Source organism: Paenibacillus oryzae (assembly GCF_001675045.1).
Taxonomy (GTDB): domain Bacteria; phylum Bacillota; class Bacilli; order Paenibacillales; family Paenibacillaceae; genus Pristimantibacillus; species Pristimantibacillus oryzae.
Window position 1 is genome coordinate 57,672 of record NZ_LYPA01000076.1, and the last position, 95,399, is coordinate 153,070.

81 protein-coding genes, 1 pseudogene and 1 riboswitch (1 of these 83 only partly in view) are annotated in these 95,399 nt (G+C 50.7%); of the genes and pseudogenes, 55 read left to right on the forward strand and 27 right to left on the reverse strand.

Features of this window, described 5'->3' with window-relative positions:
* The 3 genes from A7K91_RS26595 to A7K91_RS22835 all read right to left on the reverse strand — a co-directional run.
* On the reverse strand, positions 1–944 hold the 5' portion of the coding sequence (locus tag A7K91_RS26595; RefSeq protein ID WP_156739767.1) for a VOC family protein. It extends 751 nt beyond the left edge of the window; 944 of the gene's 1,695 nt are visible here — the first part of the coding sequence; the start codon lies at positions 942–944; its stop codon lies off the left edge, out of view.
* A 183-nt stretch (positions 945–1,127) separates the two neighbouring features.
* Positions 1,128–1,685, reverse strand: coding sequence for a PadR family transcriptional regulator (locus tag A7K91_RS22830; protein ID WP_068686795.1), 558 nt, complete (start codon positions 1,683–1,685; stop codon positions 1,128–1,130).
* Between the two features lie 196 nt (positions 1,686–1,881).
* On the reverse strand, positions 1,882–2,541 hold the full coding sequence (locus A7K91_RS22835; RefSeq protein WP_068686796.1) for an acetyltransferase: 660 nt from the start codon (positions 2,539–2,541) through the stop codon (positions 1,882–1,884).
* A 589-nt stretch (positions 2,542–3,130) separates the two neighbouring features.
* On the opposite strand from A7K91_RS22835, the gene A7K91_RS22840 reads away from it, so the two are divergent.
* From A7K91_RS22840 to A7K91_RS22875, 8 genes are all read left to right on the forward strand, one after another.
* Entirely contained in the window at positions 3,131–4,339 is a 1,209-nt protein-coding gene (locus A7K91_RS22840; protein WP_068686797.1) for a nucleotidyltransferase domain-containing protein, read from the forward strand.
* Between the two features lie 15 nt (positions 4,340–4,354).
* Positions 4,355–5,572, forward strand: a complete 1,218-nt coding sequence (locus A7K91_RS22845; protein WP_068686798.1) for a glycosyltransferase — start codon at positions 4,355–4,357, stop codon at positions 5,570–5,572.
* Positions 5,569–6,639 carry a glycosyltransferase family 2 protein gene (locus tag A7K91_RS22850; RefSeq protein WP_068686799.1) on the forward strand — a complete coding sequence of 357 codons (1,071 nt, stop codon included), beginning with the start codon at positions 5,569–5,571 and terminating at the stop codon, positions 6,637–6,639. The genes A7K91_RS22845 and A7K91_RS22850 overlap by 4 nt, the downstream gene beginning before the upstream one ends.
* Complete coding sequence (locus tag A7K91_RS22855; protein ID WP_068686800.1) at positions 6,614–7,777, forward strand: polysaccharide pyruvyl transferase family protein; 1,164 nt, start codon at positions 6,614–6,616, stop codon at positions 7,775–7,777. The genes A7K91_RS22850 and A7K91_RS22855 overlap by 26 nt, the downstream gene beginning before the upstream one ends.
* Positions 7,770–9,005: a glycosyltransferase gene (locus tag A7K91_RS22860; RefSeq protein ID WP_245697772.1), complete on the forward strand. Its 1,236-nt coding sequence runs from the start codon at positions 7,770–7,772 to the stop codon at positions 9,003–9,005. The genes A7K91_RS22855 and A7K91_RS22860 overlap by 8 nt, the downstream gene beginning before the upstream one ends.
* Positions 9,002–10,192, forward strand: a complete 1,191-nt coding sequence (locus tag A7K91_RS22865) for a glycosyltransferase (protein WP_068686801.1) — start codon at positions 9,002–9,004, stop codon at positions 10,190–10,192. Before A7K91_RS22860 ends, A7K91_RS22865 begins: the two co-directional genes overlap by 4 nt.
* A 129-nt stretch (positions 10,193–10,321) precedes the next feature.
* Positions 10,322–11,500, forward strand: a complete 1,179-nt coding sequence (locus tag A7K91_RS22870) for a glycoside hydrolase family 88 protein (protein WP_068686872.1) — start codon at positions 10,322–10,324, stop codon at positions 11,498–11,500.
* On the forward strand, positions 11,475–12,041 hold the full coding sequence (locus A7K91_RS22875; RefSeq protein ID WP_068686802.1) for an acyltransferase: 567 nt from the start codon (positions 11,475–11,477) through the stop codon (positions 12,039–12,041). The genes A7K91_RS22870 and A7K91_RS22875 overlap by 26 nt, the downstream gene beginning before the upstream one ends.
* Positions 12,042–12,067: 26 nt before the next feature.
* Here A7K91_RS22875 and A7K91_RS27330 read toward each other — a convergent pair whose 3' ends face one another.
* Positions 12,068–14,908 carry a right-handed parallel beta-helix repeat-containing protein gene (locus A7K91_RS27330; RefSeq protein ID WP_068686803.1) on the reverse strand — a complete coding sequence of 947 codons (2,841 nt, stop codon included), beginning with the start codon at positions 14,906–14,908 and terminating at the stop codon, positions 12,068–12,070.
* Positions 14,909–15,279: 371 nt separating this feature from the next.
* Here A7K91_RS27330 and A7K91_RS22885 point away from each other — a divergent pair, with 371 nt between their 5' ends.
* From A7K91_RS22885 to A7K91_RS26600, 5 genes and pseudogenes are all read left to right on the forward strand, one after another.
* Positions 15,280–16,359 carry an aminoglycoside phosphotransferase family protein gene (locus A7K91_RS22885; protein WP_068686804.1) on the forward strand — a complete coding sequence of 360 codons (1,080 nt, stop codon included), beginning with the start codon at positions 15,280–15,282 and terminating at the stop codon, positions 16,357–16,359.
* Positions 16,356–18,176, forward strand: a complete 1,821-nt coding sequence (locus A7K91_RS22890; RefSeq protein ID WP_068686805.1) for an ABC transporter ATP-binding protein — start codon at positions 16,356–16,358, stop codon at positions 18,174–18,176. The genes A7K91_RS22885 and A7K91_RS22890 overlap by 4 nt, the downstream gene beginning before the upstream one ends.
* Positions 18,177–18,408: 232 nt before the next feature.
* A pseudogene (galE, locus tag A7K91_RS22895) lies at positions 18,409–19,422 on the forward strand (UDP-glucose 4-epimerase GalE); the annotation flags it as partial.
* A gap of 152 nt (positions 19,423–19,574) precedes the next feature.
* Positions 19,575–20,663, forward strand: coding sequence for a glycosyltransferase family 2 protein (locus A7K91_RS22900; protein ID WP_068686807.1), 1,089 nt, complete (start codon positions 19,575–19,577; stop codon positions 20,661–20,663).
* Between the two features lie 151 nt (positions 20,664–20,814).
* A riboswitch (cyclic di-GMP riboswitch) is annotated at positions 20,815–20,898 on the forward strand.
* An 11-nt stretch (positions 20,899–20,909) separates the two neighbouring features.
* Entirely contained in the window at positions 20,910–21,077 is a 168-nt protein-coding gene (locus A7K91_RS26600; protein ID WP_156739769.1) for a hypothetical protein, read from the forward strand.
* A 12-nt stretch (positions 21,078–21,089) separates the two neighbouring features.
* Here A7K91_RS26600 and A7K91_RS22905 read toward each other — a convergent pair whose 3' ends face one another.
* On the reverse strand, positions 21,090–21,419 hold the full coding sequence (locus A7K91_RS22905; protein WP_068686808.1) for a helix-turn-helix domain-containing protein: 330 nt from the start codon (positions 21,417–21,419) through the stop codon (positions 21,090–21,092).
* 271 nt (positions 21,420–21,690) lie between these two features.
* Between A7K91_RS22905 and A7K91_RS22910 the strand changes: the two genes are divergently transcribed.
* The 8 genes from A7K91_RS22910 (at position 21,691) to A7K91_RS22940 (ending at position 31,160) form a co-directional block, all read left to right on the forward strand.
* Positions 21,691–23,625: an asparagine synthase-related protein gene (locus A7K91_RS22910; protein ID WP_068686809.1), complete on the forward strand. Its 1,935-nt coding sequence runs from the start codon at positions 21,691–21,693 to the stop codon at positions 23,623–23,625.
* A gap of 242 nt (positions 23,626–23,867) precedes the next feature.
* Positions 23,868–24,011 carry a paeninodin family lasso peptide gene (locus A7K91_RS26605; RefSeq protein ID WP_245697774.1) on the forward strand — a complete coding sequence of 48 codons (144 nt, stop codon included), beginning with the start codon at positions 23,868–23,870 and terminating at the stop codon, positions 24,009–24,011.
* 70 nt (positions 24,012–24,081) lie between these two features.
* Positions 24,082–25,026, forward strand: coding sequence for an HPr kinase/phosphorylase (locus A7K91_RS22915; RefSeq protein ID WP_082967697.1), 945 nt, complete (start codon positions 24,082–24,084; stop codon positions 25,024–25,026).
* 3 nt (positions 25,027–25,029) lie between these two features.
* On the forward strand, positions 25,030–25,356 hold the full coding sequence (locus tag A7K91_RS22920) for a lasso peptide biosynthesis PqqD family chaperone (RefSeq protein ID WP_245697783.1): 327 nt from the start codon (positions 25,030–25,032) through the stop codon (positions 25,354–25,356).
* Between the two features lie 9 nt (positions 25,357–25,365).
* Entirely contained in the window at positions 25,366–25,854 is a 489-nt protein-coding gene (locus tag A7K91_RS22925; RefSeq protein ID WP_068686810.1) for a lasso peptide biosynthesis B2 protein, read from the forward strand.
* A gap of 4 nt (positions 25,855–25,858) precedes the next feature.
* Positions 25,859–27,658, forward strand: a complete 1,800-nt coding sequence (locus tag A7K91_RS22930; protein ID WP_068686811.1) for an ABC transporter ATP-binding protein — start codon at positions 25,859–25,861, stop codon at positions 27,656–27,658.
* Between the two features lie 473 nt (positions 27,659–28,131).
* Positions 28,132–28,911, forward strand: coding sequence for a metallophosphoesterase (locus tag A7K91_RS22935; RefSeq protein ID WP_082967698.1), 780 nt, complete (start codon positions 28,132–28,134; stop codon positions 28,909–28,911).
* 128 nt (positions 28,912–29,039) lie between these two features.
* The gene (locus A7K91_RS22940) at positions 29,040–31,160 is read left to right on the forward strand and encodes a sigma-70 family RNA polymerase sigma factor (protein WP_068686812.1); all 2,121 of its coding nucleotides are present in this window, start codon (positions 29,040–29,042) and stop codon (positions 31,158–31,160) included.
* A gap of 237 nt (positions 31,161–31,397) precedes the next feature.
* Here A7K91_RS22940 and chrA read toward each other — a convergent pair whose 3' ends face one another.
* Positions 31,398–32,576 carry a chromate efflux transporter gene (gene chrA, locus A7K91_RS22945; RefSeq protein WP_245697785.1) on the reverse strand — a complete coding sequence of 393 codons (1,179 nt, stop codon included), beginning with the start codon at positions 32,574–32,576 and terminating at the stop codon, positions 31,398–31,400.
* Positions 32,577–32,926: 350 nt separating this feature from the next.
* On the opposite strand from chrA, the gene A7K91_RS22950 reads away from it, so the two are divergent.
* Positions 32,927–33,280, forward strand: a complete 354-nt coding sequence (locus A7K91_RS22950; protein ID WP_068686813.1) for a hypothetical protein — start codon at positions 32,927–32,929, stop codon at positions 33,278–33,280.
* Positions 33,281–33,377: 97 nt separating this feature from the next.
* Here the strand turns inward: A7K91_RS22950 and A7K91_RS22955 are convergent, their stop codons facing one another.
* Complete coding sequence (locus tag A7K91_RS22955; protein ID WP_068686814.1) at positions 33,378–35,132, reverse strand: methyl-accepting chemotaxis protein; 1,755 nt, start codon at positions 35,130–35,132, stop codon at positions 33,378–33,380.
* A gap of 319 nt (positions 35,133–35,451) precedes the next feature.
* On the opposite strand from A7K91_RS22955, the gene A7K91_RS27335 reads away from it, so the two are divergent.
* Together A7K91_RS27335 and A7K91_RS22960 are read left to right on the forward strand one after the other, a co-directional pair.
* The gene (locus A7K91_RS27335) at positions 35,452–35,580 is read left to right on the forward strand and encodes a hypothetical protein (protein WP_281198659.1); all 129 of its coding nucleotides are present in this window, start codon (positions 35,452–35,454) and stop codon (positions 35,578–35,580) included.
* Positions 35,577–36,245 (forward strand): hypothetical protein, encoded by a 669-nt coding sequence (locus tag A7K91_RS22960; RefSeq protein ID WP_068686815.1) that lies wholly within the window; start codon positions 35,577–35,579, stop codon positions 36,243–36,245. Before A7K91_RS27335 ends, A7K91_RS22960 begins: the two co-directional genes overlap by 4 nt.
* Here A7K91_RS22960 and A7K91_RS22965 read toward each other — a convergent pair.
* Together A7K91_RS22965 and A7K91_RS22970 are read right to left on the reverse strand one after the other, a co-directional pair.
* Positions 36,230–38,854 carry an FAD-dependent oxidoreductase gene (locus A7K91_RS22965; RefSeq protein WP_068686816.1) on the reverse strand — a complete coding sequence of 875 codons (2,625 nt, stop codon included), beginning with the start codon at positions 38,852–38,854 and terminating at the stop codon, positions 36,230–36,232. The genes A7K91_RS22960 and A7K91_RS22965 overlap by 16 nt on opposite strands.
* Positions 38,854–39,144, reverse strand: coding sequence for an ArsR/SmtB family transcription factor (locus A7K91_RS22970; RefSeq protein WP_068686817.1), 291 nt, complete (start codon positions 39,142–39,144; stop codon positions 38,854–38,856). The genes A7K91_RS22965 and A7K91_RS22970 overlap by 1 nt, the downstream gene beginning before the upstream one ends.
* Positions 39,145–39,391: 247 nt before the next feature.
* Between A7K91_RS22970 and A7K91_RS22975 the strand changes: the two genes are divergently transcribed.
* From A7K91_RS22975 to A7K91_RS23005, 7 genes are all read left to right on the forward strand, one after another.
* Complete coding sequence (locus tag A7K91_RS22975; protein ID WP_068686877.1) at positions 39,392–40,390, forward strand: HRDC domain-containing protein; 999 nt, start codon at positions 39,392–39,394, stop codon at positions 40,388–40,390.
* Positions 40,391–40,530: 140 nt separating this feature from the next.
* Entirely contained in the window at positions 40,531–40,992 is a 462-nt protein-coding gene (locus A7K91_RS22980) for a chemotaxis protein CheX (protein WP_068686818.1), read from the forward strand.
* A 189-nt stretch (positions 40,993–41,181) separates the two neighbouring features.
* Positions 41,182–41,955, forward strand: a complete 774-nt coding sequence (locus A7K91_RS22985; RefSeq protein ID WP_068686819.1) for an SDR family NAD(P)-dependent oxidoreductase — start codon at positions 41,182–41,184, stop codon at positions 41,953–41,955.
* Positions 41,956–41,979: 24 nt separating this feature from the next.
* Complete coding sequence (locus tag A7K91_RS22990; protein ID WP_068686820.1) at positions 41,980–43,569, forward strand: DEAD/DEAH box helicase; 1,590 nt, start codon at positions 41,980–41,982, stop codon at positions 43,567–43,569.
* A gap of 192 nt (positions 43,570–43,761) precedes the next feature.
* A complete protein-coding gene (locus A7K91_RS22995) occupies positions 43,762–45,024 on the forward strand; it encodes an S-layer homology domain-containing protein (RefSeq protein ID WP_068686821.1) in 1,263 nt (420 codons plus the stop codon).
* A 197-nt stretch (positions 45,025–45,221) separates the two neighbouring features.
* Positions 45,222–45,971 carry an ABC transporter ATP-binding protein gene (locus A7K91_RS23000; RefSeq protein ID WP_068686878.1) on the forward strand — a complete coding sequence of 250 codons (750 nt, stop codon included), beginning with the start codon at positions 45,222–45,224 and terminating at the stop codon, positions 45,969–45,971.
* Positions 45,971–47,254 (forward strand): ABC transporter permease, encoded by a 1,284-nt coding sequence (locus A7K91_RS23005; RefSeq protein WP_068686822.1) that lies wholly within the window; start codon positions 45,971–45,973, stop codon positions 47,252–47,254. Before A7K91_RS23000 ends, A7K91_RS23005 begins: the two co-directional genes overlap by 1 nt.
* A gap of 670 nt (positions 47,255–47,924) precedes the next feature.
* On the opposite strand, the gene A7K91_RS23010 is transcribed toward A7K91_RS23005, so the two are convergent.
* Positions 47,925–49,226, reverse strand: a complete 1,302-nt coding sequence (locus A7K91_RS23010; protein ID WP_068686823.1) for an aminotransferase class I/II-fold pyridoxal phosphate-dependent enzyme — start codon at positions 49,224–49,226, stop codon at positions 47,925–47,927.
* Positions 49,227–49,498: 272 nt separating this feature from the next.
* On the opposite strand from A7K91_RS23010, the gene A7K91_RS23015 reads away from it, so the two are divergent.
* Positions 49,499–50,284, forward strand: a complete 786-nt coding sequence (locus tag A7K91_RS23015; RefSeq protein ID WP_068686824.1) for a helix-turn-helix domain-containing protein — start codon at positions 49,499–49,501, stop codon at positions 50,282–50,284.
* Between the two features lie 63 nt (positions 50,285–50,347).
* On the opposite strand, the gene asd is transcribed toward A7K91_RS23015, so the two are convergent.
* The gene (gene asd / locus A7K91_RS23020; protein ID WP_068686825.1) at positions 50,348–51,130 is read right to left on the reverse strand and encodes an archaetidylserine decarboxylase; all 783 of its coding nucleotides are present in this window, start codon (positions 51,128–51,130) and stop codon (positions 50,348–50,350) included.
* Between the two features lie 119 nt (positions 51,131–51,249).
* On the opposite strand from asd, the gene A7K91_RS23025 reads away from it, so the two are divergent.
* Positions 51,250–51,930 carry an HAD family hydrolase gene (locus A7K91_RS23025; protein WP_068686826.1) on the forward strand — a complete coding sequence of 227 codons (681 nt, stop codon included), beginning with the start codon at positions 51,250–51,252 and terminating at the stop codon, positions 51,928–51,930.
* Positions 51,931–52,117: 187 nt separating this feature from the next.
* Here the strand turns inward: A7K91_RS23025 and A7K91_RS23030 are convergent, their stop codons facing one another.
* From A7K91_RS23030 to A7K91_RS23055, 6 genes are read right to left on the reverse strand one after another with little or no spacing between them, the layout of a single operon-like run.
* Positions 52,118–53,239: a YheC/YheD family endospore coat-associated protein gene (locus tag A7K91_RS23030; RefSeq protein ID WP_068686827.1), complete on the reverse strand. Its 1,122-nt coding sequence runs from the start codon at positions 53,237–53,239 to the stop codon at positions 52,118–52,120.
* Complete coding sequence (locus A7K91_RS23035) at positions 53,196–53,693, reverse strand: GNAT family N-acetyltransferase (RefSeq protein ID WP_068686828.1); 498 nt, start codon at positions 53,691–53,693, stop codon at positions 53,196–53,198. Before A7K91_RS23035 ends, A7K91_RS23030 begins: the two co-directional genes overlap by 44 nt.
* A 22-nt stretch (positions 53,694–53,715) precedes the next feature.
* Positions 53,716–54,852 (reverse strand): YheC/YheD family endospore coat-associated protein, encoded by a 1,137-nt coding sequence (locus A7K91_RS23040; RefSeq protein ID WP_068686829.1) that lies wholly within the window; start codon positions 54,850–54,852, stop codon positions 53,716–53,718.
* On the reverse strand, positions 54,852–56,225 hold the full coding sequence (locus A7K91_RS23045; protein WP_068686830.1) for a YheC/YheD family endospore coat-associated protein: 1,374 nt from the start codon (positions 56,223–56,225) through the stop codon (positions 54,852–54,854). The genes A7K91_RS23040 and A7K91_RS23045 overlap by 1 nt, the downstream gene beginning before the upstream one ends.
* Complete coding sequence (locus tag A7K91_RS23050) at positions 56,222–57,535, reverse strand: YheC/YheD family endospore coat-associated protein (protein ID WP_068686831.1); 1,314 nt, start codon at positions 57,533–57,535, stop codon at positions 56,222–56,224. The genes A7K91_RS23045 and A7K91_RS23050 overlap by 4 nt, the downstream gene beginning before the upstream one ends.
* 12 nt (positions 57,536–57,547) lie before the next feature.
* Positions 57,548–58,933 (reverse strand): YheC/YheD family endospore coat-associated protein, encoded by a 1,386-nt coding sequence (locus tag A7K91_RS23055; RefSeq protein ID WP_068686832.1) that lies wholly within the window; start codon positions 58,931–58,933, stop codon positions 57,548–57,550.
* Between the two features lie 190 nt (positions 58,934–59,123).
* Here A7K91_RS23055 and A7K91_RS23060 point away from each other — a divergent pair, with 190 nt between their 5' ends.
* Entirely contained in the window at positions 59,124–59,507 is a 384-nt protein-coding gene (locus A7K91_RS23060; protein ID WP_068686833.1) for a hypothetical protein, read from the forward strand.
* Positions 59,508–59,596: 89 nt separating this feature from the next.
* Here the strand turns inward: A7K91_RS23060 and A7K91_RS23065 are convergent, their stop codons facing one another.
* Positions 59,597–59,944 (reverse strand): helix-turn-helix domain-containing protein, encoded by a 348-nt coding sequence (locus tag A7K91_RS23065; RefSeq protein ID WP_068686834.1) that lies wholly within the window; start codon positions 59,942–59,944, stop codon positions 59,597–59,599.
* Between the two features lie 177 nt (positions 59,945–60,121).
* On the opposite strand from A7K91_RS23065, the gene A7K91_RS23070 reads away from it, so the two are divergent.
* Both A7K91_RS23070 and A7K91_RS23075 read left to right on the forward strand, forming a co-directional pair.
* Positions 60,122–60,613 (forward strand): hypothetical protein, encoded by a 492-nt coding sequence (locus A7K91_RS23070; protein ID WP_068686835.1) that lies wholly within the window; start codon positions 60,122–60,124, stop codon positions 60,611–60,613.
* Positions 60,614–60,684: 71 nt separating this feature from the next.
* Positions 60,685–62,040 (forward strand): DRTGG domain-containing protein, encoded by a 1,356-nt coding sequence (locus A7K91_RS23075; protein WP_068686836.1) that lies wholly within the window; start codon positions 60,685–60,687, stop codon positions 62,038–62,040.
* Positions 62,041–62,223: 183 nt separating this feature from the next.
* Here the strand turns inward: A7K91_RS23075 and A7K91_RS23080 are convergent, their stop codons facing one another.
* From A7K91_RS23080 to A7K91_RS23090, 3 genes are all read right to left on the reverse strand, one after another.
* Positions 62,224–62,532, reverse strand: a complete 309-nt coding sequence (locus A7K91_RS23080; RefSeq protein WP_068686837.1) for a YtpI family protein — start codon at positions 62,530–62,532, stop codon at positions 62,224–62,226.
* A 75-nt stretch (positions 62,533–62,607) separates the two neighbouring features.
* Positions 62,608–63,123: a sporulation membrane protein YtrI gene (locus A7K91_RS23085; RefSeq protein WP_068686838.1), complete on the reverse strand. Its 516-nt coding sequence runs from the start codon at positions 63,121–63,123 to the stop codon at positions 62,608–62,610.
* Positions 63,124–63,126: 3 nt separating this feature from the next.
* Entirely contained in the window at positions 63,127–63,453 is a 327-nt protein-coding gene (locus tag A7K91_RS23090; RefSeq protein ID WP_068686839.1) for a YtrH family sporulation protein, read from the reverse strand.
* Between the two features lie 103 nt (positions 63,454–63,556).
* On the opposite strand from A7K91_RS23090, the gene A7K91_RS23095 reads away from it, so the two are divergent.
* The 18 genes from A7K91_RS23095 (at position 63,557) to A7K91_RS23180 (ending at position 88,708) form a co-directional block, all read left to right on the forward strand.
* Positions 63,557–67,228: a DNA polymerase III subunit alpha gene (locus A7K91_RS23095; RefSeq protein WP_068686840.1), complete on the forward strand. Its 3,672-nt coding sequence runs from the start codon at positions 63,557–63,559 to the stop codon at positions 67,226–67,228.
* A gap of 801 nt (positions 67,229–68,029) precedes the next feature.
* Complete coding sequence (locus tag A7K91_RS23100; RefSeq protein WP_068686841.1) at positions 68,030–69,640, forward strand: extracellular solute-binding protein; 1,611 nt, start codon at positions 68,030–68,032, stop codon at positions 69,638–69,640.
* A gap of 99 nt (positions 69,641–69,739) precedes the next feature.
* The gene (locus tag A7K91_RS23105; protein WP_068686842.1) at positions 69,740–70,642 is read left to right on the forward strand and encodes an ABC transporter permease; all 903 of its coding nucleotides are present in this window, start codon (positions 69,740–69,742) and stop codon (positions 70,640–70,642) included.
* 207 nt (positions 70,643–70,849) lie between these two features.
* Entirely contained in the window at positions 70,850–71,722 is an 873-nt protein-coding gene (locus tag A7K91_RS23110) for a carbohydrate ABC transporter permease (RefSeq protein ID WP_068686843.1), read from the forward strand.
* A 16-nt stretch (positions 71,723–71,738) separates the two neighbouring features.
* Positions 71,739–73,433, forward strand: a complete 1,695-nt coding sequence (locus A7K91_RS23115) for a hypothetical protein (protein WP_068686844.1) — start codon at positions 71,739–71,741, stop codon at positions 73,431–73,433.
* Between the two features lie 139 nt (positions 73,434–73,572).
* Positions 73,573–74,523, forward strand: a complete 951-nt coding sequence (locus tag A7K91_RS23120) for an ROK family protein (RefSeq protein WP_169833447.1) — start codon at positions 73,573–73,575, stop codon at positions 74,521–74,523.
* A gap of 791 nt (positions 74,524–75,314) precedes the next feature.
* Entirely contained in the window at positions 75,315–76,496 is a 1,182-nt protein-coding gene (locus tag A7K91_RS23125; protein ID WP_068686846.1) for an MFS transporter, read from the forward strand.
* Positions 76,497–76,526: 30 nt separating this feature from the next.
* A complete protein-coding gene (locus A7K91_RS23130) occupies positions 76,527–78,776 on the forward strand; it encodes a helix-turn-helix domain-containing protein (RefSeq protein WP_068686847.1) in 2,250 nt (749 codons plus the stop codon).
* A gap of 152 nt (positions 78,777–78,928) precedes the next feature.
* On the forward strand, positions 78,929–79,420 hold the full coding sequence (locus A7K91_RS23135; protein ID WP_068686848.1) for a phosphatidylglycerophosphatase A family protein: 492 nt from the start codon (positions 78,929–78,931) through the stop codon (positions 79,418–79,420).
* Between the two features lie 93 nt (positions 79,421–79,513).
* The gene (locus tag A7K91_RS23140; protein ID WP_068686849.1) at positions 79,514–79,702 is read left to right on the forward strand and encodes a glutamate decarboxylase; all 189 of its coding nucleotides are present in this window, start codon (positions 79,514–79,516) and stop codon (positions 79,700–79,702) included.
* Between the two features lie 43 nt (positions 79,703–79,745).
* Positions 79,746–80,618, forward strand: coding sequence for an acetyl-CoA carboxylase, carboxyltransferase subunit beta (gene accD / locus A7K91_RS23145; RefSeq protein WP_082967700.1), 873 nt, complete (start codon positions 79,746–79,748; stop codon positions 80,616–80,618).
* The gene (locus A7K91_RS23150) at positions 80,608–81,690 is read left to right on the forward strand and encodes an acetyl-CoA carboxylase carboxyltransferase subunit alpha (protein WP_068686850.1); all 1,083 of its coding nucleotides are present in this window, start codon (positions 80,608–80,610) and stop codon (positions 81,688–81,690) included. The genes accD and A7K91_RS23150 overlap by 11 nt, the downstream gene beginning before the upstream one ends.
* 192 nt (positions 81,691–81,882) lie before the next feature.
* On the forward strand, positions 81,883–83,637 hold the full coding sequence (pyk, locus tag A7K91_RS23155) for a pyruvate kinase (protein ID WP_068686851.1): 1,755 nt from the start codon (positions 81,883–81,885) through the stop codon (positions 83,635–83,637).
* A 111-nt stretch (positions 83,638–83,748) separates the two neighbouring features.
* Positions 83,749–84,213 carry an acyl-CoA thioesterase gene (locus A7K91_RS23160; RefSeq protein WP_068686852.1) on the forward strand — a complete coding sequence of 155 codons (465 nt, stop codon included), beginning with the start codon at positions 83,749–83,751 and terminating at the stop codon, positions 84,211–84,213.
* 17 nt (positions 84,214–84,230) lie between these two features.
* The gene (locus A7K91_RS23165; RefSeq protein ID WP_068686853.1) at positions 84,231–84,623 is read left to right on the forward strand and encodes an FxsA family protein; all 393 of its coding nucleotides are present in this window, start codon (positions 84,231–84,233) and stop codon (positions 84,621–84,623) included.
* 129 nt (positions 84,624–84,752) lie between these two features.
* A complete protein-coding gene (locus A7K91_RS23170; protein ID WP_068686854.1) occupies positions 84,753–86,822 on the forward strand; it encodes an RNA degradosome polyphosphate kinase in 2,070 nt (689 codons plus the stop codon).
* Positions 86,823–87,498: 676 nt separating this feature from the next.
* The gene (locus tag A7K91_RS23175; RefSeq protein WP_068686855.1) at positions 87,499–87,807 is read left to right on the forward strand and encodes a hypothetical protein; all 309 of its coding nucleotides are present in this window, start codon (positions 87,499–87,501) and stop codon (positions 87,805–87,807) included.
* Positions 87,808–87,898: 91 nt separating this feature from the next.
* Positions 87,899–88,708, forward strand: coding sequence for an imm11 family protein (locus A7K91_RS23180; protein ID WP_068686856.1), 810 nt, complete (start codon positions 87,899–87,901; stop codon positions 88,706–88,708).
* Positions 88,709–89,003: 295 nt separating this feature from the next.
* Here A7K91_RS23180 and A7K91_RS23185 read toward each other — a convergent pair whose 3' ends face one another.
* From A7K91_RS23185 to A7K91_RS23200, 4 genes are read right to left on the reverse strand one after another with little or no spacing between them, the layout of a single operon-like run.
* On the reverse strand, positions 89,004–89,222 hold the full coding sequence (locus A7K91_RS23185) for a hypothetical protein (RefSeq protein ID WP_068686857.1): 219 nt from the start codon (positions 89,220–89,222) through the stop codon (positions 89,004–89,006).
* Positions 89,223–89,260: 38 nt separating this feature from the next.
* On the reverse strand, positions 89,261–90,454 hold the full coding sequence (locus A7K91_RS23190) for a Ger(x)C family spore germination protein (protein ID WP_068686858.1): 1,194 nt from the start codon (positions 90,452–90,454) through the stop codon (positions 89,261–89,263).
* Between the two features lie 21 nt (positions 90,455–90,475).
* Positions 90,476–91,582, reverse strand: a complete 1,107-nt coding sequence (locus tag A7K91_RS23195) for a GerAB/ArcD/ProY family transporter (protein ID WP_068686880.1) — start codon at positions 91,580–91,582, stop codon at positions 90,476–90,478.
* 20 nt (positions 91,583–91,602) lie between these two features.
* Positions 91,603–93,015 carry a spore germination protein gene (locus A7K91_RS23200; protein ID WP_068686859.1) on the reverse strand — a complete coding sequence of 471 codons (1,413 nt, stop codon included), beginning with the start codon at positions 93,013–93,015 and terminating at the stop codon, positions 91,603–91,605.
* A gap of 209 nt (positions 93,016–93,224) precedes the next feature.
* Here A7K91_RS23200 and A7K91_RS23205 point away from each other — a divergent pair, with 209 nt between their 5' ends.
* A complete protein-coding gene (locus A7K91_RS23205) occupies positions 93,225–93,947 on the forward strand; it encodes a gamma-glutamyl-gamma-aminobutyrate hydrolase family protein (RefSeq protein ID WP_068686860.1) in 723 nt (240 codons plus the stop codon).
* Between the two features lie 109 nt (positions 93,948–94,056).
* Here A7K91_RS23205 and A7K91_RS23210 read toward each other — a convergent pair whose 3' ends face one another.
* On the reverse strand, positions 94,057–94,653 hold the full coding sequence (locus A7K91_RS23210; protein WP_068686861.1) for a hypothetical protein: 597 nt from the start codon (positions 94,651–94,653) through the stop codon (positions 94,057–94,059).
* A gap of 22 nt (positions 94,654–94,675) precedes the next feature.
* Positions 94,676–95,293: a hypothetical protein gene (locus A7K91_RS23215; protein ID WP_068686862.1), complete on the reverse strand. Its 618-nt coding sequence runs from the start codon at positions 95,291–95,293 to the stop codon at positions 94,676–94,678.
* Between the last annotated feature and the right edge of the window lie 106 nt (positions 95,294–95,399).

A 95,399-nucleotide genomic window follows, 5' to 3' on the forward strand; every position in this document is an offset into this window, starting at 1 on the left:
TTTGTGTTTGTGTTTGTGTTTGTGTTTGTGTTTGTGTTTGTGTTTGTGTTTGTGTTTGTGTTTGTGTTTGTGTTTGTGTTTGTGTTTGTGTTTGTGTTTGTGTTTGTGTTTGTGTTTGTGTTTGTGTTTGTGTTTGTGTTTGTGTTTGTGTTTGTGTTTGTGTTTGTGTTTGTGTTTGTGTTTGTGTTTGTGTTTGTGTTTGTGTTTGTGTTTGTGCCTTTGCTTGGGGCTTCGGCGTTGCTGGTTGCGCGCAACTCCAGCTGCAGCTCCTGTCCTAACGTCTCGACTTGCTCAAAACGCAGCGTCGAGTCGCTAAGAGACACCATGCGTTCCCGGCTGTCCGTCCTGCAGCCGGGGAACAAACGCTCGATGTAGCGCAAAGCCTCTGGCGAAAAGCCGCTTTTAACGACGGCTTCGGCGATGCCGGTAATTCCGTTTTCCTCGGAATTGGGCTTCATGCGGCGTGTCCGTATACGCTGGTATTGCCGCTCGGAATCCATTTGAGATACGGCAATGGTCAAATCCGTGCCGGGAATTGGCGCCGCATATACCGTTTGCCAAGGCATAGTGACGCGAAACAGGCCAAAAAGCTTAAAGCTGATCCGCTCGGGCTCTGAGGCTTGAATGCCGCTGGCAAGCCATTTCTCCCGAACTGCCTGCAAATTGTCCGTCATTAGCATTAAGCCAAAAACTCCGCGTTTGCCCTCGTTGTAGAGCCGCTCCCAGTCGTTGCGCCAATCGGTCTGCTGCTTGCGCAGCCACACCAGCTCAAAATAGTGATCGCCCATCCACATATTTGAAACCTTGAAGCTGCTTGTACCTTTGCCGCGATCGGGACAATAGGGAAAGCCGAGCCGCTCGGCCTGCTGCTTCAGCAGCGCCAAACGCTCCTTGTCCTCATCAATATGTATAACAAAATGATCCAGCTTTATTTTGGCATTCATCTTATGTGCCTCCTAATGGTTATTAAATAGTCAAATTTGACTATTTGGGTAAAACAGGACATTGAGCTGCCTGTTTTGGTTGCACTTTTTTGTAAATCGCTAGAGCTTGTCTGAGCAGTGCAAGATGACCTCAAGCGGGTTTTCAGATACGCCCTAGACTGGGACAAGCAAGCAGCCAGCCCATCATTGATGCTGGGACTGTGCTGCTGCGAGCCACTTGGGAAGCTGCTCCTTCAGGTGACGCAACAGCTCCAGGTCGGTATGGATGTGCTGCTTGCCATTGTTGAACAGCGCTTTGACAAAATCAGGCATATGACTTTGCTCTGCTTTGATGCTTTCGCCAATATCCCAGTCGCTAAGCCTGTTCTCCAGCTCAACCATTTGATTTTCAATGGCTTCCAGAATGTTTTCCAGCGGAAGCTCGTCTATAAAGGAAAGGGCTGTATAAAGGGTTGTTGGAACCGATAACTTCGAAACGCTCCAGGCCTCCTGTAACAGACGGTGGAGCTCCTCCACGCCAGCCTCCGTTATTTCATAAACTGCCTTGCCGCGTTGTCCCGTAGATTCATGGGCCCTTACCTGAACCAGTCCTTCTTTCTGCATTTGCTTAAGCGCATAATAGATCGAGCCGGGCAAAATATCCGCCCACTGATCCGCCTTGCTCTGCTGGAGCGATTGCTGCATTTCGTAGCCATGCATCGGCTTGCGTTTCAGAAGACCTAGCACCATTAAGCGAGCCATTTTGCTTTAACCTCCAATAATCAAGTTTGACTATTAACTTTTATAATTAGCTTAATGGTATTGAGATGAGTTGTCAAGGTCAAGATTGCTGCGGAGCCTCGGCAAACGAGTGTGTTCATACATAAATAAACGGCCCCAACCCCATTGAATACACGAGGCCAAAGCCGCATAATGCGTTTTGCTTCTGCATTTGCTTCTACAGATACCGCTCGCCTGCAGAACGCTCACGAACAGGCCGGGCCGGCGTTCCGTATGCGACAGTATGGGAAGGAATATTTCCCAGCACCGTAGCGCCGGCGCCTATGACGCAATGTTCTCCGATGGACACGGAGTGGGCAAGTGTAGCTCCGATCGCGATAGCGGTGTAGTCGCCAATCAAAACTCCGCCCCCGGTGACGGCCTTTGGAGCAAAGCTCGTGCAAGCCCCGGCTCTGCTGTCGTGATCCAGCGAGGTCAAAGGATACATGACGGTATGCTCTCCCAACCTGGAATCGCTGCCTACTGCCGCGCCGGCCATGATGACGGAGCCATCGCCGATAACAGAGCCTCTGGCAAGCTGGGCGGAAGGATGGATCGCCGTAGCAAATGGCAGGCCTGGCGCGGCCTTCCGTATGCTTTCCGCCAAAGCTGCTCGTGTCCAATTGTCGCCTATCGCAACAATGACGCCGTCAAGCTCCTCCCCATGCCGGGTAAGCCAATCCAGCCCTCCCATTATTTCATAGCCATATACCTGACTGCCGATAGGCCTGTTGTCATCCAGCAAACCCGTAATGGCATATACCCCTTGCTTTTCCACAGTGTCAGCCACGGCTTTGGCATGTCCGCCAGCGCCGTAAAGAACGATTTTTTTGACCATTTAATAATTCCCCCACCATTGTAAGCATCAATATCTCACCATTATAGCGAACATAAGACGGGCTTGAATAGGGAGTAGGAGTAGGAGTAGGAGTAGTCGGGCAGCCTCGGGCGGATAAGCAGAGACAGAGACAACGTTCTGTCGGGCAGATTTGAAGTCTAATGGTCATCGGTGACCGCCATAGCTATAAATAGCCGAATTCTGCTTATACAACGGTCACCCCTGACCTTTAGATGCTAAAAAGTGTTGGATATCGGGTGAAAATGAGCTTTGACGGTCGCCAATGTCCGTAACAATCTGTATTTTTGATATTCAGGAGCTCTAAAGGCCAAGGATGTCCGTAGGAGTTGAAATGACCGTAGACGCAGAAGTTGCGGCAGCAAACGAAATTCACCTCTTGCCTACAATGCTTGTTGCTGGCGTGGAGGTGCGGATTATTAGAGGAAGTCTCTTTGCCGCCACAAATTGCTTGGCAGTCATTGACAGAACAAAAAAGGGATGATAATCTTTAGTTGTGTTCTTTTTAAAGAACAAAATGTTCTATAGTGAGAATGGCGGGACATGCGCAAAGCATATGAGGGAGATAGCCATGAAAAAAGAAGTTGAAGAGCTTGTTGAAGAGTTTTCACAAGAACTGCGGTTACTGCTTGCTTTTTTGGAGATGGAGGAGGAGGCGGAGCTGACCTTCGAGCATTGGGAATTGCTCCAGGAGGTGAACTGGCATGAATTTATTGAATTAGCCAGACATCATCGCGTATTCCCCACGATTAGCCAAAGGCTGCAAAACAGGAAGCCTCCATACGTCCCGCAGTTTGTCACAAGCCTTTTTCAACGGGATTATTATCGAAATACATTGTCCATGCTTGCCCTCAGCGGCGAAATGGAGCAATTGGCCACCATCTTTTCCATCGGGGGCATCAAGGCGCTTTTTCTAAAAGGGCCCGTTATCGCGGCTGATCTATATGGCGACGTGTCGCTGCGGACCTCATGCGATCTGGATGTGCTGGTTGAGCTGGATCAGGTGGAGGCTGCACAAAAGCTGCTGCTCGAAAGGGGCTACGAAAAAGACGAATATATAGAAACCATACTGAATGATTGGACATGGCGCCATCATCATTATGTTTATCATCATCCCCAAAAGGAAATCAAGGTGGAGGTTCATTGGCGGCTGAATCCTTTTCCCTCCAGAGAGCCCAAGTTCGAGGAGCTATGGGAGAGGCGGAGGCAAAGCGCGTTAATCAATCGTCCCATCTATTATTTGGGAGGGGAAGACCTGTTTCTTTTTTTGGTCTCGCATGGAGCGCGCCACGGCTGGGCCAGGCTTCGCTGGCTGCTGGACATCAAGCAGCTGAGCAACCAGAAGCTGGATTGGACGGTGCTTCCGGCACTTTTGCACAAGTGTCAGCTTGCGGCTGTTGGAGGTCAAGCTCTTTGGCTGGCTTCCAGGCTGATCGGAGCGCCTCTGCGGGAGGAGATGAAGCCTCTTCTGCAATCGCGCAGGGCGGAGTGGCTGGCGGAGGATGCGTTGTTTTATATCCGCAGAAAGGTTAATTTGCATTCGCCCCCCGTCCCACGCGATGTAGAGAGCTATCACAAAAAATATCTGTTTGCTCTTATGCCTCTGGGCCAGCGCTTGAAGTTTGTCGCAAGCATGCTTTATCCCTATCCGGAGGATGCCCGTACGCTACCGCTTCCGAAGCGGCTGCATTTTTTGTATTTTCCGCTGAGGCCGTTTTTGCTGGTGTGGAGAAGGATGAAAAGGCTGTCGCGCTGGAGCGGCTCCCAAATGAGCAAATGAGGAGAGTTGTTGGTCATGAAAAAGATTTTGATCGCATCCTGCGATATGGGGATTGGAGGCGTCGAGCGCAGCCTCGCCGGGATGCTGGAGCAATTCAGCTATGATGAATATAAGGTGGATCTTATGCTGTACAGCCAAAGCGGGGAATTTATGGAGCTTCTCCATGAGGATATCTCCCTTCTGGACGAGATGGCGGAATACAAGACGTTCCGTTCCTCCATTGCCGAAACCTTCCGCGCACGGCAGATCGGCATAGGCATTACCCGACTGGTATCGAAAGCAAGAACGGCGCTGGAGACAAGGCTGCGCAAGCTGGAGGAGCCGGGCTATTACCAGCAGCAGCTGATGTGGCGCTACGCGCTGCCTTTGCTCCCCAAGCTTGAGCAGCGCTACGATGTGGCTATCAGCTTCCTGTGGCCGCATTATTTTGTTGCGGACAAGGTGGCGGCGGATGTTAAAATCGCCTGGATTCATACCGATTATTCCACGATTGTAACCAACCATGCGATGGATCTGAAGATGTGGAGCAATTTTGATCACATTATAGCCGTGTCGGATGCATGCAAAAGCTCCTTTATAAGCCGGTACAAGGAATTGAAGGACAAGGTGTCCGTTATTGAAAATATTATTTCGCCTCCGGCCGTTTCCATGCTGGCGGACAGCGGCGAGGTGGACAACCCCATGCTGCGGGATCGCCGGTTCAAGCTGCTGACCGTCGCGAGGCTGTCCTACCAGAAGGGCATCGACCAGGCAATTAAGGCTTTTGACATGCTGCGACAATTGGGTTACCGGGATATGGCCTGGTACGTGGTTGGTTATGGCGGCGAGGAAGCGGCGCTGCGGGAGCAGATTGCTGAATATGGTTTGCAGGACAGCTTTGTGCTGCTGGGCAAGCAGACCAATCCCTATCCCTTTGTCAAAGCCTGCGACTTGTACGTACAGCCGTCGCGTTATGAAGGCAAGGCTATCACCGTTACGGAGGCCAAAATATTGGGCAAGCCGGTTGTTATTACGGGGTACCCCACGGCAGCCAGCCAGGTGACCAACTACATAGACGGCTATATTACGGAGCAGTCGGTGGAAGGTATAGCCGCCGGAATAGAAAGGCTTTATCAGGATAAGGAGCTGCGGGATCGGCTTGCCCGCAATTGCGCGGGCATGGACTATGGCAACGCCTATGAGCTTCAAAAGCTGTACAGTCTGTTTCAGGGGGATAGGAGAGGATCGGCGTGACGGTTAAGGTCAGTGTTGTCATACCGGTGTATAATGCGGAGCCTTATTTGCCCCGCTGCATTTCGTCGCTTGTGAACCAGACCTTGAAGGATTGCGAATTTATTTTTGTAAACGACGGCTCCTCCGATGGAAGCAAAGCCATTATTGAGCGTTTCGGCTGCTGCGATAAACGGATAAGGGTAATCAGCCAGGCCAACGGAGGCGTCAGCAGCGCCCGTAATACCGGCATCCGCCATGCGCGCGGCGAATATGTCGGCTTTGTTGATGTGGACGACTATGTTGCCTTCGACATGTTCTACAACCTGTACAAAGCCGCGGTGGAGGAGGACTGCGACATCGTGGCGTCCAATTTCCAGGTCCGTCAGGATGGCGCGCTTATTATGGCCAAGTATCCTTTTCCGACTAACAAAAAGCTGACCCGAGGCTACATCCGCGAGCATGTATTGCCGTATATGCTGCGGAGCGATGATTTTAACACCGCCTGTACCAAGCTGTACCGGAGAGAGCTGCTGGAAAGCCGGGGCATCTTTTTTCCAGAGGGCGTCAAGCTGGGGGAGGACGGCATCTTTAATATGGCGTTCCTGTCCGTGGCGGAGTCCATGCGTTACCTCAGTTATGCCGGCTATCATTATTGCGAGGTGGAAGGAAGCGCTACGCGGAATGCCGCCAAAAGCGATTATTATCAGCGGGTGCTGGAGGTGTACCAGGCGGAGCCTCCTTCCGTATATATTGAGGTCATGGCGCCTCACGACATTTCCCGCCTGAAATCCATCAAGCTGATCAGCAATGTGCTGGACAATATCCATATTTATTTGAATGAATCAAGCTTGCCGCTAGGCTCAAGGCTTCGTTACGTAAAAGGAATGGTCGCCCATCAGGCGGTGCGCGAATCGCTTCCGTATTATTGGGAGGAAAAAAAGAATGTCCTGGGCTCTTATCACAAGCTGCTGCTTTTCCTGCTGCGGCGGAGGTCGCTGCTGGGCATTTACGTGCTGACGGGATACAGCCGTTACAGAAACCGAAATTCTGGAGGGAAAAGAAATGAAAATCATGATGTTTGCTCATGACGGCAGCTTGAATCGGGGCTGCGAGGCTATTGTGCGTTCTTCCGCCGCTTTGCTTAAAGGAGGGCTAAAGCAATCCAAAATCTATTTGGCCTCCGGCAAGCCGGAGAGCGACAAGGGCATTCCGCAGCTTGACGGCGTTTATGACGGAGCGGCTGTGCCCATTCGCAAATATTCAGCAGACTGGTGGATTTCCTCCATGCGGGTCAAGTGGTTCCGGGATGAGTCGTATGCGCTGGGACGGATTCATCGCAATATCATTAACCGGATCGGCGATATGGATGTGCTTTTGTCCATCGGCGGCGACAATTATTGCTACGGCGAACAGCCGGGCTGGTACGAAATCGACAAGCGGATCAAGGAAAAGGGGAAAAAGCTGGTGCTGTGGGGCTGCTCGATCGGCGAGGAGGATATGTCGCCGCGCAAGCTGGCGGATTTGAAGCTGTTTGATTTGATCCTGACGCGGGAAACGCTGACCTACAATATGCTGCGAAGCAAAGGGCTTCATCAGGTCAGACTGGTTGCCGACCCCGCTTTTACAATGGAAAAGGAAGAGCTGGAGCTGCCCGAGGGATGGGTGGAGGGCAATACGGTCGGCATTAACTTCAGCCCGCTTGTGTCGCAGCGCAATCCGGGCTCCCGCGAAGCCGTGGAAGGCTTGATTCGTCATATTCTGGAGACGACGGATATGGCGATTGCGCTTACCCCGCATGTTATGGAGCATGGCAACAACGATTACGAGCTGCTGAAGGAGCTCCATGCCAGCTATCGGGATACGGGCAGAGTGCTGCTGCTTCCGGATCATTGCTCTGCTGTGCAATACAAAGGCTATATTGCCCGGATGCGTTTTTTTGTCGGCGCGCGCACGCATGCCACAATTGCCGCGTATTCCAATTGCGTGCCCACACTGGTGCTAGGATACAGCGTTAAGTCGAAGGGCATCGCCCGCGATCTGTTCGGGGAGGAAAAGCTGGTGCTGGACCTTGGGGAATTGTCGGACGGGGACAAGCTGATTGGCGGATTCCGAACGCTGCTCGCGGAGGAAAAAGAAATCAGAGAAACGCTGCGCAAGGCGCTGCCCGGCATACAGGCCAAGTCGGGCAAGGCTGTACAATATATTAAAGAGCTTGTCTATGGCTAGGATGAATACTGGCGCGGAGCGCAAAAAAAATCTGTTGTTTATTATTCCGGGGTTGTCTGCGGGAGGCGGCGAGCGCAGTCTGATCAATCTGCTGACGGGACTTGATTATTCGAGGTATAACGTGGACCTTCAATTGCTGAGCCATGAAGGCTTGTTTATGAATTTAATCCCGCGGCAGGTCAAGCTGCTGCCCTTGCGGGAGCCTTTTTCCACCTTTTCCCGGCCGTTAGGCGCTTCCGCCCTGGCGCTGGCGAGAAAAGGAAGCGTACGGCTGGCGGCCAACCGCGTGCTGTATTCCCTGCACAACCGGATTGGCAGAGAGGGCGGGAAGCGCGAGCAGCGCAGCTGGAGACATCTCTCCCGGTCTTTTTCCAGGCTGAGCAAAACCTATGACGCCGCAATCGGGTTTCTGGAAAAAACCTCGATCTATTTTTGCGTGGAAAAGGTAAACGCGGCCGTCAAAATCGGCTGGGTGCATAATGACTATGACAAGCTGGAGCTTGCTCCGGCGTTTGACCGGCGTTATTTTGCGGAGCTTGATCACCTAGTGACGGTATCGCGGGAATGCGCAAATGTTCTGAAGATGAGATTCCCGGAGCATAGCGGTAAAATAGCCGTCATTCATAATGTTGTGTCGCCGAGGCTGATCAGAGAGATGGCGTTTCTAGAGGGCGGGGAGCTTTACAACAGGGCCAACGGAGAATTGGTTATCGTTTCTATCGGACGGCTGCATGAGCAAAAAAACTTCGAGCTAGCCATCGAGGCTTGCCGCAAGCTGCTTGATCGCGGCGTGAACGTTCAGTGGCATGTTATCGGAGAAGGGCCGGAGCGGGAAAAGCTGAAGCAGCTGATTGCGTCGCACGGGCTGGAGGAGCGTTTCCGGCTGCTGGGCTTAAAGGCCAATCCGTATCCATATGTTCAGCAGGCGGATCTCTACGTGCAAACGTCTTTATATGAAGGTAAAGCAATAGCAGTCGATGAGGCCAAAATTTTGCAAAAGCCGATTGTGATCACCAACTTCAGCACGGCACGCGACCAGCTGCGGCATGAAAGCGAAGGTTTGATTGCGGAGATGAATGCAGACGCCGTTGCCGATGCAATCGCCCGTCTGGCAGCCGACGCCTCGCTCCGCCAGCGCATAACAAGCAAGCTGGCGGGCCAGCAGCTGGGAACGGAGAAGGAAATCGACAAGCTGTATAGTTTGGTTGAAGGGGGAGAGGCGGGGTGAAGAAGCAGATCCTTATCGTTATGAATCATTTGCATTGCGGCGGAGCGGAAAAAGCGTTGATCTCTCTGCTTCACAGCTTCGATTACGACAGGTACGATGTCGATTTGCTGCTGTTCAAGCGGGAAGGGTTATTTCTGCCCCAGGTGCCGGACCAGGTTAATCTGCTGGAGCCTCCGCCGCATTATGTTTTTTTCGATATGCCCATTGCGGCGTCCCTGAAGGCATGCCTCAGGAGCGGCTTATACCGGATTGCTGCGGCGCGTCTCGGAGCAGGGCTTCTGTTCAAGACAGATTCCCGCGTCGCAAGGCGCGAGCAAAAGCTGTGGAGCTATCTGCAGACGGCGCTGCCGCCGCTTCGTAAAAGCTATGACGCCGCAATCGGCTTTTTGGAAAAGACGCCTGTCTATTATTGCATCGACAAGGTTCAGGCGACCCGCAAGCTGGGATTTATCCACAACGATTATATTCAGCTCGGCATGGAGCCTTCCTACGATCGCAAACGTTTTGCCAAACTCCATCATCTGGTGACGGTATCGGAGGGCTGCGGCGATGTGCTGCGGGAAGCGTTTCCGGCTTATGCCGAAAAGGTGCAGGTTATTCACAATATCGTTTCTCCCTCGCTGATAGCGGGACTGGCAGAAGAGCCGGTTCCGCCGCTTCGTCGCAAAATGGATGCCGCCTTGATCGTAACGGTAGGCCGGCTGCATCGCCAAAAAGGGCTGGATATGGCGATTGACGCCTGCAAGGAGCTGAAGGACAGGGGAGTTTCCGTGGAATGGCATGTCATCGGTGAAGGGGAGGAGCGCAGCGCGCTGGAGAAGCGGATAGCTGAAAGAGGACTTCAGGACTGTTTTTTTCTGGACGGCGTTCGGGACAATCCATACCCTTATATGCGCCAGGCCGATCTGTATGTGCAGCCATCCCGTTACGAAGGCAAGTCGATCGCGATCGACGAGGCCAAAATAATGGGCCTTCCCATTATTACAACCCGTTATTCAACGGCCGCCGATCAGATTGCCCATATGGAAGACGGTCTGATCGTGGATATGAACGCGGCGGCGCTTGGCGAAGGCATTGCCCGCATGCTTCAGGACAAGGACCTTGCGTCGGCTTTTTCGGAGCGTTTGTTAAGCGGCTGGTTTGGTACAGAGGGGGAAACGGAAAAGCTTTACCGACTTATCGGGTGATTGCCGGAGAAGAAGGAATACCTTAGGGGCTTAACAGCCGAAGCTCAAGAAGGAAATAGATTGCGGAGGGAGAGGTGGAGCGAGGTGCTGGAAACAGGTTTTTTTGTGCTTTTGGGGCTGCTTGCTCTTATGCTGCTGTCGTTTGCGGTTGATTTGTATCCCGTGTTAAGGGATTGGGTTGGCCGGATTCATATCGGGCGTTATCGGAATGCCGACGTCTGGGCTCAATCCATTAACGAAAGGGGAGCCAAATGGCTGTCCAAAACGCCAACGATCAAGCTGACAGACAATTCGCGTCTTGTGCTGCTTGATATGCTGTCCGGCAATTACAGCCGCAGCCAAATTCAGCAATGGCAGGAGGGAGCGCTGCTGCTGGGCTTTAGCGAATATTTGCGGCATCGTCAGGATGAAGCCTTGGACAAGAGGATTTCGCGTTATTTTGAAGCTAAATTTAACAGCGACGGGAGCTGGAGGGAGAAGCCGTGCCATGTGGATGCGGGCTTGCTTGCGTATGGCGTCATGAAGCTGGCAGGGGAGAAGGCTGACCGGTTCCGGCCGGCGCTGGACGACATGTGGGCTTTGATCGCCGATCATGTAGGAGCGGACGGGACTGTTCAATATCGCAAAAGCATGCCGGATTACCGCTATGTGGACACGATTGGTTTCATATGCCCTTTTCTGGTTCTGTATGGCATCCGTTACGGCAAGGAGGAGTGCGTAGAGCTGGCTCTGCGCCAGCTGCGGCAGTATGACCGGGAAGGCATGCTGGATAAAAGAGGCCTTCCGGGGCATGCCTACCACGTAGGACGCGGCTTGCCCGCCGGACTGTACGGCTGGGGAAGAGGCCTGGGCTGGTTTGCGATTGGCCTGATCGATGCCTGGAACGAGCTGCCCGTCCATCATAGCGGACGCAGCGAATTGGAGGGCATGATCGTCCGATTTGCCCACAGCCTGCTAAAGCTTCAGAATCCTTCGGGAAGCTGGGGGTGGGCGGCGACTCGCGGCGAATCCAGGCAGGATTCCTCCGCGACGGTTATGCTGGGATGGTTTCTGCAGCTGGCCTCCGGCATCAAGGGGCTGGAAAAGGCGTGTGGAGAAGGGGCAAGCCGGGCTGCTGCTTATTTGATGTCGGTTACGCGCCGCAACGGAGCGGTTGATTTTTCGCAAGGAGACACCAAGGATATAGGCGTATATTCTACCCTTTTTACGATTTTGCCGTTTACCCAAGGCTTCAGCATTCGGCTGGCCGAGCTGGCGCGGTGTAAAGAAGGTGTCAAGGACAATGGCGGGATTAAGGAAGCTGTATAGCTATGGCAGGTCGCGGCTTCGGAAGTGGCTGCTGGAGGAGATTTGGCTAAAGGACTTCATTGCGGAAGGCATGAAGGTGGGAAGGGGCTGTTCCATACAGCCCGGCGTTGTTTTCGACTATTCGCATTGCTGGCTGATTGAAATCGGCGATTATGTAACGATTGCCCCGGAGGCCTATCTGCTTGCGCATGACGCCAGCAGCAAGCCGTATACGGGGCATACGCGGATTGGCAAGGTGGTTATCGAGGATTATGCTTTTATCGGCGCGCGAGCCATCATTATGCCCGGCGTTACGGTGGGAAGGAGTGCCATTGTTGCCGCAGGCAGCATTGTCACGCGATCGGTTCCGCCGGACACCCTTGTAGGGGGCAATCCAGCGAAGCCAATCGGAACTATCCGTCAATACGGCGATAAAATGGCTGCTCTGGCGGAAGCCGCCCCAACCTATGATGAATCCTATACGTTGTCAGCTCGTCTGTCGGCTAAACAGAAGGAAGAAATGCGAAGGGAGCTGGCAGGCAAGGACGGCTTTGTGAAATAACGGGTACAATGGCATCGGGGTTGGAGCTACTGAATAGTGCCGTAAGGCCTGAACTGAGCCAGCGTGCCGACGGCTTGCCAGGTCACAGCGCCATCCTTCAGCGTCTGCTCGCTGCCCGAGTACGCAAGCGTTGCTTCGCTGCCTGTTGTTCCGGCGTTGGAGGCCTCAAAGACAGCTTCGCCAATCGCAATTGTTGCACCCTTGTTCACGGCTGTTGACGCAGCTCGCATCCCTGCCGCGTAGCCGGTGCGTGTGCATACCCAGCCCATCGGGCCGCCCGAGGCGGGAAAGGCGTTGCGGTAGCGGTCGCTGCGGAACCAATATCCTGCCGTTGGCGGAGCCGGGCCTTCCGCAGCAGGGTCGTAATCGATGGCGATTTCCTTATCTGCGGCGGGCAGAAGGATGCCGCTAAACCGGTTTCTGGCGTTTACAAAGCTTTTGACCGCCCGTTTATTGTTGGGATTAAAATAAAGCAGAGACAGCAGTCCTGCGCCGGTGTACGCGATATGTGAGCGCTTGATAGAAAGGCTGTTGGTTCCCGCAACATTAAAATTGTTGGTTTGCAGATATTGGAATGAAGCATTTGCAAGGATGATGTCGCTTTGCTCTGCCTCAATGCTTCCAAAGCCGGTATTGAATTCCGACTGGAACAGCCAATTGATGGCGTTTGCCGACAATCGGCAGCGCTTCAGACGGGTGAACGGCGACTCCGCAGGCGTGTTGATATTGCCGATTCTGACAATAGTGTCGGTCAACGTGCAATCCTCCAGCAGCACAGTTCTGCCTTTTGTGCCGAAAATATGGTTGTTGAGCTGGCATGAAGCAAACCTTGATTGCTTGATAGTTACGGTTTCGGCCTTGTTTTTTTGCTGGCGGGTTTCGATACGGATATGCAGATTCGTCATGACGCTGTCCATGATTTGATAGGCGCGAATATAGAGATCGCGCTGGCTGCCGACCGACTCAAAGCTGGAGCCCGTAATGATGTTGGCGGTAACAATTGGCGTTCCGCTGTACGAGGATGTCCAAATAAAGTGATTTTGCTCGCAAATCGTTTTATCATCGTCGCGGAACGAGGTTGTGTCGGAATCGACCAATGTGTTGCGGACAAAATACGTTTCATAGCCGTTTCCTCCGAGTCCCGTGTTATTAACGGCAACGAGCGTATTGTTTTCGATAAAAGCATGCGCGCCCGGAATGGCTGTGTTCATTAATCCGATTCCAGTGCGGCAGCGGTACAGATAATTGCCTGTGACGCGAGCGGCATGCAGCGTATAGAGGTTGATGCCGACCCCGCTTAGATTGTATATATGATTGTTTTCTACCCGAACCGACCAGCAGCCTGCCAGAATAGCGTGAACAAGGTTGTAAAAAACGTTGCTTCTTACGACGCAATTGTCCCCATAAGAATCCTCCTGATTGATGCCGTAGCGCGTCGAATCGTTAAAAACGGGCTTGCGGTCGATCAGGCCGGTGCCATCCCGGAGCACGTTATACTCCACTGTGTTGTAGTTGCCGCCTAACGTAATGCCGCCGCGATGAATATTGAATATTTCATTTCGTTCAATAACGTTGTGATGCGGCGTGAGTCCAAATTTTAATGAAATTTGCATGTTTTTGGTCAAGGAGGGCTCGTTGCGAAAAATCAGGCGGTATCTTCGCGCCTCCTGCGGTATGGAGATCGGCGTATAGATTTTTTTGTTGTCATAACGGCCCAAATAGGCTCCGTCGGAGGCATAATAGGCGACATCGGCCTCTTTGATGTTTAAAGCGGTCAATCTGGCATAACCTGCGCCGGCGATCAGAAAGCTGTTGTATCCTGCCGCTGGCAAATCCAGCAGCCGGGAGGTTACTGTGCCGTCGTTACCGGCCACAAGCGCCCCGGTTGTGCGGTCTACATCTCCAAACGAAAGACCCATGCTGAATTCAGCATAATCCTGGTAGGAGGTATTGCCGATGGAGATGCAATCGCCCATATAGCTGCTGATGCTGCAATTGGAGATGACGCAATGAGAAGAACCGTTGGCGAGCTGGATGCCGTAGCTCCACTCTGCAGCGGCCTCAGCAGGATTGGTAAAGCTTCGGTCGGCTTTGCAGCCGATCAGCTTCAAATTTTTGATGCGGCTGTTGGTGACCCGCTGAAGCTTGATGGAAATACCGTCGTCAGTGCCGGAGTTTTTGCCGGGAAAGGTGAAAGGATCTGCGGGATTGCTTCTGGGGTCAAAAGGCGATTTGGTGTTGGAGTCGTAAATAACCTTTAACGTAGAGCCATTAAAATCGAGAGTAAAATCGCTGACGGAAATCTGGATGGAACGAGGATAACATATCGCGTATTCTCCCGGCGGCACGATAAGCGTGTTATAGCCGCTTTCCGCGCACCATTGAATCGCATTGTTAAATCCCTGCACATTGGCGTCAGCCGCCAGATATGCAGCATCGGTATAAGGCTTCGAGGGCAGTCCCGGCTTGATGCTGAAGCGGTCGATATCCAAATAATAAGCTGTCAAAATAACATCGGAAGAAAGTCCGCCGTCCCTCCCGGGCTCTCCCTGGGGTCCGGGAGGGCCTGTCGCGCCCGTGGAGCCTTTAGGTCCAATTGCTCCGGCGGTGCCTGCCGCGCCAGCAGGTCCCGTTGCACCCGTGGAGCCTTTAGGTCCAGCGGGCCCAATTGCGCCAGTCGCTCCCGTCGCTCCGGCAGGGCCGGCAGGGCCCGGTGTTGCGGAGTAGCTTTCCGGCAGCATGGTTGCTTTTATTTTTCCGGTGGCATCATCCATTATGGTATCTATAGCAGCCTGAAGAGCGATGTCATCATAGATTTTGACAAGCTGGCCGTTAATCATCATATAACCGTTTGGAATGGTTGACATAAACTCACCTCTCTTATACGACACGTACTATTAGTGCGTGTTCAAAAAGTTCGCTTTTCAGTACCGAGAAGATGGGATAAAGCTAGAAATCGAGGAGCGGAGCTTAGTGGGAGCTAAGTGAGCACCGGAGATTTCGGCTGAATGCCATATTCGACGCCGACTCTGTCGCCAGGCATGATTCGTAATGGAAAGTGGGCTTTTTGAACAGCCTCTATTAGTAGAATATGAGGCGATTAAACATGATGTTTGGACTTATGTCACGAAAGGCGAGAGATATGGTGCCATAATCGTTGGCATATTTTCATTGACATGTTCTTTATAAAGAACTATATTCATTATTAAGAACGTTTGGTTGCCATGAAAGGATGGAGATGTCAATTCGGCGTTTTACCTATGTAAAAATCAACAATTATTACTATTGCATCAATACCGGGAAATGGAAGATGTTTCGTTATTTGATGAATAAATTTAAACCCTTGTCACTGGTGGACGAAACGGCGCAGCATATGCTCCTGCCGGACAGGCTTGCCAAAAGCTATAGAGTGATGCGGCTGCTGCTCTTTATGCATAGAGGGTTAAAAAAGAACAAGCTCACTACCATCAAGCTGCCGGTTTACGGTCAGGTTGCCATGTTCAAAAAAAACGACAACGCCTATATGATATTTGACGCCGAACGGGAGGTCGTGACGTTTTTTCCGGCGGGTTCTCCCAAGGAGATGAAAACGGGCAAGGTTTCCTATTTGCGGAAGATCGGACAGTCGGGCATTGGCCCCCGCATCGTGGAAGAAAACAGGAAGGAGGGCTGGTACGAGGAGGAATATTTGAATACGCCGCATGAGCCGCCGGAGAAGCTGGAGCAATCTGAACGGCTGCAGACGGAGGTTATGGGATTTATCGGCCGGGTTATCAGCCAGTTTCCGATTAAGACTGTACCCCTTTCCCATTACGTCACCAAGCTGATGGCCAAGCTGCCGGAAAACATGATGGAGGACGAACGTTACGCGCCGAAAATAAATCAGATCTTATCGTTCATCGCCAGGCTCCGCGAAGCTCTCTCTCAGGCGGAGGAGCAAAATATTGATCTGGCATTTTCCCACGGCGATTTACATCTGAAAAATCTGATTCGCCGTGACGGCCGCTTGATCGGCATTGATTGGGAGTTTATGAAATGGCGTTCTCTGCTCTACGACGCTTATTATTTCTACAATTTTATCCGTAAAGAACCCGACGCAAGCGCCTTGCTGCGCGAGCTTGAAGCCTCCAAGGAGCTGGAGCTGTCCCCGATAAACCCGGATACCTATCGCATGGTTTTTCAATTGGAATGGATTGTTCATTGGCTCGTTATTATCGGCGATCGTCTGGAGAGGATCAAACCGGCTCGCGTGAATCATATTTTGGATAATTTGATCCAGAGCACAACACTATTTTTTGAGGGCGTGGAGAAGAGATGAAGGATGTAATCCGCAAGCTTTACGGCTTGTTCGACAAAAGAGAGAAGAGAAAGCTGGGCTTCATACTGGTCATGATGCTGTTTGCCGCTTTTTTTGAAGTGCTTGGCATAGGACTTATTGTTCCTTTTATTTCGGTGGCAACCAAGCCTAATCTGATTCAAGACAACAGCGTGTTGTCCTATCTGTATGAAACGCTGCAATTCACCAGCACAACGGCGTTTCTTATTTGTTCTGTCGTGCTCCTCCTGGCTGTTTTTGTTATTAAAAATGTTTATATCCTCTGGTATCAGCATCGGCAATACAAGGTAATTCTGGATCAGCAGGTGAAGCTGTCCCAAAGCCTGTTCCGCACGTATTTGACCAAACCGTATGTTTTTCACCTTCAACGGAATACCGCCGTGCTGCTGCGTAATATCAATGTGGAGGTGCCAAAGGTTTTCCAGGGCGTTATCCTGTCCGCGCTGCAGCTTATAGCGGAAATCGTGGTGATGATCTGCATTTTTTCCTTGCTGCTTGCGATCGAGCCGATTGCTACTTTGATCGTTTCAGGCTTGATGGCGGCATGTGTGGCGCTTTTTTTCGCTCTGTTCAACAAAAAAATCGGCAATCGGGGACGAGAGCAGCAAAATATTAACCGTGAAATGATCAAGTGGACAAATCAGGGACTTGGCGCAAGCAAAGAGGTAAAGGTTTCCGGCAAGGAGCATTTTTTTGTGGAGGCCTACCGGAAGCATAGCGTGCGCAACGCAAACAATACCCGCTACATGAAGGTGCTGGATCATGTGCCGCGCCTGTATATTGAAACGTTGCTGGTTACGCTTGTTCTGGTCATGCTGCTGGTTATCATGCTGCAGAAAACCGGCGTGGAAGGCATGATGTCAACTATGGCGCTTTTTTCGCTGGCGGCCTTTCGCCTAATGCCATCCATAAACCGGATCGTTGGTCTGGTGACCACAATCAAATACAATATACCGGCATTTAGCGTTGTGTATGAGGATCTATCCGTAGTAAGCGGCCGTGCTTCCCGCAGGCGCGGTTCAGGGCGGCAAATGTCTGCTCCGCCGAGCTCGTACCGGGTGGAGCCGCTGAAGCGCTCCATTGAGCTTTCCAACGTATCCTTCCGTTATCCGGAGCAGGCGGAGGTTGCCCTTAGCGACATTTCGCTTTCGATTCCGGCTGGCAAATCGGCTGCGATCATCGGGGAATCCGGCTCCGGGAAATCAACGCTTGTTGATATCATGTTGGGTCTGCTTGAGCCGGAGCAAGGCCGTGTCATTGTGGACGGTGTCAGTCTGAACTACCGCATGGATGAGTGGAGAAGCCAAATCGGATATATTCCCCAGTTTATTTATTTGACGGACGATACCATTCGGGCAAACGTTGCTTTTGGCGTTGCCGAAAACGATATCGACGACGCCAAGGTTTGGCATTGTCTCGAGCAGGCACAGCTAAAAAGCTACGTCGCTTCCCTGCCGGATGCCTTGGAGACGGAGGTAGGGGAACGGGGAGTTCGCCTCTCCGGCGGGCAACGGCAGCGAATCGGCATTGCCCGCGCATTGTATCATAATCCGTCCGTCCTGTTTATGGACGAGGCCACGTCGGCGCTGGACAACGAAACGGAGCAGGAGGTCATGAATGCCGTCGAAGCGCTGAAAGGCGACAAAACGATTATTATTATTGCCCACCGCCTCAGTACCATTGCAGGCTGCGATATCGTTTATGTCATGAACAAGGGCAAGCTGGTTGATGTGCAGATCAAAAGCGGAAAAGCAGAGGAGCAGCCCCGGCCGCTAGCTGTTGCCGGAAGCCCGTCCTGACGGAGGCAAGCGGGAAAACGAGCCATTCAGACCAAGCGCTTAACGCAGGAAATGCAGCTGCCTCTCGGCTTTGTTTGGCCGGGAAAGGCATTGTAAGCACTAATTGTTCTTTATAATGAACAAAATAAAATCTAATGGAGAACAATGCGTTTAAGTCAGTCATGTTTAAAGAGCCTCAGGCTCACGTTGTCTACAAATGTTTATAACCAATCACCATTGAGGAGGAGAGAAATTGGCGATTTTGGTAACAGGAGGAGCAGGTTATATCGGCAGCCATACATGTGTTGAGCTGCTGGAGGCGGGTTATGAAATTGTGGTGGTCGATAACCTGAGCAACAGCAAGGAAGAGGCTGTGCACCGCGTGATGAAGCTTGCTGGCCGGAATTTTCCCTTTTATATAACGGACTTGACGGATAAGGAAGGACTGCGCGGGATCTTCCGGGATAACGGCATTGAAGCAGTCATCCATTTTGCGGGCTTAAAAGCCGTAGGGGAATCCGTACAGCTTCCTCTCAAATATTATTATCAAAATATGACCAGCACGACGGTGCTTTGCGAGGTTATGGAGGAGTTTGGCGTGCACCGGCTCATATTCAGCTCGTCGGCAACGGTGTACGGCGTGCCTGATGCTGTGCCGATATCAGAGGAAGCGGCTGTTCGAGCAATTAATCCCTATGGTCGAACCAAAGCTATGATCGAGCAGGTTCTGCAGGATTTGGCTAATGCCAACCCAGCTTGGAGCATTGCAATTTTGCGGTATTTCAACCCGGTGGGCGCGCATGCCAGCGGCCTGATTGGAGAAGACCCCGGTGGATTGCCCAATAATCTGCTTCCCTATATTGCCCAGGTAGCGGTAGGCAGGCTGAAGGAGGTTGCCGTGTTTGGCGGCGATTATGATACGCCGGACGGTACCGGTGTAAGGGACTACATTCATGTGGTGGACTTGGCGCAAGGACATTTAAAGGCTCTGGAGAAAATCAGCGCCGACAGCGGTTTGCATATTTACAACCTGGGCACAGGACGCGGCTTTAGCGTGCTGGAAATGATACAAGCCTTTCAACATGTATCCGGGGTTCCCATTCCTTACTGTATTACGGACAGGCGGGAGGGCGACATCGGAACGTGTTATGCCAATTCCGCCAAAGCAAATCGGGAGCTTGGCTGGGAAGCCGCTAGAGATATTGTGGAGATGTGCCGTGATGCCTGGCGCTGGCAATCCGCCAATCCGCAAGGGTATGTGAGAGTGATGGCTGAAGGCGGCTTTATTTCCCGGGAGGAAGCAGCTATATCCGGGCAAGGGAGCGCTTTGGCAGGGTCGTTGTAAAGCTGTGCGGATTTTGGCGGGACGCTCTATGACGTTGCAAGTCTGACGGTTCGCGAAAAAGGAGGGGAGCCAGCATGAGCAAGGCGGCCGCCAAAGTCAGCGTGGTTATACCCGTTTACAACGCAGGCCGCAAGCTGCGTCGCTGTGTAGACTCCGTGCTGGAGCAGACCTGCCCCGATATTGAGATTGTTTTGATAAATGACGGCTCCAGCGATGGGAGCGGCGACCTGTGCCGCCGCTACGTGGAGCGGGATGTCCGGGTATTTCTGATTGAGCAGGCTAAGGCGGGAAGCATTGTTGCAAGAAGGCGAGGCATTGAAGCTTCGCGTGCTCCCTATGTCGCCTTTGCAGACGCCGATGACTGGATGGATGCCAGACTGGTGGAATGTTTGCTCAATGAAGCGGAGACGCAGGGAGCGGATATTGCCGTATGTAATACCTACCGGGTTATTGATGGCCTGCCTCTGCTTCGTCGTAAAAATCGCAGCCGTTATTTTGAAACGCCGCAAATTTATGAAGGCCAGACAATCCGCGATGAGCTTGTTGCGGCCTATTTGCACGGTTATCCCTTCCCAGCCGCGCTGCACGGAAAGCTGTACCGGAGAGAGCTGCTGCTTGGCTGCGGGTCTTTTCTGGATAACATCGTGTTTTTTGGCGACGATCTGTTTTATAACCTGGAGATGCTGCTGCATGCGCGGCGGGTTGCCGTTATGCCGGAAAGCCTCTATTATTACCGGTCCGGCGGCACCACCAGCCGCTATATGCCCCATCTGTTCCCGGATATCGTAAACGGGTACGGCATTCAGCAGGAGGTTGCTGTTCATTGCTTCGGTCATATAAGCGGAAGAGGGCTTGACGAACATAGGCGGGGGATTAGCGAAATGTTGTTGAGGACGCTGTTGACTTGTCTGGTCTATTTATTTTATGCGGAAATGAGCGCCGGAGAGCGTCTGCGGCATGTGGAGGAATATTGCAATCATCCCGCCGTGAGGGAAAGCCTGGGAAATCTGTCGGGAGCAGCCTCCTTGCCTCAAGGCTACGTAGATGCCCTGCAGCAGCGGGATTTGATGGCCCTGTATGCGCTGGCCAAGCGGATTCATCGGGCCGGAATGCCCAAACGGGCTTTGCTCAAGCTGCTGTCTTTTATGCCATCCGGTCTCTAGGGCGTGTTTGCAAACACACTCTGAGCTTGATTTTTTTGAATAAAAATGTTTTAAAAAATTCGACAAATAGACAAATAATCTATCAAAAAATGAAGACATGAACCGACAGCATATGCATGTCCAATCGTTTAAGATCAATCATGTGCAGTTAAAAGATAAGGGAGACGTTGAAATGCGCCTTGTATCTGGGCACCTTAGGCGTATGGAGTCAGTGGTGCAACCGCCCCGACGATATGGGGGATGAACATGACGGGAAAAGTTTCGGAAAATGTTCAGCATGTCCAATTGGATGCTGATTGGGTGAAATTAATCATTTGCGCTCGCGACAAAGGCCTGTCGCCGGAGGAAGTATTGAAGATTTTGTCTACTCTTCGTGACGAGCAGATGTCCATCATACAAGAAAGCGCCGTATGATAACATACAGCGCTATTCTCGATTGGATTTCCACTTGTTGAATTCAAGAAACTCCTTGAACTGTTCTTTGCTGACGCCAGATTTCATAGCTTCCCGCACAATATCTTCCCATTCGCGGTCCAGCTCGCCGGCGGGGCGGTCTTGTTGTTCGCTATTAACAAATTCCTCGACCGGCACATGAAGCACTTCGCCGATCTTTTCCAAAAACTGAATGGAAGGATTTTGTTGGAGCCCTCTTTCAATGGAGCTCAAATATGATTTTGCAACTCCGGCTCTTTGAGACAATTCGGTTAACGAGAGGCCTCTCCGTTTGCGAAACATTTGAATGCGTTCTCCAATCATGACAGACTCCTCCGTTAGTGCTTCAGCCTCAAATAAGTTTTCATTTGTTTACATTATAACGGAATTCATACGCGAGGGAAAGAGTCGTCAAAAAAGGCGGCTTTTTCGCTATTTCCAGAGGGGATAAAATGATTGTTCATTAAAAAGAACGTTTTACTGAAAATACATGAAAAAATATTGTGAAAACTGGATTGACATTCCCTTCGTAGCGGTGTTAATATACAGATATGTTCTTTATAAAGAACGAACGCAACGAAATGTGGAGGCCCAAATGAGTGCAATCGCCGGAATTTGGAATGTAAGCGAAAGCCGGGATACCGGCGAAGAGGGAGAACAGCTCCGCAGGAATTTGTCGAAATGCCCCGCCGATTGCGAGGGCGTATGGCAGGAGGGGACGATGTTTCTGACCTGCCGCAGCCGATGGATCAATTCCGAAGCGGTTGGCGTTCCCAATCCATACCATGATGGCGGCAGAAGGTTAACGATTGTTGCGGATGCTATCATCGACAATCGCAAGGAGCTGCTTGATCGTTTGGGCATTCAGCCGGGGCAGCATGGCGAGGTTAGCGATCAGGAGCTGATACTGCTGTCCTACGACAAATGGGGGACGGATGCAGCTAGCAAGCTGGTTGGTGATTTTGCTTTTGTGCTGTGGGATGAAAGAAGGGGCCGATTGTACGGCGCAAGAGATTTTTCCGGGGGCAGGATGCTTTATTACCATTGGAACGGCCGATCGTTCCGTTTTTCCTCCTTAATAGAGCCTCTTCTGGCACTGGAGGATACCAGCCGCGAGCTAAATGAGCAGTGGCTTGCCCAATACGTTGCGATTACAGCGGTAGTGGATGTAGTCGGCATGGATCAGACGGTATATAGAAATGTGAATCAGATTCCGCCGGCTCATTATTTTTTGCTGGAGAACGGATCTTTGACATTGTCGCGGTATTTCTGGCTTGATTCGGTGAAGAAGCTATGTCTAAAAAACGATCACGATTATGTAGAAGCTTTCCGCGAGGTATTCCAGGAGGCTATCGACGCCAGAGTCCGGACGTTCCGAAAGGTTGGCGCTCAGCTAAGCGGAGGACTGGATTCAGGAGCCGTTGCCAGCTTTGCGGCTCGCCGACTGCGCCGGGATGACCATTCCCTTTATACTTACAGCTACGTGCCGGTTTCGGATTTTGTCGATTATACCCCAAGATGGTATGCGGCGGATGAAACGCCGTACATTGCCCAGACGGTGGCGCATATCGGCGGTATAAATGAGCATTACCTGGCCTTTGAGGGCGCCGATCCTTACAGCGAAATAGACGGAATGTTAGGCATTATGGAAATGCCTTATAAATTTTATACTAATTCCTTTTGGCTCAAAGGTATTTTCGAGCATGCGGAGCGAGACGGTGTCGGCGTGCTTTTGAATGGCGGAAGGGGGAATTTAAGTATTTCCTGGGGAGACGCCATTCCCTTTTATGCAGAGTTAATGAAGAAAATGCGCTGGGGCAAATTGATGGAGGAGCTGGCTCTTCGCAGGTATGCCGCGGGAACGGGCCGCAAGCATTTGTTGTCGCTTGTTGGCCGGGAGCTTCTGACCGGCCTTCCCGGGCGCAAGGAGAAGACGCCGCCTTATCAGGTCATTATTAATGAAGGCTTTGCCGCAAGAACCGGTGTCTACGAGGTGCTAAGGCAACATGGCATCGGGCAGGACGGGTGGCTGGCGTCCACCAATGCATACATAAACCGGAGCAATCATTTTCAGGAGCTTTACCATTGGAATGCCAGCAATACGCTAGCCGCCAAGCTTTCCTACCGGTATGGCGTCTGGAAGCGGGACCCTACCAATGATCTGCGCGTCATTTCCTTCTGTCTGTCTCTGCCGGAGGAGCAATATGTGCACAAAGGGATGTCCCGGGCGCTGGTGCGCAGGGCAACGGAGCATATGCTGCCGGACGGAATCCGGCTTAATGAAACGATACGCGGAGTACAAGGAGCCGATTGGCTGCATCGCGTCCTACCCAAATGGGAACAGCTTCACAGCGAGTTCCAGGATATGTTGGGCAACGCCGCTTTGCTGGAAATGGTGGATGGCAATGTACTCCGAGCCGCGCTTGGCGAGCTGTCAGATGGCGTTTCCCCCTCGGATGCCCATGGCAGACATATCAATGCATTGATGGTTAGTCTGATCCTTCACCGCTTTTTGAAGCAGGCTGCTTAATTGATAATTAATAACCTAATCATATAAGTTCAACTAAAGAAGCGGCAGAAAGAGGACAGAGTGTGAAAGATTCTGGAGAAGCGAAGCGTTCGTTTGTGTTTCCGAATTTCACCATTAACCCTTATATAATCAGGAAATTTGGAAACAACTGCGATCGGAAGAACTTTCACACGGCGGACTCCTCTGCCACCACAATTTTGTTGAACTTATATGACCGCCCCTTTGAAAGGAGGTGAAATGATATGACGCTGAAAAAAGAATGGAGCAAGCCTGAGCTGGAAGTTCTTCAAGTTCACATGACTGAAGCATCCACCACTAATGGTCCTTTGACTGACGAGGCTTACATTCCGGGCCAATACAGTGAAAATCCGCGCTTTACTAGCTAGAAGCAAGGGAGACAAGCCAGCCGGGCAAGCCCTTATGCCGAGAGGGTAGGGGCTTGCCGGGGTACCTGGGATGGAGGCGAAGGTTGTGCTGGAAACGGAAGTTGGATTTGTATACCGGGCATTCGGGTTAACCATCCATAGCGAGCTCAGGCTGCCGGAGCTGTTGCCTGCCGACGGAGACGGAGACACGCCGGATGTATGGATCAAGCTGGATCCTTTCCTCAAAAGCGGTTTTGATGGAGAAGCGTATGACTTTGTTGCGGAATCGGGCCATGTCACAGTCAAAATGCCGGATGCGGGAGTTTTCCGCGTACAGGACGGCCATACCATCATCATCTCGCCATATACGTTTGCCGATGAAGGGTTGATTAAGCTGTATGCGCTGGGTACCTGCTGCGGTATTTTGATGCTTCAAAGAGGCATTTATCCGCTGCATGGCAGCGCGGTTGCAATCGGCGGCAAAGCCGTTGCTATCGTTGGCCAATCAGGCGCCGGCAAATCGACATTGGCATCCGCCCTCTTGGAGAGGGGCTGCGGGCTGGTGAGCGATGATGTAATAGCCGTACATATCCCGGAGAACGGGAGTCCGCCGCTTGCATCATCTGCGTACCCTCAGCAGAAGCTTTGGCAAAGCAGCCTGGAGGCGCTGGGCAGGAGCACTGATGAGTTATCCTCTATATATGGCAGGGAAAGCAAGTTTTGCGTGCCTGTCAAAGACCGTTTTCATAGCGGTCCATTGCCCCTGGCGGCCATTGTTGAATTGACCGGTCCTGGAGAAAACGCTGGAGAGGCGGCTTGCCTGAGGGTTGGCAATTTGCAATGCTTGCCGCTGCTGCTGCGTCATACTTATCGCTATCAGCTTCTGGGCAGAATGCAATTGCTGCCTTGGCATTTCCGGCAATCCGCGGCGTTGGCCACCCGTTTGCCGTTATACAGCATGGCCAGGCCTGCCGGCGAATTTTCGGCGCCGCAAATGGCCGATTGTCTTTTAAAAACAATAGCTGCGGGGGAATAGTCCATGTCCATGGTAATCAAGCAAGATGTGCTCGATCGTACGGTCCAGATGACGCATTCGCTTAAATTGACCGTTGTGCAAAGCTTCAACTATATTGCTAGCGATATGAACGGGGAGCGGGTGCTGCTCTGCGTGGACAGCGGGAAGTATTACAATCTGGGCGCAATCGGGACAGTGATCTGGGATCACATGGAGAAGCCGGTTACGGTGGGGTCAATCGTGCAAAGCCTTCTGGATCAATATGAGGTCGACCGGCCTAGCTGCGAGGCGGAGGTTTTTGCTTTTTTGGCAAGGCTTTCCGAGGAGCGGCTGATCCGGTTTGGGGTTTAGGCAGGTTCTATGACAAGGCTTGCCAAAAAACTGAGGCTGCTGGCGGGAATGGACCGCACGCAGCTGTCGCTGCTGCTTGAAGCGGCCTTTTATATGGGCTGGGCCCGATTCAAGCTCCTGCACACCCCTTTTGTCAAGCTGGCTGCTACGCTGGGAGCTTTTATGCACGAGAGCGCTTCTGCCGAGGACGGAAAGCGCCGCCGGGAGCTGTCCATGATTATCGATGCGCTGCATATTATGAGCCGGAATACCTTTTGGGAAAGCAAATGTCTGGTTCGCGCCGTTGCCGGTCTCAAAATGCTGGAGCGCAGAGGCATTTCAAGCACGCTTTATCTGGGAACCTCAAAGGATGAACATGGCAAGCTGATCGCCCACGCGTGGCTGAGAAGCGGCCCATGGTATATTACAGGCGCGGAGGAAATGGACCGCTTTGTAGAGGTCGGCAAATTTGCATGCTTGCCGGAAGCCAGCTCCAATCCACCCGTCGGAAAGCGATGATGTCATGAACCATATCTGGTATTTTGCCGGGAAGCTGAACCGCTACGCGGGGAAAAAGCTCTATTTTAATATGATGGGCATGTTGATAATCGGACTGCTCGATGGAGCGGCTGTGCTGTTGCTGCTGCCATTGCTTGGCATTATCGGAATGGTCAGCGCTCCGGGAGCCGGATTGCCTTTTATGGACAAGCTGGCGTTTCTGCAGGAGCTGCCGACGGCGCAGTCGCTTGCGCTGGTCCTGCTTTTTTTTGTCGGGCTGACGGTACTGCAAAGCTTGCTCCAGCGGAGCTTGACTCTTCGCGAGGTAACGCTTCATACCGGGTTTATTAACCAGCTGAGGCTGGAAACCTATCGGATGCTGCTTCAGGCGAACTGGAGCTTTTTTATTACCAAACGAAAATCGGATTTAGTAAATGCGCTGACAGGCGAGCTTGGAAGAGTAACGGGAGGCGCATTTTTGTTTCTGCAGGTGCTGGCTTCCATTTTGTTTACGATGATTCAAATCGGTTTGGCGTTTTGGCTGTCTTGGCAATTGTCGTTGTTTGTGCTGGTGTGCGGTTTGGTCATCGGGCTGTTGTCGCGTCGTTTTATTGTCAAATCGAAGCAGCTTGGCGCTGTTTCAGTCGATCTGGCCAAGCATTATTTGGCTGGTATTTCGGATCATTTTCACGGGATGAAGGATATAAAAAGCCATTTGCTCGAAGGCTCTCGTTATCGGTGGCTGCAGGACTGGTCGGCCAAAATCGAGGCTGAAAGATATGAATATACCAGGTTGCGAAGCAATTCGCAGCTGTTTTATAAAGTGGGCTCGGCCGTGCTTATCGCTGTGTTTGTGTTTACGGGGGCCGGTTTGTTTCAGGCGCAGGCCCCTCAGATGCTCTTGATCACGGTTTTGTTTGCCCGGCTATGGCCCCGTTTTACCGGCATTCAATCTCAGCTTGAGCAATTGGCCTCCGCTTTGCCGGGGTTTAAGGTTTTGGAGGAATTGCAGCGGGAATGCCTTGCAGAGCGGGACGAGGTTTACGTGGAAAATGAAGAAGACGGTATCAAGCCTTTACATCTATCAAGAGACCTTGAGCTGCGTAATGTTTGGTATCGCTATTCAAAAACACAGCCCGACTATACGTTAAAGCATATTTCACTGCACATTCCGGCAGGAGGCATGACCGCGATTGTCGGGAAATCCGGTGCGGGAAAAAGCACGATTGTTGATTTGCTCCTGGGATTGATTCAGCCCGAGAAAGGAGAAATTGCGGCGGACGGCAAGGTGCTGGGCAGAAGCGATATGCTGAAATTGCGCCGCGCGATCGGTTATGTGCCGCAGGAGGCGTTTTTGTATCATGGCAGCATAAGGGACAATTTGATGATGCTGTGCCCGGATGCCTCGGAGGAGCAGCTGTGGGAGGCTATGGAATTTGCCGCTGTAGCCGATTTTGTAAGGATGCTGCCCCATGGGCTGGATACGTTGATTGGCGATCGCGGCGTGATGGTATCCGGGGGGGAGCGGCAGCGGCTGGTGCTGGCTAGAGCTATATTGCGCAAGCCTGCCCTGCTTATTCTGGACGAAGCGACCAGCGCTCTCGATAGCGTCAATGAAAGCTTGATCCAGTCAGCGCTTGAGCGTCTTAAGGGGGCGATGACGATTGTGGTGATCGCTCATCGTTATACGACGATTCGCAATGCGGATCAGGTCGTTGTTGTGGATGAAGGCAGGATCGTGGAGTCAGGTCCCTTCGAGCGGCTCTGCAAGGAAGAAGGCATGTTCAGCGCCTTGCTGGGGCGCCAGGAGCAGGTAGCATTATAACCCCAACTCCACTATACTGGTTAGAGGTAGTTCAAAAAGTCCGCTTTCCATTGCGGGGCATGACTGGCGTCATGGCCGGCGGCGAATATGGGATTCAGCCGAAATCTCCGATCCTCTCGTAGCTTAGACTACGCTCCGGTCCTCGATTTCTAGCTTCTTCCCATCTTCTTGGCACTGAAAACCGGACTTTTTGAACTTTATTTGGAAGAGGTAGTTCAAAAAGTCCGCTTTCCATTGCGGGGCATGACTAGTGTCATGGCCGGCGGCGAATATGGGATTCAGCCGAAATCTCCGGTCCTCTCGTAGCTTAGACTACGCTCCGGTCCTCGATTTCTAGCTTCTTCCCATCTTCTTGGCACTGAAAACCGGACTTTTTGAACTTTCATTTGGGTGAGGTGGTTCAAAAAGTCCGCTTTCCATTTAAACTTACCTTGTTAGAGTCAGATGGCAGCAATGAAGAAGAGGAGTGCGCCATGGCCTTTTGGATATCTTTGTTGATTGCGGCTGCGTCAGCAGCCGCTTTGTTGTATTTATTTCTCATTTTCCCTACGCAATGGCTTAAGGTGGAGCAGGTGGATTATCCGCTGGGAATTGGCAAAAGGATTTTGCAAATCAGCGATTTGCATGTGGATATGCTCCGAATTTCCCCCATGCGTCTGTCCCGCGCCATCAAGCGGGCTGCACCGGATTATATCTTTTTGACCGGAGACTATACGTACAGGGAGCCCTATTTGCCCCGGTTGGCTCATTATTTGAAGGAGATGGCTTCTGCCGGGGTACCTGTCTACGCCGTGCTTGGCAATCATGATCACGAGCTGCCGCGCCTGCGCAAATTGTCCGAGCTGATGGAGTCCTGCGGCGTTGTTTTGCTGCGAAATAGCATGGTTGAACTTCTGGAGTTTCAGCTTGTCGGAATCGACAATTACAGCACAGGCCATAGCCGCTTCAAGGAGTCGTTCAGATGGGTTGCGGACAACAAACCCGTGCTTGTGATTACCCACGACCCCAATGCCGTGCTTTTTCTGCGCAAGCCTTACCATTATTTAATGGCGGGTCACTTTCACGGAAAACAAATCAATCTGCCTTTTTTATTTGACATCAAGCCCAAAGGCCCCTTATCCGCAAAAGGAATTTATAAAGGGCTTCACCAAGCCGAAAACGGAGGCGTCTATTATATATCTAAGGGCGTCGGTCAAGCCGGCATTAACGCAAGGTTTATGGTTCGCAGCGAAATCACGCTGCATAAGGTTTGAATAATCCAGCTTCTCACAGATGTGTTCATAACTCCCGCAGGCCTCGCGATATTGTGTAAAAAAAAACGAGAAAATAAATCCAAAACCTTCCGCTGCGAGTCTTATAGATAGAGGAGGATTGATCGCCATTGTCAGAGAGGATTGAACGGATACATCAAGCGAAGCAGGGCAATCATCATGCCTTTATCATTCTGATGGGAGAGCAAAAGGAAAAGCTTCGGCGTATTGCCGGCTATTATATAAAAAATGCCGCGGACATCGAAGACATTGTACAAGACACGGTCGTAAGCGCCTATTGCTCCTTGCATAAGCTGCGCAGCGCGGAGGCCTTCGACGGCTGGTTGAGCCGTATCGCCGTTAATCGGGCGTTGACCTGCCTTCAGCGGCAAAAGCGTGTCGTACTTACCGATGAGCCAAAGACGATGGAGGCAGCGGATTCTAAAGCTGATTATGAGACAAGCATGGACCTGGAAGACGCGATTTCCAAGCTGAATCCGCATTTACAGCAATTGATATATCTAAAATACGTCCGTGACCTGACCCAGCAGCAAATTGCAAGCTTGCTGGATTTGCCATTGGGAACGGTCAAAACCAGCTTGAGGAAGGGGTTGAAGCAATTGCGCGAGCAGCTTCAAGGCAAGGAAGAGAACACTCAGTCGGCGAAGACGTCTCGTGAAATGGAGCAGGACCTCGTTGCTCTGCGCAATCGGCTCAAGCTGCAAGCGGAACGGATGTTTCACATTCCGCGTGATTATGAACTGCTGATAGAGGATTATAGTAAAGGGGACACAACTCCTCATGGCAGGGGAGAGGCCAGCTTTGCATGGGTGGTGCCCGGCAGAGAAATCGGCATAGCCCTCACGCTGTCGGACCAAGGAAGCCTGCTGAATTATACGATAGACCTGGAGCCAGCCAAGGGAGCTAAGGCGTTGTCTGAGGAGCAGTTGAAAATGAATGCCGAACGATTTGTTGAGGATCATTATCCTGGCCGATTAGCGGCTTTTCCATCTATGGAGACGGCTTGGCAAGCAGGGGCCTGCTCGTTTCGATATAAGCAAACCGCGATGGGGCTGCCGCTTCCTTTTACGGGCTTTATCATTAATGTGCATAGCGCCAGCGGGGAGATCATGGACTTTACCTACTATGGAGAGGCTGAGGCTCCGCCCGTTCCAGGCAATTTGCGAGACCCTGCCGAAGTGATTGCCGAAATTCGGGACAACCTGGATATGGAGTTGATGTTTTCGGTCTTGTCTCCGGAAATATATCAGGGCGGCGATGATGGCATCAAGCTTGTTTATGAGCCGTCCGGCTTGGCCCATCTTTTAGCTTTCCCAGCTGCTGTGGAGTCCATCAACGATACAAATGAAGGCGTGGCGGGTTCAAGCGGCGACGAGGCAGAGCTTGCCGCTTCGGTCACGGGCTCCTCTGAATCATTGCCCGCAACCGAGGAAGTTTATCTGCCCATTGATTTATATCAATTTGAAGGGAAGGAATGGCCAAAATGGGAGGGCCGATCGCTGGAGGAATGGGCGGGCGTTGATCCCGCTGTTTTCGAGCTGGCCCGTGAGGTGGAAATAGGAGATACCGTAACGGGCGTTGTTTGGCAAAAAAAGAATCGCGCCCTCAAGACGGATCGCTCCTGGAATGCGTATTTAGCCAATCGTATAGAAGACACCATCAAGGCAAAGCTGGACAAAGAAAGCGGGAGGCTGCTGGAATTTGTGCAATTTACAGCTGATGAGGAGATAATTTTACAGGAGTTAAGCCATAAGCTCGACCGCAAGGAATGCCTACAGATTGCGCTGGAATATGTGCAAGCCTTGACTCCAGGCATGCTTCCGTTTCTCCGCATGCTGGCAGATGAGGATATTGATGAAAAGCCGGAGGACGGAGGAGAGAGGGCTCATTTTATGTTTAGAGCTTATGTAGGTGAGCTTCCCGTAGGCTTCGAATTTACTTCTGTTACTGTCAATCGGCAATCGGGAAAAGTGATCAGATTTATGGCAAGCTCCCTGAAGCCGGAAAAGTTGGCGGGGCTGTCGTCGAAGCCTCAACTAAACGCATCGGAGGCAAAGGAGCTTTTTATGAGCCTGATGAAGCTTCAATTAAAATGGGAGGCAAATTATTCTGGAGAAAAGGCTGGCCGTCACTACAAGCTTGTTTATGGTTTGGTAGAGTCCGAGACGGGCCGACCACCGCGATTGCTGGATGCCATGACGGGTGATGTTTATTGCTCAGCTCGGAATTAGAAACAAATAGGCCAGCCCCAGTCTTGAAAATGAGCAAGGGGGGGTTCGGGGCTAGCCTTCAATCAGGAGTCCAGCATATGAAAACACTTTTTCAAAAACTATACAGTGAATATTTACTCATACCACGTGCCTTCCGTCTGTTCATGCTCTGGTGCTGGATTTTGGCTGTGGGGTGGATGCTGTTAGGGAAACGGCTTTTTTAAGCAGTCCTTTATCGTAATTGCTGATTCGCAATGCTTAAAGCAGCGACAATACCGCTCCGCCCGCAGCGCCCGCTATGACAACAAGCCATGGCGGACATTTCCAATAAACAAGCAGGCAGAATAACAGGGCGGCAAGCCCAAAGTCCGCAGGCCCAAGGACGGAGCCCGTCCAGATGGGATAATAAAATGATCCTAGCAGCAAACCAACAACGGCGGCATTGATGCCCGTAAAAGCTCCTTGCACTCTTTTGAAGCGTTGGATGGAATGCCAGAAGGGGAGAGCCCCCGCGATTAAAAGAAACCCCGGCAGAAAAATGGCCGCTGTGGCGAGCAATGCCATCGGCCATCCCCCGATTACAGCACCCAAATAGGCGCCAAAGGTAAACAATGGTCCAGGCACCGCCTGCGCAGCGCCGTAACCCTCCAGAAACATCTCTTTGCTGACCCAGCCGCCGGGAACCAGCTCTTTTTCCAGCAGCGGCAGCACTACATGCCCCCCGCCAAATACAAGGGAGCCTGAACGATAGAAGCTATCGAACAGCACCAGCCATTCGACGGGAAATAGATAGCTCAAAACAGGCAATAGAACAAGCAAAGCAAAGAACAAAAAAAGACAGGCAGCTCCCCCTATTTTGCTGATCGGCAGCCTGAAGGAGGGGGGAACGCTGGTTTCCTTGACCGTATACAGCAAGCTCCCCGCCAACCCCGCCCCAGCAATGAGGACAACATGGCTAAACGGCGATTGCCAAAGCAAGCTGGCGATAGCTGCGATGACGGCTATAGTCATGCGGCTTTTGTCCGGCGCCAGCTTTTGCGCCATACCTGCTATAGCCTGGGCGACAATCGCAACGGCTACAAGCTTCAAGCCGTGCAGCCATCCCGCTCCTCCTATCGGGAACGTCTGAACAAGAGCGGCAAAAGCTATCAACGCCAAAACGGAGGGCAGCGTAAACCCGATAAAAGCGAGCAGCCCGCCCCACATGCCCGCCCGCATCATACCAATGCCAATACCGACCTGGCTGCTGGCGGGGCCGGGAAGAAACTGGCTAAGCGCTACCAAATCAGCATAGCTTTTATCATCTATCCACTGCTTTCGCTTTACATATTCGTTATGAAAATAACCCAGATGGGCGATCGGCCCTCCAAAGGAGGTTAAACCTAGCTTTGCCGCGACCCACAATATTTCCAGCCGGGACTTCAGGGACGCTTTCAAAAGCCGCTGCCTCCTTTATTTAGAGATATTTCTCTGGTTCAAGACATCCATCCTATTATAAATGGAAATTACCGTGCCGGAAGTTAATGATTTGTAAAGATAAGCTTTTGTCTCGAAATTGTTCATACAAACAGAAACCATGCTTAGCTAGTATACTGGATTTTATAAGTCATATATCTGGAAAAAGAAATAATGATAGTAATAAAATCTTTCATTTAGAAAAGTATAGGATATAATAGAATTTGGAATAGTGGATATGGGTATTATTCCCATCATGACTGACGGAGGTAAGAAATGAAAAGGAAATTTTTATTGTTAAATGTATTGCTTATTATTTTGTTACTCACATCATGCAGCATTGGTTTGAGTACGGAGGAGAAGTTGAATCAGAGTTTGCATTAGACATAAATATTGATGAAGAGTACGGACTCGTACAGGCATCAAACTATGTTTCGTTCGGTGAATCCTATCTGGAGCCGAAGGGATGGGAAAATAACGTCTTGTTCATTTTTCAGTATCCAGGTAAATATTCAAGTATAGTTACATTCGTAAGCACAGGAGAGGATATAATAACCGGTACCGCACAATTTGTGAAAAGTAGCGATAAGGATATGCTGAATATACTGGAGAAAGCTTATGGTATTCCAAAATCTGAATTCCAGCACATCACCAGCAGTGAGTTGAAGGTATTGCTAGATGAATAGAAAATAAAGCCCAAAAAAAGTGCGCGACCTATTGTTGGATCTACCATACAATAGGTCGCGCACTCTTTTGTGTTTTCAAAAGAAGCCCTCTGGATGATTAAACCTTTACTTTGCCAACCGCTTCGTTCATGGCGTTCGTTTGCCTGCGCAGCTGTGCGGACATATCCGCAACCTTCTGAAATACAGCGGACTGCTCGCGGGTGAGACGATAAATTTCATCCGAGCGCTCGGAAACATCGGATGAGATTTGGGATATAGTATGAACGGAAGCTGATGCTTCCTCGGAGCCTGCGGATATTTGTTCGGCGGCCGCAGAAACCTCCAATATCCGTTCCGTTACGATTTGGAAGGCATCAACCGCATGAAGGAATGCTGCCTCTGCGTCGCCCGACAGCGTTACGCCTTGGCCGATTTCACGGGCCGTTGTGCTCATTCGCTCGCCAATTTCTTGAGATTCCCTCTGAATACCGAGCAATAATTCGGAAATTCGTTGCACGGAGGAGCCGGAGGCCTCGGCAAGCTTGCGCACCTCTCCAGCAACAACCGCAAAGCCTTGCCCATGCTCTCCCGCATGTGCCGCTTCAATGGAGGCATTCAGCGCCAGCAGCTTTGTTTGGGCGGCAAAATCTTGTACGCTATATAAAGCATCTATAATTTCTTCGGAATAGCCGTTTAAGACCTGGACCTTCGTTGTTACTTCGTCTGCGGCTGCCGAAATATGGACCATCTGGCCCTTCATCTGCGTCATGCTTTGTTTGCCGGATTGCGCGGAAGCCAATGCGCCCGTTGCGGCATCCGATACAGCCGTTGAGGATGCCGAAATATCGGTAATTCCTCTGGCGATTTCCTCCATTGCATTAGCGCTGTCTCCTGCCCCTTGCTTTTGGGAATGGGCGCCTTGCCGAATTTGATCGACTGAGCCGTCTACTATACTTCCGAGCTTAAGCATTTCCTCTGCGTCCCGGCTGAATTGCTCCGTTGATTTCGTCAAAATCGCAGTAGTTGCCGCAACGCCCTCCACCATGCCGCCCACAATGCCGTTTAAATTTTCCGACATATGAATCATGGCTTTAAACGTGACTCCGATTTCGTCCTGGCTGCGGAGACGGTAATCCTTCAAAATTCGCCCGGCTTCCGCGAGCTCTCCATGCGCCATCTTGTCGACACTGGCTTTTAATGGCTGAAGCGGACGAAGTCCTTTCATAATAAACCATACAACCGCCATAATGCCCGCTACGGTGATAACCAGGAGCAAAGCGTAAAGCGGAATGCCGCTTTTCAAAATATCGCTTTCAATATGGCCAATCACATCTACTCCGGTATCGATTCCGATAACGCCTTGCAAAGCTCCGTCGGCCCCCATGATCGGAGCGTAGGAGGAAATATAGTTGCCGTATTGGGCATTTTCGATAATGGGAGAGCTGGCCGTTTTGCCTTTAAGCAGCTCTTGAACAGCGTCCGCCGGAATATCGACTTCTTCATTGATGCCGGAAGCCAGATTTTCGTCCAATATTCCGTCAACCATCATAAGCGGCTTGTGATTTTCATCGATTTTTACAAAATAAACATACATCGCCCCGATGCGCTGGCGAAATTGATCCATTTCATCGCGAATGGATAAAAAGGCTTCATTTTGTTCCGGAGCTTTGGCAAATTGAATATAGGCTTCGTCGTCCAGCTGCTTGACATAGCTTTCGGCGATTCGAATATTGTAGCTTGAAATCGCTTCCTGTGTAGCTTGCTTTAAATTAGCCAACTGAAGAAAAATGCTTCCGGCCGAGATTACGAGAATGACCAGAGTAACCATTGCGACAATACGCACTACCAAACGTTTCTTGAAGTAACCGATCATGTAGATCTCTTCCCCTCGTCACTCATATGCAAATAGGTCTTTTTTAGTGGCTGGCCCCTTGCTTTCAGGTGTTTTGTACTATGTAATCACCAAAATAGTAAATGAAATAATGGTAGATTGCAAGATAATCCTGTCAGGACTGCTGCTTAGAAAGGGGAATGTCAACGACAAAAATCACTATTGGACGGGGTTGCCGCGGCTTCGTAGTTCCTCTTGATTGGATATGGTACTATGATGGTAGCTTGAAACGAAGAACCGCCGGGCGCGAAAGGGTTTGCTTATATTATGTAGGGATTGAAACAATGAAAGGCGGAAGCGTATGAACGAGGAGCGGGAGCAATCGGGCATGATTACGTATTCGGACACCCAGCGCGAAATTGTGCAAAGCGGCCCGAAGGCCATCCAAAATATTTTGACAGATGGAATGAATGGAGCGGATGTGTCGTGAAGCTGTTTGCTTTGACAACTGAAATCAATGGCAGCAGCCGGATGAGCGATTTTGTCCGCGACTGCTTTGTTTGCTTGTTTTGTCCCGGCGTTGGCGGCTTGGAGGGCTTGAACGAAAATGAGCTGACGGCAGCGCTGACAGAAGCAGGACAGTCGCAAAACGGGGGCAAGCAGTACGAAGCGGAATCGGGTCAAAACGAAATGCGGCTTGCAGGGATCAAAACGTTTGTTATGGACATGGAGGACGGGGATTATATCCTTATCGGAAACGGGGAGGAGGTATATTGGGGCGACCTTGGCGATTATTATTATGTCGAGCAGGCGGACCAGCCGGATGACGGCAGCTGCCATCGTCGCGGCGTCACCTGGCTAAAAGGGATGCCGCATCAGGAAATACCCGATGTCTTTAAGCTTTTATTGGATCAAGCAAAGCCAGTTGCAAAATATGGCGAGGAAATATCCCATGCGCAAATGGAGTTCTGGCTTTCGCCGACGCCCCGGCAAACGGTTAACGGAACGGGAGCGGATGTGGATGAAGAAAGCATCGGAATGGCGCTGGATATTCTTAAGCAGGCAATGCAGCATGGCGATGCCGAGCGCAGGGAACGGGCGGCTGCAGCCATTTTGAACTATGCAGCCGCCCGCAGCAATCAAATAAACAGATGATGGCCTCCGCCTTCGGTCTGGCCCAGATAATAGCCGACTCCGCCTATAACGGCTTCATCCACTAACTCCTCACGCTTCAGTCCCATCAAATCCATGGACATTTGGCAAGCAACGATTTCCACGCCTTGCGCGATGGCGGATTGTATAAGCTCTTCAAGGGAAGCAACATTGTTGCTTTTCATTAGAGAGCGAATCATGGCCGGGCCTGCTCCTGCCATATTCATGCGGGACATTTTGAGCTTCCGGCTTCCTCGCGGCAGCATCGTGCCGAACATTTTGCCTATCAGGCTTTTTCCGGGAGCAGATTTGCTGTTTTTGCGAATGATGGAAAGTCCCCAAAAGGTAAAGAAAAGCGTAACCTTTTTGCCGCTTGCCGCTGCTCCATTGGCAATTATAAACGAAGCAATAGCTTTGTCCAGATCGCCGCTGAACACAACAATGGTGCTGGCGTTTGATCCAGAAGGAGCAAGCTGCGAGGTGCTGTCTGCGGCAGCACCTGAGAAACGAGGCGGAGCTTCTGACTTTTGAAGCCAGGCATTGATTTCGCCGTTTTCCTCCTTTTGGAGCTGCATCAAATTATTTCCGGTCATTTTGGCCCATGCGCGGATATCCTCGTAAAACCCGGGATCGGTAGCGGTCACCTGCAGCACTTGACCGGAGTGCAGCTGCTCCATGCGGCTTTTAACCTGAAGCAGAGGCCCTGGGCAACAAAGGCCGCATGCATCCAGCGTGGCGTCGGCCTTTAATGCTCCACCGTCTCCCTGCGAAGGGACGAACGTTTGCTCCAAAGCCGCCGAGGCTTCGCCATACGTGTTGTTCACAGCTGCCGACGCTGCTTGCATGTCCTTCATAGCCATTGTTTGCGCATGCCCGTAGTTTTTCGGGACGGAGCCGGGTGCTGTGCCCTGCACGTCGTCGTCAGGCCATGCTTTTTTCAGGCTTCGAGGTTTAGTCGGATAAGGCGACGGACGGGACAGCCGATAGGTTTTGTATCCTCCACTCAAGTTTTTTACGCGGAATCCCCGTTGCTTCAGGATGCGAGAAGCGGTATATCCGCGCAGACCGACCTGGCAGTACACCCATATCTCCTTGCTGGCATCCAGCTCCTCCAGACGATCCCGCAGCTCATCGACAGGAATGTGCATAGAGCCTGGAATATGACCTGCCGCATGCTCCATCTGGGACCTGACATCCAGCAGCACCGTATTTTTTTCATCGCGGCGCTCCAGCTCGGCTGTACTGTAAACTTCCACTAATCCCTTAACTACATTTTCGGCAACGTATCCCGCCATATTGACTGGATCTTTTGCAGAGGAATAGGGCGGTGCATAAGCCAGTTCCAGCTCGCTTAGCTCCATTACATTACCCCGGTACCGTATGAGGGTGGCGATATCGTCTATTCTTTTGTCGACGCCATCCCTGCCGACGGCTTGAGCGCCCAATACAACGCCTTCCGGATCAAACAATAGCTTCAGGGAAAGCGATGAAGCTCCGGGATAATAGCCTGCATGGGAATTGGGGTGAATGTGAATGGCATGATAGGGCAAGCCAAGACGCTTTAACGTTTTTTCGTTGTTTCCGGTGGCAGCCCCGGTCAAGCCGAACACCTTGATAATGGATGTGCCTTGGGTGCCCTTGTAGCTTGTATCCAAGCCGCAGACATTATCGGCGGCGATCCGGCCTTGCTTGTTGGCTGGTCCGGCAAGCGGAATTGCGGTTTTACCGCCATTGACGTAATCCACAACCTCAACGGCATCGCCAACCGCGAAAACCCCCGAAAGATTGCTTTCCAGCTTGTCATTGACGACAATATGGCCTCTCGGACCAAGCTCCAGTCCGCTATTCTTCAGGAAAGTCGTATCCGGCGTAACTCCAATGGCCAGCAGAACCAAATCCGCAGTTACAGTATTGCCGCTTTCCAGATGGACGCCGACTCCTTCTCCGTTTTCCTCAAAGCCCTGCACTCTCTCGTTAAAAAGCAGGCCGATGCCTTGCTCGGACAGCTCTCCGGCAAGCATGCCGGCCATTTCGGGGTCCAGTGGGGCAAGGACCTGGGGTCCAGCTTCAATCAACGTTACCTCTAGTCCGGCCTCGCTCAGATTTTCTGCCATCTCGACGCCGATAAATCCGCCTCCGATCACAATCGCAGAACGGGTGCGTTCCTGATCGACCTTGCTTTTGATGCTGTCCATATCCGGGATGTTGCGAAGCGTATAAATATGCCGCCCCGAAATGCCGGGCAAATCGGGAACAATCGGCTTTGCTCCAGGCGACAAAATTAGCGCATCATAACTTTCCTCATACAAACCTTTGTCCGCGCTGCGAACTTTAACGAGACGCTGCTCATGATTAATAGATAAAACCTCGCTGCGCGTTCTGACGTCGATATTAAAGCGCTCCTTCATGCCCTCGGGAGTCTGGACCAGCAGGCGCGAACGCTCCTTGATGCTGTTTCCTATAAAATAGGGAAGGCCGCAGTTGGCAAAAGAAATATGCTCGCCCCGTTCAAACATAATAATGCTGGCATGCTCATCAAGACGCCTCAGTCTGGCTGCCGCCGAAGCGCCGCCGGCAACTCCGCCTATAATCAAAACCTTTTTTGCTGCCATCAGTTTTGCTCCTCCTCCAGAAACAGTTCCACGAACTGTTTAATTTTTTCATTTTTAATGGAATAATTCACTTCCAGCCCGTTGCGCTCGGCTTCAACTATTCCGGCTGTCCTCAGCTTCTGCAAATGCTGGGAAACTGTTGATTGAGGCAGCCCAAGGCAATCCTGCATAAATGAAACATTGCAATTTCCTTTTTGCAGCAGGCCGTTTAGAATACATAGCCGCACGGGATGGGCAATAGCTTTCAGCACTTCCGCCTTGGCATCAAAAGCCCGATAATTGTTATCCATGGTTCAGCTCCCTTTGAATCACTATATCCATATATTACGATATAACGATTTTAATTGCAACTGTATAAGATTTCGCTTGCCAGAAGTTCCTCATTATGGTAGCATGTCCTTAATGTGATACATGAACGAACGGGAGGAAGCACCTCTTTCGCAAAATTTGCGAAGGAGGTGCTTTTTTTTGCACCTCAAAATCTGGCTGGTTCGTTTATCGGTCGCTACATTTAATCCATTGAAAGGGTGTATGGGAATGCAACTGGTATTCATGAACACATTCGAAAAACTGGAAGGCGATCATCATTATACCGCTCGTTTAACAATAGCCGAGGAGCAAGGCGTTTGGCATGTTAATTGGCAGGAAATGGACACTGCCCAAACGATGGAGCTAGAGGTTTGGTACGAAAGCCTGTCATGGGAGGAGCTATTGACAGCGTTCCGGCACGGGGTTGCGTTAAAGATGGGCGCAGGCTATGTGCCCGTCATTGAATCCATGCTGGATGGAGACCGTCATGCTAAAGGCAGCTATCGCTCCATGCTGCAGTGTTATGGCGAGCATTATGGGAACGAAGCCGTGTTTCAGACGCTAAGAGAATGGCGCCGCAAGAAAGCGGCCGCCGACAGAAAATCGCCTTTTTTGATTGCCACCAATGTATTGCTGTGGATGATTAGCGCTTATCTGCCTCATAATGAAGAAGAGCTGCGGCAAATTCCGGGTTGGGGCAAAGCGCGTAATGAAGCCTATGGCGGAGATATTTTGGAGCTCACCAGACCATACACCAGAGAAACGGCTTTCCCATTGGATTGGGTGGCACAGAAGCTGGACGGAGAATTGTTCCGCAACTGGCAGCTCAAGCAGCAGGAAAATAAATACCGCAATGCGCTGGAGCGGCAGGAGGAGAAAAAGCGATTGTTAAGCATTGTACAGCAAGGCGGTCTTCTGAGCACGCTGGAGGAAGAGCTGAAGCTGCCGCGGCGGGAGCTACTGCTCAGAATGGAGCAATTGGAGCAGGAGGGCTACGAGCTAGAGCCGCTGGTTGAGGAAGAGCTGCGAGATGTACCGGAGGCGGAGATGCATTCCATCCTGGAAGTCATGACCGAAAAGGGCGATCGTTATTTAAAACCCGTATTGGAGCACGTATATGGAGAGGGTAATAGGTCTAAAGATGGAAGAACTGACGAACTATTGTATGAAAAGCTTCGCTTGATACGGATTCATTTTCGGCGGAAACAAGGGAAAAAAGCGGTCTAATGGAAGTTTTTGCGACAAATTTGCGTAGGTCTAAAGTTTCATATGTGTGAATAATAGTATACTTGTCCTATGATTTAAAGTATACTATTAACAACTTAGACAAATAGCGAATTTTGTCGAACAAAGGAGCGCTACCCTTTATGAAGGCAGAATATATCAATCCGTTTCTTGAATCTGCAAAGCTCGTAATTGAACAGGTGGTGCAAATCCGGCCTGAAACAGGTCAATTAGGCCTGAAGGACATTAAATTCGTAGAAAACTATATCTGGATTCAGATTGGTCTTAACGGACAAATGAACGGAGATATCGTTTTTGGCTTGAGCGAAGAGGTTGCTCTCAAGATGGTGTCGGCCATGATGGGCGGATTTGTTATTTCTGAAATTGACGAGATAGGACGTAGCGCGATTTCTGAACTTGGTAACATGATTAGCGGAAATGCAAGCACCATTCTTTACAATCAAGGTGTCCGGGTGGATATAACGCCTCCAAAAGTTATTCAGTCCGCACAATCCGCTGGGTTTCAGCCGGCGCAAGCGCTGACGATACCTCTTATTATGGATGGAATCGGCGAGCTGGATATTCAGGTATTGGTGGCCTCCTAAGACCGTATGCTCTTGAGCAGTATGGAAGAACAAGCTTAAACCTCAGAATCAAAAGCCTCCGGACCGCCTGCAGGGTGGTGAAGGAGGCTTTTGTCATTGAAAATTGCATGAAAACGCCTTTGCTTCGAGGAAGCTGATGCGCTACACTTGAGCAAGAGAGAATGAGGAAGCCGAAGGCGGTGGTTTGAGATGTTAAAAGGAAAGGTCGTGCTCATTACGGGAGCATCGAGCGGGATTGGGGCGCTGGCAGCCTCCGAGCTGGCGCGTCATGGGGCAGTTCCGGTGTTGACTGGCCGTAATTTGGAAAAGCTTAAAAAACATGCGGAGGCCATATCCGCGGATTGTCTCTATTATAAGATGGATGTTGCAAACAGGGATGAAATTCGTCAAGTTGTAGAGCAGGTATTGAATAAACATGGCGTCATCGACATTTTGCTCAACAATGCCGGTTACGGCGAGTTTCGGCGTTTTGAGGAGATGCCGGTGGAGGATTTCCAGGCTATGATGGACACCAACTATATGGGCATAGTACGCTGTACAAAAGAAGTGCTCCCCCATATGCTGAAGCGGGGTTCGGGGCATATCGTCAATATCGCATCCATGGCTGGGAAAATCGGCTCTGCCAAATCGGTCAGCTATACGGCAACGAAACATGCCGTGTTAGGCTTTACCAATGCACTCCGAATGGAGATGGCGCAACAGGGCATCAAGGTGTCCGCCATAAATCCTGGTCCCATCGACACTGAATTTTTTAGCATCGCAGATCCCGCCGGAAATTACGTCAAAAATGTCGGATGGCTTATGATGAAGCCTGAATATGTAGTAAAAGGCATTCTTCGCGTGATGGATACGGGCAAGGCGGAGCTGGACTTGCCGCGTAAGGCTGGTTTTGCGATCAAGCTGTATCAGTTGTTTCCGCGCACTGTGGACAGGTTGTTTGGAAAATGGATGAATCAAAAATAGCAGGTACATAGAGGAGTTAAAGGCATGAACGATAAAACATGGACGGAATTGGGTATTACTGAATCATTATCACAGGCTCTGAAGGAACGTGGAATTGTAACGCCAACCGATGTTCAGGCTGAGGCGATTCCGGCGCTTTTGGCGGGGCATGATGTTACTGCGCGCTCGCAAACCGGCAGCGGGAAAACATTGGCGTTTTTACTGCCGATTCTTCAGCGGATAAATGCGGCATCAGGCGCCATTCAAGGCGTTGTTATTTCTCCGACGCAGGAGCTGGCTATGCAAATTGTACGGGTTGCGGAGCAATATAGCGAACCGCTGGGCATCCGCATACAGCAATTGATTGGCGGCGCCGCGATGAAGCGCCAGGTTGAAAAGCTGAAGCTGCGCCCGCATCTGATCATAGGAACTCCCGGACGCATTCATGAGCTTGTCAAGCTGCGCAAGCTGAAGCTTGGAGAGGTTCGTTTTGTCGTTATAGACGAAGCGGATCAAACCTTCCAGCTAGGTTCCACTAAGGATTTGGAAACGGTCCTTTATTCCATGAATCCGAAAAGGCAAACCGCCTTTTTTTCGGCTACTTATCCCGAAATTATGACCCGTTACGAAGGACGCTGGATGAAGGAGCCCGTACGCGTGCAATTAAAGCCGCTGCAGCGGGTTGCGGAAACGGTGTCCAACTACTATATATTAAGCGATAAACGCGATAAAACCGATACAGTGCGCAGGCTTGTGCGGCTGCTGAATCCGGCCTCCGCCTTGTTATTCCTGAATGATACGGGTGAAATAGCCAATTGGGAAGCCAAGCTGAAGTATGAAGGCTTTGCGGTAGAGACGTTATACGGCGATTCCGACAAACTGAGAAGAGCGGCAACGCTGGCGCGTTTCCGCGACGGGACTTGCCAATTGCTGCTTGCAACCGACGTTGCGGCACGCGGGCTGGATATTGAAGGTCTGCCGCTGGTCATGCAACTGGACCCTGCAATTGATGCCGACCACTATGTCCACCGGGCAGGAAGAACGGGACGTATGGGCCGCAGCGGCACGGTTATTACAATCGTAACTCCGCAGGAGTTATTCATTATGGAAAAATTCCGCAAGCAGCTTGGCATTGACCTGCAGGAAAGAGCTATGTTCCGCGGCCGGTTTTTATCGATGGAGGAGCTGGCTGCCGCAACTAGCCCGCATAGGGGGATAAAAAGCGGACAACCAAGAGAAAATGGAACTGGCTTGGGCGGCGGCAGAGCCAAGACTGCTCGAGAAACCAAAGCTGTATTAGAAAACAAAGCTGTAAAAGATACCAAAGCTGATGGAGCGGCAAGCCGTAATGGTTCAATCCAACCGAGTCGTTCAACTGGAGAGAATGCCGGAGCGCTTCATGGACGTTCCAACAAAACCGTGGCAGCTAACCGGAGAGACAGTGGTGTAAAAGCCAAGGGAGGACGTCCGGGCGCTCCTGACGGAGGACGCGCTAACGTTTCCGGCGGTTCAGTCAAATCTGCTTCATCGACCGGCGGCAAGGCCAAACAGACTAAAAAAAGCGAAGGCAAAAACAAGGGAGCGCCTAAATGGCTTAAAGAGAAGCGCCAACAATCCAGCCAAGCGGACAAATAATTCTCTTTGACCCTGAAAAACCGCTCACATGGCGTTCAAACAAGCTGAATCTTTTTACTCAACCAGCATGGTACAAAATAACTATTTATAAAAGCCACCCCCTCTAATTGTCTTTTGGCCCCCGAATGTTATGGGCGAAGGCAACAACGGCGACAACATCGCCAAATGAAAAAAGAGGAGAGTGGCTTTTTTATGACTACCAATAAACTGTGGAAAAAGACTGCAATAACGGCAACAGCCATGCTTATGCTGGCAAGCGGCGCAACCTCCGCTTTTGCGGACGCCAAAGGCAATCATGACGGAAACGATAAAGGCAAACATAAAGGCTGGTACGAAAATAGCAATAACGGCAAAGGAAACAAAGATAAAGATAAAAGCAAAGATGAAGACAAGGCGAATATCCGCTGGAACTTCAAGGACGAGCAGGATTTGGAATGGGCGCTGGAATACATTATGCGCCTGGCGGCAAAAGGCGTTTTCACGGGATACGAGGATGGAACCTTCAAGCCAAAGCAAAATATTTCGCGTATTGAAACGTTGACAGCGGCCGTCAGACTGATGGGTCTGCGCGAACAAGCGGAATCCGCGGAGGAAATGAAAACCGAGCTCAACTTCAAGGATGCCGATAAGCTGTACAAAAAATATCCTTGGGCCGTTGGTTACGTGGCGGTAGGCTTGGAAAATGATCTTTTTATTGAATCGGAAACGGAAATCAAGCCGGAGCAAAATGCAACCCGGCTCTGGTCGACGATTTTGTTGATTAAAGCGCTCAAGCTGGAGGATGAAGCCAAAAAGCTGAACAATACGAAGCTTGATTTCAAGGATGCTAATGAAATTCCGGCGGGTGCGGTTGGTTATGTAGCCCTTGCTCTTGAGAAGGGCATCATTACGGGCTATTCCGATAAACACGGCAACAAAACCTTCCGTCCTAATCAGCCCGTTACCCGCGCCGAGCTTGCGGCATTGCTTGATCGTACAGACAACGAAATGCCTGACCATGACGCGCAAGCGATTGTCGGCAAGCTGAAAGCCGCTCCGGTTAACGGCACATTAACGCTCGTCAAGCCGGACAATACCGAGGTGACACTGGCAATTGATCCAACTGTCTTTATTTTCCGTGATGACAAAAAAGCCCCGGTAAGCGCGCTGCAAGCGGGCGACAGCTTGTTCCTGCGGACATATCAGCAAAAGGTTGTATTTATTGAAGTGACGGAGAAGGCTCCCGCAAGCACGGCTTTTACAGAGCTGGGGCAAGTCAATACGCTGAATTTCAATGCTCAGGCCAAGCTGTCCACGATTTCCCTGACTCGCGTGGAAAACGGCCAAACAAAAGTGTTGATTTACAATGTTGATGCTAACGTTACCATCATTGGCGATGCGTCCAAGCTGAAGAGCGGTCAGGTCGTGGAGGTTAAAGGCGAAGCTGGCACCGTTAAGTCCATTGAAATAAAATAAGCAATAAACATCTGTGCCCGGCCTTGGTCAACCGTCTCTATAGAGATGGCTGGCCAAGGTTTTTTAATATGCGGTGAGCATGTTGATTGCCTGAACTTGATTTAAGGGGCAATTGCGGCTTTTTTTGAAATTAGCCTCCATTTTCGGTATGCTGATAGACAGAGAGTTTTTATATGGCGGAAATGAAGGTGAATGTAATGACAACGATTTTGCAGGTGAAAAAGCTGACAGGCGGCTATAGCCCCAAGAGGCCGGTGCTGCATGAGGTGGATTTTGAAATCCGGTCAGGCGAAATGATCGGGTTAATCGGATTAAACGGTGCGGGAAAAAGCACTACGATCAAGCATATATTAGGCCTTATGACTCCTCATAGCGGAGAAGTGAAGGTGGCAGGCGTAACGCTGGAGCAGTCGCCTGAGGTTTATCGGGAAGCTTTTGCTTATGTGCCGGAATCGCCGGCTTTGTTCGACGAGCTGACGGTGGAGGAGCATTTGCGGCTTAGCGGCATGGCTTACGGCGTGTCCGGCGAGCAATACGACCTGCGGGTGGAGGAGCTGCTGAAGGAGTTTCAGATGCTTCCCAAACGCAAGGCGTTTGCTTCTCATCTATCCAAGGGTATGAAGCAAAAGGTGATGATTATGAGCGCACTTCTGGCATCTCCGCCTCTGTATATTATCGACGAGCCATTCCTGGGGCTCGATCCGCTCGGCATTCGTTCACTGCTGGAGCGGCTTGTAGAAGTGAAAAAAAGCGGCGCGGCGATTTTGATGAGCTCGCATATATTGTCAACCGTGGAAGCCTATTGCGACCGTTTTATCGTTATGCATGGCGGCGCAATTGCCGCTCAGGGCGAGCTGGGCGATATTACAGCCGCAGCGGGAATGAGAGATCGGGACAGCGGGCTGGAGGAAGCCTTTTACCAGCTGGTCAGCGGAGGCGGGAAGTGATGGCGGAGTCCCGGGCTGAGCTGGAGAAGCTGTGGAGAGAGCGGGCGGGACGTTTTCGCCGTGAAATGATGCCATACATACGCTACATGGGTCAAAGCGGTTTTCCTGCTTTTTTGTCATTGGTTTTGATCATGGCTGTTATAAGCTACACCAAGCTTGTTGTGAATCCCCCGGCCGATTTTCCGATAGGGGAAATCGGGGTATTGGTCTTAACGCCATTTCTGTGCCGCAGTCCGCTGCGTACCTGGCTGCATCCCGCAGACGTTGTTTACCTGATGCCGCGCGAGCATCAAATGGGGAGCTATTTGTCTCTTTCGTTTAAGCGCTCCATCAAATGGAGCGGAGTTTGGGCGGTAATCGTTTTTTTGCTGTATACTCCGCTATATTCGGCAGTTAACGCGGGCGGCGGTTCGGGGGCTGGCGTTGAGGCTGGCAATGCCGGAGTGCTGCTTTTGGCATTCGTTTGCCTCGTGCTTAGAGTCATCAATTATTGGGGAGCGTGGCAGGAACGACGGATTAGCTGGAGCGGACACCGGGTATTTTCTCGTGTGCTGCGCTGGCTGGTGACTGCGCTTGTGATCGGAGGCTGGTTGTTTGCTCCGCTTGGACAAGCGGTTATTATTAACTCATTAGGCTTGTTTGTATTAGGGATCATGTATCGTAATGCGGCAAAAAGCTCTTTTCCTTGGGAAAGGCTCATTGAAGAGGAGCGGGGAACACGAAAGAGGTATTATGCTTTTTTCAGCCTGTTTATTGATGTCCCTGTATTGGACAATTCCATCTCTCGGCGGCCGTATTTAACCTGGCTGCTGCGCCGAATTCCATATGGCCAACATAGCACCTTCGTTTATATGTATGCCGCATCGCTTCTGCGAACGGAAATTGGCGGTATTTTGCTCCGAATTGCAGCTCTGGGCTGTCTTGTTACGTATTGGGCGGCCGAAGCGGCTACCTTGTCCGGCTGGAGCGCTGTTTTTTCGATAATTGTTTTTGGCTTTGTTTATAGTGTGCAGCTTGGGGCTCTTCGCAATATTAATAAATATACGGTGTGGAGGAGCATTTATCCACTGCCGGAAAACGGCCGCATCGGACAATATTTGAAGGTGGATGCCGCCGCGCTGGCTACGGGTTTTGTTCTGTTATGGCTTGCGGCTGCTGTGCCGTTGCTGCTTCAAGGTATTTTTGCTCCTCCCGCCGTCGCGGCCGTTTTATTGCTGCTTTTTGTGTGGAGACGTCCCAAGGTTTTGCGGCGAAAGCTGCTTTTGGAGGAGGAAGAGGAGTAGAAGAGGAGCTTAAAAAGCAGGTTAAAAAGCAGATGACTAAAAGTTGCGTATTAATAGTTGCGAATAAATAGTTGCGTAGTATTAGTTGCGTATTAAAAGTTGCGAATTAAAAGGCTTCGAATAAAATGTTTCAATTAAAAGGCTTCGAATCTTCGATTAATTGGCTTCAATTAAAAGGATAAAGAAGCTGCTAAAAGGATAAAGGCGCTGCGGTGCTCCGTAAAAGTGTGTGATCAAAAAAATGGAAAGTGAACATTTTTTTGAACAATCTCTTAGAGGAGCCGCAGCGCCTTTTGGCATGTGCGCGTATAACAAGGCGTAACCTGCCTCTTACTGCCTAGTGGACATCCATGACCGTAACATCGCCAAATCGTAAAAAAAAGTAAAGTTTAGCGGTCGCTTTTGTCCGTTAGCATTTAAAAACAGCATCATTTTGGTAAAAAAAGAGCTGTTACGGCCAAAAATGTCTGTTAGCTACCGATTTGCTTGAAAAACGGCCTCTAACGGTCAAAATTGTCCGTAGGAACAAGATCTTGAACTGGCGCTTCTGAAGCGTCCGCAGGAACATGATCTTGAACTGGCGCTTCTGAAGCGTCCGCAGGAACATGATCTTGAACTTCAGAAGCGCTGCCTCTATGAACTGAAGCTTTTGACTAAAGTTTAATATCTGCTATTGAGCTTGCTTAACCTCGATAACCGCTTTGTTTACCGTATCGAACAGCTCTTCCAGATGAATTTCCTCAATACAGGAAAACGCGATGCGAAGATCGGTTTCGCCCAGCGCAATCGTACCGATTCCGTATTCATTCAGCAAATGCTGCCGAACAGCTTCCGCCGTTACGCCCGACAGCTTGAGACACATGAAATAGCCGGAGTTGAATGGATAATAAGGCAGGTTATCGCCGTATTTGCCGCTGTCCAGCAAGGATTTGACTACATTGGCGCGTCTTTTCATGATTGCGAATTTTTCCGCCTTTTGCTCTTCAAACTGCTCCGACTGGAGGGCATGAAGCACAAAGGTTTGGGAAGGATGAGGGCCGCTGGAAATCGTTGCGCGAATAATGCCCATTGTTTTTTGCTCTAAAGCGGCAAGCGCTGCTTGAGAGTCGGATGCGTACGTAATAAAGCCGACGCGGAAGCCCCAGACGTATTCTTCCTTGGTTGCGCCGTCAACCTTGATAGCCAATACGCGCGGGTGAAGATCACAAAGACGGGAGAAAAGCGATTCCTGAAGCGAATCTTCAAAAAACAACCCGAAATAAGCATCATCCGTAACGACCGCAACATTGATTCCCGCTTCTGCGGCATCCTTGATAGCAGCGACAATTTCTAAGCCTTCCTGAAGCCCAGGGGTATATCCAGTCGGGTTATTCGGGAAATTAAGGACAACAATGGCTTTTCCTTTGTCCTTTTGCGCAAGCAACGCTTCGCGGAAGCCTTTGCTGTTAAACTTGGTTTCTTCATTATAGAGCGGGTATTCTACGATAACGGCGCCTCGGCGCACGCCAAAAGTAAGCTCGTAGTTTTCCCAGTTTTTATCGGGAATGATAACCGCATCGCCCGCGTCCGCGAACAAATCAGCCACGATGCTAAGACCGTGCGTCAGGGCGTTGGTAACGATGGGATTGCCATAGCTTTTGCCTTGCAGGCCGGGATTGTCCTTAACCATCTTGGCGCGCCAGGCGCTGCGCAGCTCCGGCTTGCCTGCCGGGGGCGCATATTCATATATATCCTTCGGATTGTAGGAGCTTAGCGTATCTTGAATGAGCTTGAGGTGCATGGGCTGACCGCCCTCAGTTGCAATGCCGATTGTGGCGTTAAATTTGTTAGCCTTGCTTTTGGCCTCGGCGGACTGGCTGAGGATGCCTTCCTTCGGGAAATAAATGGCTTTGCCTAAGCCTGACAACATGTCGTAGACATGCGGATTTTCCTTCTGCAACGTCTCATTTAACTGCTGAGCCAATGGGTTCATGGACTTCATTCCATCCTTCCGAATTAAATGCTGATAGTAATTGATGATGCAAACACTGCTTTTACAGTGAGTTTCGAGCTATTATAACACTTTTGGCGCTTGCAAGCCATTCTCAATTTATCAAAATTAAACCGTTTTTCAAGCTTCACAAAATAGTCATTTTTTGGTTTGGGGTCTGACTTAACATGTAAGCTTTTTATGGGGTAATGCTTGATTGATGGAGGTGTTTTATTATAATAGAATAAAAGGTTTACCGTGAAGGAGGTTGACGAATGCTCCACGTATCGCCTGAATGTCTTGGCTTGTTGCCATCGTTCGCTAAAATTGTATGTGAGCCAAGCTGGAGGTGGGCCAGACGGGAAAAGCCGATGGCCAACTTTGATCTTTTTTATGTGTGGAGCGGAGAGGGAGAGGTCGAGGTGAACGGCACGCATTACGAAGCTGGCAAAGGCAGCTGCTTTCTCTTTCGCCCGGGCGATTATACCAGCGCCACCCATAATCCCCAGCGTCCGTTTGTGTTGACCTACATTCATTTTGCGGTTAATGACAATGTAACGGATGTGCCTGAGCGCTACCGCAGGCTTGAGGACACGGTTGATTTTGAATATATGCTTTCCCGGTACGTTCGGCTGTTTCTGGTCAAAACCTATGCCGCTGAGCAGGAGGCCCAGCTTGTGTTGAAATCGCTTATGATTCAATTGCTCAGATCGGACAAGCAGACGCCGGTAGAGAAAAAGGGCAGCAACCAGCTGACAGAGGCAATCCACGAAATCGCCAACTATATCCGGCAAAATCCCGGGGTTGCGCACCGGGTAGAGGATTTGGCGACGCGCGCGCAGCTGTCCCCCCGTTATTTCTCCATGAAGTTTAAGGAATTGATAGGTCTTTCCGTTCAAAATTACATGATTCGGACACGTATTGAACGTGCCCAGCATTTGCTGATGCATGCCGGTATGAATGTGACGGAGGTGGCGGATGCGCTGGGTTATCGCGACATATTTTTCTTCAGTCGCCAGTTCAAGCAGTATACCGGACGAAGCCCGTCCGAAATCAGATAAAAAAAGACGCCTTGAGATTGCTCTGCAAGCGCGTCTTTCCAGGCGTCGAGTTTTTCAGCTGTCTTAAATCAGCTCGCCCAAGGGATCTCCCATTTTTACCCGTGCCCCTGTGCGGATTCCTTCTCCTGGCATGAAGGTGCCATCCTCCAGCAAAAGGACAACGGTTGACCCAAACTGAAAATAAGCCAGCTCTTCGCCCTTGGTTAATTTGTCGGAGTCCTGCTGAACATATTGGATGCTGCTGACGTTCATAGCTCCGACCTTCACAACCGCTGCTTCGCCGCCTTGATGGCGAATATAGGTGATCAGCCGTTCGTTGCGGCTCAGCACGCGCGGCATGTGGCGCAGTCCAAAATCGTTGACGGGATAAACCTTGCCCGGCAGATGAACCCGCTCCATCACATCTCCCGAAATAGGGGAGTGAATGCGGTGATAGTCGCTTGGGCTAAGGTATAGAACCATATAATAGCCGTTCCGGTAATGGTCGGCGCGTTTCGAGCCTCCCAGCAGCTCGTCAATGGAGTAGTTCTGGCCCTTGACATTAAGGATGGTGCCGGCTTGTATATCTCCTGCTCCTGTGATCAGCGCATCAACCGGGCTGATAACGGAACGGGGGCCGGAATGGATGATTCGTTTTCCCGGTTTTAATCTGCGCGTAAAAAATTCATTGAGCGTTCTATACTGGGCAAGCTCTTTCTCCGCTTCCTCTACGGGGATGCCATAGATTTTGGCAAAACGGGGGATTAGATGGCGGCTGAGCGTCGATTGGGCGAATCCGCCTGTTATTCTGGAAATCCACTTGCGCGAGCTGAGCTCGGTGAGGGCGCGTAACAGCGGTTTGTTCATAGCTGTTGCCTTCACATCCTTTCATTGGCTACACTGTAACTGATTATATGTAAGTATCAGTGTGGCACAAGAGCATTATTTTATCAATAGAAAAGGAAGATAAAAGGAGCGCTCATAGGATGAACATAGAAGGAAGGAACCGTCCGCAGGCTTTAATCTTTGATATGGATGGTACGTTGTTTAAGACGGATACGCTGTTAGAGGTTGTGCATCCGCGCGTGTTCGCTACGCTGCGGGATGAAGGGCTGTATACCGGAGAAACGCCGCCGCTTGACCATTTGCTGGCCTGTCTTGGTATGCTGCTGGACGATTTATGGCGCAAGCTGATGCCGGATAGCAGCCTTGCAGCGCGAGAACGTGCGGATGAGCTGCTGCTCCAGTATGAGCTAGAGGAGCTGGAAGCGGGACATGGGAGTTTGTATGGCGGCGTGGAGGAGACGCTTCGGGAGCTTAAGGCCCGGGGCTGCAAGCTGTTTGTTGCCAGCAACGGCCTGGAGCATTATGTCAAAGGCGTGGCGGAGCATAAAGGGATTGCTTCCTTGTTTGACGGCATTTACAGCGCCGGGGAATACGGCACATCCAGCAAGGTTGATCTGGTCGCCAGACTGCTCAACGAGCATAAGCTTGAGCCATCGCCCGGCATTTGGATGGTGGGCGACCGTTCCTCCGATGTGGAGGCCGGCAAGTCCAACGGGCTGACGGCTGTTGCATGCGCATACGCCACATACGGAAAGGCTGCCGAATTGGAAGGCGCAGATATATTTATATCCGCATTTACGGAGCTGGCAAGCGTGGTTTAATAGATCATCCAACAAGCAACCAACAAGCAAACAAGCAAACAAGGAAAAAAGCGCCAGGTGCAGCCGCTGCTAATATGCAGTCTGACTGCTCCCAGCGCTTTTTTGTCCTCGTGGGCAGAACCGGTTCAGCTCCGGGAAACGCAAGAGCGGGGCGGAAAACGGAGACTACGGCTTAGCCGTTTTGCAACTATGACGTTCCGCCTTGCTCACGGCTCTGTTTCTGTTTGTATTTCCATAAAGCATATTCCAATGGGCGGATGATGGCGTTTCGGTAGACCTCGGCTTCTCCGGCGCGGCTGAACACCTCGCGCGCGGGCTTGGGGTTGACCTCAATCATCCAGATGCGCCCGTTGCGCTCGATGGCAATGTCGACAGCCAGCTCGCACAATGCGCCGTAGCAGAGCTCCAGGTATTGCGCGATGCCAAGGCCGAACCGTTCAACCTCTTGCTTGATAGCGCTGATCCGGCTGTCATCCTGAATCCAGTCCTTAAGCAAAACATCCATTTTGACCGCCCGCCCGCCGCCATGGAGGTTGGCTGTAATGCTGCCGGGCGCGCCTATGCGACCTGCGCAGCCGGTCACCTTCCATTCCCCGGCGCCGTCCTTCTGGACCAAAAGCCGGTAGTCGTGGACCCGTCCATTGTTCAGCTTGAGCTGGATGCCTTGTTGTACAATGTATTTGGTTTTTGGCTGAAGCCACTCCGCAAAAAAATGGTTCAACCGCTCTGGCTGTACCCTCCTGGGCGGTATAATTTCTCTGGACGGCGTTCTGCCTTGAAGCAGCAGCCGTCCGTTCCTGTCCCTCTGAATGCGGAGAATGCCTCGTCCTCCCGTTCCGTTAACGGGTTTTACATAAACGATGGAGCAGCTTTTCAGCATATCCTTCACATCGCGAACGCTTCCGTACAGGACCGTCTTGGGCAGGTAGGAGCTGAAGCGCGCGTCTTTGGCGAGCATGGCGTGAATAGCCCATTTATTACGCAGCGGACGATTCAGAAAACCGCCGTCCTTATGGCGCGATCTAAATTTCAGCAGCTGCTCGTAGCGGTGAGAGGTCTGGATACGGCTGCGATCAAAGATGAGCGCTGGCATCGCCGTCCATTTGCGCGACCACAGGCCGGTTGCGGGATTATAGAACAAGCCGCGGACGAGGCTTTTGCTCTCATTCACATCCTGTGGAGTAAACACAAACACCTGCAGGCCAAGCTTCTTCCCCTCAACGGTCATTTTCTGATAAACATCCCGCTCCTCCAGCGCTCCGGCATTATTGAGGTAAAGCGTCAGAATGCCCAGAACAGGCTGGCTCATGCCGGATTCCCCTTTCAAAACGGAGCGTCGATTTGCCGGTTGGCCCTCTGTGAATGGAGACGGCTTTCATGCCGAGGCCAAAACAAAGGGCCATGCTTGGAATATTGTCGGATGCGACGTGGCAGGCAAGAAAACCAAGCCTGGTTATCAACGCCTTCATAATGGCGGTGCCGGTCCCGCTTCTGCGGGCATCGGGATGAACGACAAGCAGGCAGCCGCCATCCCCGCCGTCAGCGGCAAATCCAATGCCGGCTAAAGCTCCTTTGCGTTTGACCACCACCACTGCCGCGCGCGCATGGCCGTTAACACCAATATCAAGCCAAGAGGGGTCCAGTCCCCGCATTGCGCGAAGCGCGGCCAGCGTGATCCGTTTTTCGCCAAAGCCAAGCACAAAGCGGAACAGCTTTCTTCGTTCCCTTACCCAGCTATGAGGTGTGAGATAGAGCAGTTCCATGCTGTGAACCTCCCGCAGATTCTCATTTTTTTCGGATTAGAAAGGTGCTGTATTGAAAAATCCGCTCCAACGACTTCTGCCGGATATGCGGCTCATCGAATTTCATCGGCTTGGAATTAGCTTCAAAAAACCACAGGTTTCCATTGCTGTCAATGCCCAGATCCATGGACATTTCGCCCAGGCGCTGGCCGGAGGCGCGTTCGATTTGCCTTGCAATCAGCAGTGCCGTCGTTTTGGTCTTTTGCAACAGCATATGAGCGCGGTCGGCATTGAATGAATAAGTCAACAGCTTCTCCGGGTCATCGATCCGCCCGCCGCGCGGAACATGGGTTGTAATGCTGGAGGCGCCGGCTATGCGGGCGCCAATGCCTGTGACCTCCCATATCCCGCGGCGGTTTTTCTGGACCAGCGCCCGCAGATCAAACCGCCTGTCGTGAAAGGAGGCCAGCTGGATGCCTTGCTGGGCGATGTAGGCATGGCCCCCGCTTTGCTTCTGAATGCGAGCCCACAGCTTTTGCATGGATGCGCAATTATAGGTGGAGCTTCGTTTTTCCTCCTGAATTTTGAGCCGATACGGCAATGTTTTTTCTCCATGAACACGAACGGTCATGATGCCTTTTCCCGCTTTGCCGCTCTCCGGCTTGAGATAGAGGTAGACATGCCGGCGCATCATTTTGTCCAGACCGCTAACGCTCATAAGCCGCCGTGTGCTTGGAATATACGGCTTAGTCGTTTTGGAACGGCGCAGCCATTCAAAGAGATCCCATTTATTAAAGAAGGCCGGATTGAAGATGGCCACTCGAGCATGCTTGCGGCAGGCGTTGATTTTGCCCCGGACAGCCGGCGTCATTTCATCCTCTCGCTGCGGAATCCGATTGTAAATAATATCGGGGAAGGGGAGATTGGAGGCCTTTTGCCAGCCCCCGTATTCCTTCCCGTAGAGAAAACCTGACAACCGCTTGCGACCCAGATTCAACTGTTTGACTGGCAAAACATAAACGAGAAAACCCATGTTTTGACCCGTTGTAATGAGATCGGCAAAGTTGCTGCGGTTGCCGCGAAATCCGCCGTTTCCGTCGGATACGGTCAATATGGCGAGCACAGGCACGCTTGCCGGCGCAACCTTAGTTGTGGCTACTTCCTCTTGAACTGTGTTCATCAGCCTTTTCCCCCTTGGAAGCGGCTCAGAAAGAGACAATGCTCCAAAATATAGGAGACGGATGCCTTGCCTTCCGAGCGCAGCGCCGGATGTTTGAAGATGGAGCGTCCCGGCTTGGCATTGGCTTCAAACATCCATACATTGCCCGATTTGTCGATGCCGATATCAAGCCCCAGCTCGCCGAGGCGATGGGGATAGTTGCGCTCGATCGACTCCGACAGCTTGACGGCTACGGCTTTGGCCTTCTGCAGAATGGCGCCTGCTCCATCGCCAAAGGTGCGGCTTAGCGCATGCTCCGGCGTCATAAGCGAGCCGCCGCTTTTGATATGGGTCGTCACGCTGCCGCGTCCGGCTTTTTTGGCGCCAATGCCTGCGGGAACCCATTGGTTGCTCCCGTTTTTATGCATGTGAAAACGAAAGTCAAGCGGACAGCCGTCAATTTCCACCAGCCGGATTCCCTGCTGCGCGACATATTGGCTCATCCGGCTTCCCAGTCTTGCCTGAAGCATGCGCATCAGGCTTTGAAAGCTGCTGTAACGGACCAGCACGTTTTCGCTGCCTCTGCGATATCGGGCAAAATAGCCCCTGCGGGGATGATGGGTCAGCCGATAGATGCCTATGCCCAGGCTTCCGCCTCCGGGTTTATAGTAGAGAAACTGGTATTTATCCAGCATTTCTTTTATTTTGGCGGGAGTGGGATTGGAAACGGACTCCGGCAGATGAAGCAGCGCTTCGGGATCGTTGTCGAGCAGTCGGTAAACGTCCGCTTTATTCAGGAAGCTCCAGTTGAATAAAGGGATTTGCCGCTTCACGAACCGTTCACGGACAGCGCTAATATAGGATGATGTTTCCGCTTTGCGATTGGGCAGCCGGTTATAGACGACGTCGGGAAGGGGAACCACCTTGCGGTACCAATTCCCCTGGGCGTTGAGGAAATAGCCGTTGACCGTCTCCTGCTGCCAGTTGATATCGCCCGGCGTGAAGCCAAACATGTAGGCTTTGCGGTCGCCGGTTCGCAGCACTTGCTTGATAAAGCCGGAACGGGTGCCGAAGGGATAGCTTTCCCCCGAACGAATGCTGTCGGTCAGGATGCCAACCAGCGGTCCCAGCTTGATTTCGTCCTGATCATTGCTGAGAAGATAAATATTTCCGGATTTCGGAACCCGGATCGACTGGCGCACGCCGGCCGACAAATAGAGGTGATTGCCGGAACGCTTGAGCGGCTTGATCGTTGCGGTCAAAACCTCGTTGCCCAGCTTGAGCTGGATGGAGCCTTTGCCGGACAGACGGAGCTGCTGGATGAGCGGTCTGGACAAATAGACGACTTTATCGGATTGTTGCGAAAAGTGCACGTTGCAAGTTGTCAAACTCATCGATGAACCTCCTGAACGTTTAAGGCTGCGGCCCCATTCCTGACGGGAATATCCCGGCGGAGGGCGCGGCCGGTTGCGGACTGGCTGGCAGGTAAGACCGGCATGGTACGGCCCGCAAGGCTGCGGGCATACAACAAGGGCCGCAGAGCGGACAAGGCTTGCGCTTCTGCGTCTCCGATGTGACGGAAAGATTGTCTTCCGGGTTTGGAATTGGCTTCTAGCAGCCAGAGTTTCCCGGTTGGCTCAACGCCGAAATCAAAGGCAAGCTCGCAAAATCGGCCAAAGGCCCCTTCAATGCATGTCGCGGCGAGCTGGCTAGCCTCCTTGAGAGTAGTCAGCAGCTCGCGAGATTTCTTCTTGCCGAACGACGCGCTCAGCTTGGATAGGGCATGCTCGGCTTTGCCTCCGCCATGCAGATTGGAGGTCAAACGTCCGGCTGCGCCTACCCGCGCTGCCGCTCCGGTGAAGCTCCAAGCCCCCGTTTCGTTTTTTTGCAGCAGGATGCGTATATCAAAGGGCCGGTTATCGGCGTCCCGGAGCAGCAAGCAGGGCTGGAGGAGGTAGGCGGTTCCCCGAGTCCAGCGCTCCAGCCAGACCGTTAACTCCTCCTCGTCCGCAAATAATCGGCGTATGCTGCGGTTGCTGCGGTTTTTTCCCGCTATTTCATAGCCCTTGCGCAGGTTAAGCGTCTTTATTGCAATAATGCCTCTGCCCTGCATGCCCGAAGCCGGCTTTAACACAAGGCCTTGCGGATAACGGCGCAGCAAGCGGGGCAAGGAGGCGGCTGAACGGAAGAGCATGGAGGGAGGCAGGAGCGGCGTGAGCTCCGGCTGCTCTTTCAGCCGCAGCAGCACCTCCGGCTTGGATGGCAGGCTTCCATTGAGCCATTCCCAGCCCTTGCGGCGACGGAGCAGCTCCAGCATGGCGGCGCTGCTTTGCTTCTCCGCCAATGTAGCCGGAAATCGCCGATCCAGCACGAAATCGGGCAGCGGAACGGACTGGCGGATCCATTTATTTTCCTTTAGGCACAGGCCATAAAGCTTGCCGGTTCGCTTCTCAAAATCTGGCGTGGAAAAGGCATACGCCGTCATCCCGAGCGAGGCAGCCGCAGCAGCTATTTCCCTGCATAGCTGCGGTTCCGCCAGCTCCGCCTCGCACTCCTCCGGTTCGCAATTCTCCGGCTCCCGACACACTGATTCCTGCCCAAGCTGGCCGTTGTGTCCACTGCGATTGTTCTGCTCGTTCGGTCTGGATGCCGGTTTTGACCGGGCGGAATACAGTATGGCTACAACCGGGCCTGCCTGTTTCATGCCGCCACCTCCTCAAAAGCCCGACAGAAACCGGGCGTATTGAATCATCATACGGACAGAAGGCCTGATTTTTCCTTCCGTCAAGGGAGTGTTGTCATTTTTGGACGGCTTGGAGTTGACCTCCAGAAGCCAAACCCGGCCGCTCGTATCCAGCGCAAGATCGATGCCTAGCTCCCCGAAATGCGCCGGTATTTGCGCTTCGATGCCTTGGGCGATTGCGAGCGCCGCCTGCCGCAGCCTCTGGGCGGCTCCCTGGCCGCCAATGCTGCTGGTCAAATTGCTTTTGACAATCGCTGCGCTGACTCTGCTGAGCGTGCCGCCCCTTGCCAGGTTGGAGACAAAATGCTGATTGCCCGCTGTCCGTGCAACGATGGAGGTAATGACCCAGCTGCCGGTGCCGTTTTTTTGCGCCAGCGCCCTGAAATCGACGGGACGTTTGGCCACCTCGATCAATTGCAGACCCTGCTGAATCTGATAACGGACGGTTTTCATTTTTAGCGAAATGGCTCCATACAGCTTGGATAACGTCGGGTATACTTGCTTTCGCGCGCCGGACGGAGTGGCATGAAGGGCCTGGTAGCTGTCGCCCTCCAGGTGGGAAATCCGGATAATGCCTTTGCCGAGACTGCCGCGGACGGGTTTGAGAAACACATGCGCGTATTTTGGGCACATGCTTTTGAAAACGGCGTAGCTGCTTAGCAAATGCGATTCCGGCAAATAACGTGCGAGGCTTTTGTCTCCCTTAAGCGCGTCAAACACTTCGGTTTTATCCAGAAACTTTTCATTAAACACAACAGTCGCATAGTTTTTACGGGCATTTTCAAAAAAATGCTGGACGGCCGGGCTATTCTCCAGCTTGCGTGAGGTAAGGCGATTGTTGACAATGTCGGGAACAGGCATGTCGGCTTGCTTCCAGTTGCCTGCAAAGTGCCAGCCCTGCACAACGCTGTCCCCGCGGCTGATGCCTTGGGGCGTGAAAAAATAGACGGATGCTCCCTGGGCTTTGCATGCCTCCACAAGCTCGCGGCAAAAAAGCGTGATGGAGCCAAAAGGCCTGTCGGGAGAGCCGGGCTCATCTCTGCTGATCAAAACGCCGATCAAGGGGCCAAGACTAAGCGTGCTTGTAGCGGCCCGGTAATGCATGCGCAAGGTTATGCGGGATTGGGCAGCGGAGAGCGGCAAGGCCATACGGCCTGCAAGCGCGCTCCCTATGCGCATTCCATCCAGGCGCGGTGACGGGATCACCTTGACATGCTGGCGGAAACCCCCGAATTTCAGCTGGATATGCTGACCTTTGGGAATTTTCCAATGCCGGACAAAGCTCTCTCCCAGCATGATGGTATCGTCCGGCAGCGTGCCGGAGCCGGCGATCCCAATGGCTACCTTTGTTTTAAGCATTTGCAATCTCCTTCCGGACCTGGAAAAAATCCGAATTATGCCGGGGATCTATAGGTGTTTGCACGAATAGTTCATCATATGAGGGCGCTTGTGCGTTTGTGATTCCGCAGTCATAGCCTGCGGCTTCCATGCATACAATGGCAGGGAGCATGGACAAGGCCGGCAGCGAGCTGTGGAAGGAGATGGGACAATGGCGGAACGGCAATGGGTTAAAGGAAAACGCGATTCAGCGCTGGGAATAAAACAGGATCGGGCATTAGCGGGGCAAAGAGAAACAATGGGCGGCAAAGCTCAAAAAATGGGCAGGGGCAAAGCTGTTTTTTACCTGGTTATTGCAACGGGCATGCTCCTGTACGGAATGAGCGCGATGGAGCCGGGCGATGCCGCGCATCGCGGACAGTCGCTATTTTGGCTGGTTTGGCTGGCCTTTGCGGCTTTGATCATCGCTGGCAACGCTAACGCCATCCTGATGAGCAACGAAAAAAAGCGCCGGCTGGCGCAGTTAAAAGCGTATAAAGCTCGGCAGAGAGAACGTACAGTCGAAAAGCTTCTGATGCGAAAGGACAAAGCGTAATAAATGAGGGAAAGGCGCTTCCGGGTCACTGCTGCAGTGAATGCCGAAAGCGCCTTTTGCATGCGATGAGAGTTGGTTCCGCTCCTAAATCAGTCCAGCTCCTTGAACTGGACAATCTGTTTCACGAACCTGTAAACCGCTTCCTGTTCCTTAAGGCTCATGCCATTAAGCTGATGGGCGATTTTGTCATAAACTGCATTGGAAGCTTTCCGCTGCTCTGTTTGCTCGTCGACTTGGACAAGCTTTTCCAGTGGCGTCCCAAGAGCGGAGGCGATTTTACTCAATACGTCGATTGTTGGATTTTTTTCCCCTCGTTCGACCTGCCCCATATAAGAGGCGTTAATATCGGCACGAAGAGCAAGCTGCTCCTGGCTAAGGCCGCTTGCTTTGCGCAATGCGCGAATATTGTCCCCAATCTTTACACCGATGTCGCTCATTATGTCACCTCAGCCTAACGATAGAGCTTTGAACTTATAGCAACAACGTTATATAGTATGTATCTAAAAAAGTGTTTATAGTCATTGACCTGGATGTGGATGATTTATTATAATTAACATAAAAATGACAATTGTGTTAGAATGGTGGAATAAATAAAATGAGGCAAGGTGGCCGGCATGGTGATTGAGGAGTTTGATTTTTATCGCAAGGTCAGGGCTTATTATTGCAAGGTTAATTTTGATTTGCTGTTTACCTATCGCTTTGCGCACCGGCTCGACAAAACGGCGATGGCTCGCGGATCATTTGGTTGCTCGGTCAATTACCATGCCCAAACGGTGGAATACACTATGCAGCTCGTATCGGATGTCATTGAAAGACCATTCAGCGAAAGCGGATCGTTTCTGTTTTCGACCATTTATGAAGCCATACCCCCCCAGCGTATTGAATATCATGATTACCCCATCCATAAGCTTCGATACAAAGTTCCGATTGATTACGATTGGCAGGCATTTATCGAAGAAGGCGCCGCATCCGCCATTAATCGCCACACGATTGGCGCATTGTTTAAAAAGTGGGGTATAAAGGATGAACAAGACCGCGAGGTTGACGCCCATATCAAAATTACTAAATTAACCGTGGATTGGAAGGGATCTAATCAGGTTGGGTGATGGGGTCAACCATACTCTTTTGAGCGGCAATCCGGTATAATGAGTGGAATAATGCGGCAGGGGGAGAAGACATGAACGATGCTCATGGCAACATCAGGGGCGGCAGCACAAAGCATGAGCTGATTTTGCAGCATATCCAGGGTCTCAAGATCGGAACCCAAATTTCGGTACGGGCGATTGCCAAGGAGCTTGGGGTAAGCGAAGGGACGGTTTACAAGGCTTTCAAGGAAGCGGAGGTGACCGGCCTCGTCAGCACCAAGGAGCGGATCGGCACCGTGCGGATCGGCCGGAAAAAGCGGGAATCGCTGGATCAGCTGACTTTTGGCGAGGTGGCCCAAATTGCCGAAGGCAGATTGTATGGCGGAGGAGACGGGCTGGAGAAGACGCTGCATAAATTCGTAATTGGCGCAATGGAGCTGGACGATATGCTGCGCTATATCGACCAGAGCAGCCTGCTCATTGTCGGCAATCGGGCAGGCGCGCATCGTTGCGCCCTGGAGCAAGGGGCGGGGGTGCTTATTACCGGCGGGTTCGAGCCTAGCAGCGAGGTGATTGAGCTGGCAGACAAGCTGGAGCTGCCGGTGCTTTCCTCGCGGCATGACACCTTTACAGTTGCTTCCATGATCAACCGGGCGATGTTCGACCGGCTCATCAAGCGAAAAATTATGCTGCTTGAGGACATTGTGACGTTTGGCCGTCCGGCGGATGTGCTTCGGGCTGGCGGCAATTTGCGGCATTATCATCATTTGTGCCAATCAACGGGTTATTCCCGCTTTCCGGTCGTGGATGAAAGAGGCCGGGTGGTGGGCATGATGACGGGCAAGGATGCGGCAGGGAGCGAATCCGACACCCCGATCGAAAAGGTAATGACGCGAAAGCCGATAACGGCTGCGCCCAATATAACAGTTGCGTCTGCCGCTTATACGATGGCGGCGGAAGGTATAGACCTGCTTCCTATCGTGGATCGTCACCGGAAGCTGCTTGGCGTTGTGACGAGACGGGAAATTTGGGATGCCATGCGTTTTGCCGTCAAGCAGCCGGAGTCGGGTGAAACGTTCGAGGATTTGATGTGGTCCGGCTTTATGCAGCACGAGGAGCGGGTAGCGGACGAGGTTGCAATCAGCTACAAAGGAAGCATTACCCCGCAGATGACGGGAGCGCTTGGCATGGCCTCGGAGGGGCTGCTCTCAACGTTGATGTCCCAGGCGGCGCGGCGAATGATTCAGGAAATCGGAAAAAGGAATTTTTTGCTGGAGAGCATGACCAGCTTTTTTGTGCGGCCGATAGGTATTGATGCTGAAATTACGATCAAACCAAAGGCGATGGAGCTGAGCCGGAAGTTTTCAAAGCTCGAAATTGAGCTGTTCGATGAGAGGGGACTGGCAGCCAAAGCGATGCTGACGGCTCAAATGATTGATCCTTATTAGAGGAAACCCGAGTAAGAAGCAGCTAAGCGGGGTGCGAATTAAGTATGAAGAGATTGTCCGAAAAGCCCAGGATTGTTGATTTTTCATAACATCCCTGGGCTTTTCATTTGGGTTTCATGTACTCCGTAATGGACGTTCTGGACACCCCCCCCCACAGCAGGGGGCGGCGGCTCTTAAGCGGAATCAGTTGCTGCCGCTTTGTATTTTCGCCTGATAAAAGCTGTGGTTGCGCAAGCCTGCAAACACATTAAACAAGCCGATGACGCCAAACAACGCTCCGATGACGATCCTCAGCGTGGATTCGCCGGACAGGAAGAGCTGGACGGCCGCGATAGACAGGAGCATAGCTCCCATTGCTATATTTGTCCGTGCTTGATAAAGTCCACGTATGCCGGGTTCCTTGGAACGGCGCGTCTTAAGGCTATAAAATGCCGAAAACCCGAGTGAAATCAAAATGAGGGGCGAAAACACCCATGAAATGATGTAATCCATTGGCGGCGGGCAGCCTCCTTTTTGAATGTGTAACCATATTGTATCATGTTTGTCACAAAAATGCGTTGCCAACCATCAGGTTGATGGCGGTTTGATGATTCGTTTGGCCTGAACCCAGATTTGCAGTACATTTTCCGCAAGCAGCACGGTTTTGAGCTCTGCCGAGTAGTCTTTTCCGTTAATGTCTATATAGGTTTTACGCTCCAGCAATAACCGGGCAAGCTTGGCGTCGGAGTCGATATCGTATATGCTTCTGCCTATGAAAATGGACAAATCCTCCTTCAGCAGTTTCAGCAAAATCGTTTCCGATGACTTGTCCAGCGGAGCGCGCTCCTGGGCAGCCGTTCCTTCCTCCAGTCTGATCTGGATGCTTTTGATGACGGTATGCTGGGATTTGTACTGATTCAGGGAGTGAAGATCCTTTTCATATTGCTCGATCTTTTCGCGCAGGCTGCTGTTGGTATTGTAGATGGCTTCGAATTTGGCCACGGACAGGGAGTTCAAAACCGCGGCGCCAACCATCATGCCCGCAACAAATACCCCGATCATGCCCGTCATCCGCCAATATTTTTCAAAGAGGGGCAGCCTCATATCTCATACAGCCCCCTTGCACATCAGCTTGATCAGCTCCGTAGCGACATGCGCGCCCAAAAAAGCAAACAGAATAAAAGCAATTTGCTGGGCTGCCGGCGACAGATGCCCTGCGGAAATATTGCTTTCAATGACCCGGACAGGATCGATGGAGCCGCCGATTGCGGCAACTATCGCCCATATTTTAAGCCGCAGCGCCGTATCCAGCATGACGGTAGCGGGAGGCAGCAGCATAAAGATGGAGCCAACCCCCGCAAGCATAGCCCCGCCCATTACGACGCCAAACGCAATAAAAAAATCCAGACCCGCTTTGGATAAAAAATACGACATGAGACAACCCTCCTCCTTACCATTGTATGGGCGCGTCCGCCCGCAATATGATAAAATGAATAAACTTAAGAGTGAATCGCAGGAGCGGAAAGGAAGAGGGCGTATGGCCGGCGAAACAGAGGTTTCTTTTGTCCATTTGCATGTACATAGCGAATACAGCCTGCTGGATGGAGCCGGCCGTATCGCAGATTTGACGGCGCGCGCAGCCGAGCTTGGCATGGGGGCGCTCGCGCTTACCGACCACGGAGTGATGTACGGAGCGGTGCCGTTCTACCGCGCCTGCAAGGCGCATGGCATCAAGCCGATTATCGGCTGCGAGTTTTATATGACGGCGGGCTCCCGTTTTGAAAAGGGCTCACGCAAGGAAAATCCGTCCTATCACCTGATCCTGCTCGCCAAAAATGAAACGGGCTACCGTAATTTGATGAAGCTGAGCAGTATCGCCCATTTGGAGGGCTTTCATTACAAGCCGCGTATTGATATGGAAAGTTTGGCGCAGCATGGAGAAGGCTTGATTTGTCTCAGCTCCTGTCTGAAGGGCGAGGTATCTCAGCATTTGCTCTATGACCGTCCGGCAGAAGCGAAGGCGACGGCTCTTCGTTACCGGGCTATTTTTGGAGAGGATTATTATCTGGAGCTTCAGGATCACGGCATGCTCGACCAGAAGAAGGTAGCGGCTGCGATGATCGAGCTTTCCAGGGAAACGGGCATTCCGCTGGCGGCAACCAACGACGTGCATTATCTTCATGCGGAGGATGCCGAAATGCAGGATGTGCTGATCTGTATCGGCACGGGAAAAACGGTCGAGGATGAAGGCAGGCTGAAAATTGGAACCAACCAGCTTTATTTGAAAAGCCCGGAGGAGATGGCGGCTTTATTCCGCCATGTGCCGGAAGCGCTTGTCTCCACCGTGGAAATCGCGGAAAAATGCAATCTGGAGCTGACGCTGGGCCGCGCGGCTCTGCCGCAATACCGGCCGCTGCCGGACGGACTTGATTCAAGCGGATATTTGGCCGAGCTGTGCAGAAGCGGCCTGGAGCGCCGTTACGGCGAATTGCCCGGCTGGAAGGATGAAGGCTTTAGGGCGAGCGCCCGGGAGCGTCTCGCCTATGAGCTTGGCGTTATCGAAAAAATGGGCTATAGCGACTATTTTCTGATTGTATGGGACTTTATCCGCTTTGCGCACGAGCAAGGCATACGGACAGGCCCTGGACGCGGCTCCTCGGCGGGCAGCCTTGTTGCTTACGTGTTATGGATTACCGATGTTGATCCGATCAAATATAAATTGTTGTTTGAGCGTTTTCTCAATCCCGAACGGATTACGATGCCGGATATCGACATCGACTTTAACGATGAACGGCGGGATGAGGTCATTGCGTATGTTTCGCAAAAATACGGCGAAGGGCATGTCGCCCAGATCATTACATTTGGAACAATGGCTGCAAAAGCCGCCGTTCGCGATGTCGGTCGCGCGCTTAACGTACCGTTTCATGAAACCGACCGGGCGGCAAAGCTGATTCCGCAGCAGCTTGGCATAACGCTGGAGGCTGCCCTGCGCAGCAGCGCCGAGCTTAAAGAGGCTTATGAACGCCAGCCGAGAACAAAGGCGCTGCTGGATATGGCAATCAAGGTGGAGGGGATGCCTCGCCATGCCTCCACTCATGCCGCGGGCGTTGTTATCGCCGAGGAGCCGCTGACTCACTACGTGCCGCTGCAGCAAGGCGGAGAAGGCATACCGCTTACGCAATATTCCATGGAGCATCTGGAAGCGGTAGGTTTGCTCAAGATGGACTTTTTGGGCTTGCGGACCTTGTCTATTTTGGAAAGATGTCTGAACTGGGTTCATGAGCTGACGGGAAATGTAATTGATTTCCGGGAGGTTTCGGATGCCGACCTCAAAACCTATGACATGCTCGGCAGAGGCGACACAACGGGCATTTTCCAATTGGAGTCCTCCGGCGTGCGCCGCGTGCTTCGTGAATTAAAGCCTTCGGGCTTTGAGGATGTTATATCCGTTTTGGCGCTTTACCGGCCAGGTCCAATGGAGTTTATCCCTAAGTTTATCGCGGGCAAGCATGGGCACATTGCAGTAGAATACCCCCATCCTTCGCTGGAGCCAATATTGGCGGATACGTATGGCATCATTGTTTATCAGGAGCAGATTATGCAAATTGCCTCCCAAATGGCGGGTTTTTCACTTGGAGAAGCCGATTTGCTGCGCCGGGCGGTTTCCAAGAAAAAACGCGAGGTGCTGGACGAGGAGAGAGCGCATTTTGTCCGGGGCAGTCTGGAGCAAGGATTTTCAGCGGAGGACGCAAATGCAGTTTACGATATGATCGTGCGTTTTGCCGATTACGGCTTTCCTCGCGCTCATGCCGCCGCTTACGGCGTCCTGGCTTTTCAAACGGCTTGGCTGAAGGCCCATTATCCCGTGCCGTTTATGGCCTCCATGCTGGCGTCGGTGACCGGACATATGCGGAAGACGGCAGAATATGCCGAAGAATGCCGGCGGATGGGCATTCCGGTGCTGCCGCCCGACATTAATGAAAGCGGCGTTTCCTTCACGCCGGTGCAAGGCGCCATCCGCTTTGGGCTTGCTTCTATTAAAAACGTAGGCACGCAGGCTATTGATGCTATTTTGCGCGAACGTCAGAATAAACGCTTTAATAGTCTGCTGGATCTTTGCAAACGCGTTGATTTGCGGGTGGTGAACAAAAGGGTGCTGGAAAGCCTGATCCAGGCCGGAGCTTGCGACAGCCTGCCGGGCCATCGCGCCCAATTGCTGGGTGCGCTTGGCGAAACGCTGGAGGCCGCCCAGAAGTGGCGCAAGGATCGGGAGGAGCTGCAAATCGATTTGTTTGGCTTTGAAGAAGTGCAAAACTGGGATGTCGAGCTTCCGCCTATACCGCCTTTGCAAACCTCCGAGCTTTTGAATCTGGAGCGGGAGCTGCTGGGCATCTACCTGTCAGGCCATCCGCTGGATGAAGCCGCGGAGCGGTTTGAGAGGCTTCAATTGGATCGGCTGGTGGATTTATCCGAAGCACCGGACGGCACGGTGGCTGTGCTGGGCGTTATGGTTGCGGGACGAAAGCCGTTTACAAGCAAAAAAGGCAGCGACATGGCTTTTCTGGAGCTGGAGGATAGGGTCATGCGCGTTGAAGCCGTTGTGTTTCCTAATGTGTGGAAGCGATACAGCAGCTTCCTTGACAGGGAGGCTATCGTAATCGTGCAAGCTACGGTTCAGCAGCAGGACGAGGATTACAAGCTTCTAGTGCAGGAGGTTGTTGCTGTCGCCAACGCATCGGATGAACAACTTGCCGCCCAAGCCAGACGTTTAAAGCAATCCGCCAAAAACCGCGGTTCCGTTCGAGAGGCGCCGGCCGGAAAACGCCCGCCGGATAAATCCATGCTCGGAAGCGAGTCGCAAGGGAATACCATATTGCAATCCCAGGAAAGATCAACTGGAGAGAGAAATTCTCAAAACGATGAGCAGAATCAAATCATGGAGAACAATCAAATCAACGACAAGCCTCGGCCAAAGAGGAAGCCGCAGCGCATGTACATTAAAGTAGCTGCCGAATTGGAACAGCCTGAAATACTGTCAAGGTTGAAAAAGCTTCTGCTTTCGCATAAAGGACCGATAGAAACGGCTCTTTTCTATGAAAGCACGGGAAAAACGATAGCGTTAAGCTCCGATTATGCCATTACCCCGTCACCGAAATTAATAGAGTCGGTGGAGTCGCTGCTTGGTTTCGGCAACGCAATTATTAAATAGGGGCATATTTGCCCCTTTATTTTGTCATTTTGCTCGCCTTGCCACGGGGATGTATTCCTACGGACAGCGATGACCTTTACAAGCTTCTTTTTGCGGGAAGTTACTTTGTAAAGGTCATTGGTGTCCGTAAAACCCGATAAACCTGCCCGTAACCGCCATTTTTGAGCGCTAGCGGACACCGGTGTCCGTTCCTCAGGGCAAATCGGGCCATTATGGTCTCTAACGGTCAATCATGACCGGAAAGACAGTTCACCCACGCTAACAAATCCTCTTAAAGCTTTTGCCCGGAGGCTCGCTCGACCCCAACCGCAAGAGCATTTGACCAGGATGAAACCTCGCACATTAGTAATGCTTCAACACCCCTTTGTAACTCTCTGAAACTGTATCTTCATCATCTGAATGTAGATCTCCCACATATCCTACCTATCCCACCTATCCTTTTCTGCATACCTTACCGGTAAACGTTTTGTTTCATCAAATCGAGTTATACATTCTGACATAAACCAGAGCAGGAAAAGCGTTTATTTAGACGAAAATTGTTTATTATGTGATAATAGTTAACACAAATCCAGTGATTTTTTATGAATGAAAATAGTTTATTGTGCTTTTTTTGATTTTAATGTGATACTATCTAACATCAAGGGCAGGCGGAATATCGCTGCAAAACCAAACACGGTTCACCTCCCGGATGTAAAAGCCAAGCCAAGGCTTAAGGCTGAAGCAATGGAGGGATAAAGCGGTGAGTTTTGCGGACAGCCGGAGATGATAATAAGAAACCGAGAAGGGGCAAGGTGATGACAAATGACTGAAAGTATGCTGAAAAAGTGGGCGCGTCCCGCACTGGCTGTAACGCTGGCCTCTTCATTGCTGCTTGGCGCATGTTCTTCCACAACTAAGGAGGAGACAGGAAGCGGCGATGGGGCTGCATCCCAAGGAGCCACTACATTAAAGGTTGAAATATTCGACCGGGGCAATGCACCTGCCGGCTATACCATTACAAACAGTTATTTGACCAATCTTGTTCAAGAAAGATTCGGCGATCCGAACAACATCAATGTGGAGTTTGTTCCGGTTCCGCGTTCAGAGGAAACTCAAAAGCTTAACGTATTAATGGCGAGCAAAAGCGAGGTGCCCGATATTGTTTTCACATACGATTCCGGTACGTTTAACCGCTATGCGGAGCAAGGCGGCTTGACTGATCTGTCGGGCATGCTGGACGAGTTTGCTCCTAACTTAAAGAAGTTTCTGGGAGAGGATACGCTTGCTTATGGCCAATACAAGGGACAGCAATTTGCTATTCCGGGCAGACGCCTTGTACTGGGCAAATATGCCGGCTACGTGCGCCAGGATTGGCTGGACAAGCTGGGACTTCCGGTTCCGCAAACCACGGAGGAGCTCTACGATACCTTTAAGGCGTTTAAGGAAAGCGACCCCGGCGCAACGGGCGGCCGAGTAATCCCCTTTGGCGTCAGCCTTGCGGCTGCACAATACGAGCCGCTGCTCTGGTCGTTTATTGAGCCATTGACCGAGGAGCAGCGTTATACCTTGACCCAACAGCTGGGGTCCAGCGACTATCCGACGCTTCTTCCGGGCTTTGAAGACGGCCTCCGCTTCATGAACAAGCTGTTTAATGAAGGACTTATGAGCAAGGATTTTGGCCTGGACAAGGATAAAAAACAGCTTTGGCAGGATATGCAAAACGGCTTGGTAGGGTTCTATACCGAGGATGCGGGAGAGCTTTATTTCAGCGCCAATGGCGGCTACGAAAATCTTCAGAAAAACGTACCCGGCGCCGTCATGACCCCGGTAGACGCTTTTACAAATTCCGAAGGCAAACACGCGAAACCTGCGTATGCCCCTAACGCTATGTACGTCATGATTCCAAAATCCAGCAAAAACGCGGAAGCGGCTCTGAAATATTTGGACTGGATGGCTTCTGGCACAAATCTGTTCGATATCCAATACGGCATTGAAAATGAAAACTTTACACTGGTGGACGGCGTGCCCGTCGTTAAGGCGGATGCTACGCAGGAGGCCAAGGACCGGATTTATAATTTTGGCGACATCGCCATTATTGTGAACGGCAAATTCGCCGGCGACGATGTAAAAAATGAATCGGCATACATTGCTCAAACACCAGCCGCCTTCCAGGCTGATATGCGTAAATCAGTAGAAATCTCCAATGTCGATAACATTCAGCCCGTTCGTTTTGATCATCCCATCGCGGCTGAAGCCAAATATGGAAACGCCTTGTCGGATAAGTTCGAGGAAATGATTGTTAGGCTGACTATGGTGAAACCGGATCAGTTCGATAGCTCGTTCGATTCCATGCTCAAGGACTACATGGCAAGCGGCGGCCAAGCCATCTTGGACGAACGCACAGAAGCTTACAAGGCAATGTCCGGCAAATAAGAGGGCGGCTGCGCGGGGGAATGGCTCTGAAGCCTGTCTAGAGATTGGTTTCCTGAGCCTTTCCCGCAGCTGTTTCCTACCCCGAGAGGAGTGAGAGCAATGAAAAATTGGATTTACATCAGGAGAAGCTGGCAGCTTTATGTGTTGCTGGTGCTCCCGCTCATTTATTTTGTTTTGTTCAAATACGGCCCGATGTATGGTGTTCAGGTTGCTTTCAAAGATTTTAACTTTTTTCAAGGAATTGCCGGCAGCGATTGGGTAGGCCTGGATATATTTCGCGAGGTTTTCCAAAACAACGATTTTTTTAAGGCGCTGCGCAATACGCTGTTTCTGAACCTGCTGGACATCGTTGTATCCTTTCCCGCTCCGCTTATTTTGGCGATCATGCTGTATGAGCTGCGTATAGCCTGGTTCAAAAAAATGGCTCAAACTATTTTGTATATTCCGCATTTTATTTCCTGGGTCATAATCGGCGGCATTGTGCTGCAGGTGTTTGGCACCCAATCCGGCTTTATCAACAACATGCTGCATGGTTTCGGCATTCAGGCCATTCCGTTTTTATCCGACAAATATTACTGGCTGTTCACGTATCTCATTGTTGGGGTCTGGCAAAGCGCGGGCTGGGGCACCATTCTCTATCTGGCGGCTTTGACGGGTATCAACAAGGAGCTGTTTGAAGCAGCCGAGGTGGACGGCGCAAACCGCTTCCGCAAAATTTGGCATATTTCGTTGCCTGGCATCAAAACGACGATTGCGACTCTCCTGATCATTAATTTGGGCAATATGGTCGCCATCGGCTTCGACCGTCCCTTTATTATCGGCAACGTAGCGGTCAGGGATTTCTCCGATGTTCTAAGCACCTTTGTTTATCGGATCGGCATGCAATCCGGTCAAATTTCGCTTGCAACCGCCGTAGGCTTATTCCAGGCACTGGTTGGCCTGCTCTTCCTGCTTGGCGCCAACTACGCCTCCAAAAAGCTAGCCGATGAAAGCATTCTTTAAATAGAAATAACAGTTCATAAATTTTGGTTTTCAGTACCAAGAAGATGGAATGAAGCTAGAAATGGAGGAGCGGAGCGTAGTGAAAGCTACGTGAGCACCGGACATTTCGGCTGAATTTCATATTCGACGCTGATTATGCCGCAAGGCATGCTTCGTAATGGAAGGCGAATTTTTTGAACAACTTCTAAAGTATAGGAGGAAATCCCGATGAGCGAACGCCGTATTAACCAATTATTCGATTCCGCCAACATTGTGCTCATGCTTGGGGCCGTGCTCCTATGCCTGACTCCGTTTATCCACATTGTTGCGATATCGCTAAGCTCCAGCCGTCCCATTATGTCGGGTTTAGTCAGCTTTTTCCCAAAAGAATTTACGTTAGAGGCCTATATTAAAGTTTTTTCCGATGCCAGCATGATTCAGTCGTTAGGCTTTACTATCTTTTTAACGCTGTTAACTGCGGTTTCTTCTATGGTCATGACGATTGCGGCGGCTTACGCCTTGTCCAAAAGCGATCTCAAGGGACGAAAATGGTTTATGCTCGTGATCGTGGTTACGATGTTTTTTAGCGGCGGGATCATTCCTGAATATATGCTTGTCCGCGACCTGCAGCTGCTGGATTCCATCTGGGCGCTTGTGCTTCCCGGTCTGGTCAGCCCGTTTTACATGATTATTCTTATTTCCTTCTTCAAAGGCATTCCCGGCAGTCTGGAGGAGGCCGCGCAAATTGACGGAAGCTCTCATATCGGGACGTTGTTCCGTATTATTTTGCCGCTGTCGCTGCCTGCTCTAGCAACTCTCAGCTTGTTTTATGCGGTTGGCCGCTGGAACGCGTTCCAGGACGCGCTGATGTATATCGCCAAACCTGTGCTTTATCCGCTCCAGCTTAAGCTGTATCAAATGATTCAGAACAATCAGGTTGGCGATCTGCTGCAGCAGGAGGGGCTCGGAATGACGGAGTTGATGCCGGAAAGCCTGAAGGCAGCCAGTGTTATTTTCTCGACTGTGCCGATATTGATTGTATATCCGTTTCTGCAGCGTTACTTTATTAGTGGTATTATGCTGGGAGCGGTTAAAGGTTAAGGAAGGTGGCAAATGAATGGTAACGACTATGCTGGATAAGCTGGATGAACGTCCTCGTTTTTTGGTGGAGCAGGCGATGGACCTGATGGATGCGCTATATGACGGGGAGATAGGGCTGCTTCGGGATGAAGAAAGACCGGACCGCCACGATACCCGCAGCAGCGTGCATTATGCGCTGGGATTGCTAGTTCGAGGCGAAGACGGAGATGCTGCGCTGGCGGAAAAGCTGCTGCACAACGTTATTGATCTTCAGCTTGATGCGCCGGGTGAAATCTATGACGGCACCTTTCTGACAGCACCGGAGGCGGCGCGTCCTCCAGGCGGATATGAGCAATGGAATCGTTTTGGACCCGGCTTTGCATATTTTCTGAACGACACCTTGGAAAAAATAGCGTCGTCCCTGGAAAAATCGATGGCGGAAAGCCTGCCGGGTCTAGCTCCGGGCGAGATGAGGGACCGTTTCTGGAAGGCGGCTGATTCCGTTATTCCTCCTGTCTGGCGCAGCTTTGACCCCAACTGGCGCGAATTTATCGCATGCTCCTTTGCCGTTATTCTGGAGCATTTTGAAACAGAGCTGTCAAGCGGGCTTATTGCCCGAATGGATGTTTCTATGCGGCGAGCAGTGGCCGGTTCAATACACCGCCGGTTAAATGACGCCATTCCGATGAATTCCAATATCGAGCTTATGCATATTTTTGCCGTTCATTATTTTGGCTATCGTTATAGCAATAACGACTGGATTCAGCACGCGGAGAGGGAAGCAAGCGGTTTTCTTGTTGAATTCCGGGAATTTGGGAGCTTTGCGGAATTTAATACGACAACCTATTACGGCGTGGATTTGACCGTGCTGGGCATGTGGCGCCGGTATGGACGTTCGCCGGGCATTCTGGCTGCAGGGCTAGAAATTGAAGCTGGGCTGTGGCGCAATATCGGACTGTTTTACAATCCGGTTCTGGAGAACCTGTCCGGGCCGTTTGCCCGCGCTTATGAAATGGAAATGACGGGACATAGCTCCGTCGGGGTATTTCTGTATTTGGCGTTAGGCGATGACTGGCGTCATCTGACCGGCGTCAATTGCGAAACGAGCCATGATCCGCTCATTGCGCTGGTTGGCGTAAACGTGCCGGAGGATGTGCTGCCGGGACTGATGGTGCATGGGGGCGACCGCTATGCCGTCAAACGGTTCAGGGAGCTGTGCGAGCGCGACCGTCCGGGACAAAATCGCAACCTGTGTACGGCTGCTGCCTGGATTGAGCGAAATCTTATGATCGGAGCTATGTCGGGCAGCCGGAATACAAACGGGCAGATGCATCCCGCAACGATTCATTGGATCAGCCCGGAGGGCGAGCGGTATTATTTAAGGCTGATTCGCCGGGAGAAGGGCAAAGGCTGGAATACCCATTTTCGGGGCATCGTTTTTGACGCCAAGGCTGAAAAGGACAAGCTGGAGGTCATTGCAAGGATTGACAGCGAGCTTGATATCGAGGTTTATTTTGAAATTACGGGCCCCGGCATGTCCAGAGCTGAATTAACGCCTGAGCTGTGGAGGCTGCCAGGTCTGCTCTGCAGGGTCAAGGCGAAAGCCCTCATTCCTGTCATCCAGACGGAGTCCGGCAAAGCGGAAATCGTATATGCCTATCAGGCGGCCAGCGGAAGTGTGGAGATGAGCTTTGTGCTGGAGCTTGAGCCTGAAAAGCTGCTGAAGCGATAGCCGTTTTTTGCTTGCTGTTCCATGCCCCGCGTCATTTACCGGACAGGCTTAATGATTTATAATGATAGGCTGATATGATAATGCTGCGGACCCTTTGCTGTACAAGCAGGTACAGGGTTGCCGCGGGATGGAGGCAGGCATGGATATTCAAAAGGGAATGGGTCATGTAGTCGGGATTGACGTCGGGGGCACTAAAACGATGGTTTGTATCGCAAGCGCAGACGGCGATGTCAAGCTGCTGGAAAAGTGGGAGACATCGCAGCATGGCAAGCCGGAGCTTTTTTTTGAATGGCTGTTTGATGGACTTAAGTCATTGCTCGCGAAAATGGATTTGACGCTGGACCAAATATCGGGCGTAGGCATTGGATTTCCGGGCGTTATCTCGCAAGGAGGCAAGCTTAGCCATGCTCCGGCTTTACCTTGGCCGGAGGGCGATCTCCTTCCATATATCCGGCAATATTATCAGGGCCATGTGAAGCTCGGAAACGATGTTAATATGGCGTTGCTTGGAGAATGCTGGCAGGGGGCAGCCCAAGGGAAGCGGCATGTGCTGCTGCTGACTGTAGGCACGGGCATCGGCGGAGCGATGCTGCTGAACGGCATGCTTTACGAGGGAGCAGGCGGCGCGGCGGGAGAAGCGGGTTATGCCATCGTTGACCTCCCTGCATTGAATGGTAAACCTCTGGATGGAGACGCGTTTGGACCGCTGGAGAGCGTGACGTCGGGAACCGGCATCGGCGCGCTTGCCAGAGCTTACTATAAAGATAAAGCCATGAGCGGCAGCGACAGCGTTGGCGCGCCTCAGGTGCTTCAAGGCGCCATAGCCGGCGACGCCGACGCTTTGGCGATTATGGAGAAGCCGCTCCAGCATATGGCTGCATTTATTGGCAGCGCAACAAGCCTGTTGAACCCGGAGCTAGTCCTGCTGGGCGGCGGGGTGGCGGATTCCGGCGAATATTATGTTAAGGAAATCGCAGAGCGGGTACCATCGTTTACGCCTTTCCATGTGGACATCCGCAGGGCTGGACTGGGCAACAAAGCGGGCGCCATTGGAGCGGCTGCAGCCGCAGCTCGCATCTTTGAACAATAAATAAATGGAAAGCGCACTTTTTGAACGACCACATCAAATGAAGGTTCAAAAAGTTCGGTTTCCAGTACCAAGAAGATGGTTTGAAGCTAGAAATCGAGGAACGGAGCTTAGTGGAAGCTAAGTGAGTACCGGAGAGTTCGGCTGAAAGCCATATTCGCCGCCGGCCATGACGCCAGTCATGTCCCGTAATGGAAAGCGCACTTTTTGAACGACCACATCAAATGAAGGTTCAAAAAGTTCGGTTTCCAGTACCAAGAAGATGGTTTGAAGCTAGAAATCGAGGAACGGAGCTTAGTGGAAGCTAAGTGAGTACCGGAGAGTTCGGCTGAAAGCCATATTCGCCGCCGGCCATGACGCCAGTCATGTCCCGTAATGGAAAGCGCACTTTTTGAACGACCACATCAAATGAAGGTTCAAAAAGTTCGGTTTCCAGTACCAAGAAGATGGTTTGAAGCTAGAAATCGAGGAACGGAGCTTAGTGGAAGCTAAGTGAGTACCGGAGAGTTCGGCTGAAAGCCATATTCGCCGCCGGCCATGACGCCAGTCATGTCCCGTAATGGAAAGCGCACTTTTTGAACGACCACATCAAATGAAGGTTCAAAAAGTTCGGTTTCCAGTACCAAGAAGATGGTTTGAAGCTAGAAATCGAGGAACGGAGCTTAGTGGAAGCTAAGTGAGCAACGGAAGTTTCGGCTGAAAGCCATATTCGCCGCCGTCCATGACGCCAGTCATGGCCCGTAATGGAAGGCGTACTTTTTGAACGACCTCTCAAGAAGGAAGAATGCATCGTGATGAACAGCGTACCACTGGAAGCTCGCAGAGATTTGCTTAAGCTAAGAATACTTTATTTGTTTACAGGGTTGGCCGGTGGGCTGTTCAATCCATATTTGACAGCCCTGTTCGTTCATCAAGGGATAGGCGCGGATGTAGCGGGAGTGCTGATGTCTGCGGGAACTCTTTTGTCCATACTGGTTCAGCCAATCTGGGGCATACTGGTTGACCGCTTCCGTCAAACCAAGCTCGTGCTGCTGCTTAGCATAACGGTGCCGGCATGCATGTCCTTTTTTTATCGCTTTGAGTATATCGCACTTATTGTGGCAGCTTATATATTGTCTATTGCTTTTCAGGCAACACAAAGTCCGATTGCGGATTCCTATGCAGTGTCTGCTGCACGCGCGGCCAAAACCTCCTATGGCACGATACGCAGTCTTGGAAGCCTTGGAACGGCGCTTGGCGGCTATGCCGGAGGGACCTTTCTGTCCTACTTCGCCATTACGCAGCTTTGGATGCCGTTTCTTACTCTTAGCCTTGCGGGAGCAGTCACCGCTTTGACCTTGTCCATGCGAGGCAATGAAATGTCTTCCTCCATCTCATTGTCCCGAGGGCTGAAGGATTTGCTTGGCAACCCAAGGTTTGTGCTGTTTCTTGTTGCTTGCTTTTTTGTCAATCAAACGCTCACGGCGTATAATTCGTTTTTTGTTTTGTCCTTTCAAGGCGCGGGCGGCAGCTATTCGCTTGTCGGAACAGCGCTGCTGCTGGCATCCTTGACGAATGTGCCTTCCATGCTGCTGGCTGCAAAAATCGTAAAAGGGATCGGACACGAGCGTACCCTGCTTTTGGCGGCATTTTTCTATGCGCTGCGCTGGGGCATTCAATGGCTGTTTCCTATCCCGTCCGTTATGGTCGGCATCCAGGTGCTGCACGGGCTATCCTTCGGCTTGTTTTATGTGGCTGCGGTGGAATATGTGGCGGCGGCTTCCGGAAAAGAGATGCAGGCGACGGGACAAAGCATTTTTACGATGGTGTTCTCCGGTCTCGGGGGAATCGTTGGCAACCTGCTTAACGGTTATTTGTTCTATCACGGCGGCGCCGATTACATGTATCTGGCCTGCACAATCAGCGCTCTGGCAGGAGCGGGCCTGTTGTTTGTCATAAGCAGAATGGCAGCGGGCACGAGAGCAAAACTTATGTAAAAAGGCTGTTCAAAAGGGGGCAAAGAGATAATGAAGTGGAATTGGTCAAGCAGAATGATGTTTTCCTATTTTCCCATTTTTCTGCTCACCATCTCGATCCTTATTTTTTTGTCCTTTCTGATCGTGGGAGAAATGTCCCGGAATGAAACGGCCAAGGCTAATCGCCTTTCTACCGAATACGTGGTGGACGCGGTCGATAAAGCCCTTGCTTCTTTACAGCTTGCGGTGCTGCAGGAGGTGGAAACCAACAGGAAGGTCGCGGACTTTCTGGGGCCAGCCGGACTGGAGCCGAAGGATGAAGGAAATATCATGTTTGATGTTGTTCATGGCTTGAGAGGTTTGCTATACCGGAATGAGCTGATCGACTCCATTTATATTTACCGAAAGTCGGATGATCAGGTGCTGACAGTGAACGGACTGGTGCCTATAGCCGAATTTCCGGACCGGGACTTTCTGGGACAAGCGAAGCTGAGCGAAAGCGAGAGGGAGTGGAGCTCTGTCCGCGACTTCCGCGCGTATGGCTCTGACGAAACCGTCAGGGTCATGAGCATCAGCAAGCAGCTTCCGCTTCCTTTTGGCTCCGAAGGGATCATTGTTGTTAATGCAAGCATGTACCGGATTGAGGGCATGATCAAAGCAATGACCAACAGCAAGCTGTCGTTTATGCGCGTTGTGGATGAGCAGGGCGAGCTTGTTTTTTCTCTTCAGCAGGACTCCGGGGAGTCGAGGGACGTATTGAACCGGATTACATCTCAGCGCGCCGGATGGACTTTCGAAAGCGGAATTGCTGCCGGCGAGCTGTACGGCTGGATGACGGTTGTTACTTATATCTGGATCGGCATAGGCGTCGCGACAGTTGTTGCGGGAACAGCCTATATTCTTTACATTACCCGTAAAAACTACCGCCCGATTAAAGTGATGCTGAACCGGCTGGAAGCTCTGCAATTGCGAGATGAAACGCTGCAGCGGCCATCCGGGAATGAACTGGTGCTGATCGATCAGGCATTGGAAGCGTTGATTGCCCAGACCGTGGATTACAGGGAACAATACGACGAAAATTTGCTTGTTCAGCGCCGTCAGCTGTTTCTGGATCTGCTGGAGGGAGAGCCTTCGGCAGTGACCGCGGATAGAATGGAAAGGCTGCAGGCCTTGCCTTTGTCCAGAGGTTCGGGGCATTATGCCTTTATATCCGCTGAAATCAATCAATATGCAGCGTTTCGCGACAAATTCGGCAATGAAGATCAAAATGTGCTGAAGCTGACCATGATGAATGTATTTCAGGAAATGGCGGCTGAAGAAGGGCTGCGGGGATGGGCGGAGTGGATGAGCGGCAGCAAGCTGGGACTTATCGTGTCCCTGGAGGAAGAACCAGCTTCCGCTACAGACGGAGTGGCGCTTCGGCAGCTGGCGGAGAGATGCCTGCGATGGACAAGCGATAATCTTGGCGTGTCGCTCGCTATCGGAATTGGCCCCAGCGTCCCGAAGCTGGAGGAGCTTCCGCAATCGCGCTCCGCAGCGGATACAGCGCTGCGGCATAAGCTTGCGCTGGGGCAGGATATGATTGTTCTGGCCGGAAACCCGGCGGAGCCAAGCTCATCAAAGTCATATCGTTATTTGAAAATGATTGGGGATCTGGTCAGGGAATTTCGGCTGGCGGATGAGGGCTGGAGAAGCAGGCTTGAGGATATTTTTTCCGTTTTCCGGGCCGAAGGAATCAGTGACGAGGAAATTCGCATGGTGCTGCGCTTACTGGTGCAGATGCTGGGCCGCGAGCTTGGCGAGTTGTCGGATGGACTGCGCCGCATGATGAACGAACCGGGGAGTGCGGTTTATTACGCCGAGCTGGAGGCAGAGACCTCTCTTGACGGAGTGAAGGCTGTTATGCTGGGCTGGCTGTCGGAAATATACAGAATTTATGTGTCTGCGAATGAGTCGAAAAGCTACCGGGCCATGATCAGCGAAATGAAAAAATACATCGAGGAAAACTTTGAAAACCAGGACCTGTCCCTGAAGCATTTGAGCGACAAGTTCCAAATATCGGGGAAATACGCCAGTCATCTTTTCAAGGAAGAATTTGATATGAAGTTTGTAGATTTTTTGACGCAGCTTCGCATGCAAAGGGCCGAATTTCTGCTGGCGGGCACAAGCGACAACGTTCAGGATATCGCGCAGAAGGTAGGATATGCCAACTCCATCACCTTTGGCCGCGTGTTCAAACGAATCGTAGGCGTTACGCCAGGAGATTACCGCAAGCTGGGCATGAGGCCCGAGTCGCCTTAAATCGCAGAACGGATGAACAATCCGCTCCGCGATTTTTTTGCGCATGGAGCGACTTGCAGCGTTTCCGCTTTCTCGGCTTTTCCGAACAGGCACATAACCGGATGGATTCGCATATGCATATAGATACAAGCAGTTGCGAGAGGATGAAGCCCATGAGCAAAATCGAAAGCTGGCTGGAAAAACGAGGCGTCAAGGTGGCAGATGTTGCAGAAATCGTGTTGAGCCTTCAGCAGCCTTATAACGGCAGCCTGACAGTGGAGCAATGCGAGGAGAGCGTTCGCGCCGTATTGGAGAAGCGGGAGGTTCAATATGTCCTTTATACAGGCATTGCGCTGGATGAGCTTGCGGAGAAGCGTTTGCTTCCGGAGCCGCTTCAGGCGATTATGGAGCGCGACGAATCTCTCTACGGAGTCGATGAAACGCTGGCGCTTGGCATTACCAATGTTTATGGCATGATTGGGCTCACCAGCTTCGGCTATTTGGACAAAGTGAAGCCGGGCATCATCCGGCAGCTGAATGAAAAGGGCAAAAAAATTCATGTTTTTCTCGATGATCTGGTAGCGGGCCTTGCCGCAGCCGCATCTGCAAGAATCGCACACGGCGATCCTGCGGCCATCCAATATCATTTGCCGGAAAGCCTGTAATTGTGTTATCATTGTGACATCATATGGCCTTTGGCAGGATTGGCAAGTTTTAAGGTCAGCTTTGCTGACGCATGGCTTTCAGGAGGTACCACGATGTGGACGGTTATTTACATCGCACCAACAGCAAAAATGGCAGAAACCATTAGGAAACGGCTCACGGAAGAAGGTTTTTTAATCAAAATCCGGTCCGTCAATCTGTCCAAACAGCAATATGAGATTTTGGTCCCGTCCGGCGAGCTAGAGGAAGTGCAGGAAGTTTTTAATTCCATCATTCGTCCGTAAGGTCCGGCTCAATACTATTGCGCCTTGAGAGGTGTCACATAACGTGCAGATAAAAGATTTGTTTTCCAAGAAAAAATATGCAACTATCCCTTCCGAACGTCCCAAGCGGGACATTCCTGAGGGACTGATGAACAAGTGCTCCAAATGCGGCACCATTCAGTACAGCAAGGAACTGGAGAAAAACCTGAAGGTTTGTTCGTCATGCGGTCATCATTACCGGTTAAACGCATGGGAGCGCATCGCGATGACGCTTGACGGCGGACGTCTGACCCAGTATGACGAGGATATGGAATCTGTAGATCCGCTCACATTCCCCGGCTATGAAGCCAAGCTGGAGCAGCAGAAGGCCAAGTCGGGTTTGAAGGATTCCGTGGTGACGGGAGAAGGAACGATTGACGGTTACCCAGTTGTTGTTGCCGTCATGAGCTTTGACTTCTTTACCGGCAGCATGGGTTCAGTGGCCGGGGAGAAAATTACGCGCGCAATCGAGGCGGCTCATAGCAAGTCGCTGCCGCTGATCATCTTCTCCACGTCCAGCGGAGCCCGGATGCAGGAAAGCATTCTAAGCTTGATGCAGATGGCCAAAACAAGCGCGGCGTTGTCCCGTTTTCAAGGGGACGGCGGCTTGTATATTTCCGTGTTTACGGATCCTACGACGGGAGGCGTATCGGCCAGCTTTGCGTCGCTTGGCGATTACAATTTGGCCGAGCCCGGCGCGTTGATCGGCTTTGCCGGACGGATCGTCATCGAGCAAACGATTCGCCAGAAGCTGCCGGACAATTTTCAGACTGCGGAATTTAACCTGCAGCATGGGCAGCTTGACAAGGTTGTGCATCGCAAGGATATGAAGAGCACATTAAGCAAGCTGCTGGATTTGCACGGCGTAAAAAAGGAGGAGTCGATTGATGCCGAATGAGCTGCCTTTTGAGAAGCCCATTGTGGAGCTTCGTCAGAAAATCAAGGAGCTGAAAAGCCTGAGCGTAGGCAAGGGAATCGATTTCTCCGAGGAGATTTTACGGTTGGAGGAGCGCTGCAAGCAGCTGGAGGAAGAGCTCTACAGCGAGCTGACCCCCGCTCAGAAAATGCATTTGGCCCGCCATCATCAGCGGCCAACCTCTCTGGACTTTATCGGTTCCATATTTACCGACTTTATCGAGCTGCACGGCGACCGTCTGTTTGCGGACGATCTGGCCGTTGTAGGCGGCTTGGCGAAGCTGAACGGAATACCCGTGACTGTTATCGGCCATCAGCGGGGCAAGGATACCCGGGACAATATTGCCCGATTCTTTGGCAGTCCGCATCCGGAAGGCTTACGCAAGGCGCTTCGTCTCATGCAGCAGGCTAACAAGTTTGGTCGTCCCATTATTACGTTTATTGATACAAAGGGCGCTTATCCCGGCAATACGGCCGAGGAACGCGGCCAATCGGAAGCTATAGCACGCAACCTGCGCGAAATGGCGGGTTTTGGCGTGCCTATCGTCTGCGTTGTTATTGGCGAAGGAGGCAGCGGCGGTGCGCTTGCGCTTGGCGTAGGCAACCGGGTGCTCATGCTGGAAAACGCCATTTATTCCGCAATTTCTCCAAATGGAGCGGCCTCCATCCTATGGAAGGATGCTTCACGCGCGGATCAGGCTGCGGAAGCGATGAAGATTACAGCCAAGGATTTGCTTGCATTTGGCGTCATCGAGGAAATCATTCCGGAGCCGCAAGGCGGCGCGCATCGTGATCTCGAGGTTCAGGCTGAGTCCATCAAGACGGCAGTAACGCGTCATCTGGAGGAGCTGCTTGCCATGAACGCAACTGAATTAATAGAGGACCGTTATCAGAAGTTCCGCAAAATCGGAGAGTTTCAATTTGTGTCTGCGGAAAAGGCCTCAGAACCTCCGGCCCTGGAAGCTGAAGCGGTAACTCTGGATGAAGCCAGCCTAAAGAAAAACTCCGGTGAAACGTTGGAGCAGGATAAGGAAGCCGCGCCTCAAATAAACTAAGGCGTATTTGCCTTAAACGTGTTTTCGGATTTTTGGATGTACGACAGGATTTGGTTTTGCATACACTCGTCAAGCCGGCAAAAGGACAAGTTCCGGCTGGCGTGCATGTATAGATAGCTTCAATACTTGCAACAATTAGGCAATGAGGGTTAAGCAGTAGACAATTTATGCATCAGACGGAGGAAATGAAAAATGCGCAAAACAAAAATCGTATGTACTATCGGTCCTTCCAGCGAGTCGCTGGAAAACACCAAAAAACTGATCCAAGCGGGCATGAACGTGGCGCGTCTCAACTTCTCCCACGGAGACTTTGAGGAGCATGGCAACCGGATCAAGAACATCCGTCAAGCAAATGTTGAATTGGGTACTTCAGTAGCGATCCTGCTGGATACGAAAGGTCCCGAGATCCGTCTGGGCAAACTGAAGGAAGAGCCGATTGAACTGGTTCAGGGCGAAACAATTACGCTGACAACAGAAGAAATTTTGGGCGATCGCAGCCGCATTCCGGTTACATACAGCAATTTGCCTAACGACCTTACCGTTGGTTCGACGGTACTGATCGACGACGGCTTGATCGGCCTGACGGTTGAAAGCATTGACGGTACTGAAATTCATTGCCGCATCGTCAATAACGGTCCCATCAAAAGCAAAAAAGGCGTTAACGTTCCCGGCGTAAAAATTTCCTTGCCTGGCATTACGGAAAAGGATGCAGGGGATATCGTGTTTGGCATAGAGCAAGGCATTGATTTTATCGCAGCTTCCTTTGTCCGCAAAGCAAGCGACGTGCTGGAAATCCGCGAGCTTCTTGAGAAGCATAACGGCGGCCATATCCAAATCATCTCCAAAATCGAAAACCAGGAAGGCGTAGACAACCTGGACGAAATTTTGGAGGTTTCCGACGGATTGATGGTAGCGCGCGGCGATCTGGGCGTTGAAATTCCGGCAGAAGAGGTTCCGCTGGTTCAAAAAATGATGATCAAAAAATGTAACCATGCCGGTAAACCGGTTATTACAGCAACTCAAATGCTGGACTCCATGCAGCGCAACCCGCGTCCGACTCGCGCAGAAGCAAGCGACGTTGCCAACGCTATTTTTGACGGCACGGATGCTATTATGCTTTCCGGCGAAACGGCTGCAGGCAAATACCCTGTGGAATCGGTACAAACGATGTCCCGTATTGCTGAACGTACAGAGCAGGCATTGGAATACCGTGAAATTTTCACAAGACAAGCCAATGCTCAAAAAACAAGCGTAACGGAAGCGGTCAGCCAGGCTGTTGCCAACTCCGCGCTTGATTTGAACGCTAAAGCGATTATTACATCGACGCAAAGCGGCTTTACGGCACGCGTTGTATCCAAATACCGTCCAAAAGCTCCGATTATCGCTGTTACGCCTGACGAATCTGTTATGCGCCGTTTGGCTTTGGGCTGGGGCGTATTCCCGGTTAAAGGACAAGACGCCAATACGACCGACGAAATGTTCGAGCATGCCGTTAAAGGCGCATTGGGTACAGGCTTGCTTAGCCTTGGCGACACGGTTGTGATTACGGCAGGCGTGCCAATCGGCCGCGCAGGCACAACAAACCTGATTAAAATTCATCATGTCGGCGAATTGCTTGCGCAAGGTCAAGGCATCGGCAGCCAAAACGTAACAGGCAAGCTGGTTGTAGCCCGTACGCCGCAAGAAGCAAATGAAAAGGTTCAGCCTGGCGATATCCTTGTTACGGTTTCCACTGACAAGGAATATATGCCTGCTTTTGAAAAGGCCGGCGCTGTTGTAACGGAGCAAGGCGGCATTACTAGCCATGCAGCCGTTTGCGGCTTGAACCTGGGCATCCCGGTTGTGCTTGGCGTTGCCAATGCGCTTGAAACGCTGAAGGATGGCATGGAAGTCACTATTTATGGAGAAACCGGCGTTATTTATTCCGGTCAATCCAGAGTATTTTAATGAGCTGTAACCACCCCTAAATAAAGAGGCAAATTCAAGCGATGGTGATCCTTCACCGTCGCTTTTTGCAAATGGAAGAACAAATAGAATGTGATTAAGGGAGAACGGGGTATGCTAAACCTTAAAAACTGGTATTGTCATCCGCTGCGCGTCCGTTATCAGGAATGCGACAGCATGGGTGTTGTTTTTCATGCGAATTATGTAACCTGGTTTGAAATTGGCCGTACTGAATGGATAAGGCAGCGGGGCTATTCCTATAAGGCTATTGAAGAACATGGCTTGCTTCTGCCCGTAGTCGATTTGCAATGCTCGTATCTTGCCCCTGCCCGCTATGATGATATGGTGCTCGTATGTACGACCGTGGCGGAGGTGTCGCCGCTCAAGCTAACTTTTCAGTCTCAAATCCGTAAAGTAGCAGAGGGACAGTTTCAACCTTGTTTTGCCGAGGACGCAGAGCTTCCAGGCGAGCTACTAGTTGAAGGGGCGACGCGGCATGTATGGCTGAACAGCCAGTGGAAGCCGGTACGGCTGAGCAAGCAGCTGCCAGAGCTTTATGCGGCGATAGGCGGTCAATAAGAAGAGGGTGGAATAGAATGGTAAAATGGATCGTTCCGGTTATTTTGTTACTTCCCATCATTGAAATTTGGGGCATTCTACAAGTCGGAGATTGGCTTGGCGGCTGGAATACCTTTTTGTTGTTGCTTGTGACAAGCGGTTTGGGTGCTTATTTTGCCCGCCTGGAGGGAAGGAAGGTATGGCAGGAGGTTCAGCGCCAGACCCAGCAAGGCATTATGCCGGGCCGCTCTTTAATTGACGGTCTTTGCGTGCTTGTTGGCGGGATTCTCCTGCTGCTGCCCGGATTTTTCTCCGATATAGCCGGATTATTGCTATTGCTGCCGCCAACGAGGCCCATTTTTAAAGGGTTGATCCTGAAGTGGCTTGAAAAAGTGATGAAAAATGGGAATTATTCTATTCGCCGATATTAAAAAGGCAAGCCTAATTTTTACATTGTCTTAATATTTATTTGATATGATGATAAACAATGGCCTGTACAATGGGACAGACAAGTCGTTTATTTTCCGCTGTTGTTTATATGTGTTTCTAGGAGGAACATGATGATTAAGCATATGTCCCATTACGTTAACCGTGACCTAAGCTGGATCGAGTTTAACCGGAGAGTGCTGGAGGAAGCGCAGGATATTCAAAATCCGCTGCTGGAGCGCGCCAAGTTTTTATCCATTGTGTCAAGCAACCTGGACGAATTTATGAGCGTTCGGGTAGCCGGCATTCAGGATCAGATGCGTGCCGGATTAGCGAAAACCGATTTTTCAGGCTATACGCCGGCAGGCTTGTGGAAGAGGCTGATCAAGCGAACAACCACGATGGTGGGAGAGCAATATCGCACTTATCGGGAAATTATCAGGGCGCTTGCCAAGGAAGGCATTTGCATGCGTACGCTGGATGAGCTTAACGCATCTCAGAGCCATGCAATGAGCGACTATTTTCATGAAATTGTATTTCCGGTTTTGACGCCTATGGCCGTCGATCAGAGCCGTCCGTTTCCGCTTGTTCATACCAAAGAGCTGTATCTGGCGGTTTTGCTGCAGCGTGAAGAAGCTGAGGAAAACGATGAGCCGTTGTTTGCCATTGTGCAGGTGCCGTCGATTTTACCACGGTTTGTACCTATACCCGGCAGAACCAATAGCAAAAAGCAGGAGTTTGTTTTGCTTGAGGATTTGATCGAACGTTATATCAACACCTTGTTTAACGGCTATACGCCGTTTGCCGTAAATCCGTTCCGATTGACCCGCAACGCGGATCTGACGCTGAATGAAGAAGGCGCGGAGGATCTGCTGGAGGAAATCGAGAAGGAGCTGCGCCGCCGCAGATGGGGCATCCCCGTTCGGCTGGAGGTTGGCAAGGGCATGCATCCTTATGCTTTGGATACCTTGCTTGAGGAGCTGGAGATTCAGGATAATTTGTTTGAAATCGACGGGCCGCTGGATCTCAGCTTTTTGATGCGTTTTTCGGGCAGCCTGCCTGGACATGATAATTTACGTTATGAGCGGCTGGAGCCTGTTTATCCGCGCGAGTTTGACGAAACGGACGATATGTTTGAGGTTATGAGAGAGAGAGATGTTTTGCTCTATCATCCTTACGAATCCTTTGAGGCTGTAACCGATTTTCTGATGCAAGCCTCGTATGATCCCGACGTATTAGCGATCAAAATGACGCTTTACCGGGTTAGCGGGCAGTCTGCGCTTGTGCAGGCGTTAGCCAATGCAGCCGAGTCCGGCAAGCAGGTGACGGTTGTAGTCGAGCTGAAGGCCAGGTTTGACGAGGAGCGTAATATTGCATGGGCAAGACAGCTGGAGAAAGCGGGCTGTCATGTGGTATACGGTCTTGTCGGCTTGAAAACCCATGCCAAAATATTGCTGGTCGTCCGGCGAGAGCAAGGAACGCTGCGTCGTTACGTTCATGTAGGCACCGGCAACTACAATGACAATACAGCGATGTTGTATACAGATATTGGCCTTTTTACCTCTCATCCCGTCATTGGGGCTGATGCTTCCGCATTGTTCAACGAGGTTACAGGGTATTCCTCGCCGTATGACTGGAAGGCATTTGGCGTAGCGCCAACGGATTTGAAGGAAAAGCTGTACCGGCTTATTGACCGTGAGCGCGACAATGCTCTCGCAGGAAAGCCTGCGCGAATAATTGCCAAAATGAACAGCCTGTCCAATCAGGAGATGATCGACAAGCTGTATGAAGCTTCGCAAGCCGGCGTTAAGATCAATTTAATCGTCAGAGGCGTTTGCTGTCTTAGACCGGGCGTTGCTGGACGCAGCGAAAATATTAAGGTCATCAGCATTGTTGACCGATTCCTGGAGCATTCCAGAGTGATGTATTTTTATAACAATGGAAATGAAGAGGTTTACTTATCGAGCGCGGATTGGATGACTCGAAATCTGATGAAGCGGATTGAGCTGATGTGCCCCGTTTTTGACCCCGCGCTGCGCGATATTTTGATCACCATGCTGAACCTGAATCTGGAGGATAACGTCAAGGCTCGGGAGCTGAAGCCAAACGGCTTGTACGAAAAGGTAACCGGAGCGCCAGAAGCCAAACCGTTCCGCAGCCAGTTCGAGGCCAAAGTTATTTCCTTGTGGAAGGGTCATGGTTGAATAGAGCAGGTCAATGGTTATTGTGATCGCAAAATAAAACCTTTAAACCAGAGACGGCAATTGCCGCTGGTTTAAAGGTTTTTTGTCTTGGCTTGGTGGCGAGACAGGATTATTTAGGGAAAAATAACGTCCGACTGTAAACTATCTGGTATGGTTTGTCGATCATAAAGATAAAAAATATATTGGAATAGATCCCAATTATTATAACAAGATTGAAATTTGTATTCACTCTCGGGCAAAGATTATGAAATAAGCTTGTTTATTATTGGCTCAAAGCAGAATCAGCACTTGACTCACGGATGCCTGGCACGCATAGACGCAGGTACTGCATCACATATTGTATTACGTATTGGCTCTGCCTGCTAAATCTTCATGGTTGTTGTCATTTGTATGAATTTGCGTATAAAAGTTGAGTTTCTGAAAGCCATTAGGGTCGTTTTGTACGATAAATCGTACAACATTACCCATTTAGAGGGAATGAGCCTTATATTTGTACGATATTTCGTACAAGTTGTATTCATTGCGGTGCATGAAAATGGTATTTGAGTGAATTATCGAACAAAGCCTTCTTGTTGTTTACGTGTGGATTTGTAACGGACTGTTTTTTTAACATGTAAACACTAATTATTAGATTGAGCCTTATTATTACGATGTCTTTTCATAAAGGGATGATCCAATGAAGATTTGGTCAATGCAAGTTGATGATTATAATATGACAGTTTGTTCTGAAGATCATAATCCAGCAGATTATTCGGCTAGTCTAGAAGGCCTTCCTGTTACAAACTGGAATACTGCTCAATTGAAAATATGGAAGAAAGGAAAGAATAGAGATTTTGTTGGTTTTCTTAATGGCGGAATGTTGGTTTTAAGTGATAAAGCAATAGAGGTTATAAAAGGATTTCTTGATCCAAATGTTCAATATTTAAATTGTGTAGTTAAGAATTATAGTACTAAGCTGACGTTAGTTAATGTCGTAACAATATGATTCCAACTTTGTCAACATTCAAATGGCATGTCGCTGAGCGATCAGATTTCTAAAAAAGGTATTAATATTAGCAATGTAAAACGGAGGAGTTATGAAAGTTTGGAAATTAAGCACCCATAATCGAAATGTTGAATTAAATACTGTCAGAAACGATTATTATGAATATCAGGATAATTTTGATGGGAACCAAATCCTTGATTTAGTAAAGCCACACCTAATGGTTTTTAAAAAAGGAAAGTATTATGATTTTCCTTATTTCACTAGTGGAATTCCAATTTTTAGCCTGAAAGCAATCGATCTTTTAAAAGTATTTTTAGAAGACAATGTCCAATTTTTTGATTGCACGGTAGAGAATTACGAAATGCCTATAAAGATGCTTAATATAACAAATTTAATTGATGCAGTAGATTACTCACAATCTGTACCTTTTTTACTATTATGGAGAAAGTGGAGTGGCTTTAAAAAACTGAGCTTTTTGAAGACAAAGGTAAGTGAACAACATATTTTTAAAATTCCAGAGTCATACAAGACAAATGTGTATGTTTCAGATTACTTCCGTGATACGGTTCTGAACTCTAAGCTTAAAGGCTTTGTGTTTGATGAAGTATGGAACTCTGAAGATATAGACGAAACGGCTAATGCTAAACAAAGACAATACAAGAAAATGGTTGGGGATATTGAAAGGGAAAAGGGGGAAGAGTTGGATTGGGAAAATGCAATGAAGTTTGTTTTAAGTGGTAGCGCAATAAGATGTGCAGCTTGGAAAATACAGGCGAAAACGGATGTACTAATGCTTGGGAATCTTAACCTTGATGCTGGGTACAGTTGGACTAAAGCTAACAATATGATTCCAACTTTGTCAACATTCAAATGGCATGTCGCTGAGCGATCAGATTTTTAGGTGCTTCACATTCGTTTATTTTGACAGCGAAAACAGCTCTTTTTTTTGGCATAAGGGAAATACAACACGGGGCTGTCCGAAAAATCAAGCGGAACGAATAATAATTCAGAAGAGAGGACCGGAGGGGAAAGGGTGACTTGAGGGCGAGTTTTTTGTCCGCTTTAATCCACTAAAAAATATGATCGAAATAAAGGGGATAAAAATGTTTGAGCTTCCAAGACACCATTTTCCGGTAGGTACCGGTTTTGCTGAATCATTATTCACTGTAGCAGACTTTTCGGACAGTCCCGTGACTTTATTTCATCATTTTATCCAGCTTCCCGAAAAGAAGCTTTATTAATTGCGTAGGTCCAGGCAGGTTGGGATAGATGAGAAGCGTCAGCGCAAGTGTGGCACTAACAAGCGTAATTCCCGTTGTGATTGCCCGCATCTTTTTGCTTTTGCTGCCTCGCCACTCGCCCCAAATAATAATTACTGTGAGGATAAGAATGCCTAACGTGGATAAAATCTTCATGGCAACACGCCCCTCCTCCCATTTTGAGCCTCTGCTGCTTAATTGGACGCTTGATGCGGTATACCTTGAGGCTCAATTGATTTTCCTGTATCGGTAATAATTACATTTCCTGTAATTTCAACCTCCATGTTTCGGTAAATGGTTAACCAGTTCTCCTGATTCTTCTTCCATATTCCAGCATTGTAACGACGGAACTGATCGGCAAATTTATAAATGTCCGCTGACAAATCCTTTTGAGCAAGCTGGAGCGCCTGTTCGGCAAGCTCCTTGAAGCGATTTAGCCATGCCTCCTCAACCTTAGATAGCATAACGGGATTGGCCAAATCGTAATTGGTTGTATTGAGCACAACCTCACCCTCGCTTTCAATATGAACGCCCATGCCCCATGTACCGTTAACAATGCTTGGCGTTAATTTTGTTTTAACTTTATTCATACGGATAGAAAATGCTCCTTTAACCTGCGGTAGCTCTATAGGCATGATAAAGTTGTTTAATTCGTTGCTAAGCAAAAGCACTCCTACACTTACAGGCTCCAAGGCCGTTTTTACATAGTAGCCGTCCTTAAAAAGGCTGATGCCTTTTGCATAAGGGGTTGTCGCCAATTTTTTTTGTCCGGGATCGGCGGGGGAAATGAGCATGCGGGACAAAATAGCCGAGCCGCTTGGACTGGCAATGGATTGAGCAAGCTCAAGCAATGTCACGCGGGAGCCCAAGCCCAAATTAGCCATCTCGCGCAAGGATTCCGCCGAGCTCCTCTCCAGCGGATCGAGCAGTGCCAGCACCTCCTTGGCCTCTCCTCCGCTGGTGAATACATAAGCATGCTCCCGAAATTGGGGGTAGCGGAGAAGAAAATCGAGATATTCGCGCAGTCCCTGCTTACCCGCTTGCTCGCTGATGACAACTACCTCGCAGTGCCCCCAGAACATCTCCCGCGACACCTTTCGTTGCAAGCGATTCAATGCCTCTGCAATCGTGCTTCCTTCAGCTGTTCGTATCATGGTTACTCCGCTTGGACTGCTTTCCGAGCTGCCGGTGCTGCTCACGCTTCCACTTTTGCGGGGAATAAAAATTTGAGCAGTCAGCTCAACCTTTTGGTGGGAGTAGTCAATGCCGGTAGCCAGAACAATCGCCAGATCATTAATTTCGTTTCGATCCCAGCAGCCGGATAACAGAAGACCGCATAACAGCGAAAGAAAAAAAGCAAGGGAGTATTTAATTCCTTTGGTTTTCATGTTCCACAGCTCCCTTATTGTTCAGCTTCGTTTCTTTTTTCGGCCCAGCATCCTTTTCAGAAGGGCTATCAGGTAAAGGGCTGCTGGCAGTACCAACAAAATGACCAAGGTGTATACGTTCGCGGAAGTGCTGACAAGACTGGAAGCCCCGGGCCGGTCGGAAACAAGCCAATAGGTAAAAACCATGCATAAATACGATAGCGGGAATACAAGCGGCTTATAGCTCTTCACGCCAAGCCATTGGGCTGCTGTAATTGTGAATATGTAGAGAAAGACGGATATTTTAACAAAGATGCCAAAGATCCAGATGGCAATAACAATTGCCTCAATGTGCTGCAAAAAATCGGCTATCGTAATGTAACGAGCAGCGATCATAACAGGATAGGCAAAGCTGTCCGTAAGATCGCCTAACAAAAAAAGACAAAATAGATTGGTAGCCACCATGGCTATTGCGGTCACAACGAGAGAGCTCAGCATAATTGGCGTAACATTTTTCCTGTTATGAACAAACGGAAGAAGGAAGGCCAATACTATGTATTCGCTAAACCAGGCAGCGGGAGAGACTGCACCTTTGAGGGTGGGGAGCAAGCCTTTTTCCATAAAGGGCAGCAGTTCCTTTGGGTTCAGCTCACCGATCAGCAAAACAAAGATCAAGCACAGCAGGAACGCAAGCAAAGTTACAAATATTTGCGAGGTTCTGCCTACTACTTCAATGCCAAGCCTGACATTCAGAGCGCAAACCGCAGTCATTGTGCCCATAATGACAAACAGCGGTGTCTCCGGCAATGCATTGCTGGAAATAAATTCGCCGTATACCCGAATAATCAGACCGATGAGATGAGGCCAATAGAAAAAAAAGACAAAGCCAAACAGCTTCCCGGGGAGCCAGCCGAGTACTTGCGAGCTGACCTCGATAATCGTTTTTCCGGGATAAAGTGAGTTTAAGCCCAGCGATATACCAATTGCCGCCACTCCTACAACCGAACCCCATATTGGCGACAGCCACATGTCATGGCCTGCATAATGCATGGTCAGACTTGGTACGGATAAAATAGCGGTGGCCATAATGGTGGGAAAGATCATAATGGCAAGCTGGGAGGCCGAAATCTTTCCTTTATCAGGAAGCATAATTAAAACTCCTTTGCTGCTTATCGTGACTTGCTCCATGGAATGGAACGCCACCACACGTCCTTAAGCTTCCCGGCTGAAGTGGGGGCAATAGGCGATAGATAAGGCGTCCCGAATGAGCGCAGACTGCTCAGGTGGATTACGAGCAGAATGATAGCAAGTATGATGCCGGTCAAACCCAGCGTTCCCGCCAGCAGCATAATTGGAAAGCGGAGCAGCCGGGTGGAAATGCTTGCCGAATAGCGCGGTACCATAAAAGAAGCAATGCCCGTCAGCGCAACGATAATAATCATAGGCGCCGATACAATGCCGGCAGTGGTTGCGGCTTGTCCGATAATAAGGGCGCCCACGATGCTGACGGCAGAGCCGATCTGCTTGGGCAAGCGTACTCCCGCCTCCCTCAGCGCCTCAAACGAAACCTCCATAATCAACGCCTCTACAAGCGCGGGAAACGGAATTTCCTCACGAGCCCTGGCTATGCTTAGAAGCAATACGGTCGGAATCATTTCCTGATGAAAGGTTGTAATAGCGACATAGAATGATGGCAGCAATAGCGACATAATGTAAAAAATGTATCGCATCCACCGAATAGCTATGCTTATGTAGATGTTCTGGTAATAATCCTCGGGGGATTGCAGCATGGAGGACAAGGTGATGGGTGCTACCAGACTGAAGGGGGTTCCGTCCACCAGAATAACAAAACGCCCCTCCAGCAGATTGGAGACAACAACATCAGGACGCTCCGTCGCCAGCATTTGCGGAAAAGGAGAGAAGCGCTCATCAACAATGCCTTCCTCGATGGAATGGCTCTCCAGCACATAGTCGATTTTTAAGCGGCTAAGCCGCCGCTCCACTTCTTGAACTAGCTCCGGTGAAATAAGCCCCTCCACAAAAGCCAAAGTCACCTTTGTATTCGTATATGTGCCCATTGTAATGGTTTTGGATTTGAAGCTCGCTATTTTCAGTCTCATCCGAAGCAGCGCCAGGTTGCTCTCCAATGATTCTGTAAAGCCGTCACGCGGGCCCCGTACGGTAGATTCCGCAGCAGGTTCCTCGGTTGTCCGGCCTATGTTTTTGGAGAGTGCATAAATGGTGCCATTTGACTCGCCCTCCATAAGCAGCAGAGCAAAGCCGTCAAGAATGGCCTGCGATGCCTCCTGTAGGGTATAGACAAGCTGGGTTGAGGAGACGGTTGGGGAACCGCCTTCAGTCTCGGCCAATGGTTTAAGTACTTGCCTCTCAATCCGTTCGGCGTCGCATAAGCCCACGCAAAAAATGCAAACGGCGGAAAGGCGGCTGTTGGTTTGGAAGGTATGGAAGACCATATCCGAACAGTCTAAAAAAATGCTTTGGAGCCTGGCCCCGTCGATTTCCGGCTGCCCGGTAATGACGGTGCCATCGCTGCTGCCTCCCGCTCCTTGTCGCTTGCTCATCCATGTCCCTCCCTGCATTTTTATCAAAATAATGTCCAATAGATAGTGAGTATGCTGTGCAGGGAAAAGGGAAATTATGCATAAACCATTTTTTATCGCCGTTTAAGGATAACTGAATTGGACGTTTGGCAAAAAACGCAATTATAATAAACGAATAATAGATATATAAAAGATGAAAAGATGACAAACCGATCGCGAGGAGGGCAAATATGAAAAAACCGATCATTGGCTTATTGCCCCTGTACGATAGGGATAGGGACAGTTATTGGATGCTGCCGGGATACATGAAGGCGGTAGAAGCCGCAGGAGGAATTCCGGTTATGCTGCCCATGGCGCCGGATGAACTGGACATAAAAGCTTTGTCGGAGGCCTTTGACGGCTTTTTGTTTACAGGGGGACATGACATTAACCCATTGCTGTATGGTGAAGCATTAGATGCGGCATGCGGGGAATTGTGTCAGGAGAGGGACAGGCTGGAGCAAGCTTTGTTTCAATATGTTTTAGAGCTGGATAAGCCGGCTTTTGGTATATGCCGAGGGTTGCAGCTGTTTAATGTATTGCTTGGCGGAACGCTTTATCAGGATTTGCCCTCGGGTCGAATAACGGAATTAAACGTCAAACACCAGCAGCGACCGCCTTACAATAAACCTGTTCATTCTGTAACTCTTCAAAAAAACAGTCTCTTGTACAGCATTTTGGAAAAGGAAGCTATTGCGGTTAACAGCTATCATCATCAAGCCATTAAAGAGCTCGCTCCAGTGCTGCAGGCGTCTGCTCTTTCGGAGGACGGCCTGGTGGAGGCGGTTGAAATGCCGGACAAAACCTTCCTTTGCGCTGTGCAATGGCATCCGGAATTCAATTTTACAGAGGATGAGGACAGCATGAAATTATTCAGGCATTTTGTGGCTGCATGCTCTGGCAACATGAAATGACAGATAAATAAAGGGGTGTCCGAAAAATCAAGTGGTACGAATAAATATTCACTTCAACAGACTTTTCGGACAACCCCTTGCTTTTAGGGAATGAACTTCGGTTCTTACTTTACTCCAATTCAATTGTATTAAAATACGTCTGGATAACATCTGCTTTTAGAGCTTTGAATTGTTCGTTATGCTCTTGAACCGCCATTTCCTTCAAATCGCTTTGGTCAACGTTAAACTTGCCTTGGTGAAGTGCGTGTACCCAATAGGCTTCTTTATTTTCATCCCAATTCAGAAATAAAAGATAGCTTGCTCCAGGGGCTGCTTTACGATAGTCTTCTGAATAATATTGTGTCTTTCCAACGCTGGGAAACTTGTTTTCCATAGTAAACGCAGGTTCGATGATAGTAATTGAATCTTGATTGCTTAAGGATTCTCCATCATTTTTAATGACATGTTCAACATTGACTTCCGTCAATGAATAGCCATCCAAATATTCGCCTTCAATAATAACTGCCTTTGATTCAGAGGTTACATTGGCTAACACGACCAGTTCAACATCATCATACAAATCTTTTGCACTATCATATACAGCATGATTGAAATGACCAAGAGGAGCTTCTTTGAGCGTTGTTTGGTCGTAGTAAACGTAGATTGATATCAGAGCTAACACCAATATCATAATGAAACTTGATAAAACTTTATTTTTCATAAGCATATATCGATCCTCCCAATATATATTATGGAGCCGGCCACTTCCATACTAAATGATCAGCATCAGTCGACGTAGGGGAGTTAAGAGATATTTGACCTGATTTCATCCAATGATTGCCTGTATGTGCGGGATAGTCTTCGAAGTGACTCAAACTCATAGCATGACCTGTTTCATGGCCAGCATTATGATTTCTCTCTGCAGATGTGAAATTAGCGCTAGTCATTCTGCCGTAATCCAAGCGGATTCTAGTCATATCAAAATTAGTTCCTGACATAACGCTTGTTGGGGAAAGGAATGAGAGTTTTCCGTTGCTGTTGCGGTCCCAAAAATCTGCAGCTCCAAAAACACCTGATCCTAGTTCATTGTTTGTAACATAATATTTTATTTCGGCATCGTCTGCATCAGAAGTCTCAAAAAGGAAGATTCCTGCATTCGGGACAGCATTCCAGTTTGTCTTTGCATTAGTAATTGAATTAGTATACCCGTAGCTTGCAACAGATGAGTCAAGCCAGTACTTAAATACCCCCCCAGTTCGATTTTTCCCGCCTAAAACATGATTGCTGGAATAATCTGCACTAACCATGGTGGATCCTAAAAATAGGAGAGAAATGGTGGTCAACAAAACAATGCGTTTTTTCTTCATTATTCAAGTCTCCCTTCACATTCAGACATGACTTATGCAGTTCGTCCCAATTGATGGAAGTTTCATAGGTGTCATGCAAATGTACTCAAAAATCCTGAAAACCCCT

Excerpts from the sequence above, each read along its gene's own strand:
- A7K91_RS26600 (WP_156739769.1), top strand. The coding sequence starts at position 20,910 with ATGACGGGAAAAGTTTCGGAAAATGTTCAGCATGTCCAATTGGATGCT.
- A7K91_RS23135 (WP_068686848.1), top strand. The coding sequence starts at position 78,929 with ATGAGCAAAATCGAAAGCTGGCTGGAAAAACGAGGCGTCAAGGTGGCA.
- A7K91_RS23180 (WP_068686856.1), top strand. The coding sequence starts at position 87,899 with ATGAAAGTTTGGAAATTAAGCACCCATAATCGAAATGTTGAATTAAAT.
- A7K91_RS23100 (WP_068686841.1), top strand. The coding sequence starts at position 68,030 with ATGACTGAAAGTATGCTGAAAAAGTGGGCGCGTCCCGCACTGGCTGTA.
- A7K91_RS22975 (WP_068686877.1), top strand. The coding sequence starts at position 39,392 with ATGCAACTGGTATTCATGAACACATTCGAAAAACTGGAAGGCGATCAT.
- A7K91_RS23040 (WP_068686829.1), bottom strand. The coding sequence starts at position 54,852 with ATGAACACAGTTCAAGAGGAAGTAGCCACAACTAAGGTTGCGCCGGCA.
- A7K91_RS22955 (WP_068686814.1), bottom strand. The coding sequence starts at position 35,132 with ATGATCGGTTACTTCAAGAAACGTTTGGTAGTGCGTATTGTCGCAATG.
- A7K91_RS23175 (WP_068686855.1), top strand. The coding sequence starts at position 87,499 with ATGAAGATTTGGTCAATGCAAGTTGATGATTATAATATGACAGTTTGT.
- A7K91_RS23165 (WP_068686853.1), top strand. The coding sequence starts at position 84,231 with ATGGTAAAATGGATCGTTCCGGTTATTTTGTTACTTCCCATCATTGAA.
- A7K91_RS22855 (WP_068686800.1), top strand. The coding sequence starts at position 6,614 with ATGAAAATCATGATGTTTGCTCATGACGGCAGCTTGAATCGGGGCTGC.
- A7K91_RS22970 (WP_068686817.1), bottom strand. The coding sequence starts at position 39,144 with ATGGATAACAATTATCGGGCTTTTGATGCCAAGGCGGAAGTGCTGAAA.
- A7K91_RS23170 (WP_068686854.1), top strand. The coding sequence starts at position 84,753 with ATGATTAAGCATATGTCCCATTACGTTAACCGTGACCTAAGCTGGATC.
- A7K91_RS27330 (WP_068686803.1), bottom strand. The coding sequence starts at position 14,908 with ATGTCAACCATTCCAAACGGTTATATGATGATTAACGGCCAGCTTGTC.
- A7K91_RS23030 (WP_068686827.1), bottom strand. The coding sequence starts at position 53,239 with ATGAGCCAGCCTGTTCTGGGCATTCTGACGCTTTACCTCAATAATGCC.
- A7K91_RS23110 (WP_068686843.1), top strand. The coding sequence starts at position 70,850 with ATGAGCGAACGCCGTATTAACCAATTATTCGATTCCGCCAACATTGTG.
- A7K91_RS23065 (WP_068686834.1), bottom strand. The coding sequence starts at position 59,944 with ATGAGCGACATCGGTGTAAAGATTGGGGACAATATTCGCGCATTGCGC.
- A7K91_RS22845 (WP_068686798.1), top strand. The coding sequence starts at position 4,355 with ATGAAAAAGATTTTGATCGCATCCTGCGATATGGGGATTGGAGGCGTC.
- A7K91_RS23035 (WP_068686828.1), bottom strand. The coding sequence starts at position 53,693 with ATGGAACTGCTCTATCTCACACCTCATAGCTGGGTAAGGGAACGAAGA.
- A7K91_RS23120 (WP_169833447.1), top strand. The coding sequence starts at position 73,573 with ATGGATATTCAAAAGGGAATGGGTCATGTAGTCGGGATTGACGTCGGG.
- A7K91_RS23070 (WP_068686835.1), top strand. The coding sequence starts at position 60,122 with ATGGTGATTGAGGAGTTTGATTTTTATCGCAAGGTCAGGGCTTATTAT.
- A7K91_RS22900 (WP_068686807.1), top strand. The coding sequence starts at position 19,575 with ATGAGCAAGGCGGCCGCCAAAGTCAGCGTGGTTATACCCGTTTACAAC.
- A7K91_RS22830 (WP_068686795.1), bottom strand. The coding sequence starts at position 1,685 with ATGGCTCGCTTAATGGTGCTAGGTCTTCTGAAACGCAAGCCGATGCAT.
- A7K91_RS22925 (WP_068686810.1), top strand. The coding sequence starts at position 25,366 with ATGACAAGGCTTGCCAAAAAACTGAGGCTGCTGGCGGGAATGGACCGC.
- A7K91_RS23125 (WP_068686846.1), top strand. The coding sequence starts at position 75,315 with ATGAACAGCGTACCACTGGAAGCTCGCAGAGATTTGCTTAAGCTAAGA.
- A7K91_RS23050 (WP_068686831.1), bottom strand. The coding sequence starts at position 57,535 with ATGAAACAGGCAGGCCCGGTTGTAGCCATACTGTATTCCGCCCGGTCA.
- A7K91_RS23015 (WP_068686824.1), top strand. The coding sequence starts at position 49,499 with ATGCTCCACGTATCGCCTGAATGTCTTGGCTTGTTGCCATCGTTCGCT.
- A7K91_RS22910 (WP_068686809.1), top strand. The coding sequence starts at position 21,691 with ATGAGTGCAATCGCCGGAATTTGGAATGTAAGCGAAAGCCGGGATACC.
- A7K91_RS23150 (WP_068686850.1), top strand. The coding sequence starts at position 80,608 with ATGCCGAATGAGCTGCCTTTTGAGAAGCCCATTGTGGAGCTTCGTCAG.
- A7K91_RS23060 (WP_068686833.1), top strand. The coding sequence starts at position 59,124 with ATGGCGGAACGGCAATGGGTTAAAGGAAAACGCGATTCAGCGCTGGGA.
- A7K91_RS22965 (WP_068686816.1), bottom strand. The coding sequence starts at position 38,854 with ATGGCAGCAAAAAAGGTTTTGATTATAGGCGGAGTTGCCGGCGGCGCT.
- A7K91_RS22905 (WP_068686808.1), bottom strand. The coding sequence starts at position 21,419 with ATGATTGGAGAACGCATTCAAATGTTTCGCAAACGGAGAGGCCTCTCG.
- A7K91_RS23195 (WP_068686880.1), bottom strand. The coding sequence starts at position 91,582 with ATGCTTCCTGATAAAGGAAAGATTTCGGCCTCCCAGCTTGCCATTATG.
- A7K91_RS23105 (WP_068686842.1), top strand. The coding sequence starts at position 69,740 with ATGAAAAATTGGATTTACATCAGGAGAAGCTGGCAGCTTTATGTGTTG.
- A7K91_RS23080 (WP_068686837.1), bottom strand. The coding sequence starts at position 62,532 with ATGGATTACATCATTTCATGGGTGTTTTCGCCCCTCATTTTGATTTCA.
- A7K91_RS23205 (WP_068686860.1), top strand. The coding sequence starts at position 93,225 with ATGAAAAAACCGATCATTGGCTTATTGCCCCTGTACGATAGGGATAGG.
- A7K91_RS22860 (WP_245697772.1), top strand. The coding sequence starts at position 7,770 with ATGGCTAGGATGAATACTGGCGCGGAGCGCAAAAAAAATCTGTTGTTT.
- A7K91_RS22985 (WP_068686819.1), top strand. The coding sequence starts at position 41,182 with ATGTTAAAAGGAAAGGTCGTGCTCATTACGGGAGCATCGAGCGGGATT.
- A7K91_RS22980 (WP_068686818.1), top strand. The coding sequence starts at position 40,531 with ATGAAGGCAGAATATATCAATCCGTTTCTTGAATCTGCAAAGCTCGTA.
- A7K91_RS23210 (WP_068686861.1), bottom strand. The coding sequence starts at position 94,653 with ATGCTTATGAAAAATAAAGTTTTATCAAGTTTCATTATGATATTGGTG.
- asd (WP_068686825.1), bottom strand. The coding sequence starts at position 51,130 with ATGAACAAACCGCTGTTACGCGCCCTCACCGAGCTCAGCTCGCGCAAG.
- A7K91_RS22875 (WP_068686802.1), top strand. The coding sequence starts at position 11,475 with ATGGCGGGATTAAGGAAGCTGTATAGCTATGGCAGGTCGCGGCTTCGG.
- A7K91_RS23095 (WP_068686840.1), top strand. The coding sequence starts at position 63,557 with ATGGCCGGCGAAACAGAGGTTTCTTTTGTCCATTTGCATGTACATAGC.
- A7K91_RS23055 (WP_068686832.1), bottom strand. The coding sequence starts at position 58,933 with ATGCTTAAAACAAAGGTAGCCATTGGGATCGCCGGCTCCGGCACGCTG.
- A7K91_RS23045 (WP_068686830.1), bottom strand. The coding sequence starts at position 56,225 with ATGAGTTTGACAACTTGCAACGTGCACTTTTCGCAACAATCCGATAAA.
- A7K91_RS22890 (WP_068686805.1), top strand. The coding sequence starts at position 16,356 with ATGAAGGATGTAATCCGCAAGCTTTACGGCTTGTTCGACAAAAGAGAG.
- A7K91_RS22915 (WP_082967697.1), top strand. The coding sequence starts at position 24,082 with ATGGAGGCGAAGGTTGTGCTGGAAACGGAAGTTGGATTTGTATACCGG.
- A7K91_RS23000 (WP_068686878.1), top strand. The coding sequence starts at position 45,222 with ATGACAACGATTTTGCAGGTGAAAAAGCTGACAGGCGGCTATAGCCCC.
- A7K91_RS27335 (WP_281198659.1), top strand. The coding sequence starts at position 35,452 with ATGAACGAGGAGCGGGAGCAATCGGGCATGATTACGTATTCGGACACC.
- A7K91_RS23190 (WP_068686858.1), bottom strand. The coding sequence starts at position 90,454 with ATGAAAACCAAAGGAATTAAATACTCCCTTGCTTTTTTTCTTTCGCTG.
- pyk (WP_068686851.1), top strand. The coding sequence starts at position 81,883 with ATGCGCAAAACAAAAATCGTATGTACTATCGGTCCTTCCAGCGAGTCG.
- A7K91_RS22950 (WP_068686813.1), top strand. The coding sequence starts at position 32,927 with ATGCAGCATTGGTTTGAGTACGGAGGAGAAGTTGAATCAGAGTTTGCA.
- A7K91_RS22995 (WP_068686821.1), top strand. The coding sequence starts at position 43,762 with ATGACTACCAATAAACTGTGGAAAAAGACTGCAATAACGGCAACAGCC.
- A7K91_RS23200 (WP_068686859.1), bottom strand. The coding sequence starts at position 93,015 with ATGAGCAAGCGACAAGGAGCGGGAGGCAGCAGCGATGGCACCGTCATT.
- A7K91_RS23115 (WP_068686844.1), top strand. The coding sequence starts at position 71,739 with ATGGTAACGACTATGCTGGATAAGCTGGATGAACGTCCTCGTTTTTTG.
- A7K91_RS23215 (WP_068686862.1), bottom strand. The coding sequence starts at position 95,293 with ATGAAGAAAAAACGCATTGTTTTGTTGACCACCATTTCTCTCCTATTT.
- A7K91_RS22870 (WP_068686872.1), top strand. The coding sequence starts at position 10,322 with ATGCTGCTGTCGTTTGCGGTTGATTTGTATCCCGTGTTAAGGGATTGG.
- A7K91_RS23130 (WP_068686847.1), top strand. The coding sequence starts at position 76,527 with ATGAAGTGGAATTGGTCAAGCAGAATGATGTTTTCCTATTTTCCCATT.
- A7K91_RS23010 (WP_068686823.1), bottom strand. The coding sequence starts at position 49,226 with ATGAACCCATTGGCTCAGCAGTTAAATGAGACGTTGCAGAAGGAAAAT.
- A7K91_RS22935 (WP_082967698.1), top strand. The coding sequence starts at position 28,132 with ATGGCCTTTTGGATATCTTTGTTGATTGCGGCTGCGTCAGCAGCCGCT.
- A7K91_RS23090 (WP_068686839.1), bottom strand. The coding sequence starts at position 63,453 with ATGTCGTATTTTTTATCCAAAGCGGGTCTGGATTTTTTTATTGCGTTT.
- A7K91_RS22835 (WP_068686796.1), bottom strand. The coding sequence starts at position 2,541 with ATGGTCAAAAAAATCGTTCTTTACGGCGCTGGCGGACATGCCAAAGCC.
- A7K91_RS22920 (WP_245697783.1), top strand. The coding sequence starts at position 25,030 with ATGTCCATGGTAATCAAGCAAGATGTGCTCGATCGTACGGTCCAGATG.
- A7K91_RS22840 (WP_068686797.1), top strand. The coding sequence starts at position 3,131 with ATGAAAAAAGAAGTTGAAGAGCTTGTTGAAGAGTTTTCACAAGAACTG.
- A7K91_RS23160 (WP_068686852.1), top strand. The coding sequence starts at position 83,749 with ATGCTAAACCTTAAAAACTGGTATTGTCATCCGCTGCGCGTCCGTTAT.
- A7K91_RS22990 (WP_068686820.1), top strand. The coding sequence starts at position 41,980 with ATGAACGATAAAACATGGACGGAATTGGGTATTACTGAATCATTATCA.
- A7K91_RS22930 (WP_068686811.1), top strand. The coding sequence starts at position 25,859 with ATGAACCATATCTGGTATTTTGCCGGGAAGCTGAACCGCTACGCGGGG.
- A7K91_RS23075 (WP_068686836.1), top strand. The coding sequence starts at position 60,685 with ATGAACGATGCTCATGGCAACATCAGGGGCGGCAGCACAAAGCATGAG.
- A7K91_RS22885 (WP_068686804.1), top strand. The coding sequence starts at position 15,280 with ATGTCAATTCGGCGTTTTACCTATGTAAAAATCAACAATTATTACTAT.
- A7K91_RS23025 (WP_068686826.1), top strand. The coding sequence starts at position 51,250 with ATGAACATAGAAGGAAGGAACCGTCCGCAGGCTTTAATCTTTGATATG.
- A7K91_RS23005 (WP_068686822.1), top strand. The coding sequence starts at position 45,971 with ATGGCGGAGTCCCGGGCTGAGCTGGAGAAGCTGTGGAGAGAGCGGGCG.
- A7K91_RS23185 (WP_068686857.1), bottom strand. The coding sequence starts at position 89,222 with ATGAAGATTTTATCCACGTTAGGCATTCTTATCCTCACAGTAATTATT.
- A7K91_RS23140 (WP_068686849.1), top strand. The coding sequence starts at position 79,514 with ATGTGGACGGTTATTTACATCGCACCAACAGCAAAAATGGCAGAAACC.
- A7K91_RS23085 (WP_068686838.1), bottom strand. The coding sequence starts at position 63,123 with ATGAGGCTGCCCCTCTTTGAAAAATATTGGCGGATGACGGGCATGATC.
- A7K91_RS26605 (WP_245697774.1), top strand. The coding sequence starts at position 23,868 with ATGACGCTGAAAAAAGAATGGAGCAAGCCTGAGCTGGAAGTTCTTCAA.